The 113,913-nt window shown below is 68.4% G+C and carries 99 protein-coding genes and 8 pseudogenes (2 of these 107 only partly in view); 34 read left to right on the top strand and 73 right to left on the bottom strand.

The features are described from left to right. From OHA58_RS03665 to OHA58_RS03655, 3 genes are all read right to left on the bottom strand, one after another. Positions 1-819: the 5' portion of a GlxA family transcriptional regulator gene (locus OHA58_RS03665; protein WP_405476324.1), read on the bottom strand. Its footprint begins 168 nt before the window's first position; only the first 819 of its 987 coding nucleotides appear in the window; its start codon is at positions 817-819; its stop codon lies off the left edge, out of view. A 32-nt stretch (positions 820-851) separates the two neighbouring features. Then, positions 852-1,499: an HD domain-containing protein gene (locus OHA58_RS03660; protein WP_329576504.1), complete on the bottom strand. Its 648-nt coding sequence runs from the start codon at positions 1,497-1,499 to the stop codon at positions 852-854. A 154-nt stretch (positions 1,500-1,653) separates the two neighbouring features. Beyond that, entirely contained in the window at positions 1,654-3,132 is a 1,479-nt protein-coding gene (locus OHA58_RS03655) for an APC family permease (RefSeq protein WP_405476323.1), read from the bottom strand. 594 nt (positions 3,133-3,726) lie between these two features. On the opposite strand from OHA58_RS03655, the gene OHA58_RS03650 reads away from it, so the two are divergent. From OHA58_RS03650 to OHA58_RS03635, 4 genes are all read left to right on the top strand, one after another. Beyond that, a complete protein-coding gene (locus tag OHA58_RS03650) occupies positions 3,727-4,668 on the top strand; it encodes a LysR family transcriptional regulator (protein ID WP_405476320.1) in 942 nt (313 codons plus the stop codon). Between the two features lie 894 nt (positions 4,669-5,562). Continuing rightward, the gene (locus OHA58_RS03645) at positions 5,563-6,795 is read left to right on the top strand and encodes a trans-sulfuration enzyme family protein (protein WP_405476318.1); all 1,233 of its coding nucleotides are present in this window, start codon (positions 5,563-5,565) and stop codon (positions 6,793-6,795) included. Between the two features lie 55 nt (positions 6,796-6,850). Then, positions 6,851-7,537, top strand: a complete 687-nt coding sequence (locus OHA58_RS03640; protein WP_405476315.1) for an HAD hydrolase-like protein — start codon at positions 6,851-6,853, stop codon at positions 7,535-7,537. Between the two features lie 76 nt (positions 7,538-7,613). After that, a complete protein-coding gene (locus OHA58_RS03635; protein ID WP_405476312.1) occupies positions 7,614-8,075 on the top strand; it encodes an Lrp/AsnC family transcriptional regulator in 462 nt (153 codons plus the stop codon). 33 nt (positions 8,076-8,108) lie between these two features. On the opposite strand, the gene OHA58_RS03630 is transcribed toward OHA58_RS03635, so the two are convergent. The 7 genes from OHA58_RS03630 to OHA58_RS03600 form a co-directional block, all read right to left on the bottom strand. Continuing rightward, complete coding sequence (locus tag OHA58_RS03630; protein ID WP_326778897.1) at positions 8,109-8,426, bottom strand: multidrug efflux SMR transporter; 318 nt, start codon at positions 8,424-8,426, stop codon at positions 8,109-8,111. 41 nt (positions 8,427-8,467) lie between these two features. Beyond that, positions 8,468-8,881 carry a DMT family transporter gene (locus OHA58_RS03625; RefSeq protein ID WP_405476310.1) on the bottom strand — a complete coding sequence of 138 codons (414 nt, stop codon included), beginning with the start codon at positions 8,879-8,881 and terminating at the stop codon, positions 8,468-8,470. 374 nt (positions 8,882-9,255) lie between these two features. Next, a complete protein-coding gene (locus OHA58_RS03620) occupies positions 9,256-9,714 on the bottom strand; it encodes a DoxX family protein (protein ID WP_405476307.1) in 459 nt (152 codons plus the stop codon). Between the two features lie 329 nt (positions 9,715-10,043). Continuing rightward, complete coding sequence (locus OHA58_RS03615) at positions 10,044-11,435, bottom strand: aspartate ammonia-lyase (protein WP_405484739.1); 1,392 nt, start codon at positions 11,433-11,435, stop codon at positions 10,044-10,046. 11 nt (positions 11,436-11,446) lie between these two features. Further along, complete coding sequence (locus tag OHA58_RS03610) at positions 11,447-12,874, bottom strand: aldehyde dehydrogenase family protein (protein WP_405476305.1); 1,428 nt, start codon at positions 12,872-12,874, stop codon at positions 11,447-11,449. Next, the gene (locus OHA58_RS03605; RefSeq protein ID WP_405476302.1) at positions 12,867-13,958 is read right to left on the bottom strand and encodes a homoserine dehydrogenase; all 1,092 of its coding nucleotides are present in this window, start codon (positions 13,956-13,958) and stop codon (positions 12,867-12,869) included. The genes OHA58_RS03610 and OHA58_RS03605 overlap by 8 nt, the downstream gene beginning before the upstream one ends. A 197-nt stretch (positions 13,959-14,155) precedes the next feature. Continuing rightward, complete coding sequence (locus OHA58_RS03600) at positions 14,156-14,302, bottom strand: hypothetical protein (RefSeq protein ID WP_405476299.1); 147 nt, start codon at positions 14,300-14,302, stop codon at positions 14,156-14,158. 88 nt (positions 14,303-14,390) lie between these two features. Between OHA58_RS03600 and OHA58_RS03595 the strand changes: the two genes are divergently transcribed. Then, positions 14,391-14,831: a hypothetical protein gene (locus OHA58_RS03595; protein ID WP_405476296.1), complete on the top strand. Its 441-nt coding sequence runs from the start codon at positions 14,391-14,393 to the stop codon at positions 14,829-14,831. A gap of 11 nt (positions 14,832-14,842) precedes the next feature. Here the strand turns inward: OHA58_RS03595 and OHA58_RS03590 are convergent, their stop codons facing one another. The 6 genes from OHA58_RS03590 to OHA58_RS03565 all read right to left on the bottom strand — a co-directional run bounded on the left by OHA58_RS03590 (position 14,843) and on the right by OHA58_RS03565 (position 21,058). Then, positions 14,843-15,010 carry a hypothetical protein gene (locus OHA58_RS03590; RefSeq protein ID WP_405476294.1) on the bottom strand — a complete coding sequence of 56 codons (168 nt, stop codon included), beginning with the start codon at positions 15,008-15,010 and terminating at the stop codon, positions 14,843-14,845. Positions 15,011-15,235: 225 nt separating this feature from the next. Continuing rightward, positions 15,236-16,303, bottom strand: a complete 1,068-nt coding sequence (locus OHA58_RS03585; RefSeq protein ID WP_405476291.1) for an integrase core domain-containing protein — start codon at positions 16,301-16,303, stop codon at positions 15,236-15,238. Between the two features lie 131 nt (positions 16,304-16,434). Then, the gene (locus OHA58_RS03580) at positions 16,435-17,169 is read right to left on the bottom strand and encodes an NADPH-dependent F420 reductase (protein ID WP_405476288.1); all 735 of its coding nucleotides are present in this window, start codon (positions 17,167-17,169) and stop codon (positions 16,435-16,437) included. A gap of 787 nt (positions 17,170-17,956) precedes the next feature. After that, complete coding sequence (locus OHA58_RS03575) at positions 17,957-18,463, bottom strand: flavin reductase family protein (protein WP_266557494.1); 507 nt, start codon at positions 18,461-18,463, stop codon at positions 17,957-17,959. A 488-nt stretch (positions 18,464-18,951) separates the two neighbouring features. Next, complete coding sequence (locus OHA58_RS03570; RefSeq protein ID WP_405476285.1) at positions 18,952-19,842, bottom strand: riboflavin kinase; 891 nt, start codon at positions 19,840-19,842, stop codon at positions 18,952-18,954. A 31-nt stretch (positions 19,843-19,873) separates the two neighbouring features. After that, entirely contained in the window at positions 19,874-21,058 is a 1,185-nt protein-coding gene (locus OHA58_RS03565; RefSeq protein ID WP_266557490.1) for an LLM class flavin-dependent oxidoreductase, read from the bottom strand. 519 nt (positions 21,059-21,577) lie between these two features. Between OHA58_RS03565 and OHA58_RS03560 the strand changes: the two genes are divergently transcribed. After that, the gene (locus OHA58_RS03560; protein WP_405476283.1) at positions 21,578-22,615 is read left to right on the top strand and encodes a helix-turn-helix domain-containing protein; all 1,038 of its coding nucleotides are present in this window, start codon (positions 21,578-21,580) and stop codon (positions 22,613-22,615) included. A 142-nt stretch (positions 22,616-22,757) separates the two neighbouring features. Here the strand turns inward: OHA58_RS03560 and OHA58_RS03555 are convergent, their stop codons facing one another. The 15 genes from OHA58_RS03555 to OHA58_RS03485 all read right to left on the bottom strand — a co-directional run bounded on the left by OHA58_RS03555 (position 22,758) and on the right by OHA58_RS03485 (position 41,864). After that, positions 22,758-23,714, bottom strand: a complete 957-nt coding sequence (locus tag OHA58_RS03555) for a zinc-binding dehydrogenase (protein ID WP_405476280.1) — start codon at positions 23,712-23,714, stop codon at positions 22,758-22,760. An 89-nt stretch (positions 23,715-23,803) separates the two neighbouring features. Further along, positions 23,804-24,724, bottom strand: a complete 921-nt coding sequence (locus OHA58_RS03550; RefSeq protein WP_405476278.1) for an SDR family NAD(P)-dependent oxidoreductase — start codon at positions 24,722-24,724, stop codon at positions 23,804-23,806. A 113-nt stretch (positions 24,725-24,837) separates the two neighbouring features. Further along, a complete protein-coding gene (locus OHA58_RS03545) occupies positions 24,838-25,083 on the bottom strand; it encodes a hypothetical protein (RefSeq protein ID WP_405476276.1) in 246 nt (81 codons plus the stop codon). Between the two features lie 54 nt (positions 25,084-25,137). After that, the gene (locus OHA58_RS03540) at positions 25,138-26,448 is read right to left on the bottom strand and encodes a dihydrolipoamide acetyltransferase family protein (RefSeq protein ID WP_405476273.1); all 1,311 of its coding nucleotides are present in this window, start codon (positions 26,446-26,448) and stop codon (positions 25,138-25,140) included. After that, positions 26,448-28,631 carry a thiamine pyrophosphate-dependent enzyme gene (locus OHA58_RS03535; protein WP_405476270.1) on the bottom strand — a complete coding sequence of 728 codons (2,184 nt, stop codon included), beginning with the start codon at positions 28,629-28,631 and terminating at the stop codon, positions 26,448-26,450. The genes OHA58_RS03540 and OHA58_RS03535 overlap by 1 nt, the downstream gene beginning before the upstream one ends. 81 nt (positions 28,632-28,712) lie before the next feature. After that, positions 28,713-29,972 carry a Xaa-Pro peptidase family protein gene (locus OHA58_RS03530; protein WP_266557474.1) on the bottom strand — a complete coding sequence of 420 codons (1,260 nt, stop codon included), beginning with the start codon at positions 29,970-29,972 and terminating at the stop codon, positions 28,713-28,715. Positions 29,973-30,019: 47 nt separating this feature from the next. Next, positions 30,020-31,153: a 12-oxophytodienoate reductase gene (locus OHA58_RS03525; RefSeq protein ID WP_405476267.1), complete on the bottom strand. Its 1,134-nt coding sequence runs from the start codon at positions 31,151-31,153 to the stop codon at positions 30,020-30,022. Beyond that, positions 31,153-31,458 carry a muconolactone Delta-isomerase family protein gene (locus OHA58_RS03520; protein ID WP_266557470.1) on the bottom strand — a complete coding sequence of 102 codons (306 nt, stop codon included), beginning with the start codon at positions 31,456-31,458 and terminating at the stop codon, positions 31,153-31,155. Before OHA58_RS03520 ends, OHA58_RS03525 begins: the two co-directional genes overlap by 1 nt. 15 nt (positions 31,459-31,473) lie before the next feature. Further along, positions 31,474-33,054 (bottom strand): FAD-dependent oxidoreductase, encoded by a 1,581-nt coding sequence (locus OHA58_RS03515; protein WP_405476264.1) that lies wholly within the window; start codon positions 33,052-33,054, stop codon positions 31,474-31,476. Positions 33,055-33,112: 58 nt separating this feature from the next. Next, on the bottom strand, positions 33,113-33,670 hold the full coding sequence (locus OHA58_RS03510; RefSeq protein WP_266557466.1) for a nuclear transport factor 2 family protein: 558 nt from the start codon (positions 33,668-33,670) through the stop codon (positions 33,113-33,115). 236 nt (positions 33,671-33,906) lie between these two features. Beyond that, a complete protein-coding gene (locus tag OHA58_RS03505) occupies positions 33,907-34,695 on the bottom strand; it encodes an enoyl-CoA hydratase/isomerase family protein (RefSeq protein ID WP_405476262.1) in 789 nt (262 codons plus the stop codon). A 49-nt stretch (positions 34,696-34,744) separates the two neighbouring features. After that, the gene (locus OHA58_RS03500) at positions 34,745-36,337 is read right to left on the bottom strand and encodes a CocE/NonD family hydrolase (protein WP_405476259.1); all 1,593 of its coding nucleotides are present in this window, start codon (positions 36,335-36,337) and stop codon (positions 34,745-34,747) included. 68 nt (positions 36,338-36,405) lie between these two features. Further along, positions 36,406-38,010 carry a flavin-containing monooxygenase gene (locus tag OHA58_RS03495; protein WP_405476257.1) on the bottom strand — a complete coding sequence of 535 codons (1,605 nt, stop codon included), beginning with the start codon at positions 38,008-38,010 and terminating at the stop codon, positions 36,406-36,408. 51 nt (positions 38,011-38,061) lie between these two features. Further along, entirely contained in the window at positions 38,062-39,210 is a 1,149-nt protein-coding gene (locus tag OHA58_RS03490) for a MaoC family dehydratase N-terminal domain-containing protein (protein ID WP_405476254.1), read from the bottom strand. Then, the gene (locus OHA58_RS03485) at positions 39,210-41,864 is read right to left on the bottom strand and encodes an acetate--CoA ligase family protein (protein WP_405476252.1); all 2,655 of its coding nucleotides are present in this window, start codon (positions 41,862-41,864) and stop codon (positions 39,210-39,212) included. The genes OHA58_RS03490 and OHA58_RS03485 overlap by 1 nt, the downstream gene beginning before the upstream one ends. A 164-nt stretch (positions 41,865-42,028) precedes the next feature. Between OHA58_RS03485 and OHA58_RS03480 the strand changes: the two genes are divergently transcribed. Continuing rightward, entirely contained in the window at positions 42,029-42,817 is a 789-nt protein-coding gene (locus tag OHA58_RS03480) for an IclR family transcriptional regulator (RefSeq protein WP_405476250.1), read from the top strand. Positions 42,818-42,823: 6 nt separating this feature from the next. Here OHA58_RS03480 and OHA58_RS03475 read toward each other — a convergent pair whose 3' ends face one another. Beyond that, positions 42,824-43,363 (bottom strand): nuclear transport factor 2 family protein, encoded by a 540-nt coding sequence (locus OHA58_RS03475; RefSeq protein ID WP_266557452.1) that lies wholly within the window; start codon positions 43,361-43,363, stop codon positions 42,824-42,826. Positions 43,364-44,330: 967 nt separating this feature from the next. Between OHA58_RS03475 and OHA58_RS03470 the strand changes: the two genes are divergently transcribed. Next, complete coding sequence (locus OHA58_RS03470) at positions 44,331-45,695, top strand: MFS transporter (RefSeq protein ID WP_405476246.1); 1,365 nt, start codon at positions 44,331-44,333, stop codon at positions 45,693-45,695. A 94-nt stretch (positions 45,696-45,789) separates the two neighbouring features. Here the strand turns inward: OHA58_RS03470 and OHA58_RS03465 are convergent, their stop codons facing one another. The 5 genes from OHA58_RS03465 to OHA58_RS03445 form a co-directional block, all read right to left on the bottom strand. Further along, positions 45,790-46,560: an SDR family NAD(P)-dependent oxidoreductase gene (locus tag OHA58_RS03465; protein WP_266557450.1), complete on the bottom strand. Its 771-nt coding sequence runs from the start codon at positions 46,558-46,560 to the stop codon at positions 45,790-45,792. A gap of 113 nt (positions 46,561-46,673) precedes the next feature. After that, positions 46,674-47,606: an SDR family NAD(P)-dependent oxidoreductase gene (locus tag OHA58_RS03460; RefSeq protein ID WP_266557448.1), complete on the bottom strand. Its 933-nt coding sequence runs from the start codon at positions 47,604-47,606 to the stop codon at positions 46,674-46,676. A 70-nt stretch (positions 47,607-47,676) separates the two neighbouring features. Next, entirely contained in the window at positions 47,677-48,447 is a 771-nt protein-coding gene (locus OHA58_RS03455; RefSeq protein WP_405476243.1) for an SDR family NAD(P)-dependent oxidoreductase, read from the bottom strand. A gap of 61 nt (positions 48,448-48,508) precedes the next feature. Further along, positions 48,509-49,468 (bottom strand): oxaloacetate decarboxylase, encoded by a 960-nt coding sequence (locus OHA58_RS03450; protein WP_266557444.1) that lies wholly within the window; start codon positions 49,466-49,468, stop codon positions 48,509-48,511. Then, positions 49,465-49,992 carry a cupin domain-containing protein gene (locus OHA58_RS03445; RefSeq protein ID WP_405476240.1) on the bottom strand — a complete coding sequence of 176 codons (528 nt, stop codon included), beginning with the start codon at positions 49,990-49,992 and terminating at the stop codon, positions 49,465-49,467. Before OHA58_RS03445 ends, OHA58_RS03450 begins: the two co-directional genes overlap by 4 nt. Before the next feature lie 948 nt (positions 49,993-50,940). Between OHA58_RS03445 and OHA58_RS03440 the strand changes: the two genes are divergently transcribed. Next, the gene (locus tag OHA58_RS03440) at positions 50,941-51,882 is read left to right on the top strand and encodes an alpha/beta hydrolase (RefSeq protein ID WP_405476237.1); all 942 of its coding nucleotides are present in this window, start codon (positions 50,941-50,943) and stop codon (positions 51,880-51,882) included. 84 nt (positions 51,883-51,966) lie between these two features. On the opposite strand, the gene OHA58_RS03435 is transcribed toward OHA58_RS03440, so the two are convergent. The 7 genes from OHA58_RS03435 to OHA58_RS03405 form a co-directional block, all read right to left on the bottom strand. Continuing rightward, positions 51,967-52,983: an MsnO8 family LLM class oxidoreductase gene (locus OHA58_RS03435; protein ID WP_405476235.1), complete on the bottom strand. Its 1,017-nt coding sequence runs from the start codon at positions 52,981-52,983 to the stop codon at positions 51,967-51,969. Positions 52,984-53,186: 203 nt separating this feature from the next. Continuing rightward, positions 53,187-54,671 carry a DHA2 family efflux MFS transporter permease subunit gene (locus OHA58_RS03430; RefSeq protein WP_405476232.1) on the bottom strand — a complete coding sequence of 495 codons (1,485 nt, stop codon included), beginning with the start codon at positions 54,669-54,671 and terminating at the stop codon, positions 53,187-53,189. Between the two features lie 119 nt (positions 54,672-54,790). Then, a complete protein-coding gene (locus tag OHA58_RS03425; protein ID WP_405476230.1) occupies positions 54,791-55,306 on the bottom strand; it encodes a flavin reductase family protein in 516 nt (171 codons plus the stop codon). Beyond that, positions 55,303-56,643 carry an NtaA/DmoA family FMN-dependent monooxygenase gene (locus OHA58_RS03420; protein ID WP_405476227.1) on the bottom strand — a complete coding sequence of 447 codons (1,341 nt, stop codon included), beginning with the start codon at positions 56,641-56,643 and terminating at the stop codon, positions 55,303-55,305. The genes OHA58_RS03425 and OHA58_RS03420 overlap by 4 nt, the downstream gene beginning before the upstream one ends. Positions 56,644-56,995: 352 nt before the next feature. Beyond that, on the bottom strand, positions 56,996-57,703 hold the full coding sequence (locus OHA58_RS03415; protein WP_405476224.1) for a nitroreductase: 708 nt from the start codon (positions 57,701-57,703) through the stop codon (positions 56,996-56,998). Between the two features lie 261 nt (positions 57,704-57,964). Beyond that, complete coding sequence (locus OHA58_RS03410) at positions 57,965-58,699, bottom strand: NADPH-dependent F420 reductase (RefSeq protein ID WP_405476221.1); 735 nt, start codon at positions 58,697-58,699, stop codon at positions 57,965-57,967. 82 nt (positions 58,700-58,781) lie between these two features. Next, complete coding sequence (locus OHA58_RS03405) at positions 58,782-59,375, bottom strand: TetR/AcrR family transcriptional regulator (RefSeq protein ID WP_329568407.1); 594 nt, start codon at positions 59,373-59,375, stop codon at positions 58,782-58,784. Positions 59,376-59,991: 616 nt separating this feature from the next. Here OHA58_RS03405 and OHA58_RS03400 point away from each other — a divergent pair. Continuing rightward, the gene (locus OHA58_RS03400) at positions 59,992-60,171 is read left to right on the top strand and encodes a hypothetical protein (protein ID WP_405476218.1); all 180 of its coding nucleotides are present in this window, start codon (positions 59,992-59,994) and stop codon (positions 60,169-60,171) included. 437 nt (positions 60,172-60,608) lie between these two features. On the opposite strand, the gene OHA58_RS03395 is transcribed toward OHA58_RS03400, so the two are convergent. Then, a complete protein-coding gene (locus OHA58_RS03395) occupies positions 60,609-61,013 on the bottom strand; it encodes an FKBP-type peptidyl-prolyl cis-trans isomerase (RefSeq protein ID WP_405476216.1) in 405 nt (134 codons plus the stop codon). Between the two features lie 284 nt (positions 61,014-61,297). On the opposite strand from OHA58_RS03395, the pseudogene OHA58_RS03390 reads away from it, so the two are divergent. Next, positions 61,298-61,687, top strand: a pseudogene (locus OHA58_RS03390) (leucine zipper domain-containing protein); the annotation flags it as partial. Between the two features lie 85 nt (positions 61,688-61,772). Then, positions 61,773-62,865 (top strand): annotated as a pseudogene (locus OHA58_RS03385) (integrase core domain-containing protein). A 350-nt stretch (positions 62,866-63,215) separates the two neighbouring features. On the opposite strand, the gene OHA58_RS03380 reads toward OHA58_RS03385, so the two are convergent. The 9 genes and pseudogenes from OHA58_RS03380 to OHA58_RS03340 all read right to left on the bottom strand — a co-directional run bounded on the left by OHA58_RS03380 (position 63,216) and on the right by OHA58_RS03340 (position 69,171). After that, entirely contained in the window at positions 63,216-64,097 is an 882-nt protein-coding gene (locus OHA58_RS03380) for a hotdog fold thioesterase (protein WP_405476213.1), read from the bottom strand. Positions 64,098-64,228: 131 nt separating this feature from the next. Beyond that, positions 64,229-64,900, bottom strand: coding sequence for an enoyl-CoA hydratase-related protein (locus OHA58_RS03375; RefSeq protein WP_355695221.1), 672 nt, complete (start codon positions 64,898-64,900; stop codon positions 64,229-64,231). Positions 64,901-64,947: 47 nt separating this feature from the next. Next, positions 64,948-65,559: a TetR/AcrR family transcriptional regulator gene (locus OHA58_RS03370; RefSeq protein ID WP_392971315.1), complete on the bottom strand. Its 612-nt coding sequence runs from the start codon at positions 65,557-65,559 to the stop codon at positions 64,948-64,950. Positions 65,560-65,736: 177 nt separating this feature from the next. Next, positions 65,737-66,345, bottom strand: coding sequence for a hydroxylase (locus OHA58_RS03365; protein WP_405476210.1), 609 nt, complete (start codon positions 66,343-66,345; stop codon positions 65,737-65,739). A 6-nt stretch (positions 66,346-66,351) separates the two neighbouring features. Next, positions 66,352-66,552 carry an NAD(P)H-binding protein gene (locus OHA58_RS03360; RefSeq protein WP_405476207.1) on the bottom strand — a complete coding sequence of 67 codons (201 nt, stop codon included), beginning with the start codon at positions 66,550-66,552 and terminating at the stop codon, positions 66,352-66,354. Positions 66,553-66,901: 349 nt separating this feature from the next. Continuing rightward, positions 66,902-67,219 (bottom strand): annotated as a pseudogene (locus OHA58_RS03355) (MFS transporter); the annotation flags it as partial. A 190-nt stretch (positions 67,220-67,409) separates the two neighbouring features. Next, entirely contained in the window at positions 67,410-68,336 is a 927-nt protein-coding gene (locus OHA58_RS03350; protein WP_405476205.1) for an NAD(P)H-binding protein, read from the bottom strand. A 32-nt stretch (positions 68,337-68,368) separates the two neighbouring features. Then, a complete protein-coding gene (locus OHA58_RS03345) occupies positions 68,369-68,653 on the bottom strand; it encodes a hypothetical protein (RefSeq protein WP_405476203.1) in 285 nt (94 codons plus the stop codon). Between the two features lie 284 nt (positions 68,654-68,937). Further along, entirely contained in the window at positions 68,938-69,171 is a 234-nt protein-coding gene (locus OHA58_RS03340; protein WP_405476200.1) for a hypothetical protein, read from the bottom strand. 278 nt (positions 69,172-69,449) lie between these two features. Here OHA58_RS03340 and OHA58_RS03335 point away from each other — a divergent pair, with 278 nt between their 5' ends. The 4 genes and pseudogenes from OHA58_RS03335 (at position 69,450) to OHA58_RS03320 (ending at position 75,048) form a co-directional block, all read left to right on the top strand. Continuing rightward, the gene (locus OHA58_RS03335; protein WP_405476197.1) at positions 69,450-73,163 is read left to right on the top strand and encodes a S8 family serine peptidase; all 3,714 of its coding nucleotides are present in this window, start codon (positions 69,450-69,452) and stop codon (positions 73,161-73,163) included. 91 nt (positions 73,164-73,254) lie between these two features. After that, a pseudogene (locus tag OHA58_RS03330) lies at positions 73,255-73,428 on the top strand (DUF488 family protein); the annotation flags it as partial. A 261-nt stretch (positions 73,429-73,689) separates the two neighbouring features. Further along, a complete protein-coding gene (locus tag OHA58_RS03325) occupies positions 73,690-73,857 on the top strand; it encodes a VOC family protein (RefSeq protein ID WP_405476194.1) in 168 nt (55 codons plus the stop codon). 192 nt (positions 73,858-74,049) lie between these two features. Then, complete coding sequence (locus OHA58_RS03320) at positions 74,050-75,048, top strand: helix-turn-helix domain-containing protein (RefSeq protein ID WP_405476193.1); 999 nt, start codon at positions 74,050-74,052, stop codon at positions 75,046-75,048. Between the two features lie 145 nt (positions 75,049-75,193). Here OHA58_RS03320 and OHA58_RS03315 read toward each other — a convergent pair whose 3' ends face one another. The 8 genes and pseudogenes from OHA58_RS03315 to OHA58_RS03280 all read right to left on the bottom strand — a co-directional run bounded on the left by OHA58_RS03315 (position 75,194) and on the right by OHA58_RS03280 (position 85,131). Beyond that, complete coding sequence (locus OHA58_RS03315; protein ID WP_405476191.1) at positions 75,194-78,571, bottom strand: S8 family peptidase; 3,378 nt, start codon at positions 78,569-78,571, stop codon at positions 75,194-75,196. Positions 78,572-79,055: 484 nt separating this feature from the next. Next, positions 79,056-79,538, bottom strand: a complete 483-nt coding sequence (locus OHA58_RS03310; RefSeq protein WP_266557276.1) for a hypothetical protein — start codon at positions 79,536-79,538, stop codon at positions 79,056-79,058. 177 nt (positions 79,539-79,715) lie between these two features. Continuing rightward, a complete protein-coding gene (locus tag OHA58_RS03305) occupies positions 79,716-79,934 on the bottom strand; it encodes a hypothetical protein (RefSeq protein WP_266932532.1) in 219 nt (72 codons plus the stop codon). Between the two features lie 629 nt (positions 79,935-80,563). Next, positions 80,564-80,716, bottom strand: a pseudogene (locus tag OHA58_RS03300) (transposase); the annotation flags it as partial. 176 nt (positions 80,717-80,892) lie between these two features. Further along, positions 80,893-81,239: pseudogene (locus OHA58_RS03295) on the bottom strand (DUF5996 family protein); the annotation flags it as partial. 460 nt (positions 81,240-81,699) lie between these two features. Beyond that, the gene (locus tag OHA58_RS03290) at positions 81,700-82,557 is read right to left on the bottom strand and encodes an MBL fold metallo-hydrolase (RefSeq protein ID WP_266557272.1); all 858 of its coding nucleotides are present in this window, start codon (positions 82,555-82,557) and stop codon (positions 81,700-81,702) included. 783 nt (positions 82,558-83,340) lie between these two features. Then, positions 83,341-83,946 carry a CGNR zinc finger domain-containing protein gene (locus tag OHA58_RS03285; protein ID WP_405476186.1) on the bottom strand — a complete coding sequence of 202 codons (606 nt, stop codon included), beginning with the start codon at positions 83,944-83,946 and terminating at the stop codon, positions 83,341-83,343. Positions 83,947-84,663: 717 nt separating this feature from the next. Next, entirely contained in the window at positions 84,664-85,131 is a 468-nt protein-coding gene (locus OHA58_RS03280) for a helix-turn-helix domain-containing protein (protein WP_266557268.1), read from the bottom strand. A 294-nt stretch (positions 85,132-85,425) separates the two neighbouring features. On the opposite strand from OHA58_RS03280, the gene OHA58_RS03275 reads away from it, so the two are divergent. From OHA58_RS03275 to OHA58_RS03240, 8 genes and pseudogenes are all read left to right on the top strand, one after another. Then, positions 85,426-85,851, top strand: a complete 426-nt coding sequence (locus OHA58_RS03275; protein WP_266557266.1) for a nuclear transport factor 2 family protein — start codon at positions 85,426-85,428, stop codon at positions 85,849-85,851. 322 nt (positions 85,852-86,173) lie between these two features. Beyond that, the gene (locus OHA58_RS03270; RefSeq protein WP_405476182.1) at positions 86,174-86,908 is read left to right on the top strand and encodes a flavin reductase family protein; all 735 of its coding nucleotides are present in this window, start codon (positions 86,174-86,176) and stop codon (positions 86,906-86,908) included. Positions 86,909-87,057: 149 nt separating this feature from the next. Next, a complete protein-coding gene (locus OHA58_RS03265; RefSeq protein WP_266557262.1) occupies positions 87,058-87,459 on the top strand; it encodes a tautomerase family protein in 402 nt (133 codons plus the stop codon). A 494-nt stretch (positions 87,460-87,953) separates the two neighbouring features. Further along, positions 87,954-89,135 (top strand): NADP-dependent malic enzyme, encoded by a 1,182-nt coding sequence (locus OHA58_RS03260; protein WP_405484737.1) that lies wholly within the window; start codon positions 87,954-87,956, stop codon positions 89,133-89,135. 219 nt (positions 89,136-89,354) lie between these two features. Continuing rightward, positions 89,355-90,563, top strand: coding sequence for an alpha/beta fold hydrolase (locus OHA58_RS03255; protein WP_405476178.1), 1,209 nt, complete (start codon positions 89,355-89,357; stop codon positions 90,561-90,563). Positions 90,564-90,582: 19 nt separating this feature from the next. Continuing rightward, positions 90,583-91,482 (top strand): annotated as a pseudogene (locus OHA58_RS03250) (alpha/beta hydrolase); the annotation flags it as partial. Between the two features lie 631 nt (positions 91,483-92,113). Next, complete coding sequence (locus tag OHA58_RS03245; RefSeq protein WP_405476176.1) at positions 92,114-92,854, top strand: hypothetical protein; 741 nt, start codon at positions 92,114-92,116, stop codon at positions 92,852-92,854. Between the two features lie 164 nt (positions 92,855-93,018). Further along, entirely contained in the window at positions 93,019-94,095 is a 1,077-nt protein-coding gene (locus OHA58_RS03240) for an integrase core domain-containing protein (RefSeq protein WP_405476174.1), read from the top strand. Positions 94,096-94,616: 521 nt separating this feature from the next. On the opposite strand, the gene OHA58_RS03235 is transcribed toward OHA58_RS03240, so the two are convergent. From OHA58_RS03235 to OHA58_RS03225, 3 genes are all read right to left on the bottom strand, one after another. After that, positions 94,617-95,132, bottom strand: coding sequence for an SMI1/KNR4 family protein (locus OHA58_RS03235; RefSeq protein WP_405476172.1), 516 nt, complete (start codon positions 95,130-95,132; stop codon positions 94,617-94,619). A 638-nt stretch (positions 95,133-95,770) separates the two neighbouring features. After that, positions 95,771-96,043, bottom strand: coding sequence for a hypothetical protein (locus tag OHA58_RS03230; protein ID WP_405484735.1), 273 nt, complete (start codon positions 96,041-96,043; stop codon positions 95,771-95,773). Positions 96,044-96,937: 894 nt separating this feature from the next. Further along, a complete protein-coding gene (locus tag OHA58_RS03225) occupies positions 96,938-97,567 on the bottom strand; it encodes a TetR/AcrR family transcriptional regulator (protein WP_405476170.1) in 630 nt (209 codons plus the stop codon). A gap of 210 nt (positions 97,568-97,777) precedes the next feature. Here OHA58_RS03225 and OHA58_RS03220 point away from each other — a divergent pair, with 210 nt between their 5' ends. Beyond that, positions 97,778-98,740 (top strand): zinc-binding dehydrogenase, encoded by a 963-nt coding sequence (locus OHA58_RS03220; protein WP_405476168.1) that lies wholly within the window; start codon positions 97,778-97,780, stop codon positions 98,738-98,740. A gap of 70 nt (positions 98,741-98,810) precedes the next feature. Then, entirely contained in the window at positions 98,811-99,032 is a 222-nt protein-coding gene (locus OHA58_RS03215) for a hypothetical protein (RefSeq protein WP_405476166.1), read from the top strand. Between the two features lie 19 nt (positions 99,033-99,051). Here OHA58_RS03215 and OHA58_RS03210 read toward each other — a convergent pair whose 3' ends face one another. From OHA58_RS03210 to OHA58_RS03200, 3 genes are all read right to left on the bottom strand, one after another. After that, entirely contained in the window at positions 99,052-99,333 is a 282-nt protein-coding gene (locus OHA58_RS03210) for a hypothetical protein (RefSeq protein ID WP_405476164.1), read from the bottom strand. A gap of 359 nt (positions 99,334-99,692) precedes the next feature. Further along, positions 99,693-99,875 (bottom strand): integrase core domain-containing protein, encoded by a 183-nt coding sequence (locus tag OHA58_RS03205; RefSeq protein WP_405484733.1) that lies wholly within the window; start codon positions 99,873-99,875, stop codon positions 99,693-99,695. Between the two features lie 116 nt (positions 99,876-99,991). Then, the gene (locus OHA58_RS03200) at positions 99,992-100,333 is read right to left on the bottom strand and encodes an integrase core domain-containing protein (protein WP_405476163.1); all 342 of its coding nucleotides are present in this window, start codon (positions 100,331-100,333) and stop codon (positions 99,992-99,994) included. 1,074 nt (positions 100,334-101,407) lie between these two features. On the opposite strand from OHA58_RS03200, the gene OHA58_RS03195 reads away from it, so the two are divergent. Beyond that, the gene (locus OHA58_RS03195) at positions 101,408-102,241 is read left to right on the top strand and encodes an alpha/beta fold hydrolase (RefSeq protein ID WP_405476160.1); all 834 of its coding nucleotides are present in this window, start codon (positions 101,408-101,410) and stop codon (positions 102,239-102,241) included. 38 nt (positions 102,242-102,279) lie between these two features. On the opposite strand, the pseudogene OHA58_RS03190 reads toward OHA58_RS03195, so the two are convergent. Further along, positions 102,280-102,603: pseudogene (locus OHA58_RS03190) on the bottom strand (AMP-binding enzyme); the annotation flags it as partial. Between the two features lie 116 nt (positions 102,604-102,719). On the opposite strand from OHA58_RS03190, the gene OHA58_RS03185 reads away from it, so the two are divergent. The 4 genes from OHA58_RS03185 to OHA58_RS03170 all read left to right on the top strand — a co-directional run bounded on the left by OHA58_RS03185 (position 102,720) and on the right by OHA58_RS03170 (position 106,658). Then, positions 102,720-102,878, top strand: coding sequence for a hypothetical protein (locus OHA58_RS03185; protein ID WP_405476158.1), 159 nt, complete (start codon positions 102,720-102,722; stop codon positions 102,876-102,878). A 500-nt stretch (positions 102,879-103,378) separates the two neighbouring features. Continuing rightward, positions 103,379-104,446 (top strand): alkene reductase, encoded by a 1,068-nt coding sequence (locus OHA58_RS03180; protein WP_405476155.1) that lies wholly within the window; start codon positions 103,379-103,381, stop codon positions 104,444-104,446. Between the two features lie 617 nt (positions 104,447-105,063). Beyond that, on the top strand, positions 105,064-105,900 hold the full coding sequence (locus OHA58_RS03175; protein WP_405476152.1) for an SDR family NAD(P)-dependent oxidoreductase: 837 nt from the start codon (positions 105,064-105,066) through the stop codon (positions 105,898-105,900). A gap of 92 nt (positions 105,901-105,992) precedes the next feature. Then, a complete protein-coding gene (locus OHA58_RS03170; protein WP_405476149.1) occupies positions 105,993-106,658 on the top strand; it encodes a winged helix-turn-helix transcriptional regulator in 666 nt (221 codons plus the stop codon). Between the two features lie 81 nt (positions 106,659-106,739). Here the strand turns inward: OHA58_RS03170 and OHA58_RS03165 are convergent, their stop codons facing one another. From OHA58_RS03165 to OHA58_RS03155, 3 genes are all read right to left on the bottom strand, one after another. Continuing rightward, the gene (locus tag OHA58_RS03165) at positions 106,740-107,984 is read right to left on the bottom strand and encodes an NADH:flavin oxidoreductase/NADH oxidase family protein (protein ID WP_405476146.1); all 1,245 of its coding nucleotides are present in this window, start codon (positions 107,982-107,984) and stop codon (positions 106,740-106,742) included. Positions 107,985-108,137: 153 nt separating this feature from the next. Beyond that, positions 108,138-109,703, bottom strand: a complete 1,566-nt coding sequence (locus OHA58_RS03160; RefSeq protein ID WP_405476143.1) for a long-chain-fatty-acid--CoA ligase — start codon at positions 109,701-109,703, stop codon at positions 108,138-108,140. 37 nt (positions 109,704-109,740) lie between these two features. Beyond that, positions 109,741-110,739, bottom strand: coding sequence for an amidase family protein (locus tag OHA58_RS03155; protein WP_405476140.1), 999 nt, complete (start codon positions 110,737-110,739; stop codon positions 109,741-109,743). Positions 110,740-110,869: 130 nt separating this feature from the next. Here OHA58_RS03155 and OHA58_RS03150 point away from each other — a divergent pair, with 130 nt between their 5' ends. Together OHA58_RS03150 and OHA58_RS03145 are read left to right on the top strand one after the other, a co-directional pair. Continuing rightward, on the top strand, positions 110,870-111,442 hold the full coding sequence (locus OHA58_RS03150; RefSeq protein WP_405476138.1) for a TetR/AcrR family transcriptional regulator: 573 nt from the start codon (positions 110,870-110,872) through the stop codon (positions 111,440-111,442). Positions 111,443-111,950: 508 nt separating this feature from the next. Further along, on the top strand, positions 111,951-112,847 hold the full coding sequence (locus OHA58_RS03145) for an SDR family oxidoreductase (protein WP_405476136.1): 897 nt from the start codon (positions 111,951-111,953) through the stop codon (positions 112,845-112,847). A gap of 31 nt (positions 112,848-112,878) precedes the next feature. Here the strand turns inward: OHA58_RS03145 and OHA58_RS03140 are convergent, their stop codons facing one another. Continuing rightward, complete coding sequence (locus OHA58_RS03140; RefSeq protein WP_329582256.1) at positions 112,879-113,571, bottom strand: WHG domain-containing protein; 693 nt, start codon at positions 113,569-113,571, stop codon at positions 112,879-112,881. 221 nt (positions 113,572-113,792) lie between these two features. Between OHA58_RS03140 and OHA58_RS03135 the strand changes: the two genes are divergently transcribed. Then, positions 113,793-113,913: the start of an enoyl-CoA hydratase/isomerase family protein gene (locus OHA58_RS03135; RefSeq protein WP_405476133.1), read on the top strand. Its footprint extends 854 nt past the window's final position; 121 of the gene's 975 nt are visible here — the first part of the coding sequence; the start codon lies at positions 113,793-113,795; its stop codon lies off the right edge, out of view.

The following is a 113,913-nucleotide window of genomic DNA, read 5'->3' as shown; positions in this document are numbered from 1 at the left end:
GGCCAGGCCGGAGGACAGCAGCGTCTGGGCTGCCTCCACGCGGACGGCGTCGGCATACTGCCCGGGAGTCATGCCGATCTCCTGGCGGAACAGGCGCGCCAGGTGCCTGGTACTGATGCCAAGCCTTGCGGTGAGCGCATCGATGCCGTGCGGCAGGGACGGATCCGCGGTGATCTCGTCCATCGCCCGGCGGACGAGCGGGTGCTGGGGCGGCTGCGGGGTCATGCGGATGCTGAACTGGGACTGTCCACCGGGGCGTGCCATGAAGACGACGAGCTGGCGAGCTGTCTCCCTGGCGAGATCTGCCCCGTAGTCCTCCTCGACGAGGGCGAGGGCCAGGTCGATTCCCGCGGTGACTCCGGCAGAGGTGACGATGTGGCCGTCGCGCACGAACACCGGGTCCGGTTCCACCCGCACCTGCGGGAAGGCGGCGGCGAGTTGCGAGGCCAGCTCCCAGTGGGTCGTTGCCCGCCGTCCGTCGAGGACTCCGGTCTGGGCCAGGACGAACGCGCCCGCACAGACCGAGGCCACCCGCAGTGCCTGTGCAGCCAGACCGCCCACGAGTGAGACCAGCACATCATCGGCGATTGCCTGCCGCCAGTGGCTGCGGCCGGGGACCAGGAGCGTGTTCACGTGCCGGGGCAGCTGCTCGAGGTCGGTGTCCGCCCCGATCCGCAACCCACTTGAGGTGAGGACATCAAGACCGGTGGGGGAGATGACGCGTATGTCGTAGCGGGCGCCGTAGCGGTTGGCCGTGGTGAAGACCTCCAGCGGTCCGCTCACGTCCAGGAGCTGGACCTGGTCGAAGGCCACGATCACGATGACACGGTCTCCACTGGGGGCAGCGGGTTCTACTCCGCCCATGGGGAGTCCAGGATTGTGCGGACGAAGTCCGCGCGCTCGAATTGCGGCACGTAGTGCTGGAGCACATCGGCCTTGACGTTGCCGAAGGTCGTCTCCGGCTTGCGCCGGATACCGTCGGTGAACGCACCTAGGATGCGCTGCTTGAAGTCGGGGCGGGGGTGCAGGGCCACGATCTCCTCGCGCTCAGCGGTGGCGATGTCCCCGTATCCGATGCCCAGGACGTCGTACTCCACGCCGGCGGTCACCAAGGCGACCTCCGGCTCCATGAACTCGGGGATCCCCGGTGTGGTGTGCAAGGCGATGGCCGTCCATACCCGGCGCACGCTGTCCTCGGGCACCCCATGTGCCTGCAGGAAGCGGCGTGCCTCGTCAGCGCCGTCGACCTCGAAACGGTGTCCGCTCGCGTGGAACCGCTCACTCAGTCCCAGGTCGTGGAACATCGCGCCGATGTAGAGCAACTCAGGGTCGAAGCTGAGGTCGCGATTGCGGCCCTGGAGGCTGCCAAAGAAGTACACCCGCCGTGAGTGGTGGTAGATCAGTTCGCTGGCGGCCTCGCGGACCAACTCGGTTGCTTCACGCGCCAGCCTGGTGTCCGGTACGCGCACCTCGGCCCTGGTGTTCGCGGCTGTCGTCATGGTCCTCCACCTGCCTTTCCATAGATAGCGGACCTGCCCACTTGACGGGCAGGTCCCAGTCTTCGTGCCCCCGGGCAGGCAGCCATGTCCACGAGGTCATGAATCCCACAGATTCAGACATTCGCTTTGGGCGGCCACCGGGCCACTCCGGTGCTCAGCCTGTCCGGGAGGTCTCCTGGAGCACGATGGCCGCCTCGGGCCCGGCCAGGTGCGAGTGGCTGCGGCTGTAGCCGAAGTAGACGAGCAGGGCCAGTGCCAGCCAGCCGGCGAACAGGGCGAAGGTGTCGGCGGACAGGTTCCAGATCAGGTAGCCGCAGCAGAGGACGGACAGGGCGGGTACCACCGGGTAGCCGGGGACCTTGAAGCCGCGGGGCAGTTCAGGTTCGCGTACCCGCAGCACGATCACTCCGACCGAGACCACAGCGAAGGCGACCAGGGTGCCCATGCTCGTGAGGTTGACCAGCCAGCCCAGTGGCACGAAGGCGGCGAGCAGTCCGACGAAGACGCCGACGATGATGGTGTTGCCGGCGGGTGCACCACTGCTGGCGCTCACCTTGCGGAAGACGGGAGGGAGCATGCCGTCGCGGCCCATCGAGTACAGAATGCGTGTCTGACCGTAGAGCACGACGAGGGTGACGCTGACGATGGAGATCACCGCACCTGCGGAGAGCACCGTGCCGGGCCAGTTCTGGCCGGTGACGAGCTGGAGGATCGCGGAGAGACCGGCGTCCTGGCCCTTGAACTGCGTCCATTTCTGAGCGCCGACGCCTACCAGGGCCACGAAGCAGTAGAAGACGGTGACCACGAGCAGTGCGCCGATGATCGCCCGAGGCAGCGTCCTTTGCGGGTTCTTTACCTCCTCACCAGCGGTGGAGACGGCGTCCAGCCCGATGAAGGAGAAGAAGACCGATGAGGCGGCCGCGCTGATGCCGGCGATGCCGAGCGGAGCGAAGGGGTGGAGGTTGGAGGAGTGGAAACCGGTGATACCGACGACGATGAAGAGAACGAGCACGCCCAACTTGAGGAGAACCATGACCGTGTTGATCAGTGCTGACTCCTTGGTGCCGCGGATCAGCAGCAAACAACAGAGTGCGATCAGCACGACGCCTGGCACGTTGATGTAGCCGCCCTCCCCGGGGGGCGCGGTGATCGCGGCGGGCATGACGAAGCCAAACAGGCGCTGCGTGAGGTCGTTGAGGTACTGCCCCCAGCTGACCGCGATGGCCGCGCCGGAGACGGCGTACTCCAGGAGCAGACAGGATCCGACGATCCAGGCTGCGAGCTCCCCCAGGGTGGCGTAGGCGTAGGAGTAGGAAGAGCCTGATACCGGCACCGCCGAGGTCAGTTCGGCGTAGCAGAGGGCGGTGAGCGCGGCGGTGATGGCGCCTATCACGAAGGCGATGATCACTGCCGGGCCGGCCTGTGGCACAGCGGTGCTGAGGGTGAAGAAGACGCCGGTGCCGATGGTCGCCCCGACGCCAATCATCGTGAGCTGGAAGCTGCCCACGGTCCGCCGCAGTCCGCGGCCTTGGGCCGGGTCCTGCGGGTCACCGGCCTCAGCGTCGGCCAGGAAGGCCGAGACCGGCTTGCGACGCAGCAACTGCTGACGGAGTCCCACATTGTTCGGAGTCACGGCGGGGCGCCTTTCGGTAGCAGGGGGATAGAGGGAGGACCAGGTCCCGGACGCGGGTGCCGGCTGGCAGCAGGTCACGCGTCAGGCCGGTTCGTCACACTGGGCGATCGCCGGTGTGCCTGCCGCGGGCGCAGTCGGCCAGCGTCCAGCAGACCGGAGGTTGCTGGATGCGCAACGCTGATGCCGACGACCGACAGGGGGCCGGGTTGTGCTGCGTGAGTCCTGGAACAGAATTCCGCCGCTGCGCATGCTGTCGGACATCTCGAGGCGGCCGACCAGTCGGCTCGGGCCGCCCCCCTTTGGGGCGGGTGGCGGCTGCGTCGCAATCACGCCTGTGGAGCGAGAGGTGTTGGAGCTGCCACCCTGCCCTGCTGTCAGGTCGGGAGGGCTGCTGAGGGATGCGGCATTTGCTGTGGACACGACGCGGGCTTGTGGGGCGCGGTCCGGTTCGGCATGGCCGACGCTCACGCCTGCGGTCTGCCTGGTGTGGAGCGACCACGGGCGGCAGCCTGGGCAGTCGGTTGCGACGATGGTAGAGGCGACTATTCCCCAGACCAACTATCAATACGGATACTGATGGTTTAGCTTCACCTAATGGATTTGCATCAGCTGCGGGTGCTGAGGGAGCTTGCTGATCACGGCAGCATCGCGGCAACCGCCCGGGCGCTGTCCGTCACTCCGTCCGCTGTTTCCCAGGTCGTGGCATCCCTGCAGCGCCGGTTCGCGACGCCGCTGACACACAAGCGCGGCCGCTCCATCGAACTGACGGGTGCGGGGCAGGCGCTCGCCGCGGCCGCAGTGGCAGTGGCATCCGCGGTGGCTCAGGCGGAAGCCAGTGTCGACGCGTACCTCGGGGACCTGTCGGCGTCCGTGAGGGTTTCGGGATTCCACAGCGCTGCAGTGACGTTCTTCCCCGCGCTGGCGGCGCTGTCGAGTGAGACCGACCACCCGCCGGTGGAGTGCGTGGACGAGGACGTTGCCCGGGACGCCTTTCCTGTCCTCACCGCGTCGTACGACCTGGTCATCGCTCACCGGATGAGCCACACGCCTCCGTGGCCGACGCAGCAGTTGTCAGTGGTGCCGCTCCTGCAGGAGCCGGTGGACGTCGCGATGCGCACCGACCACCCGCTGGCGCGGCGCGCGCAGCTCTGTCCGGAAGATCTCGTCGACCTGCCTTTCGTCTCCACACACACCGGCTTCTCTCCTGCCGACCTCCTCGAATCGATCGCGGCGTCCGCGGGCCGGCCGATGCGCGTCGTGCACCGGATCAACGACTTCACGACAGCGGCGGCGATGGTCGCTCAGGGGAATCTCGTCGCGCTGTTGCCGCGGTACACGGCCGCTCCGCCGAAGGACTCCGGGGTGACTCTTCGGCCCCTTGGCGAAGTCCGGGCACTACGCAACATCGACGCACTCATGCGCCCTGAACATGCGATCCGTCAGGGGGTTTCCGTCGTATTGCAGTCCCTCCAACAGATCGCCCGCACCCTCGTTCAGTCGGCCCACGCCCCCGAGTCCTCCAAGGGGCGGCCGTGATCGCCTCGTCGGCGGGCCGGCCCCGGACGTCCCTTCAGGGGCGCGGCCTGGTCAACTGGCCACTGCTCGGCTCGCCTTCGGCTTGGCCTGTGCGCTTGCGAGGGCATAAGCGGAAGCTGGGGCAGGGGTAGCCGAAGTGGCCCCGCAGTGCAGGACTGTCAGGCCCACCACGCAGCCGACGAGCATGAACAATTTGAGGGAGACGGCCTCACCGTCCAGGGCCATCGCGTGCGTCACCGTCAGGACGGCATCGATGCCGACCCACATCGTGTAGCCGGTGCCGACCGGCAAAGGGCGTAGACCCGAGCATGCTGGCGACGAGTTCGCCAGCGAAGATCACGGTGGGCAGGAGACGGGAGTACCCCTGGCGGTAGCTCAGGCGGCCTCAAGCACCCTCTGGAAACGATCAGAACGATCCATGCCACGGCGACGCACTTCCTGGATGCCGTCGTCGGAATCCGCGTACGGCGTGCCTCGTCCGGGAACGGATGGGGCTCTGCCGAAACAGAGTGCGCACTGGCATGTCAGACAGATGGGGTTGGTGTGGGCTGATCGCACAGGACGGCGTCCCAGACCTGTTTCGGCGCTGGTTACCGGGCGCCGAGGTCGGTGGGTGCCGCGGTGGTGACCGTGTGCGCTCGGCGGGCGCTGACTCCGCTGAGGAAGTCGCCGCGATCGCAGGTCACGGAAGCTGGCGAGGGCCGGCGGGGGGATTGAGTGCGACGCAGCTCTCAACGTATCGACCGGGTGGTACATTTAAATGACCGTGCGGCCGCATTTCCCAGCTACTGCACGCCGGGGCGCCAGGTGTGAGCGACATCTTGGCCGGCCCGCATCCATTCAACCTCTTCTATGACATTTTGACGATGTCGGTGGTGAAAGGAACTAGCGACCATGAGCGCAGATCCCCAGGTGACAGTCAGTCGTCCTGACAAGCACGACCCGTCCACCCTCGCGTTCGCCACTCAGTCCGTGCACGTCGGCAACACCATCGACAAGGGCACCGGGGCGGTACGGACCCCGCTGGTGATGGCCAACTCTTACCTGTTGCCGGAAGACCCGTCGACCATGGAGTGGTCCTCGCCTGACGGACTGGTCTACACCCGCAACTCCGGCGCCAACCAGGTCTGTCTGCAGACCAAGCTTGCAGCCCTGGAGGGCGGCGAGGACGCAGTCGTGCTCGCCACCGGGGTGGCTGCGCTGCACAGTGTGTTCTTCACCCATCTGAAGTCGGGCGACCACGTGGTGGTCTCGAACGTGACGTACGACGCAGTCTGGCAACTCTTCAACGAGCTGCTTCCGAAGAAGTACGGCATCGAGGCCACCTTCGTCGACATCAGCGATCTCGACGCGGTCCGCGGCGCTGTGCGCCCGAACACGAAGCTCGTCCACGCGGAGACCATCGCCAATCCAACGACGACGGTCGCGGATATCGCCGGACTCGCCGACATCGCACATGCCGCCGGAGCCCTGCTGTCGGTCGACGCTACGTGGACCCCTCCGCCGTTCTACCGTGCCCTGCAGGACGGCGCCGACCTCGTCGTGCACTCGCTGACGAAGTACATCAACGGCCACGGCGACGCGATGGGCGGTGTCGTGGTCGGGTCCCGTGAACTCGTGGACGCGATCCGCCATGAGGCCATGGTCGAGGTCGGCGGCGTGATCTCGCCGTTCAACGCCTGGATGATCATGCGCGGGTCCGTCACCCTGCCGCTGCGGCTTCGGCAGCAGTTCGACTCGGCCGAGAAGGTTGCCGCGTTCCTTGAGAGCGACCCCCGGATCGCATACACCTACTTCCCGGGCCTCGAATCGCACCCGCAGCACGAGACAGCGCGCCGCCAGTTCGCCGGTGCCGGATACGGCGCCATGATGGCCTTCGCCGTGGACGGCGACTCCGCCACCCAGAACCGGTTTGTCAACGACCTGCGCGTGATCACCTCCGCTGTGTCGCTCGGCCATGACGAATCCCTGATCGTGCACGTCGGCGGCAGCGGACGTGGCGGCATCGAGAACTACCCGCAGCCCTTCAGGAAGTACGGGCACCTGCGGTTGTCCATCGGCCTGGAAGACGCGGACGATCTCATCGCTGACATCCGCGCCGCCCTCGACACCACCTTCGCGTCCTGACCAACTGCCCTACGACCCTGCCACCACTGCGTCCCTTGCCGCAGTGGTGGCGAAGGTGACCGCTGTGACGCCCTCATGCCTCCTCCTCGATCTCGACGGCACTCTGGTGGATTCCGCCCCGGGCATCACCAGCAGCGTCGCCGCCACGCTCATGGCCATCGGAGCACCTGTGCCGGACCCCGACAGGCTGCGCAGCTTCGTCGGTCCACCCATGTACCAGACGTTCCGTGAGGTCGTCTGCCTCGACGGGCCGACGGCGAAGCGAGCCCTACGGCTCTACCGCGCTGAGTACGCCAGGAGGGGTGCCCTGGACAGCAGTGTGTATGACGGGGTGCCCGACTTGCTGGAGGCCCTGGCGCGGGCCGGTTTCCCTATGGCGGTGGCGACCTCGAAGGTTGAGGACCAGGCTGTGAGGATCACCGAGCACTACGGCCTGGCCGCGCACATGGTGACCGTGTGCGGCACATCCGATGCGGCAGGCCGCAGCAGCAAGCGGGACGTGATCCGGGAGTGCCTGCAGCGTCTGGGGCTGCATGGGGTCGACATCTCGCGGCCGCTGATGGTGGGCGATCGAGGCTACGACGTGCTGAGCGCAGCCGCCGAAGGCATCCCGGCGATCCGCGTACTGTGGGGATACGGGACAGCTGACGAGTCGGCGGGCGCCCAGGCGACCGCCGAGTCCCCGCAGGTACTTGCACAACTGCTGCTCTGCTCCGGAGGGACTACTCATCGCCACTCCTGACAGGTCCGACATTGTGTACCGGCCCCCGACAGCGCCCTGGCTGTGGGGGCCCTGTTCGTGAAGGAGACCGCCCACCTTGGACGCCATCGACGAGAAGATCATCGTTGAGCTGGCGCGTAACGCCCGCATCTCTCATGCCGAGCTGGCCAACCGGGTTCTGCTGTCCCGCAACGCCGTCCGTCAGCGCATCGAGCGCTTGGAGCGACAGGGCCACATCGCCGGCTACACCATCATCCGGCCCGGCGAGGACGCTGGTGAAGATGTCGTCTCGGCTCTCGTGCTCGTCTACCGCCAGGACCGCATGCGCGGCGGAGACGTCCTGGCCGCGCTCAAACTCATCCCCGAAGTCGTGATCTGCGAAATCCTCAGCGGCGACTTCGACATCATGGTGCGCCTTGAGGCGGCCTCGCTGGAACGCGTGCGGGACATCTGGGAAGAAATCGCCCAGATGCCCGGCGTACGGGACACGGTCACAGCACTCACCCTGTCCAGGGTCGTCAGCCGCCTGCGAGGCGGAAACGGCCCTGCAGCCTGGTAGGCCGAGGGCCGACTGTGTGCGTGTCCTTGCGGATCAGATGGAGGTCAGGCGCAGGATGACGGCGCCGCTGATGATCGCGGCGAACGACAGTAGACGGGTGAGGGTGATCTTCTCCTTGAAGAGGATGGCGCCCATGATGACGGTGCCGACGCCGCCCACGCCGGTCCAGATGGTGTAGCCGACCGAGACGTCGAGCTCGAGTAGGGCCAGGGACAGAGTGTAGATGCCTCCAGCGGCGGCCAGCAGGGTCAGCACTGAGGGCCATAGGCGGGTGAATCCGTTAGTGGCGTTGGTGCCTAGAGCGAAGCAGATCTCGAAGACAACGGCGATGCTGAGGTAGACCCAGGTCATGGGGCTGACTCCTTGTGCGTCAGGTTCGCGGGGCGGGAGTGTTACGCAACGGGCTGGTGAGAGCGGGAGCTGCGCTCGGTGGCCTTCTTCTTCACTTCGAATCTGTCGCTGATCTGCAGGGTGGCGGCACCTCCGATGATCAGGACGAAAGCCAGGACCTTCCACAGCGTCAGGGACTCGTCGTAGACGAGCGTGCTGAAGACGACAGTGCCGACGCTTCCGATGCCGGACCAGACGGTATAGCCGACTCCGACGTCGATCGACTTCAGTGCCTTGGAGAGCATGAATATGGAGCAGGAGACGGCAGCCACGGTGAGCAGGGAGGGGCCGAGGCGGGTGAAGCCGTGGGTGGCCTCGGCGGAGAGCGCGAAGGTGATCTCGAAGAGCGAAGAGATCAGCAGCCAGGTCCAGCCAATGTTCGGGTTCTGAGAGCGGTCCGCCTGTGGGGTGGACATGGAGTCTCCAGGGGGAGTTGGTCGAGAGTGGGCCTGGGGCCCGGGGCGAGGGGCAGGGGAGCGTCGGTGTTCTGTTCGGCGGGCGTGGTGAGCCGGTAGTGCCCCTCGCGGAAGCGCGACCAGGCTGCCGGGGCGACCTGGCTCGGATGCCTCGCGTACGCGACGCGACTACGGCGCTGATGCCTGGTACAGGCGCGTCAACCGGCCGCGACGAGGCAGGGTTTAGCCGGGCGGGGGTGCGGCCGCGAACGCCTCGAGCATCGCGATGACAGTGACAGCATGCTTGGAGCACCCCCAGCCGGTGAGACCACTGATTCTGCTGGTTGCTCGGGGTTCACTGTCAGGCATCGGTGAGACCCGAGCTTTATGACGTGTCAGGCGTCCACGGTTGCCTGACGCTCGAGCGCCCCGGCCTGCGGTGCCCGCTCGTTTGCCAGCAGCCGGTCGAGAGCCCACGGCCCGGACCCCAGCGCGGCGACCAGCAGGAAGGCCCAGGCGTATAGTGCGGCCGGCTCGCCGTCATTCTCGATCGGCAGAAGGCCCGCCGCCAGGTGCACGACGAAGTATGCGTAGGCCATCGAGCCAGAGCAGACCAGCGCCGCCAGCCGGGTGAACAGGCCCAGAGCCACCAGGCCACCGCAGACTATTTCGATGACCGCCGCCCACCCGTCCGGCCAGGAGTCGAACGGCACCGTGGCGCCGTGGGTGCCGGCCGCCCCGCCCCACACGCCGAACAGCGATGCTGCGCCGTGACAGGCGAATAGGACACCGAGGACGATGCGGACGAGTGACAGCACAGGACTGACGGTCTTGGCCACCAGAGAGTCGAGCATGGGAATCAATCCTTCATGGGGTGGGAAGGGGGGCATGGCATCGGATGCGGAGCGCAAGGAGGGCCGACTCCGGTCCGGCCTTGCTGACTGCGAAGAGTGGGATGTACCAGGCGGCGGTGACCGGTCTGCTGGCCTCGACAAGCCGGTGCGATGTGAGGCGCTCCGTGGACGTGTCCAGGAGCCGGTCTGCTCGCGAGGTCGTCAGCGGCGGCTTCGACGTCTGCTGCGGCGCGAAGCCGCCTTGCTGGAACGCGTAAGGGCATCCGGGAAGTCACGGCCTGGATGCCCGATGTCCGTGACGCCGTCACGGTGCTGATCGCTCAAGGGTGTCAACCGCCTGCGAGGAAGGAAGGGTTCCGCGGCTCGGGTCTGAGCAGCTTGGTCGCCTGGTCCCGGTCGAGCAGCCCAGCTTGGGCCACGAGGTCCGCCACGTCTGCCCCGGTCTCCAGAGCCTGCTTCGCGATCCGGGCAGCCGCGGTGTAGCCGATGTACGGGGTCAGGGCTGTAACCGAGCCCACGGACCGGGCGACCTGCCGGGCTAGGTGCTCCTCGTTGGCGGTGATCCCGGCCACGCAGTGCGAGCGCAGGGCCGAGCAGCCCCGCGTGAGCCACTGGATGGAGGTCAGCAGTAGGTGCCCCATCAGCGGCTCGAAGGCGTTGAGCTGGAGTTGCCCGTTCTCCGCCGCCATCGTGATGGAAACATCGGCGCCGGCCACCGCGTAGCAGATCTGGTTGAACATCTCTGGGATCACAGGGTTGACCTTGCCCGGCATGATCGACGAGCCCGCCTGGCGGGGCGGCAGCACGATCTCGGCAAGACCGCTCTGCGGGCCGCTGGACAGCAAGCGCAGGTCGTTGCAGATCTTCGACAACTTGATCGCCGACCGCTTCAGGACACCGGACACGAGCAGGAAGGCGCCGGTGTCGGAGGTCGCCTCGACCAGGTCGAAGGCCGGTTTCAGGTCCAGCCCGGTGAGAGCGGCCAGGTGCCGTACGGCTGCCTCGGCATACCCGGGTTCCGTGGTGATGCCGGTTCCGATGGCAGTGGCGCCGAGGCTGATCTCGTGCAGCAGCGGCAGAGCCTCGCGGATACGGGCCACATCCTCGCCCAGGGTCACGCCGAAGGCGGCGAACTCCTGACCGAGGGTCATCGGGACGGCGTCCTGCAGCTGGGTGCGGCCCACCTTCACCACATGAGCGAACTCGTCTCCCTTGGCCGCGAACGTGTCCGCGAGCGAGGCCAGTTCGGCCAGCAGCCCGCCCAAGGCGGTACTGACGGCAAGCCGCAGCGCGGTGGGGTAGACGTCGTTGGTGGACTGGCAGCGGTTGACATGGTCGAGCGGGGAGACCACGTCGTAGCGGCCCCGCTCGAAACCCAGATGCTCCAGAGCGAGGTTGGCGATGACCTCGTTCGCATTCATGTTGGTGCTGGTGCCGGCGCCGCCCTGGATGACATCGACCGGAAACTCCTGATGGTGGCGGCCGGCCTCGATGGCCTGACAGGCGGCCTCGATGGCCCCGGCGGTGTCCGGCTCCAGCGCGCCGATCTCCCCGTTGGCCCGGGCGGCAGCACGTTTGACCATGGCCAACGCCTGGACCAGGGACGGGTGGGCAGCCAGCGGGATGCCGCTGGCCTGAAAGTTCTCCAGTGCCCGGGCGGTGTGCACCCCCCAGTAAGCGTCAGCCGGGACCGGGAGGGTCCCCAGGGAGTCGCACTCCATGCGGAAGCCGGTCACCGTACATCGTCCAGGTGGTTGACGCAGACGACCTTAGGCTGGGTCATCTCCTCGAAGGCGAAGCGCACGCCCTCGCGGCCCATGCTCCCGTACTTGAACCCGCCGAACGGCATCGCGTCAAACCGGTAGTCGGACGAGTCATTGATCATTACTCCGCCGGCTTCCAGCAGCCGGGCCGCGGACAGCGCCCGGTCCAGACGCGAGGTGAAGATGCCCGCGTGGAGGCTGTAGTCGATGGCGTTGGCCTGCTCGATGGCGTCCTCGAAGGACGCGAACGGCTGGAGTACGACGACCGGAGCGAATGCCTCCTCCTGCCAGATGGTGCAGGTGGCCGGGACGTCTTCCAGGACCGTCGGCGTATACAGGGAGCCGTTCAGCTCGTTGCCGCACAGCAGCACGGCTCCCTGGGCCACCGCGGCATCGACCTTCATCCGGGTGGCACGCCCGGCCTCCTCGGTGATCATGGGGCCGACGTCGGTGCGCTCGTCGAACGGGTCCCCCACGCGCAGCGCCTTCGTGCCGGTGACGAAGGCATCGCGGAAGGACTCGTACACCTCGGCCGCGATCAGGATCCGCTGGGTGCCGATGCAGTTCTGGCCCGCGGCCCAGAACGCACCGGAGACGCACGACGCCACCGCCTCGTCCAGGTCCGCGTCGTCCATGACGATGACCGGGGCGTTGCCGCCGAGATCCATGGCCAACTTCTTCAGGCCGGCCGAGCGGGAGATGGCCTCGCCGGTGGCGAACCCTCCGGTGAACGACACCATGCGCACATCGGGGGCGCTGACGATTGCGGCCCCGACATCGGCACTGCCGTTGACGACCGTGACGATCTCCTCTGGCATCCCGGCCTCGACGAGGGTGTTGACCAGGCGCATCGCGGACAGTGGGGTGAGAGCAGACGGTTTGAGGATGACTGCGTTGCCGCCGGCGACGGCCGGGCCCAGCTTGTGGGCGACCAGGTTGAGAGGGTCGTTGAACGGGGTGATGGCGGCGATGATGCCGAGGGGTTCGCGGGTGAACCAGCCCTGCCGCTTCTCGGAGCCCTCGTAGGAGTCGAAGGGGATGACCTCGCCAGCGTTGCGCCGGACCTCGGCCGCGGACAGCGCGAGAGTGTTGACGGCGCGGGCGACCTCCTTGCGGGCCTGGGTGATGGTCTTGCCCGCCTCGTTGACGATCAGTTCGGCGAAGGACTCGGCCCGCCGCTCGACCAGCCGGGCGGTGCGCTCCAGGATGGAGGCCCGGGTGGCGCGGGACAGGGCGCCTGCGATGCGGCGGCCGGCCCTGGCCTGCTGCAGGATGGCGCCGACTGCGGTTGCGTCGTCGGTGGGCACGGCGGTGATGACCTCGCCGGTGTAGGGGTTGTGCACGGGCTCCATGCCGGTGACGAACTCGATACGGGGGGACACAACGGTGTCAGCCACGGTGGGTCTCCTGAAGAACACGGGGCAGGGGGGCGGTGTCGTCGTCCGCGTGGTGGTGCTGGTGGATGGCGATGATGTCCGACAGCAGGGCGTAGGCCGTCTCGATGCGGCCGGCGCCGGGTCCCGACACGGTGACGGTGCCGAGGAGGTCGGTGTGGAAGGCGACCGCGTTGACCGGTCCGGAGATGCCCGCGAGCGGGTGGTCACCGGGCAGCGCGAGGGGAGCCACGCGGGCGTCGACGGTGCCGTCCGCCCGGCGGGTGGCCGAACCGACCAGCTTCCAGCGCAGCCCCTTCGACACGGCGTCCCGCGCATCCTCTGGGGTGATCTTGGAAATGCCCTCGCAGAACACGTCCTCGCGGCACAGATCGGCGCCGAGGATCTCGTTCGCAAGGATCATCACCTTGAGCTGAACGTCGTGGCCCTCGATGTCGGCGGTGGGATCGGCCTCGGCGTATCCCAGCTTCTGGGCCTCCACGATGGCCGCCGACAGGTCGATGCCTTCCTCGAGCCGTCCGAGGATGTAGTTCGACGTGCCGTTCATGATGCCCTGGACACCTGTGATCTCCAGGCCGTCGAACATCCGCTGGGCGGTGCGCAGGATCGGGGTCCCGCTGAGCACCGAGCCCTCGAACTCGAAACCGACACCGTGATCGGCGGCCAGCAGCTTGAGCTCATTGGCGGCGAGCGCGACCGGCCCCTTGTTGGTGGTGCACACGTGCTTGCCGGCCTTCAGAGCCCAGCGCACATGGGAGAGGGCGGGTTCGCCATCGGTGGGGTTGGTGAACGTCGCCTCGGCGACGATGTCGGCCGGGACCTCGCGGATCACCCACTCGTTGCGCGGGTCTGCACTGCCGCCGGGCAGACCGGCGAACTTCAGCTCACCAGGTTCGGCCGTCAGCAGCGGAGCCAGGTCGATGCCGTCGCTGTCGACCAGGGAACCGGCCCGCAGGTCGGTGATCGCCACGACGCGCAGGGCGAATCCCAGCTCCTCGGCGAGGCTGTCCCCACGCTGAGATATGAGCTCGGCCAGCGCGCGGTTGACGCCCCCGAATCCGATGAGGGCGAGGTCGTATCGGCCCATGTGATGACTCCTTCACGGTGTGCCGCAGCCAGTGCGCTGCGGCTGATGAGAGCCTCGTGCCCGGGAGTGTCAGTGCAGCCATGTCGCAACGGCCACAGCACCTGTCGAACTGCACTGTCCCGGTGACGATTCGTCTGGCGACCGCTCGCCGGGTCACATGCTGGTGCTCCGGCGGCAGGCCGTATGGCGGGTGGATCTCAGTCGGCGGTCAGTGTCGTGTCCGGCAGCCGCGGGTGCAGGCGAAGAGCGCTCAGGCCGTCGTCCGTCAGCCGCACCACACGTGTGTCGTGTGCATGGACGAGCCACGACTCCTCGACGGCGTGACGGAAGACGGCAGCTCCCACACCACCCGCCAGATGGAGCCGTTGCTCGGTCCCGTCGACGCACGTACGCACATGCGGTCGGGGCGACGATCCGGGCGCTTTGTCGACGATGCCCAGCTCTCTGAGCCAGCGGGGTGCGCATGTGGTTGAGGCGCGGTGGCGGCTGACGCTGCTGGCGCAGGGTGTGGGTGGGTGGGCCCGGCTGTGCCGGATCGTGTCGACTGCGCACACCGCTCCTGTCGACGGTGTGCCGGTGGCGGCCTGCCCGGTGTTTCAGGAGCACCTCGGTGAGGGCCTGGTGTCCGGGCGGCCGGATCTGGCTGAGCGGCTGCTCGCGCCGTGGCGGACGATCGCCGGGCCTGGCCTGCGACTGGAGGTTCTTACCGAAGTGGGCGGCGAACGCCTCGGCCAGGTCTGGTCCGGTGATTGCCGGGTACTGGCCGACGGAAACCACGCCCGTGATGTCCGGTGGTCGAGGAGAGCGACGACAGTATCGGCGATGTCCAGGTGCGAAGCCCAGGAGGCGGGGAAGTCGGCGCGGATCGGGTAGGGCAGCACGCCTCATTCACGGAAGGCGTCGAGGACGTAGGGCATGAGCAGGCTCTCCAGGTAGAACGTGGGGGCGATCCCCGCGTGGGACACCCCGGTGTCCGCCAGGCCGCTGGCCAGCGTCGCGGCAGCTCCGCCTTCTTGGGGGTCGATCGGGGCACCGCTGGTGGAGAACACCACACGGGCGGGCGGGCTTCAGGGACGGCGGCGAGGATGTTACGCGCGCGTAGGTTTGGCGGTCCTCTTCGGAGACCACCGGCAGGTGGACGAACACGCCCTCAATGCGGTGGTAGGCCCGGGTTAGGTCGTCGACGGAGTCGTATCCGGCGGCCACCACGTGCGAATCGTCGACTGGCCGCTGACCGTGTGGGGTTCCAGAACTGGGGCGTCGTGCTGACCTGCATTTCATCCCGTTCGCTCGTACTCGTTGATGAGGCCGCCGAGGACTGGGCGGCGCTTGATCCTCTCGTGGGTGAGGTCGGCGGTGGGGTGGTCGGGTCGCGGCGGGTGCAGCTGTTGTCCGCGGTGCGGTCTTCGCCCGTTGTAATGCTGGGCGTACTCGTTCAGCACGGTGCGTAGGTGGCGTTGGCTGAAGACGAGCATCCGGTCGGTGACCTCCGAGCGGACGGTGCGCACGAACCTCTCCGCATACGCATTCGCTTGAGGGCACCGCGGAGGGATCTTCACGACCTTGATGTCCTCGCTGGCGAGGACCATGTCGAATGACCTGCTGAACTGGCCGGCCCGGTCGCGTACGAGGAAGGCGAACTCGGATGCTCGGTGGCCGAGGTTCATCAGGAGACTGCGGGTCTGGTGTGTGGTCCACGGCCCGTCGGGATGGCTGGTCACGCCGAGGACGTGCACATACCGGGTGCCGGCTTCCAACGCGAAGAAGACGTACAGCCGCTGCAGGGTGACCGCGCAGTCGACGTGAAAGAAGTCGACGGCGAGCATCGTCGAGGCTTGGGTACGGAGGAACTGCCGCCATGTCGTGTCGGTGCATCGCTCGGGTGCCGGGGGTATCTTCCGGCGCTTGAGGATCCTGCGGACTGTCGAAGCGCCCACGCGGTGGCCGAGCTTGAGGAGTTCACCCTGGATGCGCTGGTATCCCCAGGAGGCGTTTTCCGCGGCGAGTTGTTCGATGAGCGTGGCGGTAGCCTGGTCAATCGGCGGGCGGCCGGTCTGGTTGGGGTACGTCCACTTCTTCGTCACCAGCCGGCGGTGCCACCGCAGAATCGTGTCGGGTGTGACCAGACGGTGTTGTCGCAGCGCTCTGGGCAGGTGTCGGAGCAGCGCGGCGAGGTAGGCACGGTCCGCCCAGTCGAAGCGTGGTTTGGGGTTCGCGCGGCGCAGGACCGCGACCTCGTGCCGCAGAACCAGTAGTTCGATGTTCTTGGACGACGAGGAACGGCAGAGAAGCGCCAGCCAGCCGAGCAGCCGGGCGAAAACCAGGTAGAGCAGACGTAGCGACACAGTCCGAGATCCTTCCCGGAGCGCGCTGCTCTACCCATCGCTGCTGGTTATCAGGCCAGGCTGGGTTCTGGAACCCCACAGGGTTTCTTGCGGGGAAGGAGGGGATGTGGCGCGGGCCGCGGCCCGTGTGCTCAGCGGTGGGCGGAGCGGTTCAGTTCGAGGAGCTGCTCCCGCGTGGGCGTGGAGGTGAACTCGAGGACGCGCTCCAGCATGCGGTCCCGGACGCGCGGGGCCGCGTCCCGGTCGGCCGCGTTGAGGGCCTTCTCCAGGTCCCGCAAGTCCAGTTCGGTGCAGTAGGCGGGCATCATCGGCTGCTGGCGCCAGGAGTCGGCCAGAGTGCCGGCGTCGAAGGGGTCGAATCCGGATTCGTCCACCAGGCGCATGCCCACGCGCCGCGCCTCCTCCGTGTCTGCCGCGACCGGCAGCGCGATGCGGTCCGGGGTGCCCGCGGGAGCGTCCATGACCTCGAGCGTTTGTGACAGTACGGCGTTCCACGCCTTGACCACGGGCCGCCCCAGCTGCTCGGTGACCCACAGGCTTTCCACCTGGCCGTTGTCCACCGCCTCGATGGCGCCGTCCCGGTGGGGAAAGTAGTTGGAGGTGTCGATGACTACGGTCTGGTCGGGTGCGGAGGCGAACAGCGGAGCCACCGCCGGGATTCGCGCGAACGGGATGGACAGAACGATGACGTCCTTGTCCTTGACGGTGTCGGCCGAGGTCACCGCATGCGCCCCGAATTCCAGTGCCTCGGCACCGATCGTCTCGGGTCCCCGAGAATTGGCGACCGCAACGTCGTGTCCGCCGGCGCTGAACCTCCGCGCCAACGTCGTCCCGATCGACCCGGCTCCAATAATGCCAATTTTCACTATTAATCTCTTTCAGAGTTGTGCCAGTCCCGGGGAGTGGCGGATTGTCATGGACGGCTCCGCGGGGGGAATCTCCGGCGCTCTTGAGGGCGCCGACAGCCGTCTGTGAAGAAGGCGGCCGGTGACCTACTCCGCGTTGTCCTGTTCGCGGTATCCGCTCTTGGTGGGTCCACGCAGACGGTCGAGTGATTCCTCGTCGGGGGCTCGGGTCTCATTGAGCCAGGCGGTGGAGATCGCCGCGAGGGAGAGGGCGTGCCCTTTACTGACTGCCTTGCGTGGCCCGCAAGTTGAGTGGCCCGCAGGCACTCTTCGGTGGTGACGATGAGGTCGCCGCAGGGGAGCGTGAGCGGTTCCGGCAGTCCGCTGAAGGCGCTGAATACTCCTCCATCGCCCGCAGCCGTTGTCACAACGCCTAGGAGGCGTCCTCGAGCCGCGCGATGTCCGCCCGGTGGGCCGGACGCCCACCTCCCTGGCCACCGCATCCACGGAGGTGGCGATCCCTTCCCTCGGGAAGTGCTGCTGCGCCGCTTGCAGGGCTGCACGGTTGCGCTGGACGCCCGCACGAGGCTTGCGCCTCTGTCGTCCCTCGGCGCTCATGCACCCTCCCATTGCTTGCGTTTCCGCGATCACGACAAAACGGAGCCTGTCTCCGTATGGAGTCGAGCGTAAAACGGATGCAGCCTCCGGTCAAACTCGCCACCGCCTCCCTGGACCTCCGTCCTACCGGACGAGCCGACGGGGCACGGCTGTGACGGCCCGTGCGTTGCGGCTACTTGACGTCGATCGACTACGCGTCGATGAGTTCCCGGAACTTCGCGCCGTGCCAAACGAGCGGCTCGTTCTGGCCGACGCCGAGCTGTTTCACCTGGAGCAGGGCCATCCAGTGGTCGCCTGCCTCGGAAACCTCATGGATCGAGCACTCGAGCCACAGCGCTGCGTCTTCGATGAAGATGGCGCCTTCGTCGCCGACTTCGATCGCGACCTGCTCGAAGCGGGCAGCACGGTCCTTGCTCGCGAGCTTGCGCAGCAGATCGCCCTGGCCTTTGCCGAATATGGATACGCCGAGCGAGTCGGCAGCCTTGATCAGGCCCCATGTCTCAGAAGACTTCTGCACAGCGACCGCGACGAGGCACGGTTCGAGCGACGCGCCCACCATGAAAGACGACGCGACGAGCGCGTGCTTCGCGCCGCCGATGTCGACCGCGAGCACCGCCACGCCGGACGGGAACTGCGCGAACGCGTTTCGGACGATCATCGGGTCGTCGCTGGACGTGCGCACCTTGGACCGGGTCATAAGTCCTCCTCCTTTCGCGGGGCACATGCATGGACCCCACTGTCCGCCCCGTCGCTTGCTTGATCACGTCAATGTGACCGAGATGGGAACACTGCAACGCTCTGGGTGAGCCAGAGCTGAAGAAACTTCCGTTGTGATTACAGGTATTGCCGGCCCGTCGGCATCGCGCCGCGGGACACCAGCGTCATGGCGTGTTCGCGGCCCATTCCTGGCCCTGCTCCGGGGCCGACGGCAACTCGTCCGCCGAAGTCGAGTGGGCCGGAGTAATCGTCAGTTCGGCTTCGTCACGCCGACCGCGTGATGCGGAGACGTCGACGGGGAGCGCCGTGAATCTGCTGCGAAGAGGCAAGCGGACGTCATGCTTCGGCTGAGTCCGACGCGTCGTGCGAGCAGGCCGACGTCGATCCGTGCGCGCCCTGCGCGACGCTGCGCCTCAACAGCGTCCACAACGCGCAGAATTGCCCACCGAGGCGGCGGCCGACGCGCGGTCATCGCGCACCCGCTTCGGGTGAAGTTGATGTCGCCCACTTGCGGACGTCCTCAACATCTGTCGCCAGCTGCTCCACAAGATCCTCGACGTCACGAAACCGTCGCTGGGGGCGGAGGCGGGTCACGAGATGAACCGATATTTGCCGGTCGTACAGATCGATCTCCACGTCGAGAAGATGGGCTTCGAGGAGTCGTTGGCCGTGGCGGCCGTAGAAGGTGGTCCTCCGGCCGACGGAGACCGCAGCGGGCCAGTGTCGGCCGTCATCCTCCGTGACGACTACGGCGGACCAGACACCGTCCAGGTGGGCGCTGGTCTCCATGGTGAGGTTGGCGGTGGGAAATCCCAGCAATCGACCGCGGGCATCGCCGTGTTGGACGATGCCGGTGACAACCTGGTCTTGGGGCTGAACGCTTTCGATCGCGGACGGCCGGCTCGCGGCCAGGTACTGGGCACGGACCTGCCGAGTCATCTGCCGCACTGGGATCCTCCTCGCTGCGGTCAGGGGCCACATCAGTTCACGAGCCGCGTCGTCAGCAGTGTTCGCCGACGAGGTCGTTGTTGTCGTAGTCACGCTGGGCCTGCCGGCGACACCACCCGACTTCTTCGGGGCGCACTGGTCCTTGATGTGGATGCCAGCGATACCAGCCTTGATGAAGTCGGCCACCGTACGTTGCATATTGATCGGCGCCCCGAAACCGGTGTCGGCACCGCAGTAGATCGAGGTGTCTGAAGCGCACACCGTGCGCTTCGCGTGATGGACGACCTCGGGCGGGGTGAGCCACCCCGCATCCGAAATAGCCTGCCCCCAAGCCGACATCCCGCCTGCATCGCCGGATTCGGTTCGTCCCGTGACGGCGAGCCTGAACTGTTGAGGATCAGGGAATGCCATCTGCCTTCATTCCTTCATGAATGGTCGGACGTCAGGCGCGCAGACCCGCGTCGCGCATGAGCGGGAAGATCTGCTCGTTCATCCGGTCGAGACCCTCGTCGTAGTCGACGAGTCCGGTGCAGATGCCCGTGATGCCCGAGTCGTGCAGCTTCTGGAGCCCGTCGACGATCATCTCGGGTGTGCCGACGAGCGGAACGAGACCGGCTCGGAAGAACGTCCTGATGGTCTCGTCCTGCTTCGGGTCCTCGGACTTCTTGTAGTGATCCCAGCTCCACCCGCGGGCGTCGCCGTTCTGGATGATGTGCTTGTAGCGGAGGGCGCTCTCGTAATCGCCCTTCTCCTCGATGTACTCGAGGTACTCCTTGGCTTCCTTCTCCGTGTCCTTGCAGATGATGTGCACACCGGACCACAGGCCGAGGTCCTCACGCCCGGCCGCGTCGGCGTTCTCGCGCAGCTTGGGTGTCACCGACTGGCTGTGCTCGACGCTGCCGATCGCCGCGAACAAGATGTTGGCGTGCTTGAACGCGAACTGCTGGCCGGCAGGGCTGGATCCCGCGCTCATCACCATCGGCCCGGGCGTCTGAACAGGCTTGGGCCACGACTGGGCACCCTGGAGGTGGAAGAAGTCCCCGTCGAAGTCGAACTGGTAGTCGTCTTCGACTGCCCAGAGTCGCTCGACGATGGTCATCCACTCGTCGGCCAGCTCATAGCGCTTGTCGTGCTCGGGCACCTCGACACCGAACATGTGGTACTCGGGCTTGAAGTAGCCGGCTGTGGCGTTCAGGCCCATGCGGCCGCCGCTGATGTGGTCGACGGTGGCCATCATCTTCGCCGCCATCACCGGGTGGATGAAAGGAACGAGGCAGGTGGCGAAGATCTGCATGTTCTGCGTCGCCGCTGCCAGACCCGCTGCCCACGTGAACGTCTCGTACTGTCGGCCCCACGGGCGGTCGGGGCCCGAGAGTCCCTGCCAGCGGGCGATGGGGATGAACCCGTCGACACCGTAGCGGTCGGCCTTCTGCGCGAGGCCCTGGATCTCGCCCCAGTTGCCGAGCTTGATCGTGTTCTCGGCGAGGTTGAGACCGCCCTGGCCGGTCGTCACGTTCGCGCCGAAAACCGCGACCTTGAACCTGTTCGGGCCGCCAATCATGGGGCGCTGAGAACGTGCGACGGTGTGATCGGCCACGAAGTCGCGTGGTGCGATATTCTGCGTCATGGGTTTTCTCCATACTGTTGCGACTCTGGATACCGAAGGGCGTCCGGCCCATATCGGTTCCTGTAAATAGGAATTCGACTACTGCGATCGCGAGCGGCGATGTCGACCCTGCCGCTAGGGGCGACTTCGAACGGTGGGAGTGCTCACCGATCTCCTGTGGTGTCGCTGCGTCGGCTTCTCTGCCCCGTTGATGAATGACGCTAAGAGCGCCAGCACCGGACCACCATGGCAAGGGACGCCATCAACGCAGGAAAACGCGCCAAGGTGTCACCACTTGCCGGTTGGTGGCGTGAGATGTAAGGCTTCTGGCGTTACTTCCGACGCCAGACGGTGCTCCTGTCGCCGCGGCGCCTCCGGAGCGGCACCCCATCGCCTCAACGAAGAGGAGAGAGAGATGGATTCTCCGACCGTTCCCCCCGGCATTCCAGCGACCATGCCATGCAGTGGAACGACATCCGTGTCGGCTTCGTCGGCTCCCCTTGGCCGGCCGGCTCCCCACCGCGGCGAAAGTGCCCAGCGATGAAGCTGAACTCGTACCAGAACCTGCGCGTGCCGAACTTCAGTGTGCACGCGCTGTGCCAGCTGCTCCAGGAAGCGGATCTCGACTGGCGAACCGCGCTCGCGAATGCCGAGATCGACCCCGGCGCGCTGAATCGACCGGGAAGCACCATTCCTGCAAAGAAGGAGCTGGCATTCCAGCTTCAGTTCGTCGCTCTCACAAGAGATCGCGTCGATCTTTGGGTGCGGGCAATGCGTGCTTACACGACGAGTACCTACGGCGTTCGCGGAATGGCCCTGGCGACCGCCCCGACCGTTGAGGCGTGGGTGGAAGTTGCCAGCGCAACTGACAATGCCCCTGGGCTCCTCGAAATCAGGCCTCTCCGAGCATCAGGTGGGGCAGTGGTGGGAATTGAATACGCCTATCCTGACGCCCCGGACGAGTTGATCCCGTTCAGCGTGTACCGTGATCTATTTGCCAGCACCCGATCACTCGCGTGGCTGTACGGAGACGCCTTCCCTTTCACTCAGGTCGAAGTGCCTATCGCAGAAATATCGCCCGAGGCTTTGGCGTACGTTTCCTGCGAAATCGAATGTGGCGCAGAGGCGTTGCGGCTGCGGTGGAGCCCTGCTACATCGAAGGAGGAACTGCCCTTCGGTAACGCATTCCAGCACGAGGCATGGGTCAGAGCGGATACCCAGATCATCGACTCATTCAGGGCGACTGGCGACTGGCCCCACACTGTCGCGAAAGTCATAAGGGCCGCGCCCAATCTCTACCGCACATTGGCAAATGTGGCCGCGGCGCTGCAAGTCTCCCCACGTACCCTGCAACGCAAGCTTGAACTCACGGGCAAAGACTTCGGCCGGGTGCGAGACGAGACTTTGAGTGAACTGGCCTGCGATCTGCTCTCGAATACAGATCACTCCGTATCGGAAATATCCCGCAAGCTGGGCTATACGGATCCGGCCAGCTTCACCATGGCCTTCAAACGGTGGAGGGGGATGCCTCCGACGGCGTTCAGGGAGGCTTCTCGGTACAGCGCCAAGAATTCCTAACGGAAGTGGTTGGCCGTGTGACTGTTGGTGTGTCCGCTCGCTCGGCCCCCGGCAGCTTCTGCCGGGGGCCGACCATACTGAGACACCTCTGTGGGTACCGTTCGCGCGCGCAGGCGGCGAGGAGGATCGACCGTCCGGGGCCTCAGTGATCGTAGGCAGCAACGATGCGGCCGACGACTCCGCCCTTGCGGAGGCGGTCCAGACCTTCCGGGATTTCGTGCGGTGCGATCCGGTTGATCGGCGGGTTGAGTGCTCCGCTGCGCATGAGTTCGTACAGCTCGGCCAGGTCCTGTTGGGTGCCCGAGAGGGAGCCGAAGATACGCAGCTGCTTGAAGATGAGGGCCTGGGTGTTCACCGTGGCCTGCAAGCGGCCGAGGCCGACTTGCACGAGCGTCCCGGACTTGCCCAGCGTCTCCACCGCTTGAGCGGTGGTGGTTCCGAAGCCCGCGTAGTCCACGATCAGCGGCAGATCCTTGTCGGCGAACTCGATGATCGACTCGGCGACGCCCGCCAGCCCGATCTCGGCGGCGAGCTCCCGTGAGGACGGGGAGATGTCGGCGGCGTAGACCTCGGCTCCCTTGAGGACGGCGACACGCGCGCCGATGTAGCCGAGCCCACCCAGGCCGATCACGCCGACCCGCATGCCCTTCTTCAGGCCGCCGACGGTGACCATGGCGTGGTACGAGGTGATGCCCGCGTCGGTCGCCATCACGCCCAGCTCGAAGGAAAGCTCGTCGGGCAGGCGTACCAGGTTCGCTTTGGTGGCCCGGATCTTGGGGCCGTAGCCGCCGTCCCAGGCGCCATAGCCGATGGCGTCGCCGTCGGGCATCACGGGTGCCAGCCCGACGCGGTCGCCGACCTTCCAGTCCTCCATTCCGGGGCCGACCTCGCTGATCACCCCGGCATTCTCGTGCCCGAACGTCATCGGAATGCGTGGGAACGACTTCATCCACTGTGGGTCGTCGAGCGCGCCGACATCCGAGTGGCACAGGCCGGCGGCCTTGACGTCGACGACGACCTCGCCCGGCCCCGCGTGCGGGTCCGGTACCTCTTCCAGGGTCAGCGGCTGGCCGGTTCCGTGGAATCGCCATGACTTCATTGGTCTCACTTCTCCTTTGCTGCGGGAGACACGTACGGTCGGCGCATTGCTCCCACTTGCTGTCGCGGACGCGGGTCCTTTTGGTCCGATCACGCGGTTGCGGGGTCGAACACGACGACTCCGGGCTCGACAAGCCGCGCGTCGGTGTTGGTCAGGGTGCCGTACGGCTGAAGGCGGTCGCGGAACATGTCGTCGAAGGCCCGCTCGACGTCCTGCACGGTCCACGAGTCGCGCGTCAGCGGCCGGTCCAGGACCTGGGGATGGGTCATCAGGTGCAGCTCGCGCCCGTTCGCGAGGCGTACGACCTGACCGTTGACACCCTTGCTCAGGTCGGACAGCAAGTAGAGAACGACGGGCGCGTTCGTCGCGGGCGGCGGCGCGACCGCCTGCCCGCCGAAGTACTTCGTGTAAGCGGCCGTACCAGCGTCCATCATGGGCGTGGAGGCATGCGGGGCCATGGCATTGACCCGGATGTCCCCGCCCTGGCCGCCGAACTCGTTTGCCCAGGCGTACGTGAGCGAGGCGACCGCACCCTTGGCCGCCGCGTACGCGCTCATCATCCGCAGACCGACCTGCGCGCCCGAGGTTACGTTGACGATGGACCCGCTGCCCTGCATCGCGGCGAGCCCATGAACCGACATGAAGTAGGTCCCGTAGACGCCGATGTCGATGTGCCGGCGAATATCGGCCTCGGTTTCGGTGCCCGCGACCGCAGGATTCAGGTAACCGGCGTTGTTCACCAGGCCGTCGAGCTTGCCAAAGCGTTCCACAGCTGCTGCGACGAGCTTCTCGCAGCTGTCCCAGTCGGTGACGTCGGAGACGACCGCGAGAGCTTCGCCGCCCGCCTCGTTGATCGACGCGGCGACCGCCTCGACAGGCTCCGCGTTGATGTCCGAGACGACGACGCGCGCCCCCTCGGTGACGGCCGCACGCGCGTACGCCTCGCCGAGACCGCGGCCTGCGCCGGTTATGAGGACGTGCTTGCCCTGGAGGACTCCCGTGCTGGGCATGGTTCAAACTCCCTTGTCTGAGCTGGTCTGGTCTGGGTGTCATGTCGCTCGGGCCGGTGCGGCCGGAGGGCATCGGTCACCACCGTGTCGGTGTAGGCGTGGTTGCAGCAGAGCTACTCGACCTTGTCTGTCAGCCACACAGCGACCGCGGTTCCTCGCTTGTCGCGGCCGGCGCTGCCTGCGTTTGTGCTGTCCCAGGTCAACTGCTTGGCGATGATGGGCAGGGTCTCCCAACGGCCCTTGCTGTACTCGAGGCCGCCCCCGACGACGACGGACGTCGCGTCGGAGTCGAGCACGCCGTGGGGAGCCTCGAACGCCGCGCCGTACTGCTCCTCCGGCGGGGTCTGCGCGGGTCGCACCTGCTGGGCGCATCCCTGCGTCCCGACCGTCGAGCTCAGTCATGTTCGGGCCTCTCAGACCAGCAGCAGCATCGGGTTTTCGATCCGCTCGACGAACGCCGTGAGCCACTGTGCGGCGAGCGCGCCGTCGATCACGCGGTGGTCGGCCGAGAGCGTCACTGTCATCACCGTGCCCACGGCCAGCTCTCCGTCGTCCACGACGGGCACTTGTCGGACCGCGCCGACCGCTAGGATCCCCGCCTGCGGCGGGTTGATGATCGCGGAGAACTCCTGGCTTCCGTACATGCCGAGGTTCGACACGGAGAAGGAGCAGCCCTCGAGCTCGTGCTGCCTGAGGCGCCCGGCCCGGGCGCGCTCGGCGAGGTCCCGCACGGTGAGCGCTATCTCGCTGACGGCCAGCCGGTCCACGTTGCGTACGACGGGGGTGACGAGCCCGCCCTCGATCGCGACGGCCACCGCGACGTCGACCGTGAGGTGGCGGTACAGGACGGTCTCGCCCCAGGTGGCGTTCGCCTCCGGGATCGCACGCAGGACTCCCGCGACGGCCTTGAGTACGAAGTCGTTGACCGACACCTTGACGTCGGCGACCGCGTTGACCTGCTTGCGCAGGGCAAGCAGCTCGTCGACCCGTGCGTCCGCGACGAGGTAGAAGTGCGGCACCGAGGTCTTGCTCTCGGTGAGACGGCGGGCGATCGCGCGCCGCATGGAGGTCAGCGGGACCTCCTCCACGCCGTCCGGGGCGGAGGCGCCAGAGGCCGGCGCCGCAGGTGCGGCGGGTGCCGGTGCCGGGACGGGCGACGCAGTCGCTGCAGGCTCGGTGCCGGACGCCGCCGGGGACATGGGAACATCGCGTCCCTCGCGGACCGCGCCCTCGATGTCACGGCGCACGATACGGCCGTTCGGTCCCGTCCCCGTGACCGTGGCGAGGTCGATGTCGTGCTCCTTCGCCAGCCTGCGCACGAGCGGGCTGGTGAAGCGTCGGCCAGAGGGCTCGGCCGGCCCACGGGCGGCGGAGCAGGACTGGGGCACGGCGCTCAAGGCCTCGGCCGAGGGGGCGGCAGGGGCAGTGGCTGCGGGGGAGGAGGTGGCCGGTGTCGCCCCGCCGGGCACCCCCTCCACGGCCTCGCCCGGCGCGCCGACCGCGACGATCGGGTCTCCGACCGTGACGGTGGCGCCCTCGTCGGCGAAGAGGTGCAGTACGGTCCCCTCGACCTCGGAGGCGTACTCGACGACCGCTTTGTCGGTCTCGATCTCGGCGAGGGTTGTGCCGATGGCGATCTCCTGGCCGAGTGCGACCAGCCAGGTGGTGATCGCGGCCTCGGTGGTGTCGGCGAGCACCTCGGGCATGCGCACGATAGTGGCCATCAGGCACCCCCCATCCCGGCGCGGACCTGCCCGATTCCCGCGACGACCTCTTCGGTGCGGGCTATGGCGGCGCGCTCGAGCACCTTGGAGATGCTGGGGCTGGCCTCCGAGCCGGTGACCCGCTGGACGGGCTGGTCGAGCCAGTCGAACAGGCGGCGGTGGAGTTCGTCGGCGAGCCACCCGCCGTACGAGGTGCCCTTGGCACCTTGCTCGACGATCAGCACGGCGTTGGTCTTCCGCACCGACGTCTCGATGGTCTCCCAGTCGACTGAGGCGCGGTCGAGCCAGCGCAGGTCGACAACGTCGGCGTCGAGACCGGTCTCCTCGACCGACTCCAGGACGTGGTGGACCATCGATAGGTAGCTGATGATCGTGACGTCGGAGCCCTCGTGCCGCAGTGCGGCCTTGCCGAACGGCAGTTGGTAGTCAAGGTTTTCGGGGATCTCGTCGGCCCGGGCGTACAGGTCGACGTGCTCGATCACGAGCACCGGGTCCTCCAGAGCTAGTGCGGCGTTCATCAGGCCGACGTAGTCGGCGGCCGTCGACGGTGCGACGATCCGCCAGCCGGGGCTGGTCGCGAAGACGCCTGCGGGGTCCATGAGGTGCTGGGAGCCGTACCCGGAGCCCATCGCGACCTTGGTGCGCAGCACGAGCGGCACGGGGTTGACGCCGCCGAACATGTGGCGGGCCTTGCCGATCTGGTTGAAAACCTGGTCGGCGGCGACCCACATGAAGTCGGGGTACATGAACTCGACCACGGGACGGAAACGACCGTCGAGGGCAAGGCCGCCCCCGAGTCCGACGAAGGCGTTCTCGCTGATCGGGGTGGGGAGGACGCGCTCGGGGAAGCGCTTGGCCAGGCCTTTGGTGGCTCCGTTGGTGCCACCACCGAGGCGGTGCACGTCCTCGCCCATGACGACGATCCGGTCGTCCTGCTCCATGCGGCGGCCCATCACGGCCGAGACGGCGTCGATGAACTTGCCGCGCTTGCCGACGACCGGAGTGGTCGCCGGGTCGAGCGTGCGCGCGCCGTCCAGCTCGCTGGTGTCACCACGCAGACCCACGTCGACGAACTCCGGCTCGGGCCACAGCTCGGGGCGGATGCGCCGCTTGCCGTCGGCATCGGGGTCGGCCTCGAGCAGCTGTGCGGTGACTTCGCGCATCGCCTGCCGTGTCTGATCGCGCACCGAGTCGACCTGGGCCTGGCTCACTAGGCCCAGGCCTTGCATCTCCGTGGCGACGCGCAGCAGCGGGTCGCGCTCGCGCCACGCCGCCTCCTCTTCCTTGGTGCGGTAGCCGAAGGCGCTGCCGGGATAGGGCCCGTTCTGGTGGAAGAAGCGGTACACCTCGGCCTCGATGACAGCCGGGCCCTCGCCTGCACGCATCCGTTCGGCGGCCTCGGTCGTCGCGAGGTGCACGGCGAGGGGGTCCATGCCGTCGACGCGCCAGCCCGGCACGCCGAACCCTTGGCCGCGCACCGACAGGCGGGGGTCGGCGGTGATCTCGGAGACGTGCGTGGAGACGCCGTAGAGATTGTTCTCGATGAAGAACCCGGTGGGGAGTTTCCACACGGCCGCGAGGTTCATGCTCTCGAGCACGGAGCCAATCTGGCCGGCTCCGTCGCCGAAGTAGTTGATCGTCAGGTCGGTGGTTCCCGCATGCTTCTGCGCCCACGCGTTGCCGGTGGCCATCGGGGCGCCGCCGCCCACGATCGCGTTGGTGCCGAGCGCCCCTGCCTCGAACCACTGCAGGTGCATCGACCCACCGCGCCCACGGCAGTACCCCTGCGCGAGACCGAGGATCTCGGCGAGTGTCTTCTGCAGGACGTCACGGATCTCGGGCGTGACGAGGGTGGTGAGGTCGGAGCGGACACCGCCCACGTGGGTCAGCGCCTTCGCGAGGAACTGGTGGTGCCCGCGGTGGGACCCGTTGACGGCGTCCGTCGAGCGCAGGCCGATGATCGAGCCGACCGCTCCGCCCTCCTGGCCGATGCTCGAGTGGGCAGGCCCGTGGACGAGCCCCTCGCCGGCGAGCTCGAGCACGGTCTCCTCGAAGGAGCGGATCAGGTGCAGCTGGGCCAGCACGCCCGCGAGGAGCGCGGGGTCGGCACGCTTCCAGTCCGCGGGGGTGGTACTCAGCTCGACCCACGGGGTCTGCGTGTCCAGTTGCCGATGCTTCGGCATGGTCGTCCCTTCAGCGCACGCCGGCGTGCGCGTCGTCCTCGTGGAAGTGGTGTGGGGCGCGGGATGGAAGAAGCGCCGGTGTCAGGCGGCGGTCTGGATCATCTCGTCGCGCTGGTAGTGGTCGAGCAGCTCGGCGCCGTTGGCGGTGATCACGACGAGGTTCTCGAGCCGGACGCCGCCCACGCGGTGCTGCCCTTCGATGCCCTCGATCGCGATGACCATGCCTTCCTTGATCTCCTCGGGGTGGTCGAAGGACCACTCACGGGTGATCACCGGCGGGTTGTAGTGGATGGCGCGCGAACCGGCGTTGACCAGGCCGACCCCGTGTCCGAGCTCAAGGCTGAAGCACTCGGTCTCCGACCCGAAGCCCAGCTCCTCGGCGGGGGCGAGCACGGCCGCGACGTCCGCGGTGCTCGCGCCGGGACGCATCAGGGAGATCGCGTGGTCGAGGCGGTCGGTGAGCTTCGTGTACGACGAGCTCTCCATTGCGGTCGGCGCGCGGCCGACAATGAACTGGCGGTACAGACACGCGGTGTAGCCCATGTAGGACGTCCCGCAGGTCAACAGGTAGGCGAGGTCGCCGTATTCGACGATGCGGTCGCCGCCGCTGATCCCCCGCGGGAAGGACAGCGGGCCCGACAGCAGGCGGGCCGCGCCGGCCTCGGCGCCCGCGTCCTCGATGGCGCGCCGGGCTGCGGTCGCGAGCTGCGCCTGGCGGACGCCGGGGCGCAGGTTCGCACGGACCGTCTCGTAGCCGGCGGTCGCCAGGCTGGCGGCCATGGAGATACAGGCGATCTCGTCGGCCGTTTTGACGGTCCCGCACTCGAGCAGCAGTGGCAGGCCGGGGACCGTGTCGATGCCTGCGGCGTGGAGAGCACGCATCCCCGCCTCGTCGATCTCGCTCACGGCGAGCTGCTCGCCCGTGAGGGACCGCTCGGCGAGCTCGTCACGGATCTGCGCGGCGAAAGCGGCGGACAGTTCCGTGATCGCCGAAGCAGGGGCCACGCCGCCCAGCCAGGAGATGGCCGGACGCCACTCGGACACCCACGGCGTCTGGTCGGGCATCTGCTGCAGGGAGCCCGCGGGGGAGAACACGACCGGGTCGCCCTCGGCGAAGAACAGGGCGTATCCGGTCTGCAGCTGGAATTCACCCCAGTGGAATCCCGTGAGGTAGCGGACGTTGTCGGCGCCGGCCAGCAGAAGCGTGGGCACACCCTTCGCGCGCATGAGCGCGCGCATCCGGTCTGCGCGCTCGCGGCGCATCCGGTCGATGTCCACGCCGACGTGGAGCTCGGAGCGGGCAGGGCCGAAGTGGAGCTTCTGGTGGTGTCGAGGGGGCATTGGGTGCCTTTCTTCGCGTACTGGGACCGCGGGGCGGGAAGGCGGGCTCAGGTGCCGCTGAGCGTGTGCCGGGTCCGGTCGAACGGGACGACCCGCTCGAGCCCGCCGTCGCGGACCTTCTCGACCCACGCGGGGTCCGCGATCAGGGCACGGCCGAGGGCGACCACGTCGAACTCGCCGGCGTCGAACTGCTCGGCGAGCAGCTCCAGGCGTTCCTCGAGCGACTCGCGGATCACGACGGGGACCTTCTCGGCAGCGGCCCCGGCGCCGCGGAACTCGGTGTCGACCCCGACGGACCCGACGGTGATGACGTGCGCCCCGGTGAGGCGCTTCGCCCACCCGGCCAGGCTGAGCGTCGGGTCGTCCTCGGGGAACTCGGGCAGCCAGTGGCGCCGGGTGGAGGCGTGGAGGACGTCCACCCCGGCATCGACCAGCGGCACGAGGAGGCTCTCGAGGTCGTGGGGAGTCTCGGCGATGCGTTCCGTGTAGTGGTCGGCCTTCCACTGCGAGAAGCGGAAGACGATCGCGAGGTCGTCGCCCACGGCGCCCCGCACGGCCTTCACGATCTCGGTCGGCAGGACGGTGCGGTTGCCGTAGCGGTCCTCGCGCTGGTTCGTGCGGTGCCAGAGGAACTCGTCGAGCAAGTAGCCGTGCGCACCGTGCAGTTCGACGCCGTCGAATCCGATCCGGCGGGCGAGCGCGGCCGCCTCTGCGAAGCTCGCGACGACCGCGTCGATTTCGGCGGTCGTCAGGGGCTCGCCGAGCGGTCTCCCGTCGAGATCGAGGCCGGACGGCGACTGCGGTGGCACCCCCGGGTTGAGCGGGGAGGCGGTGCCACGCAGCGCCCCCACGTGCCACAGCTGCGGGACGATCGCCGAACCCTCGGCGTGCACGGCATCGACGACCTTCCGCCAGCCGTCGGCCGCGGGATCGGTGAGGTGCGGCACCGTCACTTTGTGCCCCGACGCCTCCCCGCCGACGTAGGTGCCCTCGGTGATGATCAGCGCCACTCCGCCCGCAGCACGGGCCCGGTAGTGCTCGGCGTTCTCGGCCACGGGTATCCCGGTAGGCGACATTTCGCGGGTCATCGGGGCGAGCGCGAACCGGTTGCGCAGGTGCAGCGACCTGACGTTCAGCGGCGAGTGCAGCGCGTCCAAGAGACCGCGGGTGGGCGCGCCCATCACTCGCCGCCCGCCTGGATCTGCTCCCATCGGACGGTGGACGGGTGGACGACCAGCGGTGTCACCGTGATGTCGAGGTACTGGAAGAGCGGCAGGCCGCTGATCAGTGTGTGCAGCTCGTCGTTGTCCTCGACGTCCCAGACCGCGAGCGTGGCGTATGCCCCGGCCTTGCGCCAGACGTGCAGCTGCTTGCCGGAGCGCCGGGCCTCCATCCCGTAGTTGCTCTCGGCCTGCGTCAGTGCCTCCCACGCGTCGGCGTCGAGCGTCTCGGGCTTGCGGACTTGAATGTCCACCAGGAAGAGCATGACTGTTCTCCTCTCTCAGGCGGGCTGGACCACCGGCGTACCGGTGATCGCGGCCAGCGCCTTTGCGACTGTGGCGGGGGTGTCGTCGGTGACACGGGCCAGGACGTGGCCGTCCGGGCGGACGAGTACGGCGCCGTCGGCATGGATCCCGTAGGTGGCCAGCGCCCCTGGGGGCAGGGCGACGGACGTGGCGGGCACACCGTGGTCGGCGGCTGCACGGATCGCCTCGTCCGCGGCGCGTGCTCCGGTGGCGGCGAAGACCGTCACCCCTGCGCCGAGCACGTCGAGGGCCGAAGTGGTCCGGGCCTCGTCGAGCCACACGTGCGGGGCCCGCTCGCCGGGGGCGGCGCTCGGGGTGTACGTGCTGACCGGCCACGGGCCGTGGGGCTGGCCCGGCTCCAGGACGACCGCCCCCTGGTAGTAGCGGTAGCCGATGTCCAGGCCCAGGTGGTGGAAGTTCTCGGTGCGGAATGTGCGTGGTCCGTCGTGCTCGGCCCCCACATGCGACCGGAAGTTCAGGACCGCCTCCTCGCGGTCGAACAGCGCGACCGGGCGCCGCTCCGGGCCGTAGGTGTCGAGCAGCGCTGGGCTGGCCCAGCCCCGTAGGACGGCGGCGAGCTTCCAGGCGAGGTTGTGGACGTCCTGGATGCCGGCGTTCTGGTTGAACCCGCCGTAAGGAGGCATGACGTGCGTCGCATCGCCCGCGAGGAAGACCCGGCCCTTCTGATAGTCGCTCGCCACCCAGGCGCCGACATCCCACGTGCGACAGTCGATGATTTCGACGTCCAGGTCGGGATCCCCGGTGGCCAGGCGGAGTTGCTCCTGCCAGTCGACCTGGTCGACCGGCAGACGGTCGAGGATCGGAGGTCGGCCGAGCATCGCCACGCGTCCTTCGGTGTCGACCGGTGCGAACACCACGGTGCCGACGGTGTCCGGGTTGTCGATGTAGATGAAGGCGGACTCGCTGTCCGTGCGCGACCTGATGAGATCGGAGCGGAACAGCACACTCACGGACTGCTGCAGTGAGGGCTCGCCGTCACGCTCGATGCCGAGCTGCTCCCGGATTCCGCTCTGCGCACCGTCGGCGCCGATCACGTAGGCCGCCTCGACCGTCGCGGTGCTGCCGTCCAGCCGGGAGCGCAGCTCGAGCCGCACACCGTCCTCGATCTCGGTCACCGACAGGACCTCTGTCGACAGGCGGACGTCGACGGGAGGCCGCAGCGCGGCCTCGCGCAGGACCGGCTCCAGGATGTCCTGCGAGCACAAGAACACCTCGAGAGGGAGTGGGGAGAGGTCGTTCTCGCCTCCGTCGGGGACGACCGAGGACTCGACGACGTCACTCCAGGGGGAGACAACGTCCTTGCCGAGAAAGCGCACGGGAGGAGTTGCGAGCCCGGCGGCGCGCACCCGCTCCTCGATGCCCCATGAACGGAAGATCTCCATGGTGCGGACGTTCACGGCGCGGGACTTCGGGTGGAGCGCGGGCTCGGCATGCTTGTCGATCACCATGACGCTGATGCCCCGGCGGGCCAGGTCGATCGTCGCGGTCAGCCCGACGGGCCCGGCGCCGACCACCGCAACATCGATGCGGGTCATAAAAGTGTCCTAACGCGAAATCGCCGTCACATTTTGAGAGTTGAGCCGTTGGATGGGTTCACCAGTCGGCGTCGTAGATCGGGTCGTCCGGATACAGGCCACCGAAGACCGAGGTGGACGGGATCTTGAACAGCTCGGTGTAGTCCGCCTCCGGTCCCAGGCGCTGCGCCCAGTCCCACACGCAGGTGCGCGACAGCACCTTCCACACGCCCTGGCGGTGCTCGCAGAGGTCCCGGTAGCGCCCGCAGAGCACGTCCGAGGGGCCGCCGTCCGGGCGCACCCGCACGTAGATGAACGCCGTCTCCCGCCGCGCGCGATCGCCGTCCAGGTCGACCAACATGTTCGTCACGTAGTGGTTGGCCCGGTGGCCGAGCTGCTCCTGGAGCTCCATCGTCCAGTCGCAGAAGTCGTGTGAGGTGCCCACGAACATGCCGTGGTTCTCGGTCGACTCGGGCCAGTAGGTCGACTTCATGAGATCGAGCTCCTTGCGGTCCATGCCGCGGCAGTAGCGCGCCATGTTCTCCGAGAGTTCCTGCTTGGCGAGCAGGGTGCGCAGTCGCTCCCGCTCGGTGCCCGTCAGGGGGCCTGTGGCGCTCGTCGATGGTGTGTCGGCCATCTTCGATGCCTCCTTGCGTGAGTGCTTTCGGGGCGGCCCGGGGCCAGGATTGGCCCCGGGCCGGGCAGCCAGGTGGCGAGCGATCTCCGGGGACGGGGCTGCATCGGGAAGGCCGTCGGCACCTTCGGGAACAGCGGGAGGACCATCCTCAGGACGTCGTACGGCCTCGGGGGGACCGGCAGGAACATGCCGGCAGCGGCTCGGCGATCACGCCGTCGTGTCCTGGCAGGGGCGGCTCAGGCCGACTCCTCCACCTTCGTGGGCTGCCAGCCCGTGCCGATGGCGACGAGGCCCTCGGTCATCATGCCGTGGCTGACGCCTTGGAGCATGACCTTCTTGAGCTCGGCGAGCATGAGCATGCGCGTGCTGCGCAAGGTCAGTTGGGGCTGCTTGACGATCTGGCGGGCCAGCTCGTATGCGCGCGTCACCACCTGGTCCTTGGGGACGACCTCGTTGACGGCACCCCACTCGAGGGCCTTCTGCGCGTCGATCTCCGTGCCGGTGAGAAGCATGTAACGGGCGCGGTTGAGGCCGATCACGGTCGGCCAGATGACCTGCATGCCGTCACCGGGGACGACGCCCACCGAGAAGTGCGGGTGGTCGCCGAACACGGTGTCCTCCGACGCGATCGAGATGTCACACAGCAGCGCCTGCTCACTGTGGACGCGTGCGGGGCCGTTGATCGCCGCGATCATGGGCACCTCGATCTCGAGGTGGTCGAGCACGAGGCGCTTCGCGTCGGCATGGAGCTTGATCCAGATCTCAGGGGTGACCCAGCCCTTGTCCGGGATCGGGACCTCCCGGTCGATGAAGGTCTCGCCCCCGCCGGTGAGGATGACGGCCTTGTTCTCCGGGTCCTTGCCGATGTCGCCCCAGACCGACGACAGGTTGTCGTGGACGTCCGTGCCCCAGTAGACCTCGGCACCGTCGGTGTGGATCGTGACGAGGAGGATGCCGTCCTCGTCACGATCCAGCTTGAGGTGCTTGTACTTGTCCTTGTAGTCGGCGAAGCGAGTCACAGTCATGGTGTCTTCTCCTTGAAGGTGGGGTGGGGTCCTGCTCTGGGGTGGAGGTTCAGACGACGTCGAGGTGCAGCGCCGGGGCCCGCTCAAGCACGGAGAAGCCCGCGCGGGGCCCGTCCTCGAGACGTGGGAAGTCCGACGACGGGGCCCGCTCAAGCACGGAGAAGCCCGCGCGGGGCCCGTCCTCGAGACGTGGGAAGTCCGACGCGGCGACGGTCAGCGACAGGCGCGTTCCCCGGTCGAGTCGCACGGCGGTCGGCCCGAGATCCACGCTGACCGTCTCGCCCTGCCTGGCGCTGGCGGTGGTGCGACTGGAGCCCTCGGCCAGCAGCACCGACTCGCCGTCCTGGTTGGTCGTCGACAGCTTGACGACGACCGCAGTGGGAGCATCGCTCGCCACGGCGAGCGTGCAGGTGATGCCCCCGAGGACGTCGGTGTCCTCGGGCAACGGGTCGGAGACGAGCGCGACGACGTCGTCGCGCTCGCTCAGGGGTCCTTGGGGGCGGGGGCCGGCGTTCGCGGCGACCTTGTACCCGGGGAAGAACGTGCGCCCGCCGATCGTCGGGACGGGCTCGGCCGACACGAGAGCGTGCGGGGAACCGTCCACGCGCAGCGGGACCTCGACCGGCCGGGCCTCTTGCGGAGGCCAGGTCGAGAAGGACCGCCACTCATTGGCACCCATGACGAACGCGGTGACGGGGTCGGCGGGCGCCGGGCCGCCGTCACGCAGCGTCTCGAACCAACCGAGCTGGAGCCCGGTCGGGTCGAGCGCGTCGAACGACGCCGCCGGACCGTAGGTGTGTCCGGGGAACCAGCCACCCATCACGCCGTGCGCCCAGGGACCGACGAGCAGCCGGTCGTGCGGCTGCCGGGTGCCGGCGGCATCGCGGCGGGTGTAACTGGCGACGGATCCTGGTCCGAAGATGTCGAACCACCCGGAGATCACAAGCACGGGCAGGCGGACGCGCCCGGCCGCCTCGGGGTCCACGATCTCCCCGCTCCGGTCCCGCCAGTCCGGTAGGTAGGGGGCGAGGTCGCCCGCGGCCTTGATGAGGTCATCGAATGTGCGGCAGCTGCCATCCGTCACGCCCTGGACGAGGGCGGCGGCGCGGGCGCGGTCCTCGGGGGTGAGGTCCTTACTGCTGGCCGCGAGCACGGACACCCAGTGCGCGAGGAATCCGAACGTCAGGTTCTGCTCCTCGTGCGTCCAGCCCGTGGTGACGTCGTCCGCCGTGCTGCCCGGCACGATGCCCAGGAGTCCCTTGGGTGCGCGGGTGGCGGCCAGCCACTGGGTGATGCCCACGTACGAGCCGCCGACCATGCCGACGTGCCCGTCGGACCACGGCTGTTCGCGGACCCACGCGATTGTGTCGGTTCCGTCGTCGGCCTCGTGTGCGAAGGGGACGAAGGTGCCGCCGCTGCGAAACCGGCCGCGTACGTCCTGGACGACGACGGCCCACCCGCTCTCGGCGGCGCGCAGCACGTTGATCCAGGTGTTGGCGTGTGCGGGATCGTCCTTGCTGTAGGGGGTGCGGATCAGCACGGTGGAGCGGGGTTCCGCCCCCTCGGGCCGGTAGACGTCGGCCGCGAGGACCGTGCCGTCGCGCATGGTGACGGGGACGTGCTTGTCGACGACGAGACTCATGACCACCTCCTCGTGGTGTCTCTGATGCGGTCGGCGGACCAGCAGGCCGGCCGACCGGCAGGTCCGGGTCAGCTGGTGAACTCGAACCCCTCGTACTTCTCGCCGAGGTACTCGTCGACGTCAGCGACGTAGCGGTCGAACCCGCCCGCGTACGGCAGGAAGAAGCGCGACCCGTCGTACCGGTTGACGTGCACCATGTAGTTGTCCACGGCCCGGCGCAGCATCGGCTCGGCGATCTCGTTGCAGTGGTCGCCCCACTTCTTCTCGGCGTCGAGGGTCGGCTCGACGCGCTCGGCCCTCGCCTCCTCGGCGTAGCCGATGATCTTGTCGACGAGGTCGACGTGGTAGTTGTTCAGCGTGAAGAAGTTCGCCAGCACGCTGGGGCTCTGGATCCCCGTGAGGGTGAACAGGTTGGGGAAGGCGTTCGACATGAGCCCCAGGTAGGTCTGCGGCTTGTACGCCCACCGGTCGCTGGGCTGCTGCCCGTGCTCGTTGCGGACGTTGGCCTGGTCCAGGGCGCCGGTGAACGCCTCGAACCCGAGGGCGAACACGATGACGTCGACCTCGTACTCGGCCTCGCGGGTCTTGATGCCGGTCGCCGTGATGCGCTCGATCGGGTTGTCGCGCATGTCGACGAGAGAGACGTTGTCCTGATTGAAGATCGGGTAGTAGCCGGTGTCGATGACCAGTCGTCGGGTGCCGAGGGGGTACGACGTCGGCATCAGCTTTGCCACGGTCTGCGGGTCATCGACCTGCTGGGCGACCTTGCTGCGCACGAACTGCGAGACCACGTCGTTGATCTCGATGTTCGTTCCCTGGTCGGTGAACGTGCTGAGCAGGCACTGCCCGCCGAACGCCCACCGGGTCTCCAGGATCTGCAGGCGCTGCTCGGGCGAGTAGTCGACGCCGCGGCCCACGGGGGGCGGCAGCACATACCCGACCGGCGTCGCGTAGCTCTCGTCGCGGAACTCCAGGACCTTGCGCGACAGACGCTCCTTCTTCACCGGGTCGGCCGGACGGTTGTGCGCCGGGACGACGTAGTGCGGGGTGCGCTGCATGACGTAGAGGTGCCCGGCTGTCTTGGCGATCTCGGTCGCCGCTTGGACGCCCGAGGAACCCGTGCCGATGACGGCGACCCGCTTGCCCGCGTAGTCGACGGGCGTCTGCGGCCAGTGGGAGGTCTGGTACCACTCGCCCTCGAAGTCGCCCAGGCCCTTGAAATCGGGGTCTTTGGGACGGGACAGGTTGCCCGTCGCCATGACCAGGTAGCGCGCCCGCACCGTGCGGCCGGTGTCGGTCTTGATCAGGTACCTGTTCTCCTCCGGATTCCACTGCGCCGACGTCACCCGAGTGCTGAGCGAGAGGTTGCGGCGCACGTCGAGCCGGTCGGCGACGTAGTTCAGGTAGCGCAGGATCTCGGGCTGGGCGGCGTACCGCTCGCTCCAGTCCCAGCCGGTGTAGAGCTCCTCGTCGAACATGTACGAGTAGCTGTCGCTCTCGAGGTCGACGCGGGCGCCCGGGTAGGCGTTGTGGTACCAGACGCCGCCCACACCGGGCGCCCCTTCGAAGCCGTGCACGGAGTGCCCCAGCTCGGCGAAGCGGTGCAGGGCGTAGATGCCGCCCATCCCCGCGCCAACCACGACGACCGAATACTCTTCAACCTGACCGTTCACTGGACACTCCTTCTTCAGCGCACGTCCTCGGGCACTGGGGGAACCGGCCGCTCAGGCCTCGGGCAGAGAGACGGTCGCGACGGCGGTCGTGGTCTCGACGCCCAGTTGGTTGACGGCCTTGAGCGTGAGTTCGGCGCAGGCGCCGTGCGTCTCGTCCTCGGATACGCGGGTGACCTCGCCGCCGATCCACTGGGTGTCACCGAAGACGCCGGGCTGCTTGATGCGCACGGAGATCTTCAGGAGGTCGGCGTCGTCGCCCATCCAGTTGGTCACGCAGTGCGTCATCCAGGACACGCGCTGGTTGCCGTTGTCGTAGGCGCCGGGCATTCCGATGGCGCGGGCCATCGCGGCGTCCTGGTGACCGAGGCTCGGGAACGGCTCGGACAGGAAGTGCTCGGGACCGAGGTTGGTCGGCGCCAGCGGGTGGCCGTTGCGCACACGCTCCTGCTGGCGCACGCGCGTCTCGACGCCGCGGTAGCCGGCGGTGCCGATCGCACCCGCGTAGTAGGCGGTCATGGTGATCAGGTCCAGGGGACCCTTGACGACCTTGGGGATCACGTCACCGACGTGCACGGTGCCGGCGAAGCGGGCACGCGGTCCGCGGACCTCTTCGGCGAGGATCTCGGCACGGATCTCGGCCATCTCCTCGTCGGTGTACAGGTGCGGGTCGCGGGGCTCGTGCATGCGTGTGCTCTCGGTGCTGCGAGCGACGCAGACGATCGTGTTGCGCACGGTGCCGACGAGCTCCTCGCCGACGAAGTAGTCGGTGCGGCCGACCTGTTCGACCAGGCGGCCGGAGCGGCGGCCCTCACGTTCGCGCACATCCTCGACGAAGGAGCGGGCCCTGATGCGCTCGCCCAGGCGGATCGGGCGGTGGAACTCGACGTCGGCGCCGAGGTGGAGCGCCTGCAGACCCTCGGACATGCCCATCGCGAGCTCGGCGTCGCAGACTGAGTACAGGAAGGTCGGCGGGGCGACGCGGGTGGCGAAGCGCGTGTTCCTCGCGTACGTCTCGTCGAGCCACAGGGGGTTCTCGTCACCGATGCCCCACGCGTAGTGGCGGATCGTGTCGGCGCTCGCCTCCTCGTTCCACTGGACGACCACGGCCGATTGGCCGATGAAGCTCTTCATGTAGGCGACGTCCTCGTCGCTGATCTGCTTGCTGGGGACGGCCTTGCCGGTGGGGGCGGTGGTGGTCATCAGTTCGTTCCTTCCGGAGTGAGGTGGACAGACACGACGGCGTCGACGACCGTGACGGTTGCCGTCTCGGGGTCTGCCAGGATCGGGTTGAACTCGAACTCGTGGACGTCCCCGCGCTGCTCCGCCCACGCGATGAGGTCCATCACCGCGTCGGTCAGGGCGTCGAGGGTGTGTGCGCCTGGGGCTTTGCGCAGCCCGGCTGCGACGACGTGCACTGCGGTGATCGCGTCGCGTACCTCGGGGCGCGAGGTGGGCAGCGGCAGGATGCCGATGTCGTCGATGGCCTCCGTCATGCTGCCGCCGGCGCCCAGGACCAGCACGGGGCCGAACTCGGGGTCGCGGCGCAGGCCCACGAGCACCTCGGTCTTGCCGGGGGCCATGGTCTGTACGGAGATCGTGGCGTTCTCGGACTGGATGGCGGTCAGACGGACTGCTGCATGGCGCGCGTTCTCGGTGCTGTCGACGCCGATGAAAACGCCCCCTGCGTCGGCCTTGTGGAGGATGTCAGGGTCGTCGATCTTGATCGCGACGGGGAAGCCGATCTCCTCGGCTGCGCAGACGACGGACTCGACGTCGCGTGCGGCACGGCTGGCGGGTACGGGGATGCCGGCCGCGGCGAGCTCCTCGGCGATCTCCCGGAACGTGAGGTGCTCGGTTGTGCCGGCAGCGGACGCTGAGCGCAGGGACGTGCCGACGAGGCGACCGCGCGCGGCGCGCGTGCGCCGGACCTTCGACCACGAGGCAGCGGACGCGATCGCGTCGAGGGCGCGGGTGGCGGTCGGCAGCGCGATCGCTCCTGCGGCGCGCAACACCTGAGCCTGCTCGGTCGTGACGCGGTCGTCCTCGGACAGCGGGACGACGACGACCCGTACACCCTCCGGGGCGTCCATCGCCGCGATGCCGGCGGCGAGTTCGTCGAAGTCGTGCGCCAGGCGCGTCGCGGTGACGATGACCCACCCGCCCGTCGAGGTCGTGACCACGCTGTCGACGATGCGTACGTAGTCGGCGGTGGTCAGCTGCACGCCGACGTCGACGGGGTTGCCCACGTGGTCGCTGCCCACGGCCGCGGCGATCCTGGCGGCTGCCTCGGTACCGAGGTCGCGGAAGGTGAGGTCGCGGTCCTCCGCGAGGTCGTTCCAGAGGACGGCCTGTGCGCCGGAGGTGGTGACGACTGTGAGCTCGTGGTCGTCTCCGGCGAGCCTGCCGGCGAAGACATCGAACGTCTCCGTCAGATCGAGGAGCTGCTCGGGCGAGGTGCATACCGACCCGAAGCGGTGGCGCAGGACGCTCTGGGCGACCCGGCCGCTGCCCGCGAGCTTCCCCGTGTGCGACCGCGCGCCGAGCGCGCCGCGGGCGGAGCGCCCGAGCTTGAGCACGGCCACGGGGACCCCGCGCTCGCCGGCTGCCGCAGCCGCGGCCTCGAGGTCGTCGCCCGGACGGAAGCTCTCGACGATGGAGGCCAGGGCATGCGTGTCCTCCTCGGCGGTGAGCCAGCCGACCCAGTCGGTGAAGCCCAGCGAGATCTCGTTGCCGGAGCTGCTCCAGGCGCTCAGCCCGCTGACGCCGCGCGCGACCAGGGACTGCATGAGCGCGTTGCCCAGCCCGCCGCTCTGGCTGAACAGCGCCACGTGCCCGACCGGAAGAGGGGCGCGCTGCAGGACTGACGAGAACGTCGCGGTCAGGGACCGGCCGACGTGCATGAAGCCGATGCAGTTGGGGCCGATCAGGCGTGTGCTGCCCCCGGCGAGCACCGCACGAATCTTCTCGTCGCGGTCGTGCCGGCCGGTCTCGCCGAACCCGCTGGCGAAGGCGACGGCGAAGGGGACGCCCATGACCACGGCCTCGCGCAGGTCCTCGATCACGCGGTCTGCGGGGCCGACGAGCACCGCGACGTCCGGGACCTCGGGCAGGGCGGAAAGCGATGGGTACGTGGATATCCCGAGCACCTCGTCGTGGAGGGGGCTGACCGCGTAGTACCGCCCGTCGAACCGGAGCCGGGACAGGTAGTCGAGCGTGCGGCCCGACGTCTTCCATGGGTCGCGGGAGGGGCCGACGACGGCCACACTCTCGGCCCGAAGGGGGTTGTCGATCCGGGGCGTCCGCGGGCCGGCCGGGTCGGGCTCCGTGGCCCCGGCGGTCCGGCGGACCTCGCCGGGGCGACGCACGTCGGGAACCTCGATCGCCTCGATCACGGCACCGAGGTCCTTCTCGGTGTCGAAGTAGGCGAACCCGCCATCTCCGTTCAGGCCGTAGCCCCGGGCCGTCTGGGTCACGAGGTACCCCGACTCGGCCATGCGGGCGATCGCTCCGTCCAGGTCGTCCACGAAGACGCCGAGGTGGTGCAGGCCGACGTGGCCCTCATCGAGGAAGTCCTGGTAGATGCTCGGGCCGGTGATCGGCTGGATGAGCTCGACCTGCGGGCTGGAGCCGCCCATGGCGAGCAGCATCTCGAACCTGCCCTCGGCGTCGCCGTAGCGGGACCAGCGCAAGAACTCAGGTGTGTAGTGGTAGCAGGTCCACTCCTCGATCCCGAACATGCGGCCGTAGAGGTCGAGCGCGGCGTCGAAGTCGTTGACGAGGATCCCGATCTGCCCGACGTCACCGATCGGCGTCGATGCGATGGGAGGGACTGCCAGCGGCGGCGTAGCCGTCATGGTGTCTCCAGTTCCGCCATGGAAAACTATCGCCATGCGATAGAGGCTTTCGCGATGAGGCATTCCTAGTGGGCGGCTGAGCGCGGTGTCAATGGATGTGACAACCGCATTGCGAATCGATGTCGCCCAAACTTTCACCATGTGAGTGATATCCTGGTGGGGTGATGGCCAGGAACTCTGAATCTGACCCTGCGGCACCTCGCGACCTGGTCCAGTCGGTCGTCCGGGCCCTCGACATCGTTGACATCGTCGCCGAGAGCGACACGCCGCTGCGTGCGCAGGTCATCGCGCAGCGCGCGGGCCTGCACCTGGCCACGGTGTCGCACCTGTTGTCCACCCTCGTGTACACCGGCTATCTGCAGCGTCATGAGCGCGAATACAGCCTGGGGGGCGGCAAGATCCTCTCCCTGAGCTCACGCGTCGAGGCGGACTGGCGGCCCAGCCGGCAGGCCTACGACATGCTGGAAACCGTCGTCAGCACGACCGGAGAAACGGCCTACCTGTCGGCGTGGCACGACGGAGACGTGACCATCGTGGCGATCCAGGAGGGGTCACATTCGGTGCGCGTGGCCGACCTGCGCGTGGGGGTGTCGGGAGACATCCATGCGCGCGCGTCGGGCAAGGCGCTCCTCGCGTACGGCGCGCCCGCAGCGGTCGACAGGCTCGGGGATGCCGACGGGAAGCTGCCGGCACGCACCGAGCACACGGTGACATCCCGCGAGGCACTCGTCGCCGAACTCGAAAGGACGCGCGAGCGCGGGTACGCGATCGACGAGCAGGAGTACGTGAATGGTGCGTGCGGGCTCGCGGTCCCGATCTTCGAGGGCGCGCGGTGGCCGCAGACGGCCCTGTCGATCACGACGCCCCTGCACCGCTACGAGGACCCTGAGCACCGCGAGCTGTACGTCAAGGCCCTGCGCAGGGTGCGGGAGCTGGACGCGTCGATGGGCTGAACCTGCTCATTGGGCGAATTCGGTGGGGGCGCTCTTGATCCAGTCCTTGTAGATCGGGTCGTCCTCACGCCAGGCACCCCAGTGCGAGACCCGGGGGACATTCACGGTGCCCCAGTCGGTGTTGGTCTCCCTCACGTCGATCCAGTCCCAGACGCAGGTGCGGTGGAGGATCTTCCACTCTCCGTCGCGCTTCTCGCACAGGTCGCGGTAGCGGCCCGCCTGGTACATCGTCATGCCGGTCTCCTTGAAGGGCACGACGCAGATGAACATCGACTCGCGCTTGGCGCGGTTGCCTTCGATCTCGGACAGGACGTTGGTGACGTGGTGGCTGCAGCTGAGGATCTGGTCCTCCCAGGCGAGCGCGGCATCTGCCCAGCCCGGCCCGTCACCGACGTACGCTCCGTGGTTGTCCCAGGAGTCGGGCCAGTAGGCCGACAAAATGAGGTCGCGGTCGTGGCGGTCGGCCCCGCGAACGTACAACATCAGGTTGTCGTGGAGAGCCTGCTTGTCCCAGAGTTCCACCAGCTGAGCATCGGTCAGAGTCATTGAGAACCTCGCCCTCCTGCGAAGTCGAGGGCCGCGTCGTCGCTGACCCTCGCCAGGAAAGACGGTAGGAGGAGGCGGCCGGGGAGCGTGCTGGGAAGACACGACATCCCACGAAGAATGCACGCCAAAAAGCACGGAGCTGTCGTTCACACGGCGGTGGCGGCGGCCTGAGGAGCGTCGTCAGAAGGGGGCCGTCCAGCCCAGGGCTGGGGAAACGCACCCTGTTCGGGCCGTAGTTGACGGCGCTCGTGGCGTCGGCCACCTGCAGCAGGTCGGTGGACAGGCCTCCCGGGTATCAGGCCCCCCTGCGTACCGGCGACGGTGCGCCCCCACGGTCAGGCCGCCGGCTTGGGTGTGTCCCTGCAGGGCCAACTGGTGCGGATCAACGGGGCGTTCGCCGTCGTGGTCGCGATCTCCGCCGACCGCCCCGGCCGGACGACGAGACCGTCACCCCGCCCCGGGCGCGAGGTTGGCCTTCTGAGACACCGCACGCCAACCTCTTTTCATTTCGTATTGCGACTACTACCTTCGCGATGTGCGAGTTGCCTTGGCGGGGAGCTCGCACCAATGAAGGTCACGACGGCGTACTTTCACAGGTGCGTCGTGTCGATCGCAGAGAGGCGAGGTCCTCGAGACACCTCGGCGACCGAGAAGTTACGCAGCCTCTCGTCGATGACACCTTCCTCGACTCCGGCCTTGGATCCAGCTTCTGCCAGAGGTGGGCCCCCCACCGTCGCGGTAGTCGGCTACCTCGCCCCGTGATGCCCCAGACCAGATCACCACCGTTCAGACCGAGGCTGCTCTTCGCCCGGTGACGTGTGCATCGCCGTCAGAGCGGGACATCCACGCTCAACGCAAGCTCGCGCGAGCACCCGAGACTCCATGCCGAGTACGACCGCGCGACCGAGGAAGTGACCGACCACGCAACTGAATTGGCGAAGCAACCAGAGTGAAGGACGGCGCAGGTATGAACATTGTTCCTGAGGTGACCTCCCAGCCGGATCGCTCCATGCTGAGGCGAGTTGCCGCTGCAGGTGGAATCGGCAACTTCGTCGAATGGTTCGACTACGCGCTCTACGGGTACCTCGCCACCACCATCGCCACGGTGTTCTTCCCGTCGCACAACCGGGCCCTCTCCCTGCTGGCGACGTTCGCGGCTTTCGGTGTCTCGTTCCTGCTGCGACCGCTGGGCGGACTGATATTCGGCAAGCTCGGCGACAGGGTTGGCCGGCAGCGCACACTGGCCACGATCATCGTCATGATGTCCGCGTCGACATTCGTGATCGGCCTGCTGCCCACTCACCATCAGATTGGCGTCCTCGCCCCGGCACTCCTCGTTCTGGTGCGTTGCATCCAAGGCTTCTCAGCAGGTGGCGAGGTTGCGGGAGCTGCCTCGTTCACGGTCGAACACGCTCCCGCCGGCAAGCGCGCCACCTACGCGAGTGTGCTGCCGATGAGCAGCTCGCTCGCGTTCGTCGCCGCCGCGGGTCTTACGGCTCTTCTCACGGCCTCGCTCTCCGCGTCGGACTTCAGCTCCTGGGGCTGGCGTCTCCCCTTCCTGATAGCCGGCCCGCTCGGGCTGATCGGCCTCTACATCCGGCGCAGCGTGGAGGACACCCCCGCGTTCCGCAAGGTGCAAAGGGAAGGAAGGGTGGCCACGGCACCTCTGAAGGAGAGCCTACGGACTCAGCGCAAGCCGATCCTGCTGCTGCTCGGCTTCCTGATGACGAACAGCGTCGGGTTCTACATGCTCGCCACGTACCTGCCCTCGTACTTCCAGGAACGGATCAAGCTCGACAGCGACACCGCGCTTTTCACGAACATGGCCGCTTTGCTTCTGCACGTGGTGTTGATCGGAGTCTTCGCGGTCATGGCGGATCGCGTGGGACGCAAGCCGATCATGCTCGGCTCCTGCCTCGCGTTCGTCCTGCTCACTATCCCGGCCTTCCTGCTGGCGCAGCAGGAGTCGATCGGGGCACTCCTGGGGGCCCAGGCGATGCTGGCCACCGCGGAGGCAGGCACCTCTGCGGTGAACAGCCTGCTGCTCGTGGAGATGTTCCCGACGCGAGTGCGGTACACGTCGGCCGCGGTGAGCTACAACCTTGCGTACATGCTCTTCGGGGGGACCGCACCCTTCGTGGCGACCTTGCTCGTATCGCAGACCGGAAGCGGGCTTGCGGTCGCGCTGTACATGACGACCATCGCCGTCATCTCCCTGATCGCCGTGCTGCAGATCCGGGAGACCAAGAACGTCTCCCTGCTAGGAGATGCGGATGTTGAGCAGCCCGCACGCGCGGACACGCCCGTGGCCGGGGGAGAACCTCTGGGCTGACCGGGGCGAACTGAAAGCCGTTCATCGCGCGTCCGCGCCGGCGGGTGGGCTCATGCGTGCGGCGATTGCGTGGCCGGGCGGCCCTCGGGCCGCCCTACTCGGACCCGAGAGCGTCCTGGTTGATCGCACCCTTGCCACCGTCGACCACGAGGTCGACGCCGTTGACGTAGCTGGCCTTGTCGGAGGCGAGGAAGACGACGGCCTCGGAAACCTCGCTCGCGTCCGCGAAGCGCCTCGCCGGGATGTGCTTCGTCACGGATGCGATCGCTTCGTCGGACAGCGCATCCCGGGCCATGGGCGTCATGATGGCGCCCGGCATGACAGCGTTGACCCGGATCGCGTACTTGCCGAACTCGAAGGCAGCCTGCTTGGTGAAGCCTCGGATGGCGAACTTGGACGCCGAGTATGCAGGGTTCACCGTCGTGTCATAGCGCATGCCGGCCAGGGACGAGATGTTGACGATGGAGCCCTTGCCGTTCTCGACCATGGTGGGCAGCACCGCTTGCATGCCGAAGAAGGTCCCGGCCAAGTTGATGTCCATGATGCTGCGGTAGAGGTACTCACTGACCTCGAGGAGACCGACGATCGGGCCGGCGATCCCGGCGTTGTTGACCAGGACATCGACGGTGCCGAACACCGCCTTCGTCTCCTGGACCGCCTCCTCCCAGCTGCCCGGGTCGGTGACGTCGAGCTCGACGAAGAGGGCGTCACCGCCCAGTTCGTCCGCGAGCTTCTTGCCGCTCTCGACGTCCAGGTCGGCGACGACAACCTTCGCACCCTGCTCGACGAACTTCCGGACGTGTGCCTCGCCCATTCCCTTCGCACCGCCGGTGATAATGGCGACCTTGCTGTCCAGGATGCCCATGGCTCTCCTCCTTCTGTCTGCTTTGCTCCTGCTGGGTCTCGCTCCACCGTCAGGGCGTCGGCGCCGCACCTTGCTCACCGAGCCGACCTACTGTTCGGCAACGGCCACCGGACTCACACCCTCTCCACGTTCGCGGCGTCCTCCGGCAGCACCGAGTCCAGCTCGGGAGCGAGATGCACCATCTGGTCACGGAACGACTCGCTCGCGTTGTGGAACACGCGCATCTCGCCGTCCTTCGTCAGGGCCTCGGCCTGCTCGACCCACGCCTCGGGCGTGGCCGCCGCGGCATCGACGCGTTCCATGCCCGCGATGGCCACACGGCCCGCCGCGACACCCGCGATCTCGAATGTGTCGGCGTACGTCGTGGTGTCCTGGTGGGCGAGGTAGGTCACGAAGGCCGACACTGCCTCCGGCGGGACGTTCTTCTTCATGGCCTCCTGCACCACGGGGTTCGGGAACGCGTCCTGAGTCATCGGCGTCCAGGCCACGGGCATGAGCGTCGTCACCTGCACACCGACCTCGCGCGCCTCGATCGCGAGACCGATGCTGAGGCCCCACACCGCGGCCTTGGCCGCGGAGTAGGCCGAGTCGAGCGGCACACCCATGAGGCCGTTCGAGGAGATGTTGATCAGACGCCCGGTGCCCGAGGCCATGAGGTGCGGCATCGCGGCGCGCGACACCTCGACGACGCCCTTGACCGCGACGTCGAAGACGCGCCACCACGTGTCGCGGTCCATCTCCCAGAACGTGCCGAACGCGTTGATGCCCGCGTTGTTCACGACGACGTCGAGCCGGCCGTACGCGTCGATCGCGGTGTGCACGATGGCTTCCGCGCCGGTGACGACGTTGTTGATGTCGACCACGGCGGTACCGCCGTGGTCGATGATCTCTGCAACGACCGAAGCGGCGTTGTCCGCGTTGAGGTCGTTCACGACGACGCGCGCGCCGCGCGAGGCGAGCATCTTGGCGTGAGCGCGCCCCATGCCCTGGCCCGCGCCGGTGACGATCGCGACGCGGCCGCCGAAGTCGAGCTTCTGTGCAGGCATGTCCCTGCTCCTCCTGAGGAGTTCTGCCATGTCGGTGCGGGGCCGCTCTCGCGGCCCCGGGGCGGGCCGTCTACTTGCCCGCGACGTAGCCGCCGTCGACCGGCAGCGTCACACCCGTGACCATCCGCGCCTGGTCGGAGCAGAGCCATACGACGGCGTTGGCCTGGTCCTCCGGCTCTGCCAGCACTCCCATCGGGATGCCCGCCAGGATGCTGTTCCTGAACTCCTCGCCGGGGTTCTGCTCGAAGGCGTTCATCATCATCGGGGTGGCCGTGGAGCCGGGGGCGAGTGCGTTGACCCGGATGCCCTTGGCCCCGTAGTCCATGGCGACGTTCCGGGTCATGCCGACCACGCCGAACTTGGCTGCGGTGTAGGGCGCGTTGTAAGCGATGCCGATCAGCCCGGCGCCGGAGGCGGTGTTGACGATCGACCCGCCCCCGTTCTCCTCCATCGCGCGCACCTCGTGCTTCAGGCAGTAGAAGACGCTGTAGAGGCTGATCTTCATCACGCGGTCCCAGACCGCGCTGTCCATGTCGCCGATCGGCGCGAAGACACCGTTGGTGCCCGCGTTGTTGAACGCGAAGTCCAGCTTCCCGAAGGCGGACACCGTCGCGTCGACGAGCGCCTTGACCTGCGCCTCGTCGCTGACGTCGCAGCGCAGGAACGCCGCGGTGCCGCCCTCCTTCTCGATCAACGCGACCGTCTCGGCACCGGCCTTCTCGTCGATGTCCGAGACCATCACGGAGGCCCGGGCCCGGGCCAGGGCGACCGCGGCCGCCTGCCCGATCCCAGACCCCGCGCCGGTCACCAGACCGGCCTTGCCACTCATCGAACTTGTCATGACTCAGACTTCCTTTTCGGAAGGGCTGCGGCGACGCGGGAGCGCCGCCGGCGGGGGATCGTCAGTACGTCTCTCCTGCGTGCAGGCTGCTCTCGTAGTCGCGCTGCGCGTCCTGCGGGAGGTACTTCTCCTCGATGCGACGCACCTCCTCGGAGGAGGGACGGCCGAACATGGCTCCCCAGCCGATGTCGTACTTCGTCCCGGCGTCACCGGTCACCTTCTGGAGGTACTCGGGGAAGCCCGTCGCCTCGCCGCTCTCGATGGCGTCGACCATGAAGTGGTAGACCTCGCGGACCCCGGGCAGGAAGACGGGCAGTGACTGCACCGCCTGCCCCATCGCCGTCATCTCGGCGACCGTCCGGGTCCCGATCAGCGGGACACCGACGACGTACGCGGGGCCAGGAGTCTCCTTTAGGGCGATCTCGGCCTGCTCCCACGTGTGGAAGCCCTCGTAGAAGATGACGTCGGCGCCGGTCTCGGCCTTGTAGAGCTGTGCGCGGCGGATCGCCTCCTCGAGGCCGCCGCCGGCCGCCCCGTACCCGTCGGTGCGCGCGACGATGACGAAGTCCTCGTCGGACTTGTCACGCGCGTCGCACGCGGCGTTCAGCCGACCGATCGCCTCGACGTCGGAGACGAGTTCGACGCCGGCGACACCGCCCGACTTCTTCGGCTCGCGCTGGTCCTCGATGTGGATGCCCGCGACACCGGCGTCGATGAACTCCAGCACCGTGCGCTGCACGTTGAGGGGTGCACCGTAGCCGGTGTCGCCGTCACAGTAGATGGGGATGTCGGCAGCGCGCGCCGTGCGGCGCGCGAGGTCGACGACCTCGGTCATGGTGAGCCAGCCGACGTCCGAGACGCCCTGCCACCAGGCCGACACACCGCCGGAGAGCTGGAACGCACCGAAGCCCGCGTGCTGCGCCATCTGCGCGTGGATCGGGACCGAACCGAGCGGCAGCAACTCGGTCTTCTCGCTCTCGAAGACCGCGCGCAGCGCCTTGCCGGGTGAGGTCGGGCTCATGCTGCGGCCCCCTCGGCGGTGTTGAAGCCGACGGTGACGACGACGTAGACACAGTCCTCGTCGTAGGGGTTCTTCCAGGCGTGGGGCACGCCGGCCATGACGAGCAGGTCGCCGGGCACGAGGGTGCGCTTCTTGCCGCCCGGGAGCACCAGGTCGACCTTGCCGGAGATGACGACCTCGTAGTCGATGGTGTCGCTGGCATGCATCCCGGCGTGGCTGTCGTCGCCGGTCGCTGACATGCTCTCGTCGAGGGTCGAGGCGTCGACCTCGCCCGACGAGTGCGCCGGGAAGCTGCTGATGCCGAACGTGGACCCGTTCGGCCCGGCCAGGGAGACCTTGGTGGGCGGCGCCCCGAAGGAGGTCTTGCTGTGGCCGCCCTCGACGGCCCAGTAGAAGGCGCCGGAGGACACACCGGGGAAGTCGAACTCGGCGGCAGGGCCCGGGTCGAGGAAGTCTGCCTCGCCAGATTCGTTCTGGCCGGCGACGACCAGGCGGAACTTCTTGGGGTCGGGGAACGTGCTCATGTCTCTGAGCTCCTCTGTTGAAGGACGGGGAAGGGGTGGGCCGGGCATGGTGTCTCGGCGCCGGGCCAGGGGGAGGTGTTAGGCGTGCAGGCCGATCTCCCGCATTAGGGGGACGGCGTCGCAGAGTCTCTGCAGGACCTCGCTGATCACCTCGGGGCGCCGCCCAGAGGGTCAGGCCGAGTCGCGGGGTGATGTGAACGGACTCGTCCGGCCGGGGTCGTTGCACTGCTTGCAGATGTCCCGGTCCGGCTGGGGGCGTCGCCCTTCATGGAGATCCGCTGCCAACGCACGGCGCTCTACCCGTCGCCCTTGCCTCGACGGAGACGTGCTCCCAGGCTTCCTTCTGGTGTCCTGGCAGCCGAGGTGGGACACCTGCCCACAGGGCCAGGTCCTCGCGGCCGGTCGGCCGCGCCCGTGTGCACCTTGCTCACGAGCCTCCTCGCGGCGCCCATGCCAGGCGGCCCTGCCAGGACGGGGCGCATGTCGCGCTCGACGGTGTGGTTCGTCTCCAGGGATGCGACAGCAGTCATCCTTCTCTCCACTCCGTCGTGGTGTCCTGGCAGGGAAACCGGGCCGATGGCCACGCCTGACCCTCTTGGGCACGACGGTAGGCGCTGCCCAGGGGCACATAGTCACGGCCAAAGGCGCCATCAGAGCGGGAAATTGCGCCACCTGTCCGCGTACTGATCTCTGCGTGGCTGCGTCAGGATTTGCGTAGCTGGAGAACACCTCGGTGTCATGGCCGGCGCGTCCGCTGAGCAGCGGCAGTGGGATGCGGGTGACGCGTTTTCCGGCCTTGTTGGCGTCGAATACCGTGCCGGTCCGATGCGGACGGCTCCTAACCTGAGCCGCGAACCGCGACCATCTCGAGACGATGTCAGCAGCTCCCAGCTCCCGGCTCGCCGCTTGTGACCACTACGCGCTCGTCCAGCAAGGAGTTGCACCGTCTTGGAGCCCACCGAAGCGACCGACCCGCAGTCTCCCCCCGCAGAGTGGACCGGCATATCCGATCGGGACCGTCTTGCCTACGCATATAGCTGCTCAGGCGATGAACCCTATGAACTCGGCGAAGAGTCCCAGTACCAGGCCGGAATCCCTCGAGGGCAGATTCACGAGCACCGGCTCCGCGACTGCACTGTCTACCCCGGGGCCCCGCACCGCTACTGGGTCTACGTTCCCGCCCAGTACGACGGCAGCGCCGACGCCTCACTGCTGGTCTTCCTGGACGGCCAGATCTACCTCGATCCGGCAGTCAACACACCAGCCGTGCTGGACAACCTCATCGCCGCCGGCGACATACCCGTCACGATCGCCGTCTTCGTCGATCCCGGTCCCAACGGGCCCGGCCTGCCGGTGTACGGCGGATCCGACAACAGGAGCCGGGAGTACGACTCGCTCGGCGGCGACTACGCGGGATTCCTCCTGGAGGACCTTCTCCCCGGCATTTCGCAGAGCTACCGCATCACCGCCGAGCCCACGCGCCGCGGGATCTGCGGGATCAGCTCGGGCGGGATCTGCGCATTCACTGTGGCATGGGAGCGCCCTGACGCGTTCGGCAACGTCATCAGCCACTGCGGCAGTTTCACGAACATCCGAGGCGGTCACGCCTACCCGTCCCTGATCCGGCGAGGCGAAAAGAAGCCACTGCGGGTGTTCCTCCAGACCGGACACAAGGACCTCAACATCGTGTTCGGCGACTGGGAGATCGCCAACCGTGACATGGCTGCGGCCCTCCAGTACCGCGGCTACGACTACAAGCTGGAAGTCGGCCAGGGAGGGCACACACCCTTGCATGGCGCCGCGATCCTCCCCGACACACTCCGATGGCTCTGGCGCGACGACGACGGCGCCTGGAACGACGTGCGGGAGACCCCGGCGACCAGGCCATGAATTTCGGCCCCGACGTCGGCACTGCATCATTCCGAGCATCTTCAACGACACGGCTGCCGCCGCGCCGCCGGACTCGGTGGCCCGTCATGTGCGGGCGGGGGTGAGGTCGAGGGCCTGAGCGAGCAGCGTGCGGGAGTGGGCGCGGGTCGCTCGATCGGCGACCATGTCCTGGACCATGACCTCATCGACGCCGGCGGCCTTGGTCATCTGCTCCAGCTGGTCCCGTACGGTCCCCGGGCTGCCGGCGAGTTGGAGGGGCCAGCGTCCGTCGGTGATGACCGTGGGGGCGTCTTTTTGTGCCTGGGTGAGTTCGCGCGCAGCCTCCTCGACGGTGGGCACCTGTGCACCGGTGCCGGCGCGGGCCAGGCGTGCCATGAGGGCCGTTCGGATCCAGCTCAGGCGCTGGGCTTCGGCGTCGGTGTCGGCCACCACGACGCTGACGGACAGGATGCCGCGCGGCCTCGCCGGACTGCCTGCGGTGTGGGCGGCGTGGCGGAGCAGGGCTCGGGCGGCCAGGCCGGGGTTGATGAAACCGGCGAACGCGTAGCCGAGGCCGAGCTGTCCGGCCATCTGGGCGCTGGAGCCGGAGGAGCCGAGGATCCACACCTCGGGCCGGGATGAGATGCCGGCCGTGGGGTCGAGGCGCGCGAAGGGGTGGTCGGCGGGGAAGCCGCCGTGGAGGTGGGCGAGGACCTCTTGGACCTGTTCGGCGAAGTCGTCGGTGGGCGGTACGTCGCGGTCGCGGCGCAGGGCGAGGTCGACGACGGGTCCTGCGGTGGCGCGGCCGAGGCCGAGGTCGATACGCCCCGGGGCGACGGCTTCGAGCTGGAGGAAGGTCTCGGCGACCTTGTAGGGGCTGTAGTGGTTGAGCAGCACCGCGCCGGAGCCGACCCGGATGCGTGAAGTCGCGTCGGCCGCCAGGGCGATGAGGATCTCCGGCGTGGTGGAGGCGGTGCTGGCGGAGTCGTGGTGCTCGGCGTACCAGATGCGGTGGTAGCCGAGGTCCTCCGCCTTCTCTGCGGCGTCGACCGAGTCCTTGAGGGCCTCGGCCTTGTCACTGCCGGGAGAGACGGTGGAGAGCTCGACGAGAGAGAGTTTCATGGTCTTTCGATCCCTGCTGCCGGCTCTGCTGGAGGGCCGGCGGGAGATGTGTTCGGGGAAGGTTGAAGGTTCGTGAGGGGTTCGGGCAGCGCGGCGCACCCGTGGCGGTGCTCGACCGGACGCTTCTGATTCCGGACCACCGGAACACCGGCGCCAGGATCAAGCGATACCTGGGCGCCGGTGGTCCGGTGGGCACCCCCGGCTCAGTCCTGTCGAGCGGGCTGCTTGGCCTTCCCGACAAAGATGGTTCCGATGATGGCGATGCAGGCGATGACCGCCGCCGTCGTGAAGGCGGCCTGCGCTGCTGAGACGGACTGGGCCAGGTTCAGTGTTCCCGCGTCCTGTGCGTGCGACCCGATGGTGTAGGCCGAGACCAGGATCGCGCCGCCCGCGGCGCCCGCCAACTGTTGGACGGTGTTGAACGCCGCGCTGCCGTGCGGGTAGAGCTCGGCACGCAGCGAGGCCAGTGCGGCCGTCGTCATCGGCGCCCACATGAGGGCCTGACCGACGATCATGATGAGGTAGGCGATCAGGAGTGTCGTGGTACTGGTGCCCGCGTCGACTCGGCTCAGGAACCACAGGGCGGCCGTCCAGATGATCGCTCCGGGAATCGCCAGGGGACGCGGCCCGACGCGGTCGTAGAGCCGCCCGCCGAGGGCTGAGACCACGGAGACCACCACTCCGCCGGGGAGCATGAAGAAGCCGATCTCCATAGTGCTCAGTCCGGACACGTGGGCGAGGATCAGCGGCAGGACCATCGGCACGCCGAACCCGATCAGCGGGACGACGACCATGACCAGCTGCGGCACGGTGAACGAGCTGGTTCGGAAGATCCTCATGTCGAGGAACGCGGCGTCGGTGCGCTGCAACACGATCTGCCGGTGGACGAACGCCGCGATGAAGAGGACCCCGGCCACGATGGGGAGATAGGGCGGGATGGGCGCGTGGCCGGAGACCGACTCACCGATCGTCGCCAGACCGTAGATGAGCGCGCCGAACCCGACGGCGGACAGGATGAGCGACAGCACATCCAGCGTGGCCGGTTCGGGGGTGGTGATGTTGCGCAGCTTGGCGGCTCCCAGTACCAGTCCGGCCAGGGCGACGGGCAGGACGAGGATGAACAGCCACCGCCAGCTGAGCTGGGAGACGATGATTCCGGAGAGCGCGGGTCCGACCGCGGGCGCCACCGCGCCCACGGCGGTGACCAGCGCCATCATCCGGCCCCGGCGGCCTTGGGGGACCAGGCGCATCACTGTGGCCATGAGCAGCGGCATCAGGGCGGCCGTGCCCATCGCCTGGATGATGCGACCGGTGAACAGCACGCCGAACCCCGGAGCGACGGCGGCGATCACGGTACCGGCGGTGAACAGGGACATCGAGGTGATGAAGATCGTGCGGAGGTTGAACCGCCGCATGACGAAGCCGGTGGCCGGGATGAGGACGGCCAGTGTCAGCAGATAGCCCGTCGTGAGCCACTGCCCCGTGCTCGGCGTGATGCCGAGCTCGTCGATCAGCGTGGGCAGCGCCACGCCCACCAGCAGTTCGTTCAGCAGCGCAATGAAGGTGGAGAGGATCAGGACCCAGATGATGAGGGAGTCCCGGGCCGGCAGCTTGTCACCGGCGCGGTGGGAGGGTGGTGGAACGGCGGCGTCCGGAGCGGCGTGCGTCGACGTTTCGTCGAGGGACATGTACGTGATCTCTTTCGCGCTATGGCAGGCAAGCAGGCAGGGGCTGGTGACTGCGGTGGCCCGCCGGTGGGTTGGGGAACGGGGCCGGGGGAGTGGCCCGAGGAGAAGTGGCCGCAGCGTCAGGAAGCGAGCGGTGTGTGGGTGCCGAAGGAGCGGTGGTGGTAGGTGAGGGGCCTGAGGATTCCCAGGTCGTCCTTGCCCTGTTCGGCGGCGTGGACGTGGGCGAGCAGGACGGTGTGGTCTCCGGCGCTGACGTAGTCGTCGACTTCGGCGGCGATCCATGCCGCCGAGCCCGGCAGGCGGGGCAGTTCCTGGCTCGGCGACCAGGTCACGCCGTCGAACTTGTCCGGTCCTGAGCGGGCAAAGGCGCCGGCGAGGTCGGCCTGGTGGGCGCCCAGGATGTTGAGGCCGAAGCGGCCGGTGCGGCGAATGATCGTCAGCAGCTGGGAGCGGTTGTCCAGGGACGTCAGCACCATCGGGGGCGTCAGGGACAGCGAGGCGAAGGCGCTGACCGTGGTGCCGTGCGGGCGGTGGCCGTCCATGGCGGTGACCACGGCGACGGGGGAGGCGACGGTGGCCATGGCGTCGCGGAACGCCTGGAAGGTGACGCTGTCGGGGGCGTGCGTGGAGGTCATGACCGGGCTGTTTCCGTGACGCGGGGATCGAGGCCGTACTGGTCGCGGGCCCCGAGGTTCTCGCGCAGGGTGCCGCCCTCGTAGTCGTGATGGAAGAGGCCGCGTTCCTGCAGGAGCGGCACGACCTGGTCGACGAAGGCGTCGACGCCGTCGTGGTAGCCGTCGATGGCCAGAGAGAAGCCGTCGCAGGCGCCCGCCTCGAACCATTCCTGCATGTGGTCGGCCACGTCGGCGGCGGTGCCGGCGACGACCGGGTGGTAGTCGATGACGCCGTGCGCCAGGACGTCCCGCAGACTCCAGCCCTCCCGCGCCACCTCGAGGGCGCGGGCGGAGCGCGCGTCATGCGGACTGGGTACGGCGTCGGCCAACTGGCCCGCGGTCAGCGGCTCGTCGAGCTGCTCGTGGCTCAGCGGCAGACCGATCATCGCGCCGAGATAGCGCACGCGCCGGCGCAGGTCGACGGACTCGTCCAGGAAGCGCCGCCGGTCCAGGGCGGCGGCGCGGGAGGAGGCGATGGTCGGCATGAAGCCGGCGAACATCTTCACCTCGTCCGGGTCGCGCCCGGCCCGCTTGGCAGCGTCCCGCAGGTCCCCTCGCTGGGCGATGGCGTCGTCGATCGTCATCGGGTTGGCGTACACGCCGCCGGCGTACCGGCCCGCCAGCTCCAGGCCGTAACTGCCGCCGCCCGCCTGGAAGATGACCGGCTGGCCCTGCTCGGACGGTGGAATGGGCAGCGGCCCGCGGGAGGCGACGTGGCGGCCCTGCAGGTTGACCGGCTGAATCCTGCCCATGTCGGCGAACCGCTTGCCCTCGACGTCGAGGACCCAGGCGTCCTTCTCCCAACTGCCCCACAACGCCTGCACGATCTGGACGAACTCGTGGGCACGCTCGTACTTCTCCGCACGGGGCGGGACCGGAGAGCCGAAGTTCGCCGCGGCCGCCGGGTGGGAAGTGGTGACCGCGTTCCATCCGGCCCGGCCGTGGCTGATCACATCCAGGGCCTTGAACTGGCGGGCGAGGTTGAAGGGCTCGTTGAAGGTGGTGGAGCCGGTGGCCACCAAGCCGATCCGCTCGGTCTCACGGGCGATGACGGTGAGGACGAGGAGCGGGTCGATGGGGTGGTGCGGGTGCTCGTTCTCCAGGTCCACGTCCAGGACCGGGGTGTCCGCGATGAACAGCAGCTGGATCTTGCCGCGCTCGGCGGCCTGCGCGTAACGCACGAACTGGTCCATGTCCGTGTAGCTGGACAGGTTGGCCCCGGGCAGCCGCCATGCCCCGGGCTCGGATCCGTAGCCGCTGGTGAACTGCATGGCCAGGAGCATCTGCGGGATTGTCATAGTCGTCTCTCCAGACGAGGCGAGAAAAAAACGGAGAGTGCATCCGTTTACCTTCTCGACAATACGGAGGGTGCCTCCGTATTGCAAATGATCCGGATCCGGGAAAGGGGAGGGTGATCCGCGGGCGCCTGGGGCTGCAGGTGCGCGAACCCGCGGCGGAGACGCCAGGAACCACGCAGCTCCCCCACTGCGCGAGGCGCGGCGGACAGCAAGGGCTGCCGGGAAGGGGAGCTGCGTACTGATGCGACCTTGACAGAGCCTCAGCCCCGGTCGGCCGCCCAGAGCCCGTCGAGGGCCGGCTCAGTACAGCTGGCCGGGCGTGCTCGCCGGATTGTTAGTGCGGGAGGAAGAGCTACTGCCCGTCCAGGACGCCAGGGGTGCCGTGCAGGACCACGCTCTGCTCGAGCGGGATGCGCCCCATGCGGAAGCTGTTCGCCGGTGCGGTCACGTCGGCTGTGCCGAAGGAGATGCCGAACAGCAGCTTGAGCTCCTTCGGAACGCCCAGGTGCTCGCGGATGGTGTCGGCGTAGAACCCGAGCATGGTCTGGGGGATGCCGTCCAGCCCCCGGGCCGCCAGCGCGAGCAGGAAGTTCTGTGCGTACATACCGATGTCACCGGCCGCTCGTACCCCGTCGCCGAATGTCGGCATGAACAGGAAGGCGATGTGCGGGGCGCCGAAGAAGGCCAGGTTCTCGCGGGCTGCGGCCTTCCTGGCCCTCCGGTCCGAGCGCGGTATCCCCAGGGCCTGGTAGAGGATCGCGGCGTGCTGGTGCGCCCTGTCAAGGTAGCTGCCCTCGCCGAAGTCGGCGTAGTCGAAGGTGAAGTCGTAGGAGAACCGTCCCTCCTCGTCGGCCTTGAGTAGATGTCCGCTCAGGGCGTCCCGCTCCGCGCCCGAGACGACGTGCACTGTCCAGGGCTGGGTGTTGCAGTTCGAGGGGGCGGTTTGAGCGTCCTCCAGCACGCCGCGGATGTCCGACGGGGACAGCGGGGTGGGCAGGAATCCACGCACGGAGCGCCGGGACCGGACAAGGTCGCTGAACGTTGATGCTGTGCTGGGCAAGGTGATCCTCTCTGCGGCACTTACTCCCCGCCACGGCGGTTTGGGGCGGCGACTGGGGCGCGGCGCAGCGCGACAGGCCGCGGAACGACGCGGTCGGCATGAAGACGGCACAGGACGTGCCACCGCCCTCTTCGATCGGGGCGCTTGCCAAGCAGGGTCGTGCTGGAGCCGTACGCTGCAACAGGGGGTGCGTGTTCTTTGCGTCCGTGACGCCGCCGCCTTCGTGTCGTCCCGTATGCGACGGCGGCGGCGCCGGGCGGGTCAGCGGTGGGCGGCGCGATTCATCTCGACGACGTCGGCCAGGGTGGGGTCGGCCGGCAGAGCGGCGAAGCGCTCCGGCAGGCTGTTGCGGACGCGGACGTCCTTGGCGCGGTCGGCCGCGGCCAGGGCCGCCGGCAGTTCGTCGAGGGTCAGCTCGGTGCAGTAGGCAGGGCCGTTCGGCTGCTGGCGCCAGGAATCGGCCAATGTGCCGGCGTCGTAGGGGTCGAAGCCGGTGTCGTCCACGAGCTGCATGGCCACGCGCCGCGCCTCCTCGGAGTCGCCGGCGACGGGGATGGCGATGCGGCCCGGGGTGCCTGCCGGGACACCCTTGGTCTGCTGGGTCCCGGCCAGGGCGGCGTTCCACGCCTTGACCACGGGGCGGCCCAGCTGCTCGGCGTTCCACACGCTCTCGACCTGGCCGTTGTCCACGGCCTCGATCTGCCCGCTGAGGTGCGGGTAGTAGTTCGAGGTGTCGATGACGACCGTCTCGTCCGGGACCGTGGCGAACAGATCGGCCAGCTTTCCCGCCACCCCGAAGGGGATGGCCAGGACGATGACGTCGGGGTCCTGGACGGCGTCGGCGAGGTCCGCTGCGCGGGCCCCGGACTCCAGCACCTCGGCCCGGACGGCCTCGGGACCGCGAGCGTCGGCGATCTGGACGTCGTGACCGGCCGTGCTGAGCTTGGCAGCGAGGTTCCCGCCGATGGCGCCAGCGCCTATAACAGTAATTTTCATGATTTGTCCCTTGGGAGGTCGTGCTGCCCTCAGGGCAGCGCGGTGTGATGGCTGGGTGGTGGGAGGGGGCGCTTGCGGCGGTCTACGGCTGGTCGTTCCGCTGGCGGTAGCCGCTCGCGATGAGTGTGCGGAGGCGGTCGAGTGATTCCTCATCGGTGCCGTTGCCCTTGATCCAGGCGGTGGAGCAGGCTGCGAGGAACAGGTCGTAGCCCCTCACCCCCGCGCGCACGTGCCCTGCGCTCTGCGCGGCTTGCACGTGCTCGTCGGTGGCGGCGATGAGGATGTCGCAGGGAATCGTGAGCGGGTTGTCCGGCTCCTGTGCCCGGGCCGCGGCCATGAGCGGTTCCGGCAGCCCACTGAAGGCGCTGAAGTAGTCCTCCATCGCCCGCAGCCACTGCTCCAATGCCTCGGCGGCATCGCCGAGTTGCTCGATGTCCGCCTGACGGGCCACCAACTCCTCGGAGCGCGTCTGCAGCACGGCCGCCAGCAGCGCCTCCCGCGTGGGGAAGTGCCGGTACAGGGTGCCGGGCCCAACACCCGCCTCCTTGGCCACCGCCTCGAGCGAGGTACCCACCCCGTGCTGCAGGAAGTGGCGCTGCGCGGTCTCCAGGAGGGCGGCGCGATTGCGCTGGACGTCCGCACGGGGCTTGCGGCCCCGCTGTTCAGTGGCGCTCATGCGCCCTCCCGCTCCGGTGATCTTGCGGCCGCATCAAAACGGATGCTGCCTCCGTACTGATTCGAGAGTAAAGCGGAGGCTGCATCCGGTCAAATGAGTGCGGTCGGACGGGGCCGGGATGTCAAGCCGAGGGGGCGAAGGAACGCTGGTGGTAGGTGAGGGGGCGCACGTGGCTCGCGCCCGCCTCGGCGGCGGCGACGCAGGTGAGGAGGACGGTGTGGTCCCCGACGGTGACGTCTTCGTCGAACTCGGCGGTCTCGTGGGCCGCCGAGCCCGGTAGGCGGGGCAGGTCTTCGCTCGGCGACCAAGAGGGCCGCCGAACTTGTCCGGGCCGGGCGGGCGAAGGAAGTGGTGGGACGGCCTGGTGTACGCGGCTCCGAGATTTGCCGGGTAGAGACCGCGCCCGAACAGGTCCGCTCTGGCGAGCGTGTCTGGGGCGGGCTCCCTGTGCGCTTCGCCGGCGTCACCGACCTCCAAGCCAGGGTCACCGGAGAGACCTGCTCGGTGACCAACTACGGCAACACCGACCGTGTGCCCCCTGGCCGTCGTCGGCCAGGGCCCCTACTTCGAGTCCGCCAACACCCTGTAGAGCACCGGATACTTGAGGGCGGGCAGGGTGCGCTTCAACACCCTGGAGAACAAGATCTTCAGGTTTGTCACGGTGAAGACCCCGAACACGCTCATGGGCACCGTCGCCGCCTCGGTCATCGACCCCGGCGGCGCAGACACCTCCACCCTCACTGTCTCGTCCGGCGCACGGGTGAGGTGGCTCCGAACGGGCAGCCGCCCTCCGTGATCGAGCTCGGTGGCCCGCGGGTGCCGGCGTGCGGGTGGACCTTTCAGGCGTTGATCGACGATGCGCGGGAGTCCGGCCGGCCACTCTTGGAGTTCACGGCGCAGCCTCCCGACGGGTACTCCTCCGATTTCGCCCCGCAGGTCGATGCTCCTCGGGCGCCGTTCCAAGCGGGCTGGTGCCTGCGGTCTGATCTGGGAGTTCCGGTCTACGTGTGGGTGTTCTCCGAGGGGCAACTCGCCGATGCTCCTGATGAGTTGGATCTGCGGCGGCGGGGGATCGCGCGCTACGTGGCGCACTCGGTGTGTACGCGCGGAGGAAGGGGATGGGCCCATGCCATCGCGGAGGACATGGAGACGTGGACTCCGATCGTGGCGCCTGACCCGAGCGTCGTGGACGCCGACCGGTATGGCGACCGCGCTCCCGTTTACCGCACGTTACTAGGCGTTGCTCCACCCGGTTGTGCTGGAATACGAGTCCAGCAGGTCCACCACGAAGACCAGGGTCGAGCCCGCCGGGATCAACGGCGAGGGCGACTGATTGCCGTAGCCGAGACGCGGGGGAACGATGATCTCGCGCCGACCGCCGACCTTCATCCCCCTCACCCCCCGGTCCCAGCCCTTGATGACCCTGCCACCGCCCAGGGCGAACTTGAACGGCTCACCCCGGTCCCAGGAGGCATCGAACTCCTTCCCGGACTCGAAGGTCACCCCGACATAGTGGACCCTGACCACCATGCCGTTCTTCACTTCAGCCCCGTCCCCGACGACCAGGTCCCGGATGGTCATCTCGGTGGGAGCGGCACCCTCCGGAACGTCGACCTCGGGCTTCGTCAGTTCACTCATTGCCGCCTCATCACTCTCCGTCGGGGACCCTTGCACGGGCCAGCCGGACACATGGACACCCCATGCAGCAGATGGCCACGCTACCGAGGATGCCGATCCACGGAGCACGCCAAATCCGGGCGGCCACACGTGATGATCTTTCGTATAGCCGATGAACGCGACCCCGCGCGTGGCTAGGTGTGCTGTTCGGGCACGTTGGTGACGGCAGGGTGGTCTTGCATGGGTGAGGACCTTCTGGTTTCGGTGGTGATTGCGACATCTACCGCCGAGTGCAGGAGGCCCTCATGTGCCACCGTAACGCTCCGCTGACACCGACCGGGAGACTGCGCCTCGCCCGGTGCATCGTCGAGGACGGCTGGCCGCTGCGGCGGGCCGCGGAGCGGTTCCAAGTCAGTCACACCACCGCTAAACGGTGGGCCGACCGCTACCGGCAGTCGGGCTGGGCGGGCATGGACGACCGTTCCAGCCGCCCCCACCACTCGCCTGGCAAGACCCCGGCCCGCATCGAGGAACGGGTGGTGCGACTGCGCCAAGAACAGCGGATCGGACCGCTACGGATCGCTGTCCGCACCGGAGTTGCTCCCTCGACCATCCACCGCATCCTGCGCGACCATCACCTGCCGCCGCTGGCCACGCTGGACCGGGCCACCGGCCGGCCCATCCGCCGCTACGAACGCAACCTGTGGGGCTCGTAAAGTCATCGCTGCAGGTGGAAGGCCGGGTCCAGAGTGGATCGCTGGCAACTGGGATGCTGCGCGGATGATCGTGTCGCTGCTCTACAGGGCCACCCGTGGGCTGCTGTCCGTACCGGCGGTGCTGTTGCGCCGGGACACCGCCAAGGACGCCGAACTGCTGGTGCTGCGGCACGAGAACGCGGTGCTGCGGCGACAGCTCAACGGCCCGGTCCGCTACGAGCCCGCGGACCGGTTCTGGCTGGCCGCGCTGTCGTCGCTGATACCGCGCCACCGCTGGAGGGACGTCTTCCCGGTCACGCCGGGAACGCTGCTGGCCTGGCACCGCGGGCTGATCGCCAGGAAGTGGGACTTCTCCGCTCGACGCCGGCGCACTGGGCGACCGCCCACCGCCCACCGCGGCCGCGCTCAAGAGGCTGGTGCTGCGCCTGGCGAGGGAGAACCCGAGGTGGGGGCATCGCAGAATCCAGGGCGAGCTGGCCGGGCTGGGGCATCCGATCGCCTCTTCGACGGTGTGGCAGATCCTGCACGCGGCCGGTATCGACCCGGCCCCGCGTCGGACCGGTCCCAGCTGGCGCGAGTTCCTCACCGCTCAGGCCGAGGGGATCATCGCCGCGGACTTCTTCCACCTGGACACGGTCACCGGCAGGCGACTGTACGCGCTGGTGTTCCTCGAGCACGGCACCCGCAGGGTGCATATCACCGGCGTGACTGCCCACCCCACCGCTCAGTGGGCGACCCAGCAGGCCCGCAACCTCGCCGCCGACCTCGGCACCCGCCTCGATTCCCTGCGCTTCGTGCTCCGCGACCGCGACACCAAGTACACCGACTCCTTCGATGCCGTCTTCAAGGCCGAGGAGATGGACGTGCTGCTCAGTGCGCCGCGGGCCCCGCGGGTGAACGCCCACTGCGAGCGAGTGATCGGAACCGTCCGATGCGAGGCTCTCGACCACGTTCTGATCATGAACGAGGCCCACGCCCGACAGGTCCTCGCCGAGTACCGGAATCACTACAACCGGCATCGGCCGCACCGATCCTGGGACCAACGACCGCCCGAGGCCCAGGAACAGCCAGCACTCCTGCACCAGCTCGAGCCCAGGCGGCTCCTGCGCACACGCGTCCTCGGCGGAGTCATCAACGAGTACCGATACGCCGCTTGATCTGCAGCGATGACTTTCCGAGCCCCACAGGCCTGACGCCCGACGAGATCGGCGCCGTACTGCTGCAGACCGCCGTGTGGAGTTGCAGGTCGCGCCGGTTGGCGCCGAACGCGTCGAGCCCGCCGAACCAGATTGAGCCCCTCGGCGCGGGCCCGGGACACCAACTGCTCGGCCATCTCCCGGTCCAGCTCGGCCCGTCTCGCCAACTCCGTCCCCGTCTGTACGTTGTTCGCACTCTCGCCGGGGTTACCGCCCTTGATCCCCATGGTGATCCTTCCCGGCAGAGACCACGTCTCATGCCATCCAGGTCACACCGGGGCATACACAATCTTTAGGACAGTCCCGGCGACCTAAAGGATCATGCAGGTGGTGGTGGCGTGGGCGATCAGTTTGCCCTGGTCGTCCAGCACCTTGCCCTCGGCGGTGGCGGTGCGGCGACCGGCGTGGATGACGTTGCCCTCTGCGGTGAGTATCTGTCCGTCGGTGCGGGCGGCGCGGATGTAGTTGACCTTGAGTTCGAGGGTGGTGTAGCCGGAACCGGCGGGGAGGGTGGTGTGGACGGCGCAGCCCATGACGGAGTCGAGGAGGGTGGCGGCGATGCCGCCGTGGACGGTGCCGAGGGGGTTGGCGAAGTCGGGGCGGGTGTCGAGGGAGATAACGATGCGGCCGTGGTCGACCTCGTCGAAGCGCATGCCGAGCAGGCGGCCGATGGAGGGGATGTCGGTAGGGCGTTCGGCCTGCATCCAGCGCATCAGTTCAAGGCCGGTCATGGCGGTGAGGTCGGTGGTGGTCACGGTCGTTCTCCTTGCATGGTGCTGGTGTTGCCGCCGCGCGTGTTCGTCAGGTGGGAAGGGCTGGATGCGGGCGGGCACGTGTTTGTGCCAGGGGGTGCCGGCGATGGCGTCGCGCCAGGTGGGGTCGGTGAGGGTGTTCAGGGCGACGCCGCCGTAGAAGAAGATCGATTCGCCGCCGTGGGTGTCGCGCACGGTCTTCAACCGGGCGGCGATCTCGCGTATGGCGGTGTCCCAGTCGATGGGCGTGAAGCTGCCGTCCGGCTCCCGGCGCAGCGGTGTCGGCAGCCGGGCTCCGCCGTTTTGGTAGTGGTCCAGGCGCAGGGCCTTGTTGCAGGTGTATCCGGCGGTGGCGACGTGCTCCTTGTCGCCGCGGATCTTGGTGAAGCGGCGGCGTCGGTCTGGATCTGGATGCCGCAGTTGTTCTCGCACAGGATGCACGCGCTCTTGCGCCAGGCGGCGGTGTCGGCGGTCATCGGCCCTGTCTCCTCATGCGGTGGGCAGCTGGGGCAGCCCGCGCCCCGGGGTGGCAGCGGCCGGGGCGCGGGGTGGTGCGGTCGGTGAGGTGCTGGTCAGCCGAGCGGGTTAGTGGTGTCGCGGAGGGTGGCCAGGGCGGGGGCGTACATGCGGGCCTTGATGGTGCCGAGGGTGTCGCCGGCCTTGTTCACCTGCGTCTGGGCGATCTCGATGGCGATGGAGCGCACGGCGTCCTCGGCGATGGCCTGGTCGACGATGCCGGAGGCCGCGGCGTCGGCACCGCCGTAGCGGCGGGCGGTGAGCATGGCCTCGTGCGCGGTCTGCGGCGCCAGTCGGGACTGGATGAGGGCGGCCATGCCGGGAGTGAAGGGGATGTTGATGTCCGCTTCGGGCAGGCACCAGTAGCCGCGGTCGGCCCGCATGACGCGGAAGTCGTGGGCGAGGGAGAACATCGCGCCGGCGGCGAAGGTGTGTCCCTGCAGTGCGGCCACCGTGATGACCGGCAGCGATAGCATCCGCGCGAACAGTTCATGGACGGAGACGACGTAGTCCTGGTGCTGGTCGGCGTGGGCGAACAGCCAGTCCAGGTCGAGCCCGTTGGAGTAGAACTTGCCGGTGGCGGCGGTGACCAGGGCGCGAGGGCCCTCCGCCTTCTCCACCTCGTCGAGCGCGGCGCCGACGGCAGTGAGCCAGTCGGGGTGGAAGCGGTTCTCTCCGTCTCCGAGGTCGAGGACGAAGACGTTGTCCTGACGGTCGAGCGAGGGCATGGCGACTCCTTCGAGCTATGTAGGTGAAGCGGCTGGGCGGCTGCGGGCTACGGCCGGGGCCCGGTTTCGGCACCGGGGCGGTCGCGCAGGGCGTACAGGAGCAGGTCGTGGATCTCGGCGGCGGCTGCCTCGATCGGAGCGGTGCTCTGCTCGGCCCGGCACATGATCACCGCGCCTTCGACCGCAGCGATGATGAAGGCAGCGAGTCTGCGGCTGCGTTCCTCAGTCAGGCCGTGCCGCAGGAAGAGGGCCGCGAAGGCCTCCTGCCACCGGGCGAAGACGGCAGCGGCGGAACGGGCCAGCTGGGGTGCGTCGTCGTTGGTCTCGACGGCCACCGCCACGATCGGACAGCCGGCCCGGAAGCCGCTGTCCACGAGCCGGTCGCGCCACAGCACGACGAATGCGTCGACGGCCTCCACCGGATCATCCGCCTGCATGGCGGCATCGATCAGGCCCGCGACGAAGTCCCCCGCCAGCGCCACCGCTTCGTCGATGAGCTGCGTCCGCCCGCTGGGGAAGTGGTGATACACCGAGCCCCGAGGGGCTCCGCTGTGCGCCAGCACCCGGTCGATGCTGGTCGCGCTCGCCCCGTACTCACGCAGCAGAGCAGCAGCACTGAGGATCATCCGGTCACGGCTTTCACTCCTGCGCGGGCTCACCCGCACACCACCTTCCCCATGACAACGCAGCCCGCCATGCGAGCTACCTGTAAGTAACTTATGTAGTATGCCATAGACCATATAAGAGGGGCTGCGGCGGTCATTCATCCGGTACCGACAGGCGCCGCTCGGCCGAGGTGCGTGCCAGCGATGACGGCGCCCCGGGGCGCGCTCAGCTCAACACGCTGAACCTGTCACCCACCCCTGCATCAGACCCCTGTGCAGCTGGGCCATGGTGGCGACGTGCTGTTCGAGGTGCGGCGGCATCCCCAGCTTCGGGAGCTGGGCCTCCCACCGGTCCAGCGGCACGTCCACATAAGACACCGAACGACCCAGCGCCCGAGAGAACTCCTCGGCCAGCTCCGTCATGTCGACCGAACGCGGCCCCGTCAGCTCGTAGACCTTCCCGATGTGCGGAGCCGGGGCGCGGAGCACGGTGGCGATGGCCCGGGCGACTTCGTCGACAGCGACCGGTGAGGTGCGTCCGGTGCCGAACGGCAGCGCGATCGTGCCGTTCTCCTGAATCGACCGCGCCGCCATCGTGGTGAACAGCGGAGTGTCCAGGAACGCCGTCGGCCGGATGTGCACCACGGGCAGACCGGACCAGTTGAAGACCTGCTCCGCCAGCCAGTGCAGCCGCTGCTGGTGCGACTTCTCGGTGCTGGTGGCGGTCATCTGCGACACCGTCATCTGCGACAGGTCGACCAGGGCCTCCAGCTTCCCGTACTCCTTCGCAACGGAGGCCACCACGGTCGCCGCCAGCAGGTGGTCCGACGACACGCGCATCGCGAATTACATCCGTGTCACGCCTTGCAGAGCGGCCGCCACCGTCTCGGGCCGGGTCAGGTCGCCGATGACGACCTCCGCGCCGAGCGCCCGCAGTTCAGCGGCATGCTCGTCCTCGCGGCGGACCATGAAACGCACCGGCACGTCCTGAGCGCGCAGTTGTTCGAAGACCGTACGGCCCACGCCCGGCGCCGGGGATGAGAACAAGGTTGTTGGCAATCATCAGTCGATCTCCTTCGGAGTAATGGAATATCGGAGTTGCGGTGTGATCAGAGCGTCAGCGGTGCTGTCAGAAAGGCGTTGGCCGCGGCGATGTCACCGCTGATCCAGATGGCGATTTCGCAGGGGTCTCCAGTGCTGTCGGTGGTTCGGCGATTGCCCGGCGGAGCAGGTCAGCGGCGCCGAAGTCGGCACAGGCCTCACTCGCGCCGGTGGGGTGTCGGCGCGGCCTGCGGGGACGTCCCCAGCAGGGGTCGCCTCCGGTGTCTCGCGGGGATGGTTCGTGATCACCGTTGGCTCCTACGGTCTGGCGCTTGGACTTGTCACCGTCGGTGGCCGCTGCGGCGTCGTTGCCCGGCAGGAAGACCAGTACGACGGCCGCCGACCCTATTGCGGTGATGTGCATGGCATGGATGAAGGCGTCGTTCGCGGACCGCACCAGCGCCCTGCCGGCCGGTCCCAGCTTCTCGGCGACGGCCAGGGTCGCCTGGACGGATTCACCTGCGGCGTGCCGGTCGAAGGCGGGCAGTACGCCCAGCTGGCCGTCGATGCCGTTGCGGTAGATGGTGGACAGCAGAGACCCCAGCACGGCGACCCCCATGGCCCCGCCGACCTGCCGGAAGGTGTCGTTGACCGCGGATCCGGAGCCGGCCCGCTACGCGACATCTGGCTGGTGGCTGGGGGACTCACTCGGGGCTGTCAGCCCCTTCGGCGAGGGTGCGGGACACGGTGGCGATCGAGGCCTCGGCCCGTCATCAGGACGGTGAAGGCGTCTGCACCCTCGGGCACCGTCTTGGGCTTCCTCAACGAGGCGGCATAGCTGTCGCAGCCAAACGTCCCAGGGCCTACCCCTTCCCAGCCCGCAGTCCCGGTGTAGCTTCGACCAGGCTGTCGAAGCCCGATGGCGGGCGGCCCAGGAGTTCCGTCACATCGTTGGTGCTCCGGTCGTAGCGGTTCTCCCTGTGCAGGCGGGCCATCGTGGAGATGTGGCCAAAGACATGCGGCGTCAGGCCCAGCGGCTTGAGGTCGCGCTCAACCCATTCGTCGTACGGCACGTCGAGGTACGTCACGGTGCGTCCCAGCGCATCGGAGAACTCGGCGGCGACCGTGGTCATGTCGCGGGAGGCGGCGCCGGTCAGTTCGTAGACCCGGCCGACCGGTGGTGAAGGGTCAAGCAGCAGTCGGGTGACCACCTCGGCCACGTCGCGGGTGGCCACCGGCGAGGTGCGTGCGGTGCCGAAGGGGAGGCGGATGGTGTTGTCGCGTTGGATGGAGGCCACGGCGAGCATGCCGAAGAGTGGGTTCTCCATGAACACCGTCGGCCGGATGTGGACGACGGGCAGCCCGGACCAGTTGAGGACGTGTTCGGAGAGCCAGTGCAGCCGCTGCTGGCGCGACTCCGTGCTGCTGGCGAGGTTCATCTGAGAAACGGTCATCTGTGAGATGTTCACCAGCAGTTCGAGCTGGCCGCTCTCAAGGCCCGCTGCCGCCACGGTTGCCGTGGCCTCCAGATAGTCGGCCGAAGGACTCATCCCGAAGTAGGCTCTGCGGCATCCCTCCAGGGCCGCCACCACGTCCGCTCCACGCGTGAGATCACCGACCACCACCTCGACGCCGCTGATGGCCCGCAGAGCGGCGGCACGGTCGTCGTCGTGGTGCACCAGGGCTCGCACCGGCACCCCGTGTTCGCGCAACTCCCTGACGACCTTCCCACCCACACCCCCGATGCCACCGGCGGCACCGGTGACCAGGATCGGATCAGCACTCGGCAAGGTGCCCTCCCACAGTCGACAACTCGTTCCGTCTATCTATGGCACGCGGACCGCCCCCCCCGCGCGCCCTGGCCGCGGGGGCCACCCGTCAGGAGTAGCCGCCTTGGGCGGTCGGCGCCGCAGATGGGCCCCTGGTCGGGGTGGCAGCCGGTGAGGCGGGCGACGCCGATGACCGCGCCCAGGTGCAGTTCGCGGCCGCGGATCGCGGTGGCGATCAGCGGATCACGCAGGGCGGGGCGCTCCAGCTTCTGCCCGGCGTGGATCAGGACCCAGCCCCGCCACAGCCAGGGCCGGGGTTTGTTTTCCGGGTTCTTCACGGCGAGGGTGCAGGTGGCATAGGGCTGGCGAATCGTGATGCCGCGGATCCAGTCGCCCCGGGCAGGGTGGCGATGCTCATGCGGCTGGCCCCCCGATTCCGGTTCCGTGGCGGCCGGCGCGGCGCCCGTTGATGGACGGGTGAGTTGCGTGCCGGGCGTCGGCGAGGACTGCGTGGCCGGAGTGCTTGCCGTCGTACAGGGCAGCGTTGGCGGCTCCCCGGTCATCGAAGGCGCGAAAGGCGGCCGCGGGCCGGTTCTCCGCTGCGGGTCGTGGACAGTTCGTGTCAGGGCAGGCAGCAGCGGGGGAGGGTGCCCTGTCGCCGGAGAATCTGCGGGCTGTCCTGGCGCCGGTCGACCTGGTGTGGGCGCGCCTGGACCGTCCGGCCGCCCGCCGCCTGGTGGAGGCCGCGGCCCGCAGCGAACTGGCCCGGGTGGAGGGCTTCACCGGTCGCCCCGACGTGCCGCAGGTTCTCGCAGACCGCCTCTCGAGGCGCCTGGAGGATCAGATGCGGCTGCACGGCCCGATCAAGGACCCAGTGGGCCGGCTGATCGGCCGGGCCCTGCCCCAGCGCCAGTTGTGTGCCGAACCCCGGTGCGACGAGGGCACGTTGCTCGATTCCGGCCGCGTCCGCCGCCGTCCCCCCCCCCCGGACGCGCGGTGGCCGACGACCCCGTCTGCTCGCGGCGTAACTGTGCCATGGCACAAGAGCGACATGTGTGACCCCTTGAACGACGCCGGGGGGAGGCCGGAGGATCCAGTGATCTTTCGCTCTTCGCCGCGTCTCAGGAGTCTTCCTTGTCCAAGGTTCCCATCCCCCGGCCCGGGCCGATCGCCCTCGCCGTGGCGGCCGCGCTGACACTCGGCGTCATACCGGCGACTGCCGCTGTGTCCGCGTACTCCGCCGGTGAGGTGTCGCACAACGACACCGGACACCAAACCGCCGGCGATGCCGGCACGCACACCGTCACTCTGATCACGGGTGACAAGTTCACTATCGGGACCGCCGCCGACGGCACCGTTGTGCGCTCCTTCCAGGCCGCGAGCGGAGCCACCACCGGCTTCCACCGCGCTGTCGTGGACGGCGCCACCTATGTCTACCCCGACGCCGCCCTGCCGTACGTGAGCGCCGGCAAACTCGACAAGCAGCTCTTCAACGTGACGCGGCTGATCACCGAGGGCTACGACGACGCCCACAGCTCCCGGCTGCCGCTGATCGTGCGCTACACCAAAGCCGCCGCCAAGGCCCGCACTCGGACGAAGATGGCCGGCTCGACCGACGTCCGCCGCCTGGACAGCATCCAGGGCGCGGCCCTCGCGCAGAACCACCAGCAGGCACCGGAGTTCTGGTCCTCGCTCACCGGGGGTTCCGGCGCGGCGGCCCGGTCCGCGAAGCCGTCCTTCGCGGGCGGCGTCGCCAACGTGTGGCTCGACGGCAAGGTGAAGGCCGACCTGGCCGACTCCACCGCACAGATCGGCGCGCAGAAGGTATGGGCGCAGGGCGACACCGGCCAGGGCGTGAAGGTCGCGATGCTCGACAGCGGCGCGGACACCGAACACCCGGACCTGGTCGGGCAGGTGTCCGACAGCGCCAGCTTCGTCCCCGGCGAGGACGACATCGCCGACTACAACGGCCACGGCACGCACGTCGCCTCGACCATCGTCGGCACGGGCAGTGCCTCCGACGGCAAGGAGCGGGGTGTCGCCTCCGGCGCCCGGCTTGCCGTCGGCAAGGTGCTCAACTCCGAGGGCAGCGGCCAGGAATCCTGGATCATCGCGGGCATGGAGTGGGCCGCCCGCGACCAGAAGGCCAGGATCATCAGCATGAGCCTGGGCGGCAGCGGTGACAAGACCGACCCGATGAGCCAGGCCGTCGACGAACTCAGCCACGACACGGGCGCGTTGTTCGTGATCGCGGCGGGCAACGGCGGCCCGCACTCCATCAGCAGTCCCGGTGCCGCAGACTCCGCGCTGACCGTCGGCGCCGTCGACTCCACCGACACGCTCGCCGACTTCTCCAGCCAGGGCCCGCGTGACGGCGACGGGGGGCTGAAGCCGGAGATCACCGCGCCCGGCGTCGACATCGTCGCGGCGCGCTCGCACTACAAGCGCGGCTCCGGCTACTACACCACGATGAGCGGCACGTCGATGGCGACGCCGCACGTCGCCGGTGCCGCCGCGCTCCTTGCCTCAGAGCACCCCGACTGGACAGGCACCCAGCTCAAGGAGGCGCTGGTCAGCAGCGCCAACGCAACCCCGGCGTACACCCCGTACCAGGCGGGCGCCGGCCGGCTCGACGCGCTGGCGGCCGTGCACACCACGGTCTTCGCCACCACAAGCGCCTACTCCGGCTTCCACACGTGGCCGCCGAAGCCGGGGCAGACCGACGTCCAGACGGTGACGTACACCAACGTCGGCGACGCACCGGCCAACCTCCACCTGGCGGTCAACGGCACCGTCCCGGCAGGGTTGTTCAGCCTCTCCGCCGACCACGTCACCGTGCCCGCCCACGGCACCGCCACGGTCACCCTGACGGCGGATCTGGACAAGCTGGGCGGCGACCAATCGGTCAGCGCCATGATCACCGGTACGGACGGCAGCGGAGCGGTCCGCGCCCGGACCCTGATCGGCGCGGCCCGCGAGGGCCAGCGGCAGAATCTGACCGTGGTCGCCAAGGACCGTTCGGGCAAGCCGCTGGAGGGCCGGGTCGTCCTGACCGCCGAGCACCTCTTCACGGTGATGGACCTCGACGCGTCCGGCACCGGCACGGCGCGGCTGCCCGTCGGCAGCTACAGCGGCTGGCTCACCGGTGACGTGCAGGGCGCCGAAGGCCCGCACTCGCGCGGCATGGTGCTGCTCGCCTTCAACGACGTGAAGCTGGACCAGGACTGCACCGTCACCCTGGACGGCCGCAAGGCACGCCGGATCCTGGCGCGCGTGCCGCAGCAGACCACCGCCGTCGCGCCGCGCCTGGACGCCCACCGGTCCTTCACCGACAGCCTGGTGGAGACGTCGATGCTGCCGGACCCGTCGTACGACAGCATCTGGGCGCTCCCGACCGGCAAGAAGGTCACCGATGGCGAGTTCGAGACCGGCGCCCGCTTCCGCCTCGAGCAGCCCGCGCTGACCGTGAGCACGAAGTCGACGACCTTCAACGACCCGCTGGTCAAGCGCGCGGCCACGCCGCTGCCCGCCGGTAGCCGGAACCTGACGGCGGTCTTCGCCGGTGACGGCACGGCCGAGGAGCTCGCGCGGCAGAACGTGCGCGGCAAGGCCGTCGTGGTGCGCGGCGCCGGCACGGAAGCGATCAAGGCCCAGGCGGAGGCCGCCGCGGCCGCCGGCGCCCGGCTGCTGCTGGTCGTCACCGACGGCGTCGGCCGCCTGCAGCCCTGGGACGAGAACCCCTGGAGCCCGCAGAGCCCGGCCCCGGTGACGGTGGCGACGCTCAACGCCGACCAGGGCGCCGACCTGCTCGGCCAACTCCGGCACGGCGCGGTCTCGCTGAAGGTCACCTCGCACCCCACGACCGACTACGTCTACGACGTCGTGCACCACTGGACGGGCGCCGTTCCGGCGGACCCGACCTGGCGTGAGGAGTCCAAGGACCTCGGCCGGGTGAACGTCTCGTTCCGGAACTACCGGCAGGGCAAGGCGATGGAGTTCCGTCCGGACGTCTGGCGCGGCTGGGCCGTCGGCAACCAGCTCACCGCGCCCGCCCAGGGCGAGCGCACCGACTGGGTCACCGCCGGCACCACGTGGCTTGACGACGCCTTCATCCGGGGCGAGACCGGGCAGCACTCGATCGACCCGCTGAACTACCCGGCGCGCAAGACCGGCAAGGTCAGCTGGTTCGGCCCGATCCAGCGGCCCCGCATGAGCCCGATCAACTACCAGCCGGTGCGCTACCTCGACACGATGTACATCACCGCGCCCGGCTGGGGTGACTCGGGGTCCGGCCACGTCGGCGAGGCCGGCGCGAACTTCGACGTCAAGGACTGGATGTCGCTCTACCAGGGCGACCAGCAGCTCGACTGGGGCAACGCCGAGTACCTGCAGGTTCCCGGCCTCGGCGCCGAGCGCCTGCCTTACCGGCTGGTCCTCGACAACGACCGCGGCACCTGGGTCAACCCGTACTCGACGCACACGCTGACCGAGTGGGACTTCACCTCCGCGGTCACCGGCAGCGATGCGGCGGTGTCCCTGCCGCTCATCCAGCTCGACTACGGCGTGGACACCGACACGTCCGGCCGTGCCGACCGGCACGCCGGCCTGACGGTGACCGCCTCGCACCTGCCGGGCACCACCGCCACCATCGGGAAGCCGGCCGTCGAGGTGTCGTACGACGACGGTGCGACCTGGCAGCGGACCGACCTGAGCCGGTGCGACGACGGATGGCGGACGCACCTGCGCGCGCCGCGGTCCGCCGACTTCGTCACCCTCCGGGTCGGCGCCCGGGACAGCGCGGGCAACACCGTCTCGCAGACGATCACCCGGGCCTTCGGCCTGCGCTGACGTCACACCCCGGGAGGTCACCGGGACAGCACCGCGTGGGTGGGACCGCAGCCGGCGGCCCCGCCCACGCGGCGTTCCCAGTTGTCACAGGATCTATGAGGACACCTCGCTGCGGAACGGCAAGCGAGTGCTCGTGGACCGCCTGTGGCCCCGCGGAATGAGCAAAGAACGGGCCCACCTGGACGAATGGCTCCGCGACGTGGCCCGGTCGGCGGACCTGCGCCCACGAACTCGTCACCCACACGGTGTGCGAGACCTGCGGCGAGCGGCCGCCCGCGTCGACACCGGGGGAGGCGAGGATGTCGCGGATGAAGTCGCGGTCGGCCCCCGCGGTTGTAGAGGATGACGTGGGCGCCGTTGATCATGCCGGACCTTCGTTTCGCTGAGGTGGGGACCGTTCGGTCTACGGGGTCGTCACAAAGCCCTACTGGTCCCAGCCGGGTACGAGGTCATCACGGTGGACATCGTCCCCGTGGAAGATCGCCGTACACCCCACTGAGGGCGCCCCCGGCACGAGTTCTGTCTGATGTGCGACGATCTCGACGCTCAGGTCGGGGAACTGCGTGCGCGGGGCGTCGAGATCACCCGCCCGGTCGGCGAGCAGCGCTGGGGCAGGCTGACGGCGGTGCGTTCGCCCAGTGGCGCCGAACTGCCGCTGTACGAACCTCGCCACCCCGTGGCCCACAGTCTGTGACACTCGAGCGGCCCCGCCCCGGGTCCACCGGTTGTGCTGACGGCACCGCCCCGTCACGGTGAGCCAGATCGCCGGTGACAACCGTCGTGGTGCCTGGTCGCGGGGGCTGGTGGAATCATCCGCCAGGCCGACCGCGTTTGCCCCCACGCGAACCCGGGCCGAGGCGGCCCGGATGCTGAGAAAGGTGGCGACATGCTGGAGACGGTGGGCCTGACGGCCGACGAGAGCGAGGTGTACCGCCTTCTGGTCGCCACCGGGACGGCGTCCTCTCAGGACATCTCCAGCCGCTCGGACCTCGACGTCGTGACCGCGCGGCTGCTGCTGCGTGCGCTGGAGCACAAGGGCCTGGCGTCGGCGGCCGAGGACAGTCCCGAATGGTTCACGGCCGTGCCGCCGCAGGTGGCCCTTATGCCCCGGCTCCAACGCCACTTCGACGCCCTGGAACAGACCCGGGCCGCCGTCTACGAACTGGCGGAGACACACCGCCGCAGCGCATGGGCCCGGAGCACGGACGAGGCCGTCGAGATCATCACAGGCGCGGCGGCACTGCGCCAGCATCTGCGCCAGCTCCAGCACGGCGCCGGCCGCGAGATGATGTGGTTCGTGAAGGCCCAGTACGTGGCCATGTCCCCGGAGAGCAATCAGGAGGAGTTCGACGCGCTGGACCGGGGCGTGCTCTACAGGGCCCTGTACGAGCAGGCGTACTTCGACGACCCCGACTCGGTGGACTACGTCGTCAAGGGCGTGTGCGCCGGAGAGGTCGCCCGGGCGGTGCCTCTGCTGCCGCTGCGGATGGCGATCGCCGACCGCTCGGTGGCCATCCTGCCGCTGGCCGCCTCGGGCACGTCCCGCAACCCCCGGGAACTGCGGGCCGCGGTGGTGCGGGAGAGCAGCCTGCTGGACGCGCTCATCGCCCTGTTCGAACACCACTGGGAGATCGGTGCCCCGCTCCGGGTGACCGAGGAGGGCCAGATCGGTGGCGCCGGCACCACGGATGCCGCCTCGCCGGTCGGGGAGGACCGGCACCTGCTCTCCCTGATGGTCGCAGGCATGACGGACGAGGCGATAGCCGGACAGCTGCGGGTCAGCAAGCGCACCGTCCAGCGGCGCATCCAGGGCCTGATGAGCCTGGCGGGCGTCGCGACCCGTATGCAGCTGGGCTGGCACGCGGCCCGCCGCGACTGGCTCTGAGAGTACGGCGGACGCCGCAACGCACACGAACAGGGCCCACCGGACGTGTCCGGCGGGCCCTGTCCCCGTTCGTCCGGCCGCTGCGGCCGGGCTGCGCTACTCGCGCAAGCAGCTACTCGAGGACGTGGCTGCTCCGCGAAGGCGGCTACTTGAGCAGGTAGCCCTTGATGACGGTCTCCTTGAAGGAGTTGCCCGCCGCGTCCTCGACGTGGACACGCAGGCTGACCGAGCCGCCCGCGGCGCGGCGCGGGTGCTCCACGGTCACGGTGCGCTCCATACCGGAGCCCTTGACCCGCACCGACTGCCAGGTCTTCCCCTCGTCGAAGGAGACCTCGGTGGTGAAGACGCGGATGGGCGACGCCCCGGCGCCGGCCGTCCTCTGGATCAGGACCGGGATGTCGAGCTTGCGGCCGGCCTCGGCCCGGTTCCACTCGTCCAGCTTCGGCGACATACGGACCGCGTACAGCGGCAGCGCCTGCCGGGTCGCCGTGCTCTGCGACCGGAACCGCCATTCCGCCCGCACACTCGTGGAGACGGAGCTGGGGGCCATGTCACGGTTGTGCTCGACCGTCAGACGGTAGTCGGCGGGGCTGGCGTCGGCCGGGACGTCGCTCATGCTCCAGTCCTGGGAGACCAGCTCGCCGTTGCGCCACAGCTTCACCTCGGGCAGGCCGGACGTGGTGTCGGCCACCAGGTCGAGGTTGCCGTTCGCGGCCGACTGGAAGGGCCGGTACATCGTGTCGCCCTCTCGGAAGGCGGCCATCTGGGACGAGAGGCCCACGGCCTGGATCCCGCCGTTCCAGCGCTCCTCGACCTGGGAGCCGGCCTGGTAGCCGTGCAGGTCGCTCAGGTAGCTCTGCCCGTGCGCGTCCGGGTCGAGGAAGCTGTTCTGGTCGAAGGCCGTCTGCCAGCGCAGGCCGTCGGCCGCCGAGAAGTAGTCGACGCGCCGGGCCGGGACCGCAATTCCCTCCATCGCCCGGCCGCTGAAGCGGACGTTGCCGACGTACGTCCACACGATGCGCGTGGCCGTGGTTCCCGGCGTGGTGGCGGCGAACGTGGTGTTCACCCTGGCCAGCTCCGACGTGCGGGGGTTGTAGGCGGGATCCGCCGGGATGGCGCCGTGCACCGGTCGCGTGAGGTAGTAGACCGAGGCGGGGTTCCCGTCTGCGCCGGCCGGGTCGCCCCAGACGCTGGTGACGAGGTACGTGAACTTCGAGTCCTTGTACTGGGCAGTCGGCACCGCGTACACCCCGTCGATGTGGTCCGTGCCGATCGCGTTGTACATGGCGACCGAGAGCAGCTGGTCGGCCATGCTGATCGTGCCGATCTCGGCCGACATGATGCGCGCGGAGCGGCTCGGTGCCGACACCGTGACGGGCTTCGCCTTCCGGGCGTCGATGGTCACCTGCCGGTCGGCGCTCATCACGACCTTCGGCACACCGACGATGGTGCCCTCGGTGAAGGAGGCGTCGAAGTAGAAGCCGCTCACCGAGTAGGTGTCCTTCGGCAGTCGCACCACCGTGCTGCTCTTGCCGAGCGCCTCGACCTCGTACGCCTTGCCGTCGGCCGAGTTGACCAGCAGGTAGGCGTTGTCGGGGGCGGCGCCCGTGCGGCTCTTCATGCCGATGCGCAGGTCGTAGGACGGCTGCTCGACGTCCGCGCCGAACGGGACGCGCACCGACACCTGGTTGTCCGCAGTGCTCGCGGTCACCACACCGCTGTAGGCGGCGTACGTCGTGGTGGCTTCCGGGGTCGCGGTGAGGGTGACGGCCGCGGTTCCGTGTGCGGGCACGGTGACCGTGTCGGCGCTGAGCCGGAACAGCCCGCCGGGAGCGGGCACGTCCTTCTTCCCGCTGCTCGGGTTGTCCTTCAGCTGAAGGGTGACCGGCGCGGCGCCCGGGTTGCGGTAGGTGATGGTCTTGGTCACCGGGGGACGCTTGCCGTCCGTCCAGCGGATCAGCCCGAAGTCCAGTGCGGTGGTGTCGGCGGTGACGTCCTGGTCGACCGCCCGGGCGACGTCGACGCGTCCGGCGCCCTGGAAGTAGGCGCCGTGCTCCTTGGCGCCGGTCGCCGACTGCATCAGCTGGCGCTTGACCTGCTCCGCAGTCCAGTCCGGGTGCTGCTGGAACAGGATGGCGGCGGCTCCGGTCACATGGGGCGTGGCCATGGACGTGCCGCTCATCGCGACATAGCCGTCGTCGGCGGTGGTGCCGCCCGCCCTCGCGGCGACGACGTTGACGCCGGGGGCGATGATGTCCGGCTTGAGGCCAAAGTCGCCCACCCGCGGGCCGACCGAGCTGAAGACGGCGAGGTCGTCGTCGTCCTCGGCCGCGCCGACGGCCAGCGCCCGGTCGTCGGAGGCGGGCGAGGAGACCTTGTCGGGACCGCTGTTGCCGGCCGCGGCCACGACAAGCGTGCCGTAGTCATGGGTCACGGTGTCGACCATGGCCTCGAGGGCGTCGGTCTGCGGTGTGTCCGTGTCGCCCAGGCTGAGGTTGATCACCTTGGCGCCGTGCTGGGCGGCCCAGGCCAGGCCCTCGACGATGTCGGAGTTGTCGCAGTTGCCGTCCGCGGTGCACACCTTGCCGGACAGGATCTGCACACCGGGTGCCACACCCTTGTAGCGGCCGTCGGAGGCGGCGCCGGAACCGGCGACCGTGGAAGTCACATGGGTGCCGTGACCGTTCAGGTCGTCGGTGTTCGGCTCGGTGGTGAAATTCGCGGACTCGGTGACAAGGCCCTTGAGGTCCGGGTGGTTGGGGTCGTAACCGGTGTCGAGCACGGCGACCTTGACGCCGGTGCCGGTGTAGCCCTTCTCCCAGGCGTGCGGGGCCCCGATGCGCGGCACCGTCCTGTCGAGCTGGATCCTTGAGTGGCCGTCCAGCCAGACCCGGCGCACACCCGCTCCGAAGGAGGTGGCGTCCGCCCGGCCGGGGGCGATGCCCTTCCAGAACCCGGCGGCGTCCGCGCGGTGTTCGCCGAGGGTCGCGAAGGGGGTCCCGCCGATGGGGCGGACGGTGTCGGCGCCGGCGGCGGTCAGCTGTCGCCGGGCGGTGCCCGCGTCCCCGGCATACTCGACGATCAGCGGCAGGCTCGACCGCTGCGCGTACTTGCCCCGGACCAGGGCGGAGACGTTGAACAGCGCCTTGTCGAGGCGACCCGTCGCGAGCAGCGGGAGCGTGTCGGCGGGTATGACCGTCCAGTCGCGACCGGCCTGGCGCTTGATGAACGCGACTCGTTCGCGGCCCTCGGCGGGCTCGACCGACACACTCTGCTTGCCCGAGGTGTCCGTCTCCAGCGTGACGCGGTCGCCGGTGATCAGGGTGAGCTGATGCCGGGAGATGATCGGCGACCGGGCCGCTCCGGTCTGCGCTGCGGCTTCCGTTCGCCCGGTGTGCGGGCCGAGGTCCTGAGCGGCGCCGGGGGCGGCGGTCAGACCGGCCACGAGCGCCACGAGGGCGGCGGCGGACACCGTATGCCGAGGCCGGGGAGGGCGGATCCCGCGGCGCCACCTGTTGTTCATGTCTCTCATGGGAGGACAGCGTGGTGCCGTCAAGTGCCGAGGTCAGCAGTTTGCCCTGTCCACCAGGCGTCAAGTCACCTTTACGCCAACCCCTATACTTCATAAAGAGGGCAAAAGTGGCCAGGTTGGCGGCTCATGGACGAACCGAGCGAGCTGTCCGATGTCGAGTACGCCTTCGTGCTCAATGCAGAATGGAGGGCCGCCCGTCGCAGGCGTGCGGGCTCAAGACTCCGTGCCGCCGGCTCAACTGAGGCGGCGTGGGCCGTCGGCAGCTGTTCGAAGACGGCGTGACCAACTTGGAATTCACGCAGGTTCCGTGAGGGATGCAGTGCGCGAGAATGTGCAAGTGAGCAGGTGAGAGCCCTCATTCTGCCTGCCACTCGTGCATGGCGACTTCTCCGAGTAACTGGCAGAACCTGCGAGTTCGGCCAGCGACTTGCGAGGCGATGCGGGATTCCGGAAGTCGCCGCCGTCCAGCGCGGGCTCAAGAGGCGCTGGAAGAGATCCAGTCGTCGTTGTTCCGATGTCGGTCCAGTCCCACAGCTTCGAACTCATCCTCGCCGAGACTCCGCCTCACGCCGAGTTGCCGAAGAGCCTGCGAGATCGGGCTGACTGCTCGGGAGAACCACTTCTTCGCCGGGGCATCCAATGGCCCCACTGCCAGCGCTCCATCAGCCCAGACGGCGGCCCGTTGCTCTCCGACGCCACCGAAGTAGTCGGCCTCGACATAGGCGACGGGCCCTGTAGTGGACCACTGGGCGAGTAACCTCTCGAAGCCCCCTGGCAGCTTCCAGAATCCCAGAGCGCTCTCGGCGGTGCCGTCCGTGATCTCGTCGAGGACTTCATCCGTCATCGGCATCAGCGACAGGTCCTGCCGGAGAAGCACCACGCGGGCACTAGGAATGCCCCGTGCTGCGGCACGCAACAGCTCGTCTCCTGCGATCACCGCCTGCAATACGTAACCCACCCCAGTGCCCTCCCCGACCGATTGCAGCCCTCATCCTGCCCGACCCGTCGCGCACGAACCCGCGTGCCCCCACCCCAGAATCCGCAACCCACCAGCGAGTTTCCTGTCACCGACGCCACCAGATTCCGCGAACCCGCCGGTTTCTCCCTACGGGCGGGCAGCGTCCCCCCGGGGCGTTCACGAGCTGTCCAGCACGGACCGTGCCGGGCCCGCGCCGCCGGGATGAACTTCCAGGTCTTTGGCACGGTTGACCAGTACACGGCGTCCTGGGTAGGTCCGCTGGGCGATTTCGATGTCCCGCTGGTCGAACTCGCCGTAGAAGTAGATGACTCCGTCGATGAGTTCGCGTTTCCATGCGCCAGTAGGCCACCGTGTCAGGATGGCCTCGGTGGTCATCGGTTCGCCGGGATTGGGCAGATCAGGGCCGCTGGAGCGCCGTCACTCATGCTTCGACTCACCTTCCGTCTGCTCCTGGGCGCCATGTGTACCGTCTGGCGCGTCGATTGGTCGAACGCCGAACAGTCGTCGAGAAAGCCGCGGTTCCCGAGCCGAGCCCGGTCACCGAGCGCATCTGAAGGCCCAGGAGGCCCGGCTTCCCGGAACCTGAAACCGTATGAGGGCCAGCGCACGTCCGGGGCCACGGCCCGCCGAACTCGCGCCGAGCGGGGGCGGAGGCGAGGCTGATCCGCCCGAGTCGACCACTGCCTACCAGGCCATCGTGTACGCCTTCAACCAGCACCCCGACCAGGCATTCAGGGTCCGTGAACTGCACGAACGAGGCTGCTGCCAGAAACGGACTTAATCGACGACGCCGACCTGGACTGGCCGTTTTCCCTGGCCGTTCCGTCCGAGCGCACGCCCAGTCGTGCGGCACGTGCCCTGATCGCGATAACGCACGAGTTCCTCATCTGGCGAGGATGAGCATCGCCTCGGAGTGGTGCAGACCGGGTTTTGTAGTCGCGCATGGTTGACCTTGTGGACGATCCGGATGTCTTGCGAGCGCGTAGGGATGGGGGGTATGCCGACTGACGGTGACAGTAGCCCTCGGGCTGCCCGCCCCGGCCCTCCAGCCAGGACGGCGTGGGCAGCAAGGGCCGGATGGCCGCCCATTCCGCGTCCGTCATGTCCGACGGATACAGGCGTTTCCGGTCGGGACGATCGGCAGCATTGCCGTACACATGCGCGAGACAATCACACGATGGGGCGGCCGAGTTGAACTGAACGGGATCGGACGCGTACAACAAGACACCAGGGCCTCCCGGCACTGCTCGGTTAGATTCGCATCCCCGAGCTACTGAGAGGCCCTGTCTTCATGCGCGTACAAGGGGAAGATCACCCCGGGAAACCTGTTCGACCCGCACGTTCCACGATCGGTTGAGATACAGCTACTCACCCAGTCCGGCACGTTGGGGACACCGCCGGGCGGATGCGGTGGCGCGGGACGCCCGGAGAAGCGGGTGCAGGCCAGGTCCATCGACCCCCAGAAGAGATGCACAGGGCTGTCCTTGCCGACGAAATGGGACCGGAACTCCCCGAACACCCGGCTCGCCTGGAGCAGCTGGCCCCAGAACAGGCGTGCAGCGTGCGGGTCGTAGAAGGCGTGGCGGGAGTCGTCCGCGAACGGGATGGCGGCTCCACCTCGTTTGGCTGCGGGTGTATGCGCGTTTGATTGCCAAGCTCTCCGAGCGCGCCCATGGTCTCGGCGCCGGCGTCCCGCAGGCGTCAGCCCACCCCCATCCGCATCCCTCCTACATCACGGGATACAGACAACACTCCAGGCTCGGCCGGGACTTCGAGAAAGATCACCCTAATGAGCCGAAGTCAGTAACCGCGGACAACAAGGGCCAGGGGCACCGCTGAGTGCCGAAGTAGGCCAACTGAATAGGGCGGTCCAGTCGCTGGTGCCCGGCTGCTCGCGATGATCAGGGACCGGTCCTGCCCTTCGCGATCCGGAGAAGCCTCGCCTGATCGCCCAGGCCAGGTCAGGTCCGTTCCGGTGGGCCCGCGGCCCTCGGCTTGGCTTGCCGGAGGCGAACGTCGCAGAGCGGACCGGTCGGTGCGATCGATCCGCTCCGTGGCGTTCCATACGTGTACGGCGGCAGCACCGTCCCGTCTTGGGAGGCGCCGTGCGACCCGTGTCGTTCTGGTCCCCCCCGTTCCGTCAGGCTCCGAGCAGGCCGACCGCTCCGTACCAGACCGGGCCCGGGTTGAGCCGGTCCGGGTAGAGGGTCGTCATCTGGTCGAAGTACTCGCGGGCGGTGGGGTTCTGGCCGAGCAGGCGGACGGCGTCGAGGAGGTACTGGCGGGTCTCCCCGATGATGGCCGGGTCGTCGGGCAGGTCCTTGTTCTTGTGGCCGGCCACGACGGAGCGCGGCTGGAGCGCGGCGACGCGGTCGAGGGCCTGGAGCCATTCCTGCAGGCCGCCGTCGCCGCCTTCGAGGATGTACTGGTGGACGCCGTTGTAGACGACGTCGCCGGCCACCACGAGGCCGATAGACGGCACGTGCAGGACCGTGGTCTTGTCGGTGTCGGTGTGACCGACCTCGACGGCCTCGACGAGGTTGCCCTCCAGCAGGAAGCCCTCGGCGGGGACGGGCTGGGCCAGGACCGGGGTGTCGGGGATCAGGCCGGGGAAGCGCTTGTCCCACAGCTGCTCGCGTCCCTCGGTGGCCTGCTCGTGCATGACTTCGATGGTCCCGGGGGTCGCGTAGACGGTCACGCCGGGGAAGCGCTTCACGAGATCGGCGGTGCCGAACCAGTGGTCGCCGTGCCCGTGGGTAGCGTAGATATAGGCCAGACGCTTGCCGGAGCGGTCGATCCAGTCGCCAACTCGCTGGGTCTGCTCGATGGTGAGAGGCGGGTCGACCAGCACGGCGTCTTCGTCCCCGAAGATCAGCGTCGACGTCAGGGGCGAGGAGACGAGCCCTTCACCGTTGGGCAGCCGCTCGCCGCCGGCCCGGGGGGTCCCCTCCTGGACGAGAACCTCGTACGCCAGGGGCCTGGATGCGGATGCGGTCATTGTGGTGCCTCCTTCAGGGGCGGAATGTGGCTTCTCGCGGCTGTCTGCTCCGGGGCCAGGTCGCGAGCCGGGCACATGCCGGGGTGGGCAGCGGATGGGATCTGATCCGATGGGTGCGGTACGCCCGGCACCGTGGTGAACCGGCACGGCAGGCTTCTCGAAGGCGTCCCGCCGACCCCGGTTGTACTCGCCCGAACGTGGGCGACAGGCCGCTTTCGCATGACCCTTATGAAATAAGCGTAGCATGTTTACTTATGTTGCATCCGAGTGATGGAGGAGTCTCCCTCGGGCGAACGGGGCGCGCAGACGGACTCCGGATGCGACGACCGGCCGCCGTCGGCCGTCCGGCGTCCTCGGACACGGGCGGACGCCTCCTGCGGTCCGTGCGTCGGCGCGGATGAGGGTCACTCCGCGGCGGTGGATTCCCGGGGGCCGCCGCGACGCCTCCGGCGGGCGCGTGCTCCCGGTCATGAGCCCGGATGCCGGGTTCCGTCCCGAAAGCCGGCCCCGTCGAGCGGTGCCGCCACCTGTGCGGGACCGTCGCTGTGGGCCCGGCTCCGGAGCAGGCACACGCTACGGCCATGCAGTACGGCCGTCCGTTCGCGACCACACCCCAACCCCGGCCCCGGGCGGATCAGGGCGGTGGTACTCATGAACGCCGCGCTAGGGGCGACCTGTGACGCGGCGGAGCCGCCGGAAGCGGCGGCCGGCCGTGCGTCACCTGCGGGTGTTGTCCGCGGCAGACGAGGGGTGAGGACGAGCCGGCTTGCGGGGTACGGCCGGTCAGGTCGTCTCGGCGGTCGCCCGCTTGCGGGCGCGGTGGTTACGCAGGTTGACCGCGTTGCCGCAGATGCGGACGTCGTGCCAGACGCCGCTGTTGTTCCGGGAGCGGTCGAAGAAGACGACCGCGCAGCGGGTGTTCCGGCAACTCTTGAGACGGCGCAGGGAGTCGGTGCACTGGGCCTCGTAGGCCTCGATCATGGCGAGGGACGTCACCTGGCGCCATCCCGTGCCCCGCGCCTCGGCGCGGATACGGCCGTCAGCGTCGAGTCGGAGGGCGGTCGGCGCGGCCGTCAGCGAGCCTACCGGGTGCGACTGCGGCGAGGCGTCCGTTCCCACTGCCTGCAGGTGCCGGCGCAGGTCGTGTCGGAAGTCGCGCAGTCCCTGTAGCTCCTCGGCCGTGATCTCGACCACGGGTGCGGGTCGGCGGGCTTCGCCGCTCCAGTTCGCGAGCGCTTGGGCGAGCCATGTCTGCGCGTCCTCGACATCCTCCAGGAGGTCGGGCTCGCGCGGCTTGCCTGCGGAGATCGTGTTGAGCAGGTCCTGGACAAATGCCAGGCCGCCCGGGGCGGGTTCCAGGCCGTATCGGTCGGTCGCAGGCCAAAGCATCTTCGAAACCGCCTTCCCTGCGAGACGATGAACGACATGTGCACAAGCACTTTACCTCTTCCGGTGAGCACCTGGGCGGCGGAGACGATCTCACGTGTCCTCGATCGAAATCGTATGCACTGAGGAGAGTTACCGCTTCCAAGGATCGGGTTCCTCCGAAGAGACGCCCGGTGAATCTGCATGCGAACCAAAAGAGGCATCGCATCGTGATATATGCCATGCCCATGAGCTGTTCGACGTGACGGCACTCCCTCACGTCATCGCATGCGGAGGAATACCGCCGATCGGCGGCTCGTAGAGGGCGTGGCATCGGGGCTGCCGCCGCCCTTGATGGTCACCTGCGCCTCCGCGTCGTGGCGTCATCGATCGCTCTGGCGACCTGGCGGGACCACGGGCTCGACTCGGCACTTTCGAGACAGAAGCTCAAGCTCTTGTCTGCCGTTTCCAGTTGTCCAGTCGGTCCGGATCTGCGACACCGGCACGGGTCAAGGGATCGGCGCGGACGACGTCGTACAGCAGACGCACCGTCGCGGCGCTGCGCCCCCTTGCCTCCCGGATCCGCGTCGACGGCAGCCCGTACCGAGCGTGACGCGACCGAACGCACGTGGCTGAGCGATAGGCCCACCAGGCCCGGACCCCGGCGGGAACGCTGAAGACGCCGGTCGCCCAACGCGGCACGGCTGGGATGCGGGAAGGCGGACGGGGGGCGGGCTGTCGTCAGGGGGACGTACTGACGGCGCCGGGGCCGGTGATCGGCTTCACCTCGGAGCCGGTGACCTTCTGCCCGCAGGAGCAGCGCAGTTCGACGTGCACCTCGCCGCCGCAGCCGACGTGGTCCAGCAGTGCCGGTGCGCCCTCCGGGCCGCCGAGGTGGGTGTCCCCGTACTGCAGGAGGGCGGCCAGAACCCACTGCAGGTCGTGGGCGGGTGACGTGAGGTGGTACTCCTGGCGGGCGCGCTGTCCGGCCTCCCTGTAACTACGGCGCTCCAGCAGGCCGGCGTCGACGAGCTGTCCCAGGCGTTCGGTCAGGACGCGACGTGAGATCCCGAGGTGGTCGGCAATCTCGTCGAAGCGGTGCAGCCCGGCGAAGACCTCGCGCAGGACGAGAAGGGTCCACCGCTCGCCGACCAGACCCAAGGTCGCGGCGACGCTGCAATTTCCCAGATCAAGTTCACGCCACTCCATAGCGTCAGGATAACCCCAGGGTTTCCATCCAGAACCCAGCCCTTGACTTCCTGAGTTCCGAATGGAAACTTAGGTCACGGCGGACCGCTGACAGACACCACTGCGCCGCGGCCCCCGAAGCCCACCCGGTAGCTGCCCCAGCCCGGTCAGGCTCCCCGAACCGCCGTGCGGCCTCACGAGCCGATCGGCCCGATCCCTTGGCCTCCGGTCCCTCCGCACATCACCGGACGGGAGCCGGAGCGGGTGGAAACGTGTTCACCCAGCACCGCACTCAGCCATGAGCATGGAGGAAACATGTCGAGCAACCAGGCGATCGTTGATGCCTGCCACCGCGCCTACACCGGATTCGAAAAGAACGACTCGTCCGACCTGGTGGCTCTGATGTCGCCGGACGTGGTCTTCCACTTCCCCACCTCCCTGCCCTACGGCGGGACGTTCCACGGCCGGGACGGCTTCGTGGCCTTCTACAAGGACCTCTTCGACCACTACTACGAGTACTTCGACTACGACCTGTACACGGTGCTCGACGCCGGGTCGCACGTAGTGGTCCCCGTCCGGGCCCGCGCAAAGGCGAAGAACGGCCGCACCATGGAGAACGAGCACCTGCTGCTGTTCGCCGTGACCGACGGACTGATCACGGAGGCGCGCCTGTACGCCGACACCGCCAAGGGGCGCGACGTGCTCGAGGGCCTCGAGTTCTTCCCCTCCGCTGCCGACTGAGTCTCGGCCGGCACCGGGAATCCACTGGGAGCGCTGTTCCATTCCGGTCGCCACCGGTAACTACATCCAGTCGCTCGCCAGTACACCGATGTACGCAGCCTCGTCATCAACGACGCGGCCCACCTTCCCCCATGGAAACCCCAGCCCGCACCGTGACCCTGATCGCGGAGCACTTCCTGGGCGACACCGAGACGGCGGACGGCTGACCAGCGCCGAGCCGTTCCGGGGCAGTAAGCAGCATCCGCCGCGCCGGGCTGACCGTGGCCCCGCTGCCCTCCCCAAGCCCCGCACCCCCCCGTACCTCCACCGGCGGAATCCCGCCGTGCACGCCCGAGAGGCCATCAACGTGATCATCAACAGCGACGAACTCGACGCGAGGTCCGCGTACAAACTCCTCATCGGGGCTGTCACGCCGCGCGCGATCGGCTGGGTGAGCACCCTGTCATCAGCCGGTGTCGCCAATCTGGCGCCGATCTCGTTCTTCACCGTGGTGAGCCGAATACCCCCGATCGTGTCCCTGACCGTGCAGCCGCGGGCGGACGGGACCTTGAAGGACACACTCATCAACATTCAGGACACGGGTGAGTTCGTCACCAACCTGGTCACGCTTCCGCAGGCCCACGAGATGCATCGCAGTGCGGTCGAGTTCGACAGCTCCCAGGACGAGTTCGACGAGGTCGGCCTGGAGAAAGAGGCCTGCGAAGTGGTGAAGGTGCCGCGCGTGAAGGACTCCCCGATCGCCATGGAATGCACGCTGGACCGGATCATCAAGGTCGGCGACGTCAACGACCACGTCATCTGGGGCAAGGTCGTGCGGTTCCACATCCGGGACGACGTCTACGCCCAGAACGGACGGATCGACACCGGGGCGATCCCGGCGATCGGCCGCCTCGCCGCCGAGTACACCCTGGCCGACAACGCGTTCGTCACGCCCCTGCCGGAGGACGTGCTGAGCGCGCGTCTGGGCAAGCGCAGCCACCGCCTCGACGAGCGCCCGGACGGGTGGTCGCCGGTGGACAGCGCCGAGTGGTCCCCCTCCGGAGCCACCAAGGCCTGACGGCACCGGCACCAACGCCGATCCGGCCGCACCCGCAGGCTCGCGCCGTGTGCCGCGGGTGGCCAGAGCGGCAGCGCCGTCCCCGGGGGCCCGGATCAGGCCTCCGAACGGTCGGACCCCCCGACACCGCACTCCCCGAAGGAGCCCCCATGCCGGTCTTCAACGCCCACATCCCCGCCAACCGCTTCTCGTCGCAGCAGAAGCGCGCGCTCGCCGACGCGCTCAACCAGTCGCTGGTGCAGGGGCTCGGCATCCCCGAGGGCGACCGCTTCATCATGATCAGCGAACACGGCGAGGACGAACTGTTCCTCGACCCGACGTTCATGGGAATGCAGCGCAGCGCCGAGGCCATGATCATCACGGTTCTCCTCGGGGCCCACCGGCCCCTGGAGGACAAGCGGGCGGTGACCGCGGCCATCAACAGGCTGGTCGTCGAGGCCCTCGGTGTCTCGCCCGACGACATCTTCATCGCCCTGATCCCGGTCCCGAACGAGAGCTTCTCGTTCGGAAGGGGCGAACTGCAACTGGCCGAAGAGGTTCCGCGCTGGTGAACCCCGCGTCCTCGCCCGCCGTCCCTGGCCTGTCCGACGAAGACCAGGTCAGGCCGAGGACCAGGGCGGGCCGGGCACCGGTGCAGGTCGGGGAGCGGTGCCTGACGCGGGTGTACGGCCGTCGCCGCCGGAGTGTTCCGGTCACCGGTGCTGCCAGGGCGTTCCGGCATCGCCGCGAAGCGCCTCGCCATACGCCGGGAACCCGCCACGATCCGCCGGACGCACCCCGGACCGGGGATGCCGGCGCGACCCGTGCGTCGAGGGCCACCTCAGGAAACCACCAACCCACCGAAAGCCAGCGCCGACCTGACAGCGCCCGTGGCGACCATCCCCGGCCCGGCGGACGACGGCACTTTCGCCCGAAGCCACTCTTGCCCGGCGGCGCTCCGCACGGGATCACGGCACACGGCAACGTCGGCCGACCTCCCGCATCGTGCCGAGCGAACGGGCGCGGCACGCCAGCAAAGGAATCAGTTGTGGAATCAGAAAGCGTCATGTCGGCGCAGACCCGCACGTCCGGAGGACTCGACGAGCCCGTGTTCGCGCTCCACCGCGGGGGAAAGATGGCGATCACCCCGACGGTGCCGCTACGTGGCCCTGACGACCTCTCACTTGCATACACGCCCGGTGTCGCCGAGGTGTGCACAGCCATCGCCGAGCAGCCCGATCTCGTACACGACTACACCTGGGTCTCGCACACCGTCGCGGTGGTGACGGACGGCACCGCGGTGCTCGGCCTGGGCGACATCGGCCCGCAGGCGTCGCTGCCGGTCATGGAGGGCAAAGCGGTTCTGTTCAAGCAGTTCGGCGACGTGGACGCCGTGCCCATCGCGCTCGCCACCACGGACGTGGACGAGATCGTCGACACCGTCGCCCGCCTCGCACCATCCTTCGGCGGCATCAACCTGGAGGACATCTCCGCGCCCCGGTGCTTCGAGATCGAGCGCAAGCTCCAGGAGCGCCTCGACATCCCGGTCTTCCACGACGACCAGCACGGCACGGCTGTCGTCACCCTCGCGGCCCTGCGCAACGCCGCCCGTCTCACCGGGCGGAATCTCGACGACCTGCGCGCGGCCATATCGGGCGCGGGAGCGGCGGGCGTCGCGATCGCCAAGATCCTCGTGGAGGCAGGCATCGGCGATGTCGTGGTCACCGACACGGTCGGCGTCCTGCACTCTGGCCGTACCGGCCTGACCGACATCAAGCGGGACATCGCCGCGAACACGAACCGGACGGGACGGACTGGCACTCTGGAGGAGGCCCTGGCCGGCGCCGATGTCTTCATCGGTGTCTCCGGCGGCACGGTCCCCGAGACCGCGGTCGCCACCATGGCGGAGGGAGCGTTCGTCTTCGCCATGGCAAACCCCACGCCCGAGATCCATCCCGACGTCGCCCACAAGTACGCGTCCGTCGTGGCGACCGGCCGCAGTGACTACCCGAACCAGATCAACAACGTCCTCGCCTTCCCCGGCATCTTCGCCGGCGCCCTGCGCGTCCGCGCCTCACGCATCACGCCGGGCATGAAGATCGCCGCCGCGGACGCCCTGGCCTCCCTGATCGTCGACGAGCTGCGTCCCGACCACGTCATCCCGTCCCCCTTCGACCCTCGTGTCGCCCCCGCGGTCGCCGAGGCTGTTGCCGAGGCGGCCCGGCGCGACGGCGTGGCCCGGGTGTAGGCGGCGTACCACGCCCTCTCCCGTGATCCGAGGACAGCGCCGCGTCCTGCTCATCGAACGCGTCGCCTCGCGAATCCGCAGGTCACGGGAGACATCTTGGCCACCGGATGCAGCGCTTGAACGCATGTCCAACCGAATACCCCCCTCGACTCCCCCCATCCAAAGCCAGGACTGGTCCCCTTCCGGGGCGACGTCCGTTCCCGGACAGTAAGGACCTACATGAAGACGGAACGCGTCGCTGACACCGACGTACGGTATCGGCGCAGTGGCGACGGAGACCTGGCCGTGGTGTTCGTCCACGGTTTCCTCGATGACCAGTACGCCTGGGACCGCCTGATCCCCCAACTCACCACACCCGGCATCGAGTGCGTCACACTCGACCTGGCCGGCTGCGGCGACCGCGACACGGCGGACGGCCCCTACGACTACGACCAGTTCGCCGACGAGGTGGGCGCGGTGGTCGACGCCCTCGGCAAGCCTTTCGTGATCGTTGGCCAGAGCATGGGTGCAGCCGTGGCCGAACTGGTCGCGGTCCAGCGGCCCGACCGGGTCCGCGGACTCATGCTGGTGACCCCGGTCTCCCTCGCGGGCGTACATCTGCCCGACGAGATGATCGAGCAGTTCCGCTCGCTGGGCGGCGACGCGGACGGGCAGCGGGGCGTACGCAATCAGCTGTCCGTGGCGTTCCCGGAGGCCGAGCTCGACCGGCTGGTGGCGACCGGCCGGCGTCTGCGTCCGGAAGTCATCCGCGCCCTCGCCGACTGCTGGAACACCGGACACCCCCTCGGCGAACGGCCGAGTGCCTACCAAGGCCCGGTGCTCATCGTCCGCGGCGAGGGCGACGGGTTCGTCACCGAGGACATGGTCAACAACGCGATCGCGCCCCGATTCACCGACGTGACAGCGGTATCGGTGGCCGAGGCCGGCCACTGGGCCCACATCGAGCAGGCGGCCGACGTCGCCACCCGCCTCGACCGTCTCCTCGCCGAGGCCCTCGGTTCCGAGGGCGTCCCCGCCGCGAACACCCCGCGTCCACAGGGGTGGACGAACGCCTTCGCGCAGAAGTCCGCCGACGCGTTCGGTGAGGCGTTCACCGAGGACGTGGTCCTGGAGGCGAGCGTTTTGACCCGTCCGGTGGAAGGCCGCGACCAGGTGAAAAAGGTGATGGGCACGGCGAGCGTGATCTACGAGTCGCTCCGCTTCACTGAGGAGACCGTCGACGGTCCGCGAACATACCTGGCGTGGGAGGCCACCGCGTTCGGCGGTCTGCCGATCGAGGGCGTCACCATCCTGACCAAGAATGCGGACGGCCAGACCAACCGAGCCGCCATCCACCACCGGCCGCTGGGCGCCGTGCTCCGCTTCTCCGCGGAACTGCGTACCCGACTGGCCGGCGAGATCGACGCCGACTACTTCCACCAGGGCTGAAGGCCCTGCCTATTCAGAAGGTTGTTCCATGATTCAGCGCAAAGATGTCCAGTTCGAGGCCGACGGCGCGGTACAACTGCGTGGCTGGCTCTTCCTGCCGGACGGTCCGGGCCCGCATCCGGCGATCACCATGGCCCACGGCTACGCCGGGGTCAAGGAGCACGGTCTGGAGCCGTTCGCGCAGGCCTTCGCCGAGAACGGCTTCGTCGTCCTGGTCCATGACCACCGCGGCTTCGGGGGGAGTGACGGCGCGCAACAGGACGTCGACCCCTGGCGGCAGATCGCCGACTGGCGGCGGGCCATCTCCTTCCTGGAGAGCCTCCCCGAGGTCGATCCGGAGCGGATCGGTCTGTGGGGCACCAGCTACGCCGGCGGCCACGCGATCGTGCTGGGCGCGACCGACCGCCGGCTGCGGGCCGTGGTCTCCCAGGTGCCGACCATCAGCGGCTTCGACCAGGGCCGGCGCCGTGTCGTCCCCGAGGCGGTCGCGGCCCTGGAGGAGTCCTTCTCCGAGGACGAGCGCGCCCAGTTGCGCGGCGAGGCCCCCCGTACCCTGGCCATCGTCAGCAGCGACCCGGCGGTGCCCGCGTCCTACCGGACGCAGGAAGCCATCGACTTCTACCTCCAGCCCAAGCCCGACGGCGTGTGGGAGAACGAGGTCACGGTCCGCTCCACCCGGGCCGCGCGGATGTACGAGCCCGGAATCTGGGCCGACAGGGTCTCCCCCACACCGCTGCTGATGGTGGTCGCGCTCAACGACACCGTCACCGTGACCGACCTGGCCCTCGCGGCCTACGAGCGCGCGCTGGAGCCCAAGCGGCTGCGGACGATCCCGGGCGGCCACTTCGACCCCTACACCACCCAGTTCGACAAAGCGAGCAGTGCCGCCGTCGAGTGGTTCCGCGAGCACCTCGCCTGAGGGGCGCCCCGCACGCCACCGCGCCCGGCACGACCTGGCTGCCCATGCCGCGGGTGCCCCGCGTGTGAGCAGGTGAACCCCGCGCGCCGACGCCGAGGACACGGGTCGACCGGCGGATACTCGCTGTCCACCCCGGTACCACTGGGCTTACCGCGTCCCCAGGATCAGTGTCCAGGTGCGTGACCAGCGAACCAGTGAGCCATGAGAGGGTCGCCCGGCTGATGAGGGCACCGCGGATCGCCTGGCTGCGGCTGCGTCGCCGACATCGCACCGCCGTCGCGGACCCTCCCGTGGCGATGGCCTCCGGAACTGGTGGGCCTCGAGTTCACCGCGATGGAGAGGAACACGACATGCACCCGCGTCATTACCTATCTTCCCGTGGGCAGCGATCAGTTCGACTCCTGGCCCTTGTGCTCGCGCGCCTCGCCTGCCTGGCCAGGTGCCTCGCCAGCCACATGCGGTCCGAGTTCGTCGTCGAAGCGCTCGCCGCCGCCGAGCGCACCCGCGCCGGCCCCGCCACGGCGACCACGCCGACCGATTACGGGGCACATTCAGCCTCGCGGGCCTTCACCGAACGCCGCTGGCGGGCCCGGCCGCCCCATCGACGCCCCTTTGGCCAGAGACGCCCGGCATGACCGAGCAGGAGACCGACATGAACACGTTGCTCGCAGAGGTTCTCGATGCCCATGGTGGCCTCGACCGCTGGAACGCACTCACCACAGTCCGCGCCACCGTCGTCAGCGGTGGCGACATGTTCGTCATCAAAGGGATGCCGCAGGACCCTACCCCCCGGGAGATGACCGTCTGGCTGCACAAGCAGCATGCCTCCGTGATGCCGTTCGGCGCCCCCGACCAGAAGACCGACTTCACGGCCGACAGAGTCGGCATCGAAAAAGTCGACGGCCGCATCGTGGCCGAACGCAACGAACCGCGGAAGTCGTTCACAGGGCACGGCCTCACCACCCCGTGGGACCCGCTGGATCGCGCCTACTTCAACGGATACGCGCTGTGGACGTACCTCACCACACCCTTCCTGCTGTCGATGCCAGGCTTCACCGTCACCGACATCGAACCGTGGCGGGAAGGAGACGAACTCTGGCGCGGCCTGCGCGCGACCTTCCCGCCCCACATCGCCAGCCACAGCACCCAACAGGACTTCTACTTCGGCCCCGACCATCTCCTGCGCCGGCATGACTATCACGTCGACATCGCGGGCGGGTTCGCCGCGGCACAGTACGTCTACGACACCGTTGAAGCGGACGGGATCCGCCTGCCCACCAAACGCCGGGCCTACCGAAGCGATGCGGACAACCGCCCGATCCTGGACCAGACAATGGTCTCCATCGACCTCAGCAACGCTCGGTTCACCTGATACCGGCCCTGTACGCGGCGCGTGCTGAGCGGGACCGGCGGCTCCGCGCGGGGTGCGGACGGACGGCAGTGGCCTGACCCTGTCCCGCGTGAAAACCCGGGTTCGGGCCGCTGGTCTGTGGTGACCGGCTGCAGGAGGGCTGCTGGCTCGGACATGATCGGGGTATGCGGTGGTCATGGATCTATCTGGTGGCGCGCCGGTCGCTGGAGCTGGCGGGCCTGCGGATGCTGGGCGGTGCGGCGAAGGACGTCGAACTCCTGGTACTGCGGCATCAGCTTGCGGTGCTGCGACGACAGGTCGGCCGACCTGAGTTGGGGCCGGGAGACCGGGTGTTGCTCGCGGCGTTGTCGCGGCTGCTGCCCAAGGAGCGCTGGGGGAGTTTCTTCGTCACCCCGGCGACGCTGCTGCGCTGGCACCGGGAGTTGGTCGCGGACACGTGGACCTTCCCCCACAAGAAACCTGGACGGCCGCCAATACCCCAGGAAACACAGGAGTTGATCCTGCGCCTGGCCAGGGAGAACCCGCTGTGGGGGCACCGGCGCGTACAGGGAGAGCTGGCCAGGTTGGGCGTCGCAGTGTCGGCGGCCACCGTCCGTGCAGTGCTGCGGCGGGCGAAGGTGCCGCCCGGGCCTCAGCGGGCGCGCGATAGCTGGGCTTCTTTCCTACACGTCCAGGCCTCTGGGCTGTTGGCCTGCGATTTCTTCCATGTGGACACAGCTTTCTGCAGGCGTTTGTACGTGCTGTTCGTGATGGAGGTCGAAACGCGCCGGGTGCACATCCTCGGCATCACCACCCACCCGAACCGGGATTGGGTGGCCCAGCAGGCCCGCAACCTGATGATGGACCTGGGCGACAGGGTGGACCGGTTCCGATTCTTCCTGCGGGACCGGGACGGGAAGTTCTCCGACTCGTTCGACGCTGTCCTGGGCGGCGCGGGCGTGCAGGTCCTGCTTTCCCCGCCACGATCGCCGAAGGCGAACGCGTTCGCGGAGCGCTGGGTGGGCAGCGTCCGTCGCGAGTGCACCGATCGGATGCTCATTCTCAACGAGCGGCACCTGCGGACCGTGCTGGACACCTATGCAGATCACTACAACCGGCATCGGCCCCACCAGTCCCTCCAGCAACGACCTCCCCAGGCCGTAGAGGCAGGAGAGCTGGTCCCGGTTATCCCGCTGGCCGGTCGCATCCGTCGTACTCAGCATCTCGGTGGCTTGATCAATGAGTACCAGCAGTCCGCGTGACCGCGACGCCCGCCAGAGCCGAGGCGCGACGTACCTGATCAGCTACCCGAACGGTTTTCACGCGGGACACGCGGAACCAGAAGGCGACTCTGTCCCCTGAGCTCAACAAGACATCCGGAGAGGATACGTGGAGCTGCGACGAGTTCCGGTTCGCTTCCAGCTACCAGAGTGCCGGCATGCCGACCGAATGGGGAGGCCTGAACCCGAACCCTGTCACGTCTGGTGACGCGTGTGTAACCACGTACGCCAAGAAGGACTCGGACGGAAAATGGCGACTCCACCTCGATGAACGCTCGCCCGTCCCCACGTGGAATGAATCGTGTGGTCGCGCGAGCATGTCCAACAACCAGAACACTCAAAGCATGCAACCGTTCGGAGCGTTCATCAACGAGAACCGTCTGATAGACGGCGACTCTTACTGGCTGAACGCACCGAAGCCATAGCGGTAGCAGTCGGAAACACATGAAGGTGTGTGGCCCGCATCGGTGGGCCACACACCTCCCATGAGTATCAACAACTCGTCAGCGCTCGGCGAGCTTGCCCAGCAACTCGGCAAGTGACCATTCAACCGCGGTTGGATAGGAGCCCTCGGAAAACTCCATCACCGATACACCTCCGTCCGCGACAGCAAGGAGGAATCCATAGGGGGCATCCTGCGACTGGATGATCGGAATCCAGTTCGGCTTCCAGTAGTTGGGGTCGCCTTCCGCGTACGCGAGATACTCCCTGTACCGCTTGACGATCTCCTGCGAACCGAGAAGCTCCATTCCGTCCAGGATCGCGCAGTCAGGGTCGGTGATGACTGCCACCCCTCCCCCGGGGAGACCCTCCCTCCTGTTCTTCGCAGTGCTTCCGTCATTCAAGCGAAGTAGGGTCTCGAGTACAGCAGGAAGCTCACATTGCAGCGTGCCGCTCAGCGCCCCCAAACGCTCATCGGTTGCCCCAGGACTCAGGGCCCCGAATCCACCCGGGTTGCTGGCTTCCAGCACCCCGGTCACCCGCAGCCACGCCGACGTAACTTGCTCAACCTCAGACATAAAGGGTCCTCGCGCACAGTTCTCCAAGAGGCTTGGCATCCTGGAGTAGGTGACAATTTCCGATGCGCCCGAGAACCCCGGCATCTAGCACGTCGAGGCTCAGCCTGGCGGACAGCCCCTCGGGAGATCTACTCTTCGCCGCGGATTCTCAGGTTTCCACACACTGTCTCACGAGCCGTCCAGCCCACACCGACGGCCCGCGTCGCCGACGACGGCGCTGGAAACCCGGCAGCTGATCGGGCTCGGAACGCGCCAGGATCCCTTGCTGACAATGTGCTCCCCAAGCCAGTCACCGACCAGCTGACCGGGGTGCGTTCTACCCTCGCCCAGCTCTCCAAGCAGTCCCCCTGCCCGCTACCTCGCCGACGAGCCCGCCATGCCGGCTTCCGTCCACCGACGCCGCTTCCCCTCCGACACCACCGTCGCCTGGGGACGCCATCCGTGAGCTTCGCGCGTCTCTTGACGCGATTCACGCATATATCGAGCTGGCGCATCGCGCTGTGAACTCGGAGCAGGTGCAGACCGTTCTGGAACGGATGGAGGCCGAGGCCCAGCGCGGCAGCAGCGCGGCGCATGAGGTGTGGCTATACATGCGCCAATCCTCCCAAAAGCACATCAAACGGATCTCAAACTCTCACTCACGGGGTGGGGTGCTCTCGCTCAGTGGCTCCGGTCCCACGGGACCGGATACGAGACGGTCGGTGTCGATGAGTTTTGGGTTCTGGCAGGCTGCGGGTCGTGTGGGTGCGGTCGGCGTAGCGCACGGTGAGCGTCAGCCCCCGGCAGACCTCGTCGGTTGCGCGCAGGCGGGCGCCGAGCTCGTCGGCCAGGGCGAGCAGCTCCCGGCGGTGGGCGGCCGGATCTAGCTCGTCGGCCTCGAAGGTGTGGCTGGTGCTGGTGGAGCGGACCAGGGCAGTGCGTCGGACGGGCCGGTCGTCCAGGCCGTGAGCGCGGGCGTGCAGCTCCCGGGCGGCGTGCGCACCGAGCAGCCGGATGAGGGGCCAGCGGGGGTATCGGCAAGCTGTCCTTCCCTGTCAAGTTCTTCTGTTCAGATCAGAGATCCTGGCCGAGCCGGAATGGGCAACGAAGCTCAGCGAACCGGCGCGGGCTGACCGATGGGCGGGCAGCTCTTCGCGGCGGTCGACGCGGATCACGCCGATGCTGTCGGCGAATGCGGCGGGCTTGATGACGGCGGGTAGCCCAGCACCGACCTGGACAGTGACTATGCCGCCTACGCCTTCGTGTCCTCCATCGGCATCGGCGCCTGAGCGCGGGGCGGTGTGCCCTTGTGCCGACAGCCCGGCACGTCTGGGCGGGGGAGCGCGGGTGCTGCCAGGCGTGACCGCAGCCGGATGCGCGCGTTAGAACGGTGTGACCACGACGAAGCCCCGGCCCGCTCCGGTCACCGGCCGCGAGGAAACGATTCCGTCTTCGCCTGGTGAGCCGATCTTTGCGGCATTGGCCGCCCGGTGGAGTGAGCAGGGGCGTGTCGTGCCCGGCCAGGTAGACCGGGAGTGGGTCAGGCTGGCAGACAACTGCCCGTGGCCCCCATAGGCCAGCGGGTGCGGCGCCTCTTCACCCCCATCCCCGCACCCGCTGTACCGGCCGGCAGCCTCGCCGACCTGCCCGGGAACCGAGGCTGCTGGACCGGCCGGACAGGTGGGTCCCCACCCGGTCCGGCAGCCCCACCTGCCTTGACGAGTGCGGGAAGGGTGCCTGGTGTCGGCCGGGCGTGGCGTTCTAGATGATCTATTCCAAGGGGTTCAGCGGTTCGTGCGTCGAGCGTGAATACCGCTCGCCCACGGTCAGACGCTGTCCGGTGCTGCGGATGCCAGTCGTGCCCCTGGTGGTAGTGGTGCGTGCTGAGGGCAGGCTTCGAACGCCTGGATCGCCAACCCTGCGAAGCGTCGCGAGGCCATGACCTGGGTGTCGGTCGATCTGGTGTGGATCCCCTTGTTGGCCATGAGGATGAGAATGAGGTCGTCCAGGACGAAGTCGGACCGCAGGTGCCCTGCGTCCTTGGCCCGCTGGGCCAGTCCGGCGACCGCTTTCACCGTGTACTCACGGCCCGCGACATCCGGCGCCCCTGGGAAGGTCGACATGAAGGCTTCGCTGAAACCCCGATCCCGCGCGTGCAGCTCACAGATCTTCTCGATCACCAGGCACAGACCACGCCACGGATCGGGATCGGCGCACCCGTCGTCGACGATGGTGCGACATGCGCGCAACTGGTCCGCGAAGGCTTCGGTGGCCAGCACCTGCTTGGTCGGGAAGTGACGGTACAAGGTGGCAGGTCCGACCCCCGCGCGCCGCGCGATCTCCCGCATCGGTACGTCCAGGCCGTCGGCGGAAAACAGTGCTCGGGCCGCGTCGAGGATGCGCTCGCGGTTGTCCAGCGCGTCGGAACGCAGGGTGTGAGGCAAACGGTCGATCATGCTCTCACTTTACCTAAACGGACGGGGGCGTCCGTTAACGTTCAAGACGTAGCAGCTCACCGAGATCATCGGGGCGCACAGCACCGGGACCGAACCCCTGCCGCGCCGTGAACCCCCTCCCGTCGGCGGCGGCGGCGGTCGGCGGCGGCGGTCGGCGGCGGGTACTGAGCACGACGGCATTTGATCGGTCCGAGAACTTGGGAGACGACGTTGAAGGCAATCGCGATCCAGACGTACGGAGGTCCTGAAGGTCTGGCTGTTGTCGACCTGCCGGCTCCCGCACCTGCTGCCGGACAGGTGGTGATCGCCACCGAGGCCGTGGGCGTCGGTGGAGTCGATACCGTGATCCGAAGCGGGGCCCTGGCCGCCTACGGCTTCAAGGAGGGCCACATCCCGGGCAGCGAGGTGGCGGGCACCGTGACCGCGGTCGGTGACGGTGTCGACACCTCGTGGATCGGCGGGCGGGTGTGGGCCTTCACCGGCACCGGGGGAGGATACGTCGAACAGGCCCTCGCGCCGGTTGAGGAGATCGTTCCCCTGCCCGTGAACTTGTCCGCAGTCGCCGCGGTGACACTCGGCAGTTCCGGCGTGGTGGCCCACTTCGGGCTCCGCCACGCCCACTTCGCTCCCGGGGAGACGGTCCTGGTGCGTGGTGCGGCCGGCAGCATCGGGATCATGGCCGTGCAACTCGCCGCTCGCGGCGGCGCCGCCGCGGTGGCGGTCACCACCTCCTTGGCCGAGCGCGGCGAGCAACTGCGACGTCTCGGCGCGACCCACGTGCTGGACCGCTCCGGCGAAGGAGGGGAACAAGCTCCCGCAGGCTATGACGTCATCATCGACGTGGTGGCCGGCAAGGACATGCCGTCGTTCTTCGACCGGCTCAACCCGAACGGCCGCATGGTGGCCGTGGGCGCTGTCGCAGGCCAGCCACCGGCGGACTTCGGCACGAAGATCATGTCGGCGTTCCAGAAGTCGATGTCCTTCGCCGCTTTCAGCGCAGCCACCGTCACCGGAGCAGACCGGCGTGCCGTGCGGAGCGAGCAGTTCGCCGCAGCGAGCCGGGGCGAGATCGAAACAGTGGTGCACGAGGTACTACCACTGGACGCAGCCGTGCTGGCGCACCAGAAGATGGACGCGGGCGAGGTCTTCGGCAGGATCGTGCTGACACCGTAGTCGAAGGTATCCACGCCGGGCTTGCCACGATCCCCTGCGCAGTCGAGGCGAGGGAGTCCAATGTCGGTGCGTGAAGACAGAGTGGGACTCCCTCGCGACCGCGCTCTACGTGAAGACCGATGATCTGCTGAAGGGTTCGCCGCAGTTCGGGCCATGGCGGCCGGCCGTGGGCATTGCGCCGCAGCTCAGCGACGCCGACCTGCAACGCATCCTCGCCCTCACGGCCGCAATCTGGCACAACGACCACATCGACCAGCCAATCCTGCGCGCCCTGACCGCCTACGACCACTAAACCCCTTGGAATCGATCATCTAGGCGGTGTTGGCGGTGAACAGGCGTTGTGCCGTCGTGGTGGCTCCGGTCAGGCTGAGGGGGATATCGAGGTTCTTGCACGTGCGATGGGCGCGGACGAGCACGCTGAGTGTGGCGGGCGTCGGGTCGCCGGCGGGGACCTGGACGGTGACGCGGTGGGGTGTGTGGGTGTGGACGAGGGACTCGATCTCTGCGGCGGCTGCGGCCCGGGTGTTGACGTGGACGCTGTGGTGCAGGGTCACGCGCAGGACGTCGCCGTCGACGCTGTGACTGATCAGCATGATGGCCTCCGCTCGCGTGTCTTCAGGCCGTACTCCGTCCCGGCGGGCTGGCGCGGGGCTGGGCTGTCCGGCCTTTAAGGATGACAGTTGGACGGCGTTATCGCAGCTCACGGCCGCCTTCAGCAGGTCGCGTCGCACTCCCAGGCCACCCGGGGCCGGTGATCTGGACGCCGACGCGGGCGGCTGTTCGCTTGTGTGCGCGGCGATAGCGGTCCGCGCGGTGCGGGCCCGGCCCCCACCGCGCCCGCACCGCACCCCCAGGGCTGCCCGTTGGTGGCATCGAGGTTGGGACCCCGCCGCTCCGGGCAGCCCTGTGGGTGCCGATAACCCTTGTCACCCTCTATGCGACCTGCGTGTATTCATGGATCAGTCCTCCGAGCCGGTCGTGCCGGCTGATGCGGGTCTGCTCGTCTTCGGCGGGTCGTAAGGGGCGCGTGGAGACCGCCTGGAGATCCCTGGCCGAGTGATCGGTGGGGGCGATGATCGTTGTAGTAGTGGGCGTACTCGTCGACGATGAGGCGCAGATGTCGTTCGCCCGTGATCAGGATACGGTCGGTGGCCTCGCGTCGGCATGATCCCTGTGCCGCTCGAAAATACGATTCGGTGGTGTGAGCTGCGGCGAGGCCGTTAGGTCAGGCGGTTCTCTCGTACTGGTTGATCAGGCCTCCGAGGAGGCGTTAACGCCGGATCCGGTGGCCCTGCAGGTTGGTGTGACGGTGGCCGGTTCGGCGCTGTCCGGGGGCAGTTGCTGCCGGGATTGGTGGGGGCGGTGCCCGTTGTAGTGCCGGAGGTATTCGGCGAGGACCGCTGGGGCGTGGGCTTCGTTGTAGATCAGCATGCGGTCGAGGAGCTCGCGGCGTAGGGTGCCCACGACTCGCTCGCAGATGGCGTTCGCTTTGGGTGCCTGCGGTGGGTTGAGCAGGGTCTCCGCGTCGTTGGCCTCGAAGGTGCGGGTGTACTTGCTGTCCCGGTCTCGGAGGAGGAAGCGCGGCGACTCCAACTGGCGCCCGTCCCTGCGTCATGGCAAGGTTCCTGGCTTGCTGAACGGTCCACGCGGCGGTGGGGTGGGCGGTGACGCCGGCGAGGTGGACGCGGCGGGTGCTGTGTTCGTTGAAGATCAGGGCGTACGGGCGCTTGAGCGAGATGGTGTCCAGGTGCAGGAAGTCGGCGGCGATGATGCCGTGGGCCTTGGCGGTCAGGAACTGCCGCCAGGTCGGGCCGGAGTGCTGCGGGGCGGGGGTGATGCCGGCTGCGTGGAGGATTTCCCAGACGGTGGACGGGGCGATCGGGTAGCCGAGGCGGGCGAGTTCGCCCTGTATCCGGCGGTGGCCCCAGTTGCTGTTCTCTCGGGCCAGGCGCGGGATGAGTTGCTTGATGGTGGGTGTGGTGGACGGTCTGCCGGGGCGGTGGTGCCGGGTGAATGTCCATTTCCTGGCGATGAGTTCTCGGTGCCAGGTCAGCAGTGTGGTGGGGGGTGACCGTGAAGGTCTGGCGCCAGCGCTCGCGCGGGACGAACCGCGAGAGCGCGGCGAGCCAGATCTGGTCTGCGGGCTCGTAGCGGACCCGGGCGATCTGACGGCGCAGGAGCGCGTTCTCCTGTCGTAACGCGAGGGCTCTGCGTTTTGGCCACGCGGCTGCGCAGTGCGACTGTGGGGCACCGTGATCAGATTGCGCGAATCAGCGCGGTGACGGTGGACAGGGGCATCGAAGGATCGTCGCAGGTGCTGTGCGGGCCAGTCTTCTGGTCTGGGAACTGCCAGGTCAGGCCCAGAATCGTGTTTTCGAGCGGCATAGGTAGGGCTGGGACCGGAGGTCGTCCTGCCGGCCGGCCCGAGCCGCGCGACTCCCTGCTGATGCGAGCAGCACCCGGCCCGGATCGCCGCCTCATGCGGCGGACCACGGGCAAGCTTGCACGTCTTCCCCTACGGGCACCTGGGACTCGTCGCCATGACCGAAGACCTCGGCCTGCCTGTCCCACGCTTCCTGCTCGACGCACCACGCCGCTTTGCAGTACAGTCGTAATATAAAGAATCGAGAATCCTGCCGCAGGAGAACCCCAACGAAAGGACCGGTCGTGGTCACTTGGAAAGATGTCCCCACCCAGTACGTCGACGTCAACAGCGTGCGCTTCGCCTACCGAGAGCTGGGTGCCGACTCGGAGGTGCCGGTGGTATTCCTGCACCACTTCACCGCCGTCATGGACGACTGGGACCCCCGGGTCGTCGACGGGATCGCAGCCCAACACCGCGTCATCGCCTTCGACAACCGGGGCGTCGGCGCCACTGGCTCGACGGTACCGGCGGACCTGGAGCAGATGGGGACAGACGCGATCGCCTTCATCCGCGCCCTCGGACACGACAAGGTAGATCTGTTCGGCTTCTCGATTGGCGGTGCGGTGGCGCAGATGGTCGCCCTGCAGGCGCCTGACCTGGTACGCCGCATGGTTGTCGCCGGCTCCGGCCCTCGCGGCGGCGGCGGCATCTGGAAGATGCCCTTCATCGTCGGCGGCGCCTACCTGAAGGCCGCAGTGGCCCGCAAGGACCCGCGCCACTTCCTCTTCTTTCCGCGCAATGCCGAGGGCAAGAGGGCAGCCAACGCCTACTTCGAGCGACTGGCCGAGCGCACTACCGACCGTGACAAGCCCATCTCACAGCAGGCGCAGCTGGCGCAGTTGCGCGCGATCACCACCGCCGGGATGCACGCAGCCGACGACCTGTCGGCCATCAAGATCCCGGTCTTCGTCGCGAACGGCGACCACGACCTGATGGTCGCCAGCGAGCACTCCGCCGGCATGGCTCGCCGGCTGCCGGACGCCACCCTCCAGATCTACCCCAACTCGGGCCACGGCGGGGTTTTTCAGCACCACGAGACGTTCGTCCCGCAGGTGCTCGAGTTCCTGGCCAACTGATCGGCTCCTGACCTGCACGTGCACTCATAAGTCAGGCAGGACGCCACCGCACCGACGCGTGCCCGAACCAGTTCAATGAGCTCGCGCGTGACGTCATCGCGGTCGCGGTCCGCCGCACTCGCCTTCAGCACGACCAGCCCGAGGGGCAATCCACCCTTCAGTGCGTCCGCGGTCCCGATCACCGCACACTCGGCGACGTCTGGATGTACCGCCAACACCTCTTCGATGGCGCCGGTGGAGAAGCGGTGCCCGGCGACATTGATGACGTCGTCGGTGCGGCCAAGCACCCAGACGTCACCGTCGGCATCCACGTGGCCGCCGTCGCCTGTGCGGTAGCAGCCGGGAAAGGCGTCCACGTACGCCTCGCGCGGTCTCGTCGTCCTGAAAGCCGGGCCACGAACCGAGCGAGGTCGAGGCCGAACTCGTCCAGCTCGTACGCGAACGCGACGCCGTCGCCTCCCTCAAGGGCGTCGCGGTCGTGGCCGCCCTGCCCAAGACCCGCTCGGGAAAGATCCTGCGCAAGACGATGCGCGGCATCGCCGACGGCCACGACGAACCCATCCCCTCCACCGTGGACGACCCCAGCGCCATCGAGGCCCTGCGCCCCGTTCTCCACCGCGCAGACCACACCCCATGAACGCCGGCTGACGGCCTGGCCGACAGTGGGCAAGCGCGTACTCCGGACTCCGCGGGGGCAGGCCGCCCGGCCCGGGTGGGCGGACCACGGCAGCTTCGGCTTCGGGTCGGTCGCCCTTGATCGCCACCACGGTCGGTGGACGGGGACCTGCCACACCTCGGGCCGGACCGCCAGGGACGTGTCGGGCCCCACCGGTCGCGCCGACCCCCGGGTTCTTGCGACAGCCCGAAGCGCCCTACGCCGACCCGACCGACAGCGTCGACGCGCCACAGACTCCTCGGCTCACCCAGCGATCGCGCTTGAACCTGCCAGCCGCATCCCATAGAATTACGATCGTAATTCGATGGTGGTGTCGATGACGTGTTGGCCGACACCGCTCATGACGGGCGCGCCATCGGGCTCAGAGACAGGACGGCACAGGGTCTCCACCCGGTCGTCCACGCCCACCCGTTGACCGCCCCATCGTGGCCGTCCGCCCCCCATAACCTGAGGAATCACCCATGCTCAACGCCCTGTGGAACCCGACCGTCGCCGGAGAGATCCCCCTGCCCCACCGGCTGGCCATGGCCCCCCTGACCCGCAGCCGGGCTACCCCGGAAGGGGTACCGACCGAGCTGAACGCCGAGTACTACGCACAGCGCGCCTCGCACGCGCTCATCATCACCGAGGGCACCCAGCCCTCCGCCGACGGACAGGGCTACCCGGTGACCCCGGGCATCCACACGGTGGAGCACATCGCGGGCTGGCGGAAGGTCACCGACGCCGTACACAAGGCCGACGGACGCATCGTCATCCAGCTGATGCACGCCGGGCGAATCTCCCACCCCGACAACACCCCCCACCACCGGCAGCCTGTAGCCCCCTCCGCGATCAAGCCGACCGGCCTCACGTTCACCGCCTCCGGACCACAGGAGATGCCGGTGCCGCGCGAGCTGTCCACCGAGGAGGTCGCCGCGACGGTCGACGACTTCCGGCGCGCCGCCGCGGCCGCCATCTCGGCCGGCGCCGACGGCGTCGAGATCCACGGGGCCAACGGCTACCTGGTCAACCAGTTCCTCTTCCCCAGCGCCAACCAGCGCACCGACCAGTACGGCGGCTCCCTCGACAACCGCATCCGCTTCGCCGTCGAGGTCGCCACGGCCGTGGCCGAGGAGATCGGCGCCGGCCGCACCGGCATCCGGATCTCTCCCGGCAACCCCTTCCAGCTCAACGACCTCACGGAGAACGACCCCCACGAGCTCTACCCGCACCTCCTGCGCGCCCTCGCGCCCCTCGATCTCGCCTACCTGCACATCGGCCACGGCGGCGACGACGAACTCCTGCACACCCTCCGCAAGCTCTGGCCGACCACACTGCTCCTCAACCGCGCCGGCACGGACATAGCCACCCGCGCCAAGGACATCGAAGACGGCCTGGCCGACGTCATCACCGTCGGCAGCATGGCCCTCGCCAACCCCGACCTCGTCGAGCGCGTACGTGCCGACGCTCCGCTGAACACCCCTGACCCCGCCACCTTCTACGGCGGCGGCGAGGCCGGCTACACCGACTACCCCACCTACGCCGCCTGACGAAGAGCACCCGGCGCCGAGAGAATCCTCCCGGCGCCTCGACAAGCCGGCGGCGCACGGCGGCCCGACGACCCGAGGAGCTACGGGCCGCCACCGGCGTGCGCCGCAGCCGTGTCACCTCGTACCCCAGGCGTTCTGCGCCGAGTCGAGGGAGGGCGGCATCACTGCACACACATCACCCTCCACAGGTCAACAGCTGAGAGGGAGGAGACGTCGGTGCGCAGGGGAAAAGGTCCCATGCACCGGCCGCCGCTGAGGGTCACCCTCCGCCATCGCATCGATGAACGCACCGCCCAGCGCGGCCTCCGTTTCGACGATCAGCCCATGCACTCCACAGTGGGGCCCCACGCAACGGCCAGGAGTTCACGGCGCAGCAACTCACATGCGCCGATGGCCGGTTCGGCCATGAACCGATCCAGCACGGTGACTATACATTTCGTATAGCACTTGCTAGCGTCCGCTTAATTACGAAGGCGTCGCTGGGCGGTCAACGTGTGCTCACAACGGGAGCGGCACGCCGACGGTGACCGCGAAGTCCCGCCCCTCGGCCCCGAATTCGGACGCCGCACTGAACGTGGACGCGGACAAAACCCCATGACTGAAGACGAGGCATCCGCATGACTGAATACGAACTCGCCGACAAGGTCGTACTCATCACCGGCGGCACCGGCGGGCTCGGCAGCGCGACGGCTCGGGCTCTCCTCGCCCGCGGCGCACGGGTCGGCATCGTGGATATGCATCCGAACACGCCGGAGAACGCAGCACGCATCTCACCGTCCGGCGTCGCCGGCTTCACTGCAGACGTCTGTGACCGCGAGGCACTCAACGATGCCGTAGCCCACATATGTGAGCGGTTCGGGCGGATCGACGTCGTGATCGCGAACGCCGGCATCATGGGGCATGGCTCCACGCTTCGCACCATGCCCGCACCCGCGATCGACAAAGTACTGGCCGTGAACGTCAACGGTGCTATCAACACCGTGAACGCGGCGATGAAGCAGATCGTCGCCAACCAGGGGCAGGTCGTGCTGATCAGTTCGGTATTCGCTTTCCTCAATGGCATGGGGGCGATTCCCTACGCCATGAGCAAGGCCGCGGTTGAGCAGCTCGGACGCGGACTCCGAGTGGAGCTTGCCCAGCACGGCGCTTCTGCCACCACCGCCTACTTCTCGCTGATCCAGACGGACATGATCAGAAACGGCGTCGACGAGAACCCGACGATCGGCAAGCTCCTGTCCAGGACAACGCCGCGACCGCTGCGCAAGCGCCTTGAACCGGACCAGGCTGCCCATGCCATCGTGCATGCCATCGAGCACCGTTCACCCCGCGTGTTCCGGCCGGCGCGCTGGACACCGCTGTCCGTCTTGCGAGGGGTGATCAACCCGGCAATCGACGCGCGTCTGGCACGTGATCTCAAAGTACGCGCGCTGCTCGGCAAGCTCGAAGGACGTTGAGTTCGGTAGCCGCTGTCGTACGGGGGCCAGGTCGGATGGAACGCCCTGGCCCTCGCGTTGGCCCGTCAGAACCTGTCAGTAGAGTGGAACGCATGGGTGCGGTACGCAGATACGGGCAGGCCTGCCCACTCGCCACGGCGATGGACGTGCTCGGCGAGCGTTGGACCGTACTCATACTCCGCGAGCTGTTGCTGGGCCCGAAGCGGTTCACCGAGATCCTCGGTCGCATGCCGTCGATCGGACCGAATCGCCTCACCGACCGGCTTCGCGCTCTGCACGCGATCGGCGTCGTCTCCAAGGCCGAGCCGACGCCGGAGTACACCCTGACCGAGTTCGGCGAAGGGCTGAGAACCCCGATCATCGGACTCGGACTGTGGGGCCTGGGCCTGATGAGCAACGGTGTCGATCCGTCGACTGCTCGGACGGACATGGTGGCGCTGTGCATGACCGTGGCGATCGCACCCGGTCGGCTGGCCGGCCTCGCTCTTGAGTGCGACGTCGATGCCGGTGAACGGTTCTCCATGACCGTCGGCGACGGTGCGCTCCAGGTCCGGTCCGTACCGTCACTCGCAGCGTCGCCCACCACTGTGGCCTGCGACGCAGGAACGTTCATCGCGCTGTCGCTCGGGAATGAGAAGCCGTCCGCCGCCACCGAGTCCGGCCGCCTCGCAGTGGACGGCGACGCCGAGGCGGTCAATCACCTCTTCGCGTCCTTCGCCGAGGCGGCCCGACGGTTCACCACTGACCGGTTGGCCTGATCAGGCATCGCCGAGCGGGCTGGTGCTACCCGCGGCGATCGTAAGGTCGTCGCGGGCAGCACCAGCGAGCCCGAGCGGGCCTCAGGCCCCGCGCTTGCGACGGAAGGACGTCCTGCCGTTGCGCCGCACCATCGAGACAGTGGTGGCCAGACGACCGCGGCGCAGGTCGGGTTCGAGTCCGGCGCCCAGTCGGTGCAGCTGGTCGGCGTGCCAGCTGAGGTCGAGCACGCCGTCGAGTGCCTTGATGTCGGCGACCTTGCCGAGCACGCGGCGCATCCCGTAGCGCATCTGGTGTGCGACGACTGCCTCGGCGCGCCCCGTGAGGATCACATCGGCGGCATCGGGCGTCGTGGCCGTGGGCCGCCCGATGCCGACGACGTCGCACTCTCCGGCGGCGACGGCGGCCGCCATTCCGTCGCGGGAGCGGAAGCCACCCGTGACCGCGATCGGGATGTCGCCCACCAGGCCGCGCACCGTGCGGGCGTACTCCAGGAAGTAGGCCTCACGGGCGCGCGTCGACGCCGCTGCGGAACCCGCCATCGCCGGCGATTCGTAGTTGCCGCCGCTGACCTCGATCATGTCGAGTCCTTCCCGCGCCAGGGCCGCGACGACCGAGCGGGAATCCTCCTCGGTGAAGCCACCGCGCTGGAAGTCGGCCGAGTTGAGCTTGACGGCGACGGCAAAGCCCGGTGACACCCGTGACCGTACGCGGCGCACGACCTCGAGGACGAAGCGCATGCGCCGCTCGGGGTCGCCGCCCCACTCGTCGTCGCGCCGGTTCGACAGCGGGGAGAGGAACTGGTTGACCAGGTATCCGTGAGCTCCGTGCACCTGCACCCCGGCGAAGCCGGCCGTCTCGCACACCGCCGCCGCGGTCGCGAACCGCTCGATGATGTCCTCGATCTGCGCGGACGTCAGCTCGCGTGGCTTGGCGGCGCCGGGCAGGTTGAGCGGGATCGGGCTGGGCGCAACCGGGGTGTGCCCGAGTGCGAGCATGTTGGCCTGGCGGCCGGGATGGTTGAGCTGCACCCAGGTCGGGATGCCGGCGTCCTTGGTCGCCGCGGCCCATCGCGTGAGCGCGGCGAGGTCGCGGTCGTCCTCGATAACGACGTTGCCCGGCTCGCCGAGTTGGGTGCGGTCGACCATGACGTTGCCGGTGATGATCAGTCCGTACCCGCCCCTGCTCCAGGTCCGGTAGAGCTGTTCGAGGCGATGGTCCGGGGCGTTGCGCTTGTCGGCGAGTGCCTCGCTCAACGCGGACTTCATGATCCGGTTCGGCAGCACCTGGCCGTTGGGCAGGGTCAGGTGGTCGTGAAGGGACGTCATGGGCGGGTTTCCTTCGGTCGGGGTGAGTGGGTGGGCAGGGGTGTGCAGGTGCCTTGAGCAGACGGGCGCCGACCGGCTCGATCCGCGACCTCGGCCGAGTCGCCCGAACGCCGATGAGCGCCGATGAGCGCCGACGTTGTTCGACCGGGCCGGTCAGGTGAGTTGGCGCTTGAGGATCTTGCCGGTGGAGGTCAGGGGCAGTTCGTCGACGAACTGGACGACGCGCGGGTACTTGTACGCGGCGAGCCGCTCCTTCGCCCAGGCGGCGAGCTCCTCCTCGGTCGTGGCGCTTCCGGCCTTCTTCACCACGACGGCCTTGATCTCCTCGCCGTGGGATTCGTGCGGTACGCCGATGACGGCGACCAGCGAGACGGCGGGGTGCTCCATGAGCACCTCCTCGAGCTCGCGCGGGTAGACGTTGAAGCCGCCGCGGATGATCATGTCTTTGGACCGGTCGACGATGTAGTAGAAGCCGTCCTCGTCCTTGCGGGCGAGGTCGCCGGAGCGGAACCAGCCCTCCCTGATCGTCTCGGCCGTCGCCTCGGGCCGTTTGTAGTAGCCCTTCATGACGTTGTGTCCCTTGATCGCGATCTCCCCGATCTCGTCGGGGCCGCCCGTGACCTCGGACCAGTCGTCGCGGATGAGCTTCATCTCCACACCCCGGATCGGCACCCCGATCGACCCGACGCGGGGTTTTTCGCCGAACCGGGAGAAGGACGCGATCGGGGAGGTCTCGGACAGTCCGTATCCCTCGAGGATCGTGACTCCGAAGCGTTCCTCAAACTGCTTGTGGATCTCGGCGGGGAGCGCTGAGCCACCGGCCACTGCCACGCGAAGGTTCGCGGCCAGGCGGGCGACGTCGACCTTCTCGTCGAGTGCCGCGAGAAGACCCCAGTACATCGTCGGGACCCCGGCGAAGAACGTCACGTCGTGGGTGAGCATGAGACGCAGGGCGGCCTGCGCCTCGAACCTCGGCTGCATCACGATCGTGCCGCCGAAGGCGAAGGCGCCGTTCTGGATGACGGTCTGGCCGAAGGCATGGAACAGCGGCAGCACACACAGGTAGGTGTCGGGGCGCTCGGAATCGGCCGCGAACAGGTCGATGCCGATGAGCGCGTTCTCGTACACGTTGCGGTGCCGCAGCTCCGCGCCCTTGGGGTGACCGGTCGTGCCGGACGTGTAGAGGACCACCGCGGTGTCGTCGTCGTCGCGTTCGACCGTCCGGAACGTCACGGGCTGCTCGGCTACGACCGAGGCGTACGACTCCGGCGTCTCGCCCCCGGACCATGGCGCGCCGCCGCTCTCGATCAGGAAGAACTCGGTGCAGCCCTCGGTGGCCTGGAACCCCTCCCACGCGGCCTGCCCGATCGCCAGCTCCGGCGTGCCCTCGAAGGCGAAGTACGCCTTCGCGTCGGAGTCGGCGAGGTGGTACGCGACCTCGCGGGCCTTCAGCAGCACGTTCAGCGGTACGACCGCGGCACCCGCCTTGAGGATGCCGAAGTAGATGCTGGAGAAGTGGGGCAGGTTGGGGCAGGACACGGCGACCTTGTCACCCGGCTGGATCCCGCGGGAGACGAGCAGGTTCGCGACACGGTTGGCAGCGGAGTCGAGGGCGTCGTACGTGATCCGGTCGTCACCGAAGATGATCGCGGTGCGCTCCGGGTGGCGGGACGCGGAATCCGTCAGCAGTCGTGACACGTTGCGGCTCGGGCTGAGCATCATTGCTCTCCTGGTTCTCGGGGTGTGTGCGGTCGGTCTAGGCGAACGCCGGAGGCGGCACGAAGCCCTCCACTTCGCGACTCAGCAGAGCGGCGCACTCGATGATGGTGAGATCGCCTCCGCTCGGGCCCATGGCCTGCAGCCCGATGGGCAGTCCGTTCCTGCCCTTGCGCACCGGGATGGTCGTCGCCGGACCGCCGGAGACGTTGGCGACGGCGTTCCACTTGATCTGGTCCCAGTAAGGACGTCGCACACCGTCGACTTCGTAGGGCCGCCCGAACCGGTCGATCAGTTTGTTGTGGTGGGCGGGGGCGGCCGTCGGGGGGTGATTCGATGCGATGTCGACGGGGAGACTCGCGGGCCGGATCGTGACTTTCACGTCGGCCGCCCGCAGCGCAGTGACCGCGTCGTCCACGGCTGCGGCGACGTCGCTGCCCACCGGACACGAGGGATCCTCGCCCCAGACGGCGACCCGGAAGTCCGAGAGCTTGGTCGCACGCGGCGGTGCGAGCATGTAGCTGAAGCCGGCGTCATGGTCGGCCGTCCCAGCTGCCGCCCGGAGGATCGGAACGAGGTCGCGTGCGTCGCGGACCTGCGCGCCGCCGCAAGCCATGTCGGCGTCCGTCCACCAGCCCATACCCGGGCCGTAGGGGACATGCCCGCTGAGGGGGACCGACCGCCAGGTTGACTTGTGCCCGTACAGGCCGTTGAAGTGGGCGGGGATCCTGGTCGACCCGCCGATGTCCGAGCCGAAGTCAAACGCCGCAAGGCCCGCGGCGGTGACGACGGCGCCGCCTCCGGCGGACCCGCCGGAGGTCCGGGTCGTGTCCCACGGATTCAATGAGGGACCGAACACCGCGTTGTCGGCCTGGACGTCCTGATTGCCCGGCGGCATGTTGCTCTTCCCCATGATCACGGCACCGGCCGAACGGCGCCCGCGGCGAAGGTAGAGCTCGACGAGCTCCCGGCTCGAGATCTCACCCGCGGCCAGCGCGCGTGACTGATCCACGGCGGACTGGGAGGGAACGTCACTCACGGCATGCCTCATCTCGGGCAGTGGCAGATCAGCTGCGAATTATCTGTCACTCATAATATTACGTGCGTCAGACCATAGATTAGGATGGGGTGCGGGGCAATGGCCCACGTGGAGCGGATGGAGGAAGCCCATGGCGCGCTACGCCAAGGAGCACAAGCAGGTGACGCGGCAACGGATCATCGAGAAGGCCGGCCACCGGTTCAAGCAGGACGGCATCGACGGCTCGGGCATCTCCACGCTGATGTCGGATGCCGGGCTCACCAACGGAGCCTTCTACGCCCACTTCGCGTCCAAGGACGACCTCGTCGCCAACGTCGTCGCCGACCAACTGCACACGCAGGTGGCGAGGTACAGCACGCTGCGACCCGGCCGCCCGGGACTCGAGGACCTCCTTCGCGAATATCTGTCGCCCGAGCACCGGGACCACCCCGACGTCGGATGCCCCTCCGCCGCCCTGCTCGACGAGATCGGCCGCTGCGGGGACGTGACCAAGCAGGCTTACGCCGATGGCGCGAGGGCAATCGTGGAAGAGATCGCCGCCCGCCTGGCACCTGAGGACCCGCGGTCCGCTCGTGGTAAGGCCATCGGACTCTTCACCATGATGGTGGGAACGTTGCAACTGTCCCGCGCCCTCTCCGACCGGAGGTTCGCCGACGAGGTGCTCGAGCAGGGAATTGAGAACGCCCTCGCCTTCGTACGCTGAGGGGGACGGTCAATACGCGGCAGGGCGGCCGCCTGCCTCCGGCGCCATGCGTGAGGACGCCGAGCCCGAACGCGACGACGGCGCCGTGGCCCCGAGCGGGAAGGCTCACAGCTGCCCACGCAGTCACCGCGCACTCACCGCACCGTATGCAGCCCGTTCGCGCTGGGCCTTCGCCGTCGAAGTAGTCGAAGTAGGGGTCGTCGACGGTCTTTCCCGGCTCGCCGAAGAGCACGCCGGGGGGAGAGAGCTCGAAGGTGTCCGGGACACCGAGGGACTCACTGAGCCGCTTGGTCAGCCCCATCGAAACCGACAGCCCGCCGCCGTCCGGGGAATGCAACCGGCTGCCGGCCTCCGACGGCGCAGCCCGAGCCGGCTCCGGCCCTTCTGGGCTGCCCTCCATCGGGGTACCGGAACGGTCCATACGATTCCGCGACCCGCGTAGCTGTCGCTCCGTCCCGGTGTAGGCGACCTATTGCACCCGTGCAATAACGAAGTTATGTTACGGGTCATGAAACAAGACTTGGTAGGTCGAAGGCTGGTTGTAACCGGAGCGGCACGCGGCATCGGCGAGAAGGTGGCCCGCCTGGCCGTCGCCCGAGGCGCTCGTGTGACCCTGATCGGTCTGGAGCCCGATCGACTGCGCGACCTCGCCGATGATCTCGGCCCCGCCGCTTCCTGGCACGAGGCCGATGTGCGCGACGGTACCGCTCTACGCTCGGCGATCGATGAGGCTGCGGAGGTCATGAGTGGCATCGACCTCGTCGTCGCCAATGCCGGCGTCGTGGCGTACGGGACGGTGCGACAGACGGACGAGGCGTCGTTCGAGCGAGTCCTGGACATCAATCTGAACGGCGTCTTCCGCACCCTCAAGTACGCGACACCCCATCTGGAGCGGAGCCGGGGCCACGTGCTGGTCGTGGCGTCCGCGCTGTCCTTCATGCCGCTGGCCGCGATGGCCTCTTACGGCGCGAGCAAGGCCGCGACCGAGCTGCTTGCCCTGACTTACCGCCAGGAGGTGGCGCACCTCGGGGTCACGGTCGGCCTGGTGCACCCCTCCTGGATCGACACGGACCTTGTGCGGGGCGCCGAGGTGGACCTCCCGTCGTTCCAGGGCCTGCGTCGACGGTTGCCCTATCCGGGCAACGTCACCACGAGTGCCGAGCGGGCGGCTGCCGCGATCGTCGACGGGCTCGTGCGCCGACGCAGCCGCGTATACGTCCCGCGTGCAGTCGTCGTGGCCAACTGGGCGAAGGCGGCGCTCAATTCGCCGCCGGCCTGGCCCTGGGCGAGGCGCTTCGCGGCCCGGGCGGTTCCATCCCTCGAACGGGAAGTCGCTGCGTTGGGGAGGCATGACCAACTCACGCCAGGTACCGATGCCCCCGCTGCGGAGCCCAGGTCGTCATAGCTACGCACCGCGTGCCCAACCACCCGACTTTTTACTGGCCTTGAAGGCCTTGAACGATCGAGTCGTAGAGGCGGGCGCCTGCCTGGTGCGAGGCCTCAGCACGTTCCCGTTCGTCACCCAACCCGACCGAGAAGTTCACACCCATCGGCAGGAGCACCTGCACCATCGCGTCCTCGAACTCGACGAAGTGCTCGGCCAACTCGAGGGTGATGTAACCGTGGACCAGACTCCACAACTGAGCGGCTATGACCTCGGGTTCCTGCCGCTGGGCCCTGCCGGAGCGGACGAGCCGTCCACACGCTGCCGTGACATGAGCGTGCGCGTCGCGGAAAGCCGGCGAATGCCCACTCAGACGAATGTCCGCATCCGACAGCGGCCGGTATGTCGCGCGAGTGGACAGGCCGAACATCAGGTCGTACAAGTGAGGGTTCTCGCGGGCCACTCGACGGCAGGTCAAGGCCATGGCAAAGAGATCCGCGAGTGGGTCCTCGGTAACCGGGACCTGGGCAAACGCCGCACCAAGTTCCTTGAACCCACGGTCGGCGACGGCTCGCATCAGTTCGGGGATCCCACCGAAGTGGCTGTAGACCACCATCGTCGACAGTCCGCTCGCGGACGCCACCGTACGTGCCTTGATGGCCGACGGCCCCTGCTCGGCCAGCAGGCCGATGGCGGCCTGCACAAGCCGCTCTGGCGCGTCATCGAGCCTCGCCCGCCCTGACATGTCTCCCACGCCTCCACTGTTGGCACTGCCTGCTGTTGACACTGTCTGAATAACTTGGTTATCTGACTGTTCACGGCAATGATACACGTCACGAGTGATGTGCCGTTTCGGACCAAGGCGCGCGTGTCTGGACTCGCCATCGCGCGCCGTCCTGAATGCCTGGCGTCGGTATCCACGCCACCACGCACTTTCCTCTCCCCACGAATCAGGGAGCAGCATCCATGCGATACAAAGACAAGGGCCATCTGGAGATCGAGGACCGCGGAGCCGTCCTGGTCATCCGGGTCGACGGCGGCCCGCACGGCGTTTTCGGCCTCGACGTCGCCAACCAGCTGGACAAGC

This window comes from Streptomyces sp. NBC_00009, assembly GCF_045040855.1.
Lineage (GTDB): Bacteria > Actinomycetota > Actinomycetes > Streptomycetales > Streptomycetaceae > Streptomyces > Streptomyces aureus.
The sequence above is the reverse complement of the archived record's forward strand: the minus strand, read 5'-3'. Positions and strand labels throughout refer to the sequence as shown.

What these genes read in the sequence shown, in the direction of transcription:
- OHA58_RS03435 (WP_405476235.1), bottom strand. Translation starts at nt 52,983, where the DNA reads ATGAAACTCTCTCTCGTCGAGCTCTCCACCGTCTCTCCCGGCAGTGAC.
- OHA58_RS03505 (WP_405476262.1), bottom strand. Translation starts at nt 34,695, where the DNA reads ATGACTGTGACTCGCTTCGCCGACTACAAGGACAAGTACAAGCACCTC.
- OHA58_RS03280 (WP_266557268.1), bottom strand. Translation starts at nt 85,131, where the DNA reads ATGGAGTGGCGTGAACTTGATCTGGGAAATTGCAGCGTCGCCGCGACC.
- OHA58_RS03460 (WP_266557448.1), bottom strand. Translation starts at nt 47,606, where the DNA reads ATGCCTGCACAGAAGCTCGACTTCGGCGGCCGCGTCGCGATCGTCACC.
- OHA58_RS03500 (WP_405476259.1), bottom strand. Translation starts at nt 36,337, where the DNA reads ATGAGTCTCGTCGTCGACAAGCACGTCCCCGTCACCATGCGCGACGGC.
- OHA58_RS03140 (WP_329582256.1), bottom strand. Translation starts at nt 113,571, where the DNA reads ATGTCAGGGCGGGCGAGGCTCGATGACGCGCCAGAGCGGCTTGTGCAG.
- OHA58_RS03265 (WP_266557262.1), top strand. Translation starts at nt 87,058, where the DNA reads ATGCCGGTCTTCAACGCCCACATCCCCGCCAACCGCTTCTCGTCGCAG.
- OHA58_RS03535 (WP_405476270.1), bottom strand. Translation starts at nt 28,631, where the DNA reads ATGCCGAAGCATCGGCAACTGGACACGCAGACCCCGTGGGTCGAGCTG.
- OHA58_RS03260 (WP_405484737.1), top strand. Translation starts at nt 87,954, where the DNA reads ATGTCGGCGCAGACCCGCACGTCCGGAGGACTCGACGAGCCCGTGTTC.
- OHA58_RS03570 (WP_405476285.1), bottom strand. Translation starts at nt 19,842, where the DNA reads ATGGCATTCCCTGATCCTCAACAGTTCAGGCTCGCCGTCACGGGACGA.
- OHA58_RS03425 (WP_405476230.1), bottom strand. Translation starts at nt 55,306, where the DNA reads ATGACCTCCACGCACGCCCCCGACAGCGTCACCTTCCAGGCGTTCCGC.
- OHA58_RS03520 (WP_266557470.1), bottom strand. Translation starts at nt 31,458, where the DNA reads ATGCTCTTCCTGGTGGACATTCAAGTCCGCAAGCCCGAGACGCTCGAC.
- OHA58_RS03490 (WP_405476254.1), bottom strand. Translation starts at nt 39,210, where the DNA reads ATGACCACCACCGCCCCCACCGGCAAGGCCGTCCCCAGCAAGCAGATC.
- OHA58_RS03615 (WP_405484739.1), bottom strand. Translation starts at nt 11,435, where the DNA reads ATGGAGTGCGACTCCCTGGGGACCCTCCCGGTCCCGGCTGACGCTTAC.
- OHA58_RS03465 (WP_266557450.1), bottom strand. Translation starts at nt 46,560, where the DNA reads ATGGGCATCCTGGACAGCAAGGTCGCCATTATCACCGGCGGTGCGAAG.
- OHA58_RS03630 (WP_326778897.1), bottom strand. Translation starts at nt 8,426, where the DNA reads ATGACCTGGGTCTACCTCAGCATCGCCGTTGTCTTCGAGATCTGCTTC.
- OHA58_RS03225 (WP_405476170.1), bottom strand. Translation starts at nt 97,567, where the DNA reads ATGATCGACCGTTTGCCTCACACCCTGCGTTCCGACGCGCTGGACAAC.
- OHA58_RS03245 (WP_405476176.1), top strand. Translation starts at nt 92,114, where the DNA reads ATGACCGAGCAGGAGACCGACATGAACACGTTGCTCGCAGAGGTTCTC.
- OHA58_RS03540 (WP_405476273.1), bottom strand. Translation starts at nt 26,448, where the DNA reads ATGGCCACTATCGTGCGCATGCCCGAGGTGCTCGCCGACACCACCGAG.
- OHA58_RS03395 (WP_405476216.1), bottom strand. Translation starts at nt 61,013, where the DNA reads ATGAGTGAACTGACGAAGCCCGAGGTCGACGTTCCGGAGGGTGCCGCT.
- OHA58_RS03255 (WP_405476178.1), top strand. Translation starts at nt 89,355, where the DNA reads ATGAAGACGGAACGCGTCGCTGACACCGACGTACGGTATCGGCGCAGT.
- OHA58_RS03325 (WP_405476194.1), top strand. Translation starts at nt 73,690, where the DNA reads ATGTGCGACGATCTCGACGCTCAGGTCGGGGAACTGCGTGCGCGGGGC.
- OHA58_RS03150 (WP_405476138.1), top strand. Translation starts at nt 110,870, where the DNA reads ATGGCGCGCTACGCCAAGGAGCACAAGCAGGTGACGCGGCAACGGATC.
- OHA58_RS03530 (WP_266557474.1), bottom strand. Translation starts at nt 29,972, where the DNA reads ATGCCCCCTCGACACCACCAGAAGCTCCACTTCGGCCCTGCCCGCTCC.
- OHA58_RS03470 (WP_405476246.1), top strand. Translation starts at nt 44,331, where the DNA reads ATGAACATTGTTCCTGAGGTGACCTCCCAGCCGGATCGCTCCATGCTG.
- OHA58_RS03275 (WP_266557266.1), top strand. Translation starts at nt 85,426, where the DNA reads ATGTCGAGCAACCAGGCGATCGTTGATGCCTGCCACCGCGCCTACACC.
- OHA58_RS03430 (WP_405476232.1), bottom strand. Translation starts at nt 54,671, where the DNA reads ATGTCCCTCGACGAAACGTCGACGCACGCCGCTCCGGACGCCGCCGTT.
- OHA58_RS03455 (WP_405476243.1), bottom strand. Translation starts at nt 48,447, where the DNA reads ATGACAAGTTCGATGAGTGGCAAGGCCGGTCTGGTGACCGGCGCGGGG.
- OHA58_RS03320 (WP_405476193.1), top strand. Translation starts at nt 74,050, where the DNA reads ATGCTGGAGACGGTGGGCCTGACGGCCGACGAGAGCGAGGTGTACCGC.
- OHA58_RS03480 (WP_405476250.1), top strand. Translation starts at nt 42,029, where the DNA reads ATGGCCAGGAACTCTGAATCTGACCCTGCGGCACCTCGCGACCTGGTC.
- OHA58_RS03475 (WP_266557452.1), bottom strand. Translation starts at nt 43,363, where the DNA reads ATGACTCTGACCGATGCTCAGCTGGTGGAACTCTGGGACAAGCAGGCT.
- OHA58_RS03405 (WP_329568407.1), bottom strand. Translation starts at nt 59,375, where the DNA reads ATGAGCGCCACTGAACAGCGGGGCCGCAAGCCCCGTGCGGACGTCCAG.
- OHA58_RS03620 (WP_405476307.1), bottom strand. Translation starts at nt 9,714, where the DNA reads ATGCTCGACTCTCTGGTGGCCAAGACCGTCAGTCCTGTGCTGTCACTC.
- OHA58_RS03145 (WP_405476136.1), top strand. Translation starts at nt 111,951, where the DNA reads ATGAAACAAGACTTGGTAGGTCGAAGGCTGGTTGTAACCGGAGCGGCA.
- OHA58_RS03650 (WP_405476320.1), top strand. Translation starts at nt 3,727, where the DNA reads ATGGATTTGCATCAGCTGCGGGTGCTGAGGGAGCTTGCTGATCACGGC.
- OHA58_RS03160 (WP_405476143.1), bottom strand. Translation starts at nt 109,703, where the DNA reads ATGCTCAGCCCGAGCCGCAACGTGTCACGACTGCTGACGGATTCCGCG.
- OHA58_RS03510 (WP_266557466.1), bottom strand. Translation starts at nt 33,670, where the DNA reads ATGGCCGACACACCATCGACGAGCGCCACAGGCCCCCTGACGGGCACC.
- OHA58_RS03240 (WP_405476174.1), top strand. Translation starts at nt 93,019, where the DNA reads ATGCGGTGGTCATGGATCTATCTGGTGGCGCGCCGGTCGCTGGAGCTG.
- OHA58_RS03605 (WP_405476302.1), bottom strand. Translation starts at nt 13,958, where the DNA reads ATGGGCCGATACGACCTCGCCCTCATCGGATTCGGGGGCGTCAACCGC.
- OHA58_RS03170 (WP_405476149.1), top strand. Translation starts at nt 105,993, where the DNA reads ATGGGTGCGGTACGCAGATACGGGCAGGCCTGCCCACTCGCCACGGCG.
- OHA58_RS03235 (WP_405476172.1), bottom strand. Translation starts at nt 95,132, where the DNA reads ATGTCTGAGGTTGAGCAAGTTACGTCGGCGTGGCTGCGGGTGACCGGG.
- OHA58_RS03595 (WP_405476296.1), top strand. Translation starts at nt 14,391, where the DNA reads ATGCCCAGCTCTCTGAGCCAGCGGGGTGCGCATGTGGTTGAGGCGCGG.
- OHA58_RS03165 (WP_405476146.1), bottom strand. Translation starts at nt 107,984, where the DNA reads ATGACGTCCCTTCACGACCACCTGACCCTGCCCAACGGCCAGGTGCTG.
- OHA58_RS03210 (WP_405476164.1), bottom strand. Translation starts at nt 99,333, where the DNA reads ATGCTGATCAGTCACAGCGTCGACGGCGACGTCCTGCGCGTGACCCTG.
- OHA58_RS03365 (WP_405476210.1), bottom strand. Translation starts at nt 66,345, where the DNA reads ATGCGCGTGTCGTCGGACCACCTGCTGGCGGCGACCGTGGTGGCCTCC.
- OHA58_RS03515 (WP_405476264.1), bottom strand. Translation starts at nt 33,054, where the DNA reads ATGACCCGCATCGATGTTGCGGTGGTCGGCGCCGGGCCCGTCGGGCTG.
- OHA58_RS03305 (WP_266932532.1), bottom strand. Translation starts at nt 79,934, where the DNA reads ATGACCACCGAGGCCATCCTGACACGGTGGCCTACTGGCGCATGGAAA.
- OHA58_RS03285 (WP_405476186.1), bottom strand. Translation starts at nt 83,946, where the DNA reads ATGCTTTGGCCTGCGACCGACCGATACGGCCTGGAACCCGCCCCGGGC.
- OHA58_RS03625 (WP_405476310.1), bottom strand. Translation starts at nt 8,881, where the DNA reads ATGTCCACCCCACAGGCGGACCGCTCTCAGAACCCGAACATTGGCTGG.
- OHA58_RS03575 (WP_266557494.1), bottom strand. Translation starts at nt 18,463, where the DNA reads ATGACCCGGTCCAAGGTGCGCACGTCCAGCGACGACCCGATGATCGTC.
- OHA58_RS03485 (WP_405476252.1), bottom strand. Translation starts at nt 41,864, where the DNA reads ATGACGGCTACGCCGCCGCTGGCAGTCCCTCCCATCGCATCGACGCCG.
- OHA58_RS03290 (WP_266557272.1), bottom strand. Translation starts at nt 82,557, where the DNA reads ATGACCGCATCCGCATCCAGGCCCCTGGCGTACGAGGTTCTCGTCCAG.
- OHA58_RS03450 (WP_266557444.1), bottom strand. Translation starts at nt 49,468, where the DNA reads ATGAGCCCGACCTCACCCGGCAAGGCGCTGCGCGCGGTCTTCGAGAGC.
- OHA58_RS03660 (WP_329576504.1), bottom strand. Translation starts at nt 1,499, where the DNA reads ATGACGACAGCCGCGAACACCAGGGCCGAGGTGCGCGTACCGGACACC.
- OHA58_RS03175 (WP_405476152.1), top strand. Translation starts at nt 105,064, where the DNA reads ATGACTGAATACGAACTCGCCGACAAGGTCGTACTCATCACCGGCGGC.
- OHA58_RS03525 (WP_405476267.1), bottom strand. Translation starts at nt 31,153, where the DNA reads ATGGGCGCGCCCACCCGCGGTCTCTTGGACGCGCTGCACTCGCCGCTG.
- OHA58_RS03375 (WP_355695221.1), bottom strand. Translation starts at nt 64,900, where the DNA reads ATGCCCTCGCTCGACCGTCAGGACAACGTCTTCGTCCTCGACCTCGGA.
- OHA58_RS03645 (WP_405476318.1), top strand. Translation starts at nt 5,563, where the DNA reads ATGAGCGCAGATCCCCAGGTGACAGTCAGTCGTCCTGACAAGCACGAC.
- OHA58_RS03445 (WP_405476240.1), bottom strand. Translation starts at nt 49,992, where the DNA reads ATGAGCACGTTCCCCGACCCCAAGAAGTTCCGCCTGGTCGTCGCCGGC.
- OHA58_RS03555 (WP_405476280.1), bottom strand. Translation starts at nt 23,714, where the DNA reads ATGAAGTCATGGCGATTCCACGGAACCGGCCAGCCGCTGACCCTGGAA.
- OHA58_RS03410 (WP_405476221.1), bottom strand. Translation starts at nt 58,699, where the DNA reads ATGAAAATTACTGTTATAGGCGCTGGCGCCATCGGCGGGAACCTCGCT.
- OHA58_RS03550 (WP_405476278.1), bottom strand. Translation starts at nt 24,724, where the DNA reads ATGCCCAGCACGGGAGTCCTCCAGGGCAAGCACGTCCTCATAACCGGC.
- OHA58_RS03420 (WP_405476227.1), bottom strand. Translation starts at nt 56,643, where the DNA reads ATGACAATCCCGCAGATGCTCCTGGCCATGCAGTTCACCAGCGGCTAC.
- OHA58_RS03315 (WP_405476191.1), bottom strand. Translation starts at nt 78,571, where the DNA reads ATGAACAACAGGTGGCGCCGCGGGATCCGCCCTCCCCGGCCTCGGCAT.
- OHA58_RS03180 (WP_405476155.1), top strand. Translation starts at nt 103,379, where the DNA reads ATGCTCAACGCCCTGTGGAACCCGACCGTCGCCGGAGAGATCCCCCTG.
- OHA58_RS03560 (WP_405476283.1), top strand. Translation starts at nt 21,578, where the DNA reads ATGAAGCTGAACTCGTACCAGAACCTGCGCGTGCCGAACTTCAGTGTG.
- OHA58_RS03565 (WP_266557490.1), bottom strand. Translation starts at nt 21,058, where the DNA reads ATGACGCAGAATATCGCACCACGCGACTTCGTGGCCGATCACACCGTC.